107 protein-coding genes, 1 tRNA gene and 2 other RNA genes (1 of these 110 only partly in view) are annotated in these 112,866 nt (G+C 66.8%); 47 read left to right on the forward strand and 63 right to left on the reverse strand.

The genetic code is table 11. The annotated features are described in order from the left end of the window. Positions 1–7 precede the first annotated feature (7 nt). The 11 genes from fabZ to rpsB form a co-directional block, all read right to left on the reverse strand. On the reverse strand, positions 8–463 hold the full coding sequence (gene fabZ / locus NL2_RS10225; protein WP_068074919.1) for a 3-hydroxyacyl-ACP dehydratase FabZ: 456 nt from the start codon (positions 461–463) through the stop codon (positions 8–10). Positions 464–506: 43 nt separating this feature from the next. After that, positions 507–1,214 (reverse strand): OmpH family outer membrane protein, encoded by a 708-nt coding sequence (locus tag NL2_RS10230; protein WP_068074435.1) that lies wholly within the window; start codon positions 1,212–1,214, stop codon positions 507–509. Continuing rightward, positions 1,214–3,901: an outer membrane protein assembly factor BamA gene (gene bamA / locus NL2_RS10235; RefSeq protein ID WP_068074438.1), complete on the reverse strand. Its 2,688-nt coding sequence runs from the start codon at positions 3,899–3,901 to the stop codon at positions 1,214–1,216. The genes NL2_RS10230 and bamA overlap by 1 nt, the downstream gene beginning before the upstream one ends. A 255-nt stretch (positions 3,902–4,156) precedes the next feature. Continuing rightward, complete coding sequence (gene rseP / locus NL2_RS10240; protein WP_068074922.1) at positions 4,157–5,272, reverse strand: RIP metalloprotease RseP; 1,116 nt, start codon at positions 5,270–5,272, stop codon at positions 4,157–4,159. Between the two features lie 11 nt (positions 5,273–5,283). Next, on the reverse strand, positions 5,284–6,441 hold the full coding sequence (gene dxr, locus NL2_RS10245; protein ID WP_068074442.1) for a 1-deoxy-D-xylulose-5-phosphate reductoisomerase: 1,158 nt from the start codon (positions 6,439–6,441) through the stop codon (positions 5,284–5,286). After that, positions 6,438–7,169 (reverse strand): phosphatidate cytidylyltransferase, encoded by a 732-nt coding sequence (locus NL2_RS10250; RefSeq protein WP_068074444.1) that lies wholly within the window; start codon positions 7,167–7,169, stop codon positions 6,438–6,440. Before NL2_RS10250 ends, dxr begins: the two co-directional genes overlap by 4 nt. Positions 7,170–7,451: 282 nt before the next feature. Continuing rightward, positions 7,452–8,102, reverse strand: coding sequence for a polyprenyl diphosphate synthase (gene uppS / locus NL2_RS10255; protein WP_281191025.1), 651 nt, complete (start codon positions 8,100–8,102; stop codon positions 7,452–7,454). Between the two features lie 98 nt (positions 8,103–8,200). Further along, entirely contained in the window at positions 8,201–8,758 is a 558-nt protein-coding gene (gene frr / locus NL2_RS10260) for a ribosome recycling factor (RefSeq protein WP_068074450.1), read from the reverse strand. A 1-nt stretch (position 8,759) separates the two neighbouring features. Then, positions 8,760–9,482, reverse strand: a complete 723-nt coding sequence (pyrH, locus tag NL2_RS10265; RefSeq protein WP_068074453.1) for a UMP kinase — start codon at positions 9,480–9,482, stop codon at positions 8,760–8,762. Positions 9,483–9,647: 165 nt separating this feature from the next. Next, positions 9,648–10,574, reverse strand: a complete 927-nt coding sequence (tsf, locus tag NL2_RS10270) for a translation elongation factor Ts (protein ID WP_068074456.1) — start codon at positions 10,572–10,574, stop codon at positions 9,648–9,650. A gap of 120 nt (positions 10,575–10,694) precedes the next feature. Then, a complete protein-coding gene (rpsB, locus tag NL2_RS10275; RefSeq protein WP_068074459.1) occupies positions 10,695–11,477 on the reverse strand; it encodes a 30S ribosomal protein S2 in 783 nt (260 codons plus the stop codon). 379 nt (positions 11,478–11,856) lie between these two features. On the opposite strand from rpsB, the gene NL2_RS10280 reads away from it, so the two are divergent. Beyond that, positions 11,857–12,156, forward strand: a complete 300-nt coding sequence (locus NL2_RS10280) for a hypothetical protein (RefSeq protein WP_068074463.1) — start codon at positions 11,857–11,859, stop codon at positions 12,154–12,156. Here NL2_RS10280 and NL2_RS10285 read toward each other — a convergent pair. The 3 genes from NL2_RS10285 to NL2_RS10295 all read right to left on the reverse strand — a co-directional run bounded on the left by NL2_RS10285 (position 12,104) and on the right by NL2_RS10295 (position 13,900). After that, positions 12,104–12,952, reverse strand: coding sequence for a CDP-alcohol phosphatidyltransferase family protein (locus tag NL2_RS10285; protein WP_439646892.1), 849 nt, complete (start codon positions 12,950–12,952; stop codon positions 12,104–12,106). The genes NL2_RS10280 and NL2_RS10285 overlap by 53 nt on opposite strands. Further along, a complete protein-coding gene (locus NL2_RS10290; protein ID WP_068074927.1) occupies positions 12,952–13,701 on the reverse strand; it encodes a phosphatidylserine decarboxylase in 750 nt (249 codons plus the stop codon). The genes NL2_RS10285 and NL2_RS10290 overlap by 1 nt, the downstream gene beginning before the upstream one ends. Before the next feature lie 113 nt (positions 13,702–13,814). Continuing rightward, positions 13,815–13,900: transfer RNA gene (locus tag NL2_RS10295), tRNA-Tyr, on the reverse strand. Positions 13,901–14,064: 164 nt separating this feature from the next. Between NL2_RS10295 and rlmB the strand changes: the two genes are divergently transcribed. Both rlmB and NL2_RS10305 read left to right on the forward strand, forming a co-directional pair. Beyond that, positions 14,065–14,883, forward strand: a complete 819-nt coding sequence (rlmB, locus tag NL2_RS10300; RefSeq protein WP_068074466.1) for a 23S rRNA (guanosine(2251)-2'-O)-methyltransferase RlmB — start codon at positions 14,065–14,067, stop codon at positions 14,881–14,883. Between the two features lie 46 nt (positions 14,884–14,929). Then, positions 14,930–15,856: a hypothetical protein gene (locus tag NL2_RS10305; protein ID WP_068074469.1), complete on the forward strand. Its 927-nt coding sequence runs from the start codon at positions 14,930–14,932 to the stop codon at positions 15,854–15,856. 103 nt (positions 15,857–15,959) lie between these two features. Here NL2_RS10305 and NL2_RS10310 read toward each other — a convergent pair whose 3' ends face one another. After that, entirely contained in the window at positions 15,960–16,232 is a 273-nt protein-coding gene (locus NL2_RS10310; protein ID WP_068074472.1) for an HU family DNA-binding protein, read from the reverse strand. A 204-nt stretch (positions 16,233–16,436) separates the two neighbouring features. Further along, positions 16,437–18,851, reverse strand: a complete 2,415-nt coding sequence (lon, locus tag NL2_RS10315) for an endopeptidase La (protein WP_157083131.1) — start codon at positions 18,849–18,851, stop codon at positions 16,437–16,439. A 226-nt stretch (positions 18,852–19,077) separates the two neighbouring features. Here lon and NL2_RS21170 point away from each other — a divergent pair, with 226 nt between their 5' ends. Continuing rightward, the gene (locus NL2_RS21170; RefSeq protein WP_157083132.1) at positions 19,078–21,159 is read left to right on the forward strand and encodes a hypothetical protein; all 2,082 of its coding nucleotides are present in this window, start codon (positions 19,078–19,080) and stop codon (positions 21,157–21,159) included. A 41-nt stretch (positions 21,160–21,200) separates the two neighbouring features. Here the strand turns inward: NL2_RS21170 and NL2_RS10325 are convergent, their stop codons facing one another. Together NL2_RS10325 and NL2_RS10330 are read right to left on the reverse strand one after the other, a co-directional pair. Further along, the gene (locus NL2_RS10325; protein ID WP_068074933.1) at positions 21,201–21,536 is read right to left on the reverse strand and encodes a YbaB/EbfC family nucleoid-associated protein; all 336 of its coding nucleotides are present in this window, start codon (positions 21,534–21,536) and stop codon (positions 21,201–21,203) included. Beyond that, positions 21,533–23,380, reverse strand: coding sequence for a DNA polymerase III subunit gamma/tau (locus NL2_RS10330; protein ID WP_068074477.1), 1,848 nt, complete (start codon positions 23,378–23,380; stop codon positions 21,533–21,535). The genes NL2_RS10325 and NL2_RS10330 overlap by 4 nt, the downstream gene beginning before the upstream one ends. Positions 23,381–23,478: 98 nt before the next feature. Here NL2_RS10330 and NL2_RS10335 point away from each other — a divergent pair, with 98 nt between their 5' ends. Next, positions 23,479–23,970, forward strand: a complete 492-nt coding sequence (locus NL2_RS10335) for a DUF4188 domain-containing protein (RefSeq protein WP_068074481.1) — start codon at positions 23,479–23,481, stop codon at positions 23,968–23,970. Between the two features lie 167 nt (positions 23,971–24,137). Here the strand turns inward: NL2_RS10335 and ffs are convergent. The 4 genes from ffs to NL2_RS10355 form a co-directional block, all read right to left on the reverse strand. Then, positions 24,138–24,232: signal recognition particle sRNA small type (gene ffs, locus NL2_RS10340), an RNA gene on the reverse strand. A gap of 56 nt (positions 24,233–24,288) precedes the next feature. Beyond that, complete coding sequence (locus NL2_RS10345; protein ID WP_068074484.1) at positions 24,289–24,567, reverse strand: ETC complex I subunit; 279 nt, start codon at positions 24,565–24,567, stop codon at positions 24,289–24,291. Between the two features lie 32 nt (positions 24,568–24,599). Continuing rightward, positions 24,600–27,113: an ATP-dependent helicase HrpB gene (gene hrpB, locus NL2_RS10350; protein WP_068074487.1), complete on the reverse strand. Its 2,514-nt coding sequence runs from the start codon at positions 27,111–27,113 to the stop codon at positions 24,600–24,602. Between the two features lie 97 nt (positions 27,114–27,210). Continuing rightward, positions 27,211–28,224, reverse strand: coding sequence for a polyprenyl synthetase family protein (locus tag NL2_RS10355; protein ID WP_068074490.1), 1,014 nt, complete (start codon positions 28,222–28,224; stop codon positions 27,211–27,213). A gap of 109 nt (positions 28,225–28,333) precedes the next feature. Between NL2_RS10355 and NL2_RS10360 the strand changes: the two genes are divergently transcribed. Together NL2_RS10360 and NL2_RS10365 are read left to right on the forward strand one after the other, a co-directional pair. Beyond that, complete coding sequence (locus NL2_RS10360; protein WP_068074492.1) at positions 28,334–28,621, forward strand: chorismate mutase; 288 nt, start codon at positions 28,334–28,336, stop codon at positions 28,619–28,621. A 98-nt stretch (positions 28,622–28,719) separates the two neighbouring features. Next, the gene (locus NL2_RS10365) at positions 28,720–30,531 is read left to right on the forward strand and encodes a sensor domain-containing diguanylate cyclase (protein WP_068074496.1); all 1,812 of its coding nucleotides are present in this window, start codon (positions 28,720–28,722) and stop codon (positions 30,529–30,531) included. A 228-nt stretch (positions 30,532–30,759) separates the two neighbouring features. Here NL2_RS10365 and NL2_RS10370 read toward each other — a convergent pair whose 3' ends face one another. Beyond that, positions 30,760–31,155, reverse strand: a complete 396-nt coding sequence (locus NL2_RS10370; protein WP_068074499.1) for a DUF3597 family protein — start codon at positions 31,153–31,155, stop codon at positions 30,760–30,762. Positions 31,156–31,309: 154 nt separating this feature from the next. Between NL2_RS10370 and NL2_RS10375 the strand changes: the two genes are divergently transcribed. Then, positions 31,310–31,873, forward strand: a complete 564-nt coding sequence (locus NL2_RS10375; protein WP_068074502.1) for a DUF4142 domain-containing protein — start codon at positions 31,310–31,312, stop codon at positions 31,871–31,873. Between the two features lie 110 nt (positions 31,874–31,983). Then, complete coding sequence (locus NL2_RS10380) at positions 31,984–32,259, forward strand: hypothetical protein (protein WP_068074505.1); 276 nt, start codon at positions 31,984–31,986, stop codon at positions 32,257–32,259. A 9-nt stretch (positions 32,260–32,268) separates the two neighbouring features. On the opposite strand, the gene NL2_RS10385 is transcribed toward NL2_RS10380, so the two are convergent. Beyond that, positions 32,269–33,492 (reverse strand): MFS transporter, encoded by a 1,224-nt coding sequence (locus NL2_RS10385; RefSeq protein ID WP_068074508.1) that lies wholly within the window; start codon positions 33,490–33,492, stop codon positions 32,269–32,271. Positions 33,493–33,674: 182 nt separating this feature from the next. Here NL2_RS10385 and bioB point away from each other — a divergent pair, with 182 nt between their 5' ends. Genes bioB through NL2_RS10405 form a run of 4 tightly spaced genes read left to right on the forward strand, consistent with a single transcriptional unit; the run spans position 33,675 to position 37,733 of the window. After that, complete coding sequence (bioB, locus tag NL2_RS10390) at positions 33,675–34,718, forward strand: biotin synthase BioB (RefSeq protein ID WP_068074511.1); 1,044 nt, start codon at positions 33,675–33,677, stop codon at positions 34,716–34,718. Further along, positions 34,715–35,866, forward strand: a complete 1,152-nt coding sequence (locus tag NL2_RS10395; protein ID WP_068074514.1) for an 8-amino-7-oxononanoate synthase — start codon at positions 34,715–34,717, stop codon at positions 35,864–35,866. Before bioB ends, NL2_RS10395 begins: the two co-directional genes overlap by 4 nt. Continuing rightward, positions 35,866–36,483 (forward strand): dethiobiotin synthase, encoded by a 618-nt coding sequence (gene bioD / locus NL2_RS10400; RefSeq protein WP_068074517.1) that lies wholly within the window; start codon positions 35,866–35,868, stop codon positions 36,481–36,483. Before NL2_RS10395 ends, bioD begins: the two co-directional genes overlap by 1 nt. Further along, entirely contained in the window at positions 36,480–37,733 is a 1,254-nt protein-coding gene (locus tag NL2_RS10405; RefSeq protein WP_068074520.1) for an adenosylmethionine--8-amino-7-oxononanoate transaminase, read from the forward strand. The genes bioD and NL2_RS10405 overlap by 4 nt, the downstream gene beginning before the upstream one ends. A gap of 93 nt (positions 37,734–37,826) precedes the next feature. On the opposite strand, the gene NL2_RS10410 is transcribed toward NL2_RS10405, so the two are convergent. The 8 genes from NL2_RS10410 to NL2_RS10445 form a co-directional block, all read right to left on the reverse strand. Then, positions 37,827–39,005, reverse strand: a complete 1,179-nt coding sequence (locus NL2_RS10410) for a glycosyltransferase (RefSeq protein ID WP_068074523.1) — start codon at positions 39,003–39,005, stop codon at positions 37,827–37,829. Beyond that, positions 39,005–39,982, reverse strand: coding sequence for a hypothetical protein (locus NL2_RS10415; RefSeq protein ID WP_245647650.1), 978 nt, complete (start codon positions 39,980–39,982; stop codon positions 39,005–39,007). Before NL2_RS10415 ends, NL2_RS10410 begins: the two co-directional genes overlap by 1 nt. A gap of 53 nt (positions 39,983–40,035) precedes the next feature. Continuing rightward, positions 40,036–40,797 (reverse strand): polysaccharide deacetylase family protein, encoded by a 762-nt coding sequence (locus NL2_RS10420; protein WP_068074939.1) that lies wholly within the window; start codon positions 40,795–40,797, stop codon positions 40,036–40,038. Positions 40,798–41,225: 428 nt separating this feature from the next. Continuing rightward, the gene (locus NL2_RS10425) at positions 41,226–42,290 is read right to left on the reverse strand and encodes a LacI family DNA-binding transcriptional regulator (protein WP_245647651.1); all 1,065 of its coding nucleotides are present in this window, start codon (positions 42,288–42,290) and stop codon (positions 41,226–41,228) included. Between the two features lie 56 nt (positions 42,291–42,346). Continuing rightward, complete coding sequence (locus NL2_RS10430; protein ID WP_068074526.1) at positions 42,347–43,363, reverse strand: acyl carrier protein; 1,017 nt, start codon at positions 43,361–43,363, stop codon at positions 42,347–42,349. Positions 43,364–43,505: 142 nt separating this feature from the next. Then, positions 43,506–45,704 (reverse strand): dehydrogenase E1 component subunit alpha/beta, encoded by a 2,199-nt coding sequence (locus NL2_RS10435; protein ID WP_068074529.1) that lies wholly within the window; start codon positions 45,702–45,704, stop codon positions 43,506–43,508. 76 nt (positions 45,705–45,780) lie between these two features. Continuing rightward, positions 45,781–46,734, reverse strand: a complete 954-nt coding sequence (locus tag NL2_RS10440) for a bile acid:sodium symporter family protein (RefSeq protein WP_068074533.1) — start codon at positions 46,732–46,734, stop codon at positions 45,781–45,783. A 54-nt stretch (positions 46,735–46,788) separates the two neighbouring features. Continuing rightward, a complete protein-coding gene (locus tag NL2_RS10445) occupies positions 46,789–47,700 on the reverse strand; it encodes an ion channel (RefSeq protein ID WP_169799505.1) in 912 nt (303 codons plus the stop codon). Positions 47,701–47,933: 233 nt separating this feature from the next. Between NL2_RS10445 and purC the strand changes: the two genes are divergently transcribed. The 3 genes from purC (at position 47,934) to NL2_RS10460 (ending at position 53,008) form a co-directional block, all read left to right on the forward strand. After that, the gene (gene purC, locus NL2_RS10450) at positions 47,934–48,719 is read left to right on the forward strand and encodes a phosphoribosylaminoimidazolesuccinocarboxamide synthase (RefSeq protein ID WP_068074945.1); all 786 of its coding nucleotides are present in this window, start codon (positions 47,934–47,936) and stop codon (positions 48,717–48,719) included. 167 nt (positions 48,720–48,886) lie between these two features. Then, positions 48,887–51,736, forward strand: coding sequence for a M16 family metallopeptidase (locus NL2_RS10455; protein WP_068074539.1), 2,850 nt, complete (start codon positions 48,887–48,889; stop codon positions 51,734–51,736). Between the two features lie 222 nt (positions 51,737–51,958). Beyond that, positions 51,959–53,008, forward strand: coding sequence for a tyrosine-protein phosphatase (locus NL2_RS10460; protein WP_068074542.1), 1,050 nt, complete (start codon positions 51,959–51,961; stop codon positions 53,006–53,008). A 7-nt stretch (positions 53,009–53,015) separates the two neighbouring features. Here the strand turns inward: NL2_RS10460 and NL2_RS10465 are convergent, their stop codons facing one another. Next, on the reverse strand, positions 53,016–54,077 hold the full coding sequence (locus NL2_RS10465) for a sensor histidine kinase (RefSeq protein ID WP_068074544.1): 1,062 nt from the start codon (positions 54,075–54,077) through the stop codon (positions 53,016–53,018). Between the two features lie 246 nt (positions 54,078–54,323). Between NL2_RS10465 and purS the strand changes: the two genes are divergently transcribed. After that, positions 54,324–54,554: a phosphoribosylformylglycinamidine synthase subunit PurS gene (purS, locus tag NL2_RS10470; protein WP_068074547.1), complete on the forward strand. Its 231-nt coding sequence runs from the start codon at positions 54,324–54,326 to the stop codon at positions 54,552–54,554. A gap of 3 nt (positions 54,555–54,557) precedes the next feature. Further along, positions 54,558–55,235, forward strand: coding sequence for a phosphoribosylformylglycinamidine synthase subunit PurQ (purQ, locus tag NL2_RS10475; protein ID WP_068074550.1), 678 nt, complete (start codon positions 54,558–54,560; stop codon positions 55,233–55,235). 63 nt (positions 55,236–55,298) lie between these two features. Here purQ and NL2_RS10480 read toward each other — a convergent pair whose 3' ends face one another. The 7 genes from NL2_RS10480 to glmU form a co-directional block, all read right to left on the reverse strand. Beyond that, complete coding sequence (locus NL2_RS10480; RefSeq protein ID WP_068074553.1) at positions 55,299–57,710, reverse strand: putative bifunctional diguanylate cyclase/phosphodiesterase; 2,412 nt, start codon at positions 57,708–57,710, stop codon at positions 55,299–55,301. A 101-nt stretch (positions 57,711–57,811) separates the two neighbouring features. Beyond that, complete coding sequence (locus NL2_RS10485; protein ID WP_068074556.1) at positions 57,812–58,765, reverse strand: sensor histidine kinase; 954 nt, start codon at positions 58,763–58,765, stop codon at positions 57,812–57,814. 217 nt (positions 58,766–58,982) lie between these two features. Continuing rightward, complete coding sequence (glmS, locus tag NL2_RS10490; protein WP_068074559.1) at positions 58,983–60,806, reverse strand: glutamine--fructose-6-phosphate transaminase (isomerizing); 1,824 nt, start codon at positions 60,804–60,806, stop codon at positions 58,983–58,985. Positions 60,807–60,824: 18 nt separating this feature from the next. Further along, entirely contained in the window at positions 60,825–61,190 is a 366-nt protein-coding gene (locus NL2_RS10495; RefSeq protein WP_068074562.1) for a type II toxin-antitoxin system VapC family toxin, read from the reverse strand. 5 nt (positions 61,191–61,195) lie between these two features. Next, positions 61,196–61,450: a ribbon-helix-helix protein, CopG family gene (locus NL2_RS10500; protein ID WP_068074564.1), complete on the reverse strand. Its 255-nt coding sequence runs from the start codon at positions 61,448–61,450 to the stop codon at positions 61,196–61,198. Between the two features lie 45 nt (positions 61,451–61,495). Continuing rightward, entirely contained in the window at positions 61,496–61,789 is a 294-nt protein-coding gene (locus NL2_RS10505; RefSeq protein WP_068074568.1) for a YciI family protein, read from the reverse strand. Between the two features lie 31 nt (positions 61,790–61,820). Continuing rightward, entirely contained in the window at positions 61,821–63,209 is a 1,389-nt protein-coding gene (gene glmU / locus NL2_RS10510; protein WP_068074571.1) for a bifunctional UDP-N-acetylglucosamine diphosphorylase/glucosamine-1-phosphate N-acetyltransferase GlmU, read from the reverse strand. A gap of 61 nt (positions 63,210–63,270) precedes the next feature. On the opposite strand from glmU, the gene NL2_RS10515 reads away from it, so the two are divergent. Continuing rightward, positions 63,271–63,942, forward strand: coding sequence for an HAD-IA family hydrolase (locus tag NL2_RS10515; protein WP_068074574.1), 672 nt, complete (start codon positions 63,271–63,273; stop codon positions 63,940–63,942). Between the two features lie 87 nt (positions 63,943–64,029). Here the strand turns inward: NL2_RS10515 and NL2_RS10520 are convergent, their stop codons facing one another. Next, on the reverse strand, positions 64,030–65,469 hold the full coding sequence (locus NL2_RS10520; protein WP_068074577.1) for an OprO/OprP family phosphate-selective porin: 1,440 nt from the start codon (positions 65,467–65,469) through the stop codon (positions 64,030–64,032). A 187-nt stretch (positions 65,470–65,656) separates the two neighbouring features. On the opposite strand from NL2_RS10520, the gene NL2_RS10525 reads away from it, so the two are divergent. The 3 genes from NL2_RS10525 to NL2_RS10535 all read left to right on the forward strand — a co-directional run bounded on the left by NL2_RS10525 (position 65,657) and on the right by NL2_RS10535 (position 67,429). Beyond that, the gene (locus tag NL2_RS10525; RefSeq protein WP_068074948.1) at positions 65,657–66,565 is read left to right on the forward strand and encodes an SDR family NAD(P)-dependent oxidoreductase; all 909 of its coding nucleotides are present in this window, start codon (positions 65,657–65,659) and stop codon (positions 66,563–66,565) included. Positions 66,566–66,706: 141 nt separating this feature from the next. Continuing rightward, on the forward strand, positions 66,707–67,084 hold the full coding sequence (locus NL2_RS10530) for a response regulator (protein ID WP_218006110.1): 378 nt from the start codon (positions 66,707–66,709) through the stop codon (positions 67,082–67,084). Positions 67,085–67,189: 105 nt separating this feature from the next. Further along, positions 67,190–67,429, forward strand: coding sequence for a hypothetical protein (locus tag NL2_RS10535; protein WP_068074580.1), 240 nt, complete (start codon positions 67,190–67,192; stop codon positions 67,427–67,429). Here NL2_RS10535 and NL2_RS10540 read toward each other — a convergent pair. The 3 genes from NL2_RS10540 to purM form a co-directional block, all read right to left on the reverse strand. Continuing rightward, complete coding sequence (locus NL2_RS10540; protein ID WP_068074951.1) at positions 67,426–68,604, reverse strand: MFS transporter; 1,179 nt, start codon at positions 68,602–68,604, stop codon at positions 67,426–67,428. The genes NL2_RS10535 and NL2_RS10540 overlap by 4 nt on opposite strands. A gap of 11 nt (positions 68,605–68,615) precedes the next feature. Continuing rightward, positions 68,616–69,554: a phosphoribosylglycinamide formyltransferase gene (gene purN / locus NL2_RS10545; RefSeq protein WP_068074584.1), complete on the reverse strand. Its 939-nt coding sequence runs from the start codon at positions 69,552–69,554 to the stop codon at positions 68,616–68,618. A gap of 110 nt (positions 69,555–69,664) precedes the next feature. Continuing rightward, a complete protein-coding gene (gene purM / locus NL2_RS10550; RefSeq protein ID WP_068074587.1) occupies positions 69,665–70,789 on the reverse strand; it encodes a phosphoribosylformylglycinamidine cyclo-ligase in 1,125 nt (374 codons plus the stop codon). A gap of 108 nt (positions 70,790–70,897) precedes the next feature. On the opposite strand from purM, the gene NL2_RS10555 reads away from it, so the two are divergent. The 6 genes from NL2_RS10555 (at position 70,898) to NL2_RS10580 (ending at position 74,874) form a co-directional block, all read left to right on the forward strand. Further along, entirely contained in the window at positions 70,898–72,196 is a 1,299-nt protein-coding gene (locus NL2_RS10555) for a hypothetical protein (protein ID WP_068074590.1), read from the forward strand. Between the two features lie 3 nt (positions 72,197–72,199). Beyond that, the gene (locus NL2_RS10560; RefSeq protein ID WP_068074593.1) at positions 72,200–72,814 is read left to right on the forward strand and encodes an HdaA/DnaA family protein; all 615 of its coding nucleotides are present in this window, start codon (positions 72,200–72,202) and stop codon (positions 72,812–72,814) included. A gap of 108 nt (positions 72,815–72,922) precedes the next feature. Next, positions 72,923–73,669, forward strand: coding sequence for a serine O-acetyltransferase EpsC (epsC, locus tag NL2_RS10565; RefSeq protein ID WP_068074596.1), 747 nt, complete (start codon positions 72,923–72,925; stop codon positions 73,667–73,669). Positions 73,670–73,738: 69 nt separating this feature from the next. Continuing rightward, positions 73,739–74,065, forward strand: coding sequence for a DUF2794 domain-containing protein (locus NL2_RS10570; protein WP_068074954.1), 327 nt, complete (start codon positions 73,739–73,741; stop codon positions 74,063–74,065). A gap of 13 nt (positions 74,066–74,078) precedes the next feature. Then, positions 74,079–74,360 carry a DUF427 domain-containing protein gene (locus NL2_RS10575; RefSeq protein WP_068074599.1) on the forward strand — a complete coding sequence of 94 codons (282 nt, stop codon included), beginning with the start codon at positions 74,079–74,081 and terminating at the stop codon, positions 74,358–74,360. Positions 74,361–74,433: 73 nt separating this feature from the next. Continuing rightward, complete coding sequence (locus NL2_RS10580; protein WP_068074602.1) at positions 74,434–74,874, forward strand: WapI family immunity protein; 441 nt, start codon at positions 74,434–74,436, stop codon at positions 74,872–74,874. A gap of 137 nt (positions 74,875–75,011) precedes the next feature. Here the strand turns inward: NL2_RS10580 and ndk are convergent, their stop codons facing one another. The 4 genes from ndk to NL2_RS10595 all read right to left on the reverse strand — a co-directional run bounded on the left by ndk (position 75,012) and on the right by NL2_RS10595 (position 77,794). After that, complete coding sequence (gene ndk, locus NL2_RS10585; protein WP_068074606.1) at positions 75,012–75,434, reverse strand: nucleoside-diphosphate kinase; 423 nt, start codon at positions 75,432–75,434, stop codon at positions 75,012–75,014. 293 nt (positions 75,435–75,727) lie between these two features. Next, a complete protein-coding gene (locus tag NL2_RS10590) occupies positions 75,728–76,165 on the reverse strand; it encodes a DNA polymerase III subunit chi (protein ID WP_068074611.1) in 438 nt (145 codons plus the stop codon). Next, positions 76,165–76,320, reverse strand: a complete 156-nt coding sequence (locus NL2_RS20765) for a DUF2256 domain-containing protein (RefSeq protein ID WP_084356029.1) — start codon at positions 76,318–76,320, stop codon at positions 76,165–76,167. The genes NL2_RS10590 and NL2_RS20765 overlap by 1 nt, the downstream gene beginning before the upstream one ends. Positions 76,321–76,339: 19 nt before the next feature. Continuing rightward, positions 76,340–77,794, reverse strand: coding sequence for a leucyl aminopeptidase (locus NL2_RS10595; protein ID WP_068074614.1), 1,455 nt, complete (start codon positions 77,792–77,794; stop codon positions 76,340–76,342). 99 nt (positions 77,795–77,893) lie between these two features. Here NL2_RS10595 and NL2_RS10600 point away from each other — a divergent pair, with 99 nt between their 5' ends. From NL2_RS10600 to rsmA, 4 genes are all read left to right on the forward strand, one after another. Further along, positions 77,894–80,278 carry an LPS-assembly protein LptD gene (locus NL2_RS10600; RefSeq protein ID WP_068074617.1) on the forward strand — a complete coding sequence of 795 codons (2,385 nt, stop codon included), beginning with the start codon at positions 77,894–77,896 and terminating at the stop codon, positions 80,276–80,278. Positions 80,279–80,473: 195 nt separating this feature from the next. After that, complete coding sequence (locus NL2_RS10605; protein ID WP_439646893.1) at positions 80,474–81,838, forward strand: peptidylprolyl isomerase; 1,365 nt, start codon at positions 80,474–80,476, stop codon at positions 81,836–81,838. Positions 81,839–81,890: 52 nt separating this feature from the next. Beyond that, positions 81,891–82,904: a 4-hydroxythreonine-4-phosphate dehydrogenase PdxA gene (gene pdxA / locus NL2_RS10610; RefSeq protein WP_068074623.1), complete on the forward strand. Its 1,014-nt coding sequence runs from the start codon at positions 81,891–81,893 to the stop codon at positions 82,902–82,904. Positions 82,905–83,031: 127 nt separating this feature from the next. Then, positions 83,032–83,853 carry a 16S rRNA (adenine(1518)-N(6)/adenine(1519)-N(6))-dimethyltransferase RsmA gene (rsmA, locus tag NL2_RS10615; protein ID WP_157083133.1) on the forward strand — a complete coding sequence of 274 codons (822 nt, stop codon included), beginning with the start codon at positions 83,032–83,034 and terminating at the stop codon, positions 83,851–83,853. Positions 83,854–83,939: 86 nt separating this feature from the next. On the opposite strand, the gene NL2_RS10620 is transcribed toward rsmA, so the two are convergent. After that, entirely contained in the window at positions 83,940–86,048 is a 2,109-nt protein-coding gene (locus NL2_RS10620; RefSeq protein WP_068074629.1) for a malate synthase G, read from the reverse strand. 224 nt (positions 86,049–86,272) lie between these two features. Between NL2_RS10620 and NL2_RS10625 the strand changes: the two genes are divergently transcribed. From NL2_RS10625 to NL2_RS10640, 4 genes are all read left to right on the forward strand, one after another. Beyond that, positions 86,273–87,478, forward strand: coding sequence for a hydrolase (locus tag NL2_RS10625; protein WP_068074632.1), 1,206 nt, complete (start codon positions 86,273–86,275; stop codon positions 87,476–87,478). Between the two features lie 4 nt (positions 87,479–87,482). Further along, positions 87,483–88,511: an arginine N-succinyltransferase gene (locus NL2_RS10630; RefSeq protein WP_068074635.1), complete on the forward strand. Its 1,029-nt coding sequence runs from the start codon at positions 87,483–87,485 to the stop codon at positions 88,509–88,511. Continuing rightward, complete coding sequence (locus NL2_RS10635) at positions 88,511–89,794, forward strand: N-succinylarginine dihydrolase (RefSeq protein ID WP_068074957.1); 1,284 nt, start codon at positions 88,511–88,513, stop codon at positions 89,792–89,794. The genes NL2_RS10630 and NL2_RS10635 overlap by 1 nt, the downstream gene beginning before the upstream one ends. Before the next feature lie 188 nt (positions 89,795–89,982). Beyond that, entirely contained in the window at positions 89,983–90,228 is a 246-nt protein-coding gene (locus tag NL2_RS10640; RefSeq protein WP_068074638.1) for a hypothetical protein, read from the forward strand. A gap of 65 nt (positions 90,229–90,293) precedes the next feature. Here NL2_RS10640 and ssrA read toward each other — a convergent pair. Both ssrA and mscL read right to left on the reverse strand, forming a co-directional pair. Beyond that, positions 90,294–90,667, reverse strand: a transfer-messenger RNA (tmRNA) gene (gene ssrA, locus NL2_RS10645). A 44-nt stretch (positions 90,668–90,711) separates the two neighbouring features. Then, entirely contained in the window at positions 90,712–91,140 is a 429-nt protein-coding gene (gene mscL / locus NL2_RS10650) for a large conductance mechanosensitive channel protein MscL (protein ID WP_068074643.1), read from the reverse strand. Positions 91,141–91,356: 216 nt separating this feature from the next. Here mscL and NL2_RS10655 point away from each other — a divergent pair, with 216 nt between their 5' ends. From NL2_RS10655 to NL2_RS10675, 5 genes are read left to right on the forward strand one after another with little or no spacing between them, the layout of a single operon-like run. Next, entirely contained in the window at positions 91,357–92,049 is a 693-nt protein-coding gene (locus NL2_RS10655; protein WP_068074647.1) for a LemA family protein, read from the forward strand. A 23-nt stretch (positions 92,050–92,072) separates the two neighbouring features. After that, the gene (locus tag NL2_RS10660; protein WP_068074654.1) at positions 92,073–92,861 is read left to right on the forward strand and encodes a TPM domain-containing protein; all 789 of its coding nucleotides are present in this window, start codon (positions 92,073–92,075) and stop codon (positions 92,859–92,861) included. A gap of 1 nt (position 92,862) precedes the next feature. Beyond that, positions 92,863–93,537, forward strand: a complete 675-nt coding sequence (locus NL2_RS10665; RefSeq protein WP_068074658.1) for a TPM domain-containing protein — start codon at positions 92,863–92,865, stop codon at positions 93,535–93,537. Between the two features lie 6 nt (positions 93,538–93,543). Beyond that, positions 93,544–94,086: an NUDIX hydrolase gene (locus NL2_RS10670; RefSeq protein ID WP_068074661.1), complete on the forward strand. Its 543-nt coding sequence runs from the start codon at positions 93,544–93,546 to the stop codon at positions 94,084–94,086. After that, complete coding sequence (locus NL2_RS10675) at positions 94,083–94,865, forward strand: SDR family oxidoreductase (RefSeq protein WP_068074664.1); 783 nt, start codon at positions 94,083–94,085, stop codon at positions 94,863–94,865. The genes NL2_RS10670 and NL2_RS10675 overlap by 4 nt, the downstream gene beginning before the upstream one ends. Here NL2_RS10675 and NL2_RS10680 read toward each other — a convergent pair. From NL2_RS10680 to NL2_RS10700, 5 genes are all read right to left on the reverse strand, one after another. Then, on the reverse strand, positions 94,790–95,590 hold the full coding sequence (locus NL2_RS10680) for a hypothetical protein (protein WP_157083134.1): 801 nt from the start codon (positions 95,588–95,590) through the stop codon (positions 94,790–94,792). The two genes, NL2_RS10675 and NL2_RS10680, sit on opposite strands and share 76 nt — an antisense overlap. 265 nt (positions 95,591–95,855) lie before the next feature. Further along, positions 95,856–96,239: a VOC family protein gene (locus tag NL2_RS10685; RefSeq protein WP_068074670.1), complete on the reverse strand. Its 384-nt coding sequence runs from the start codon at positions 96,237–96,239 to the stop codon at positions 95,856–95,858. Positions 96,240–96,265: 26 nt separating this feature from the next. Beyond that, positions 96,266–97,375 (reverse strand): S-(hydroxymethyl)glutathione dehydrogenase/class III alcohol dehydrogenase, encoded by a 1,110-nt coding sequence (locus tag NL2_RS10690; RefSeq protein ID WP_068074673.1) that lies wholly within the window; start codon positions 97,373–97,375, stop codon positions 96,266–96,268. Positions 97,376–97,458: 83 nt separating this feature from the next. After that, on the reverse strand, positions 97,459–98,766 hold the full coding sequence (locus tag NL2_RS10695; protein ID WP_068074676.1) for an MFS transporter: 1,308 nt from the start codon (positions 98,764–98,766) through the stop codon (positions 97,459–97,461). 48 nt (positions 98,767–98,814) lie between these two features. After that, entirely contained in the window at positions 98,815–99,285 is a 471-nt protein-coding gene (locus tag NL2_RS10700; RefSeq protein ID WP_068074679.1) for a Saro_0803 family transcriptional regulator, read from the reverse strand. Positions 99,286–99,378: 93 nt separating this feature from the next. Between NL2_RS10700 and NL2_RS10705 the strand changes: the two genes are divergently transcribed. From NL2_RS10705 to NL2_RS10715, 3 genes are read left to right on the forward strand one after another with little or no spacing between them, the layout of a single operon-like run. Next, positions 99,379–100,848: a lignostilbene-alpha,beta-dioxygenase gene (locus NL2_RS10705; protein ID WP_068074682.1), complete on the forward strand. Its 1,470-nt coding sequence runs from the start codon at positions 99,379–99,381 to the stop codon at positions 100,846–100,848. A 4-nt stretch (positions 100,849–100,852) separates the two neighbouring features. Beyond that, a complete protein-coding gene (locus NL2_RS10710) occupies positions 100,853–101,314 on the forward strand; it encodes a DUF3237 domain-containing protein (protein ID WP_068074685.1) in 462 nt (153 codons plus the stop codon). Positions 101,315–101,343: 29 nt separating this feature from the next. Then, positions 101,344–101,682 (forward strand): hypothetical protein, encoded by a 339-nt coding sequence (locus tag NL2_RS10715; protein WP_068074961.1) that lies wholly within the window; start codon positions 101,344–101,346, stop codon positions 101,680–101,682. Here the strand turns inward: NL2_RS10715 and NL2_RS10720 are convergent. The 5 genes from NL2_RS10720 to NL2_RS10740 form a co-directional block, all read right to left on the reverse strand. Next, positions 101,679–103,298, reverse strand: coding sequence for an MFS transporter (locus NL2_RS10720; RefSeq protein WP_068074688.1), 1,620 nt, complete (start codon positions 103,296–103,298; stop codon positions 101,679–101,681). The genes NL2_RS10715 and NL2_RS10720 overlap by 4 nt on opposite strands. A gap of 115 nt (positions 103,299–103,413) precedes the next feature. Further along, on the reverse strand, positions 103,414–104,475 hold the full coding sequence (locus NL2_RS10725) for an amidohydrolase family protein (RefSeq protein ID WP_068074691.1): 1,062 nt from the start codon (positions 104,473–104,475) through the stop codon (positions 103,414–103,416). Between the two features lie 104 nt (positions 104,476–104,579). Next, positions 104,580–106,025 (reverse strand): NAD-dependent succinate-semialdehyde dehydrogenase, encoded by a 1,446-nt coding sequence (locus NL2_RS10730; RefSeq protein WP_068074694.1) that lies wholly within the window; start codon positions 106,023–106,025, stop codon positions 104,580–104,582. Between the two features lie 105 nt (positions 106,026–106,130). Then, a complete protein-coding gene (locus NL2_RS10735; RefSeq protein ID WP_068074697.1) occupies positions 106,131–106,871 on the reverse strand; it encodes a nuclear transport factor 2 family protein in 741 nt (246 codons plus the stop codon). A gap of 59 nt (positions 106,872–106,930) precedes the next feature. Then, positions 106,931–108,325, reverse strand: a complete 1,395-nt coding sequence (locus tag NL2_RS10740) for an MFS transporter (RefSeq protein WP_439646894.1) — start codon at positions 108,323–108,325, stop codon at positions 106,931–106,933. A gap of 194 nt (positions 108,326–108,519) precedes the next feature. Here NL2_RS10740 and NL2_RS10745 point away from each other — a divergent pair, with 194 nt between their 5' ends. The 3 genes from NL2_RS10745 (at position 108,520) to NL2_RS10755 (ending at position 111,156) form a co-directional block, all read left to right on the forward strand. Beyond that, positions 108,520–109,452, forward strand: coding sequence for an SDR family NAD(P)-dependent oxidoreductase (locus tag NL2_RS10745; RefSeq protein WP_245647653.1), 933 nt, complete (start codon positions 108,520–108,522; stop codon positions 109,450–109,452). A 13-nt stretch (positions 109,453–109,465) separates the two neighbouring features. After that, on the forward strand, positions 109,466–110,386 hold the full coding sequence (locus tag NL2_RS10750) for an SDR family NAD(P)-dependent oxidoreductase (protein WP_068074706.1): 921 nt from the start codon (positions 109,466–109,468) through the stop codon (positions 110,384–110,386). Between the two features lie 179 nt (positions 110,387–110,565). After that, positions 110,566–111,156: a DedA family protein gene (locus NL2_RS10755; RefSeq protein ID WP_068074709.1), complete on the forward strand. Its 591-nt coding sequence runs from the start codon at positions 110,566–110,568 to the stop codon at positions 111,154–111,156. Here the strand turns inward: NL2_RS10755 and NL2_RS10760 are convergent. Together NL2_RS10760 and ligM are read right to left on the reverse strand one after the other, a co-directional pair. Next, positions 111,153–112,037: a methylenetetrahydrofolate reductase gene (locus NL2_RS10760; protein ID WP_068074712.1), complete on the reverse strand. Its 885-nt coding sequence runs from the start codon at positions 112,035–112,037 to the stop codon at positions 111,153–111,155. The two genes, NL2_RS10755 and NL2_RS10760, sit on opposite strands and share 4 nt — an antisense overlap. 174 nt (positions 112,038–112,211) lie before the next feature. Then, positions 112,212–112,866, reverse strand: partial view of a vanillate/3-O-methylgallate O-demethylase gene (gene ligM, locus NL2_RS10765; protein WP_068074714.1) — the end only. The gene runs 746 nt beyond the window's last position; only the last 655 of its 1,401 coding nucleotides appear in the window; its start codon lies beyond the right edge, outside the window; it ends in the stop codon at positions 112,212–112,214.

A 112,866-nucleotide genomic window follows, 5' to 3' on the forward strand; every position in this document is an offset into this window, starting at 1 on the left:
AAATCCCTCAACTATCCGCGATCATCGCGGTGAAGCTCACTTCGCACGACACCTTGTCGCCCAGCATCGCCTTGCCCGCGAACTTGCACACCCGCGACCGTTTCTGGACGAACGTGACGTGCAGGTCGAGCAGGCAGCCCGGTTCCACCGGCGTGCGGAACTTTGCGTCCTCGATCGCCATGAAATAGACCAGCTTGCCCGTACCGGCGAGGCCGAGCGATTCCACCGCCAGAACCCCGGCCGCCTGCGCCAGCGCCTCGATCTGAAGCACGCCGGGCATGATCGGCCGACCGGGGAAATGGCCCTGGAAGAACGGCTCGTTCATCGACACCGCCTTCACCGCATGGATCGACACGTCGGGCACCAGTGCCACCACGCGATCGACCAGCAGCATCGGATAGCGATGCGGCAACGCCGCCATCACCTGGGTCACGTCGAGCGTCAGCGGCGCAGCCATCGCCATGCCGCCTTCGCTGGTTTCGTCAGCCATCGGTCAACCGTTCCGTTTAGCGACCGGTCGGCTTCTTGGTGGTGGCGGGCGGAGTCGCCGTGGCAGGAGCAGGAGCGGCGCCCTGCTGTTGCGCTGCCTGCTGCGCTTCCTGCTCACGCTGCGCGCGCGGCTTCCAGCCGGCGGGCGGAACCAGCTGTGCCGAAGGGATCAGCGTGTTGAGTTCGGCGAGCACGGCCTGGTTGATGTTGTAGGCCTGATCGGCCTTCACCACGCTTTGCGAATCGATGATCAGCGTGACGCCCTGCTTGTTCATCGCGGCTTGCGTCGCGGCGTCCAGCTTGTCGCCGATCTGTTCGAGCACATACTGCTGCGACAGGCCGAGGGGGGCGAGGATCTGCTGGATCTCACGCTCGCCGGCCTGCTCGATCTGCTGGATCTGCACGGCCTGCTGTTCCAGCGCGGCGCGGTTGGCGTTGGGCGCCTTGGAATCGGCTTCGAGCTTGTCATACAGCGGCTTGAGCTGGGCGGCGATCTGGTTGCGGCGCGAATTGGCCTGGTCGACCTGCGCCTTGTAGGTCACCGGACGCTGCGACTGCGCGGTCTGGTAGGCGGTCGACGCGGCAACGATGGCCGAGGGGTTCGCCACGGCGATGCCCGAGGCAACCGTGCCGGTACCGCTGGCGGCCTTGGGCGCGGCGAAAGCGGTCATCGGAGCGGTGATCACGAGACCGGCGAGCAGGGCCGACTTGAGCAGGGTGTTCATCAGAATTGGGTTCCTACGTTGAATGTGAAGGTCTTTACATCGTCACCCGGCTCCTTGAGCAGGGTCTTGGCCACGTCGATCCGGAACGGGCCGAACGGCGAGTTCCAGTTCACCCCGATGCCGATCGAAACGCGCGGCTTGGGGCTGTCGCCGAAATAGAATTCCTTGAACGGTGGCACGGTCGTGCCGATGGCGGTCACGGTCGAACCGTCGGCGTTGGTCGCCTTGGGATCGGTGGTCGTGGCGACGGTGCCGTCGGCGTTCACGAGCGAATAGAGCGCGTTCCCGTTGGCATCCTTGCTCGCGAAGAATGCTGCAGTCGGCTGGTCTTGCGTGCTTGGGCGGCGTACCCCGAACACGGCGCCTGCGTCGAGGAAGATAGAGGGACGCAGCCCCAATTCCTTGGCACCCGAGCCGAGCGGAATCTCCAGTTCGGCATGCGCGAGGTAATAGTATTTGCCGCCGATGGCATCGTCGGTCCACTGGTTCTTGTCGGTAGACACGATCAGGTTGCCGGTGCCGGTGCCATCGTCGACCAGCGGCTTGCGCACCACGCGCGGGCCAACGCCGCGAATGTCGAAGCCGCGGATCTGCGGTTCGCCCAGGAAGAATCGGTCGGTCAGGCGGATGTCATCCACGCCGGCTTGGTTGCGGTTTTGCAGCGACTTGATCGCCCCGGCCTCACCCGAAATCGAGAAGATGAAGCCCTTGTAGACCGGCCAGTAGCGCGCGGCATTGGCGGCGACGCGCGCATACTTCACCGATCCGCCGAGCCCGGCGATGCTGCCGCCGAGCGAGGCGCTGGTGCCGCGCGTCGGGTGCTGGCGGTTGTCAAGCGTGTCATAGATCAACGTCGCGCCGATGATCGAGCTGGTGCGCTTGCCGATGGCGTCGCACAGATAGCGCCCGGCCAGCAGCGGGTCGCACTCGAGGATGCCGGCGTGCTGCCGGTCGGTGTAGTATGTGGACTTGTCGAGCGTCACATTGTCCAGATTGAGCGTGTAGCTGCCGACCAGCGACAGGTACTCGGTCAGCGGCAGGCCGACACGCGCGGAGAAGCCGGTGGTGGCCTGCTTGTAGGTCGTGTTGTTGGTGTTGTTGATGTTGTAGCTGTTGGTGTCGCGGCGATAGACGTCGACGCCCAGCGAGACGTTGCGATCGAACAGGTAGGGCTCGGTAAAGCTGGCCTGCACGCTGCGCGAATAGCGCGAGTAATCGACGCTGAGGCCCACCGTCTGGCCGCGACCGCGGAAGTTGCGCTGCTCGATCGATGCCTGGAGAATGAAGCTTTCGAGGCTGGAGAACCCGGCCGAGAGTTGCAACTGCCCCGTCGGCTTTTCCTCGACGTTGGCTTCCAGCACGATTCGGTCGGGCGCGCTGCCCGGCTTTTGCTCGACTTCGAACTTTTCCTGGAAATAGCCCAGCGAGTTGATGCGGTTGGTCGAGCGCTTGACCTGGAACGAGTTGAACGCATCGCCTTCGGTCAGGCGAAACTCGCGGCGCACCACTTTGTCCTGCGTCAGCGTGTTGCCGTTGACGTCGATCCGCTCGACATAGACGCGCGGCGCCTCGGCGACGCGATAGGTGACCCCCATGGTGAGGTCGTCCTTGTTGCGGTTGAAGTCCGGGCTGACGTCGGCGAACGCATAGCCGAGGTTGCCGGCGGCCTGGCTCAGCGCGTCGACCGTGTCCTCAACCGACTTGGCGTTGTACCAGTCGCCCTTCTTCATCGGCAGGTGCTTGCCCAGCGCCTCGCCATCGAAATCGCGCAGGCGGCTGTCGACCTTGACGTCGCCGAACTTGTAGCGCTGGCCTTCCTCCACCACGTAGGTGATGATGAAGTCCTTCTTGTCGGGCGTCAGTTCGGCCACCGCCGACACCACGCGGAAATCGGCATAGCCTTGCGTCAGGTAGAACTGGCGCAGCTTCTGCTGATCGAACGCGAGCCGATCGGGGTCGTAGCTGGTGCCCGAACTGAACAGGCGGAAGAAGCGCGACTGCTTGGTCACCATGGTGCCGCGCAACTCGCCCGCGCCGAACTTTTCGTTGCCGATGATGTTGATCTGGCGGACCTTGGACTTGGGCCCTTCGGTGATCTCGAACACGATATCGACGCGGTTCTGGTCGAGCGAGACCATCTTGGGTTCGACCGAGGCGGCGAACCGGCCCTGCCGCTTGTACAGCTCGATGATCCGCGCGACGTCGGCGCGCACCTTGGACCGGGTGAAGATCTGCCGCGCCGCAAGCTTGATCTCGGGCAGGATCTTCTCATCCTTGATGCGCTTGTTGCCTTCCAGGATGATGCGGTTGATGACCGGGTTTTCCTTGACCTGGATCACCACCGCGCCGCCGTTGTTGCGCACCTGCACGTCCGCGAACAGCTCGGTCGCGAACAGGTCTTTCAGCGCCTGGTCGGCCAGCGTCTGGGTGTAGGTGTCACCCACCCGCATGCGGATGTACGACAGGATCGTATCGGGTTCGAGCCGCTGCGCGCCATCGACGGTGATCGAGCGGATCGTGTCGGCCTGAACCGGCGCGGCGGGGGCGGGTGCAGCCGCCGGAGACGGAGCGGCAGCGGGCGCATTGGCGGCAACCGCCTGAGCGTGGGCCGTCGCGGGAAGTCCGGCAAGGCCGCTCGTGGCCAGCAGCGCGATCACCAGCCGCGAAGGCGTCCGGGGGGCATCCATACCCAGGGTGCTGTCGGCGGGACCGGCCCGGCCCGAGTTACGTCCAGTCATACCCACGCGCTATCCCGTCTTAGTGTGCGATCAGGGCGTCCGCGAAGGAGGCCCGACCGCGGCAAACAATCGCCGCCCTCTGCCCGATGCCGCAAGGCCAATCAAGCAGACATTGGCCCGCAACCCGGCCCCGCAATCCTTGAATCACCGGCCCTTGAACCATCGACAGCGCCGGCTTCCGGCCCAACCGGCCGGACCAGCCGTTCACCCTCCGAACATCTTCAGCGACGTCAGGTCGTTGACCGTGACGAACAGCATCAGCGCAACGACGAAGGCCAGGCCAGTCCGGAACGCCCATTCCTGGCCCCGCTGGCTCACCGGCTTCCGGCGAACCGCTTCGGCCGCGTAGAACGCCAGGTGACCGCCGTCGAGGATCGGGATTGGCAGGAGGTTAATGAACCCCAAGTTAATCGAGATCAGCGCGGCGAACCCGACGAAGCTTTGCCAGCCCAGCGCCATCTGTTCGCCCGAAAACTTGGCGATCTTGATCGGGCCGCCCAGCTCCTTGACCGCGCGCTGCCCGGTCACGATCTGGCCGATCCCGGTCACCATCATGCCGACGATGCCACGCGTCTGCGAACAGGCCAGCGTCACCGCCTCGATCGGACCCACCGGCACGAACTGCACGTTGCTCACCCCGATGCCGATGAACCCGATACGCGTTTCGTTGCCGAAATCGTCCTTCAGCACCTTGTCCTCGGCCTGCATCGACAGGGGGAGGCGCTGGCCTGCCCGATCGACCGTCATGTCAACCCTCGCGCCGGGATGCTCGCCAACGTACAGGCGGATATCGTCGAACCCGTTCACCGTGTTGCCGTTGAGCGTCAGCACTTTATCGCCGATCTTCAGCCCTGCCCGCTCGGCCACCGAGGCCGGCTGGACGTTGCCGATGACGGCGGGCGCCACCAGCTTGCCATAGGCGAGGTTGAAGCTGGCGAGGATCGCGATGGCGACGAGGAAATTGGTGGCCGGACCCGCCAGCACGATCAGCGCGCGCTGCCACAAGGGCTTGGCCGGAAAGGTTTTCTCGCGCTCGGCCGCGGGCAGTGCCAGCCACGCCGGATCGGGCTGGCTCGATGGGTTCATGTCGCCTGCGAACTGCACGTAACCGCCCAGCGGCAGCGCGCACAGTTTCCACCGCGTGCCGCGCTTGTCGGTCCAGCCGAACAGCTCCTTGCCGAAGCCAATCGCGAAACATTCGGCCTTCACCCCGAACCAGCGACCGACGAGGTAGTGGCCCAGCTCGTGGATGAACACCAGCGGCCCCAACACCAGCACGAATGCGAGCAGCGTGGTCAGCACGCCCGGAGCCTGGATGATCGAATGCGGCATCAGTGTGCGGGCTCCATCGCTTCGCGTGCCAGGATGCGCGCCTCGCGATCGACCGCGATCACTTCTTCGAGCGAAGTGGGCGGCGACGGCAGGGCGCGCGACAGCACGTCATCGGCATATGCGACGATGCGGGTGAACCCGATCTGACCGGCGAGGAAGGCAGCGACCGCGATTTCATTCACCGCGTTGAGCACCGCCGGCGCCGCGCCGCCCGCACACGCCGCCTCGCGCGCCAGCCGGGTGGCGGGAAAGCGCAGTTCATCGGTGGCGCGGAACGTCAGTTCGCCGATCGCGGCCAGATCGAGCGGGGTGCACGGCGTGTCCATCCGCGCGGGCCACGCCAGCGTCGAGGCGATCGGCACGCGCATGTCCGACGGGCCGAGCTGCGCCAGTGTCGATCCGTCGCGGTATTCGACCATCGAATGCACGATCGACTGCGGGTGGACGATGATGCGCAGGCGCTCGACCCCAACCGGGAACAAGTGGAACGCCTCGATGAATTCGAGGCCCTTGTTCATCATCGTCGCCGAATCGACGCTGATCTTGGCGCCCATCGACCAGTTGGGATGCTTGACCGCCTCGGCCGGGGTGGCGTGGACCAGCCGCTCTGCCGACCAGTCGCGGAACGGGCCGCCGCTCGCGGTCAGCGTGATCCAGCGGACATGCGCGAGATCGTTGCCCGCCAGGCACTGGAAGATCGCGTTGTGCTCGCTGTCCACGGGCAGCAGCGTCGCGCCGTGGCGCGCGACGGCGGCGGTCATCACGTCGCCGGCAGAAACCAGCGCTTCCTTGTTGGCAAGCGCGATCGTGCCGCCCTGCTCGATCGCCGCCATCGTGGGCGCCAGCCCCGCACAGCCGACGATCGCGGCGACGGTGATGTCGGCGCCGCGCGATGCGGCTTCGATGAGCGCTGCGGGACCGCCCGCCGCCTCGATCCCCGATCCGGCGAGCGCCTCGCGCAGTTGCGGCAGGCAGCTTTCGTCGGCGACCACGGCGATCTCGGCGTTGAATTCGCGTGCCAAAGCGGCAAGGTCCGACGCCTGGCTGTTGGCCGTCAGCGCGACGACATGGAAGCCCGCGCGATTGCGGCGCACGAGGTCCAGCGTGGAAGCGCCGACCGATCCGGTTGCGCCGAGGATGGAGATGGTGCGGGTCATTGGTGCAATTCCATCATCTCTACATGGCTCGACTGTGCGGGCCATGCCGCGCCGATCAACGCCATGAGTCCCGCGACGAACAATACCGCAAGCAGCCCGTCGAGGCGGTCGAACAGGCCGCCGTGCCCGGGGATCAGGTTGCTGCTGTCCTTCACGCCAGCGCGACGCTTCATCCAGCTTTCGAAGAAGTCGCCCGATTGCGCGACAACGGCGATCAACATGCCCGCCAGCACGATCTGCCACCACGCGTCAGCGGCGGCTGCCGGATCAATGCCGCAAAAGATCAGCGTAAGCCCGATCGCGCTCAGCAGCATTCCGCCGACGAGCCCCGACCAGGTCTTGGATGGGCTGATGCGCGGTGCGATTTTCGGCCCGCCGAACGTCCGTCCGGAAAAATATGCGCCGACGTCGGTGGCGATCACGGCCAGCAGGAGCGCCAAGATGACCAGCAGCCCTTCACCCTCGTTGCGCAGCGCCATCAGAACGAATCCTGCCATCCCGACATAGGCGACGCCGCCGACGAACCAGATCAAGCGCGCGATCATGGTCTTCACAAACCCGTTGGCGAGCGTGGTCCATTCGCGCAGCACACCCACGGTCACCAGCAGCACGAATGCCGTCCACCACCAGCCACCCAGCCACAGCGCAGTGCCCGCCACGGCGACCATGACCACCGCCGAAAGCGTCCGCACACCAAGGTCGGATTTCTGGGGCTGTGCCTCGGTCATGACAGAACGCCCCCTCCCTCATCGTCACCCTGACCTTGTTTCAGGGTCCATTTCTCGACACGCGCGGAGGTTTCCGGACGCACGATGGATGCTGAAACAAGTTCAGCATGACGGGGCGATGGGGAGATGCGTTGCGTGCTCTCGATCCTCCCCCACCGGGGGAGGGGAACCGCCGCGCAGCGGGGATGGAGGGGGTTTGTTCGCACGCGACGATGCGCTTGGGGCGCCCCCTCCGTCAGCGCTAAGCGCTGCCACCTCCCCCAAGGGGGGAGGATCATACAGTTACCGCCCGCCATAGCGCCGCTCGCGCTTGCCGAACTGGTTTAGCGCCTCGCGCAAGTGTTCGGGGGTGAAATCGGGCCACAGCACGTCGGTGAACCACAGTTCGGCATAGGCGGCCTGCCACAGCATGAAGTTCGACAGCCGCAATTCGCCCGAGGTGCGGATCAGCAGGTCGAGCGGCGGCATGTCCCACGTGTCGAGTTCATCGGTGATGGATTCGGGCGTGATCGGGCCCTTGGCAGCGGCGGCCTGCGCCGCGCGCGCGATTTCCTGCTGCGCGCCGTAGTTCAGCGCGATCGCCAATGTGGTGCCGGTATTGTGCGCGGTGCGCGCCAGCGCGGTATCGATCAGTTCGCAGATATCGGGCGCCAGCGCGTGATATTCGCCAAGGATTTTCAGCCGCACGTTGTTGGCGACGAATTCCTCGAGGTCGCTTTTGATGAAGTGGCGCAGCAGCCCCATCAGGTCGGAAATCTCGTCCGCCGGGCGGCGCCAGTTCTCCGACGAAAATGCGTAGAGCGTCAACGCTTCCAGCCCCATGCTGCGCGCCGCGCGCACGATCTCGCGCACCGTTTCCACGCCGCGCTTGTGCCCCAGCGCGCGCGGCAGCAGGCGCTTTTTCGCCCAGCGGCCATTGCCGTCCATGATGATGGCGACATGGCGCGCAGTTGCGCCGTCCGCGCCCCCCGGCGCGGCCTTGCGCGCGGCCCCGCCACGAGCAACGCTCGCAGACCCGGACGGGGCGGCGCTCACTGGCTGAGGATTTCCTTTTCCTTGTGCGAGGCGACCTCGTCGGCAGCCTTGATCTGCTCGTCGGTCAGCTTCTGCACTTCGGTTTCCAGACGCTTGCGATCGTCCTCGGAAATTTCCTTCTTGGCTTCGTCGGCCTTGAGGTTTTCCATGCCGTCGCGCCGCACGTTGCGGATCGCGATGCGTGCCTTTTCGGCATACTGGCTGGCGAGCTTGGCCAGTTCCTTGCGGCGCTCCTCCGTCAGGTCGGGGATCGGCAGGCGCAGCGTGTTGCCGTCGTTGATCGGGTTGAGGCCGAGGCCCGCCGAACGGATGGCCTTCTCGACCGGCCCGATATTGGTCTTGTCCCACACCTGCACGGTGAGCATGCGCGGTTCGGGTGCGGACACCGTGGCGACCTGGTTCAGCGGCATGTTGCTGCCATAGACCGTGACCATCACCGGATCGAGCAGCGCGGTGTTGGCGCGGCCCGTGCGCAAGCCGGACAGATCGCCTTTGAGCGATTCCACCGCGCCGGCCATGCGCCGCTGCAGATCGGCCTTGTCGAACTTTGCCATCTCAGGCCTCCTCCTGGACCACGGTCTGTACCCCTTCGCCCGCCAGAACCCGCGCCAGGTTGCCCTGTTCGCGGATCGAGAAGACGACGATGGGGATCCGGTTGTCGCGGCACAGCGCCACGGCCGAAGCATCCATCACTTTCAGGTTATCGGCCAGCACCGTATCATAACTCAATGTGTCGTAGCGTTTTGCGCTGGGTTCAAGCTTGGGGTCGGCATCATAGACGCCGTCCACGCTGGTGCCCTTGAACAGCGCGTCGCACTTCATTTCCGCTGCGCGCAATGCTGCACCGCTGTCGGTGGTGAAATAGGGGCTGCCGACGCCGGCGGCGAAAATCACCACGCGGCCTTTTTCAAGGTGGCGTTCGGCGCGGCGGCGGATCACCGGTTCGCACACTTCGTCCATCTGGATGGCGGACTGCACGCGGGTGTCGACGCCGATCTTTTCGAGCGCGTTCTGCATCGCCAGCGCGTTCATGATCGTGGCGAGCATGCCCATGTAATCGGCCTGCGCGCGGTCCATGCCCTTGGCTGCGCCGGCCATGCCGCGAAAGATGTTGCCGCCGCCGATGACCAGGCACAGCTCGAGGCCGGTGTCCTTGGCGTCCTTTACTTCCTGGGCGATCCGCGCGACGAAATCGGTATCGATTCCGAATTGCTGCTGGCCCATCAGCACTTCGCCCGACAGCTTGAGCAGGATACGCTTGAACTTGGGCAGGCTCATGGGACCGGGAAACTCTGAGGATGTGGCAGGGGTGTTGCCTAGGGCGCGGTCCTTATAACCGCAAGCGGGCCGCTGCCAAGGGCGCTGGCCCGCATCCCGCCCGAAAGCTGTGCGCCCCCGCCATGGCGGGAGCGCATCCAGCATCATTATCGACCGGCGGTGGCCTCAGCCGAGCCCGGCGGCCGCAGCAACTTCTGCAGCAAAGTCGCTGACTTCCTTCTCGATGCCTTCGCCGAGCTGGAACCGGACGTAGTCGGCCAGCACGATCTTGGTGCCGGCGGCCTTGCCCGCCGCCTCGACGACCTGCGCAACCGGGGTCTTGTTGTCCATCACGAACACCTGGCTGAGCAGCGCGTTGTCCTTGGCGAACTTGGCGATCGCGCCGTCGACCATCTTGGCTTGCACTTCGGCGGGCTTGCCGCTTTCACCGGCCTTTTCAGCGGCGATCTTGCGTTCGCGCTCGATCATGTCCTGGTCGAGCCCGGCGGCGTTCAGCGCCAGCGGGAAAGCCGCCGCGATGTGCATCGCGATCTGCTTGCCGAGCGGTTCCAGCACGTCGGCGCCGGCTTCGCTTTCCAGCGCGACGAGCACGCCGATCTTGCCCAGGTTGGGCGCGGCGGCGTTGTGCATGTACGGAACGACCAGGCCGTTGGTGACCGTGACGCTCTTGATCCGGCGCAGCTGCTGGTTTTCACCGATGGTCGCGACGTTGTTGGTCAGCTTTTCGCCGACCGTGCCGCCATCGGGATAGGCCGAGCCGCGCAGCGTTTCCACGTCTTCGGTGCCCTGTGCCAGCGCAACCTGGGTCGCCTTGCGCACGAAATCCTGGAACTGGTCGTTCTTGGCGACGAAATCGGTTTCCGAGTTCACTTCGACCGCAACGCCGGTGTTGCCCGACACGGCCACGCCGACCAGACCCTCGGCCGCGGTGCGGCTCGACTTTTTGGCGGCGGCGGCAAGGCCCCTGGCGCGCAGCGCGTCAACCGCCTGCTCGATGTCGCCACCGGTCTCGTCCAGCGCCTTCTTGCAATCCATCATGCCCGCGCCGGTGCGATCGCGCAGGTTCTTCACGTCAGCGGCGGTGTAAGCCATCGCGTCTATCCTCTTGATTCGTAAAATGGTGCGGCCACGGCAGCGCGTGCCGTGGCCTGGTTTCAGCATCATGACGGGCCCGGGACGACCACGGAAGGCAGCCCCGGGAACCGGCGAGCGTCAGGCCTCGGTGGCGACTTCGGCAGTGGCTTCGACGGCGGCTTCCTCGGGAAGCGGCTCGTCCATCGATCCGATATCCACGCCCGAATCAACCACGGCTTCACGGCCACCGCGCGTCGCGGCAGCGGCCACGGCATCGCAGTACAGGCGGATGGCGCGGCTGGCGTCATCGTTGGCGGGGATCGGGAACGCGATGCCATGCGGATCGACGTTCGAATCGAGAATCGCCACGACCGGGATGCCAAGCACGTTGGCTTCCTTGATCGCCAGTTCTTCCTTGTTGGCGTCGATCACGAACATCACGTCGGGGATGCCGCCCATGTCGCGGATACCGCCAAGGCTGGCTTCAAGCTTGTCGCGCTCGCGCGTCAGCTGGAGCACTTCCTTCTTGGTGAGACCGGTGGTGTCGCCCGAAAGCTGCTCCTCAAGGCTCTTGAAGCGCTTGATCGAACCCGAGATCGTCTTCCAGTTGGTGAGCATGCCGCCCAGCCAGCGGTGGTTGACGAAGTGCTGGCCCGAAGCGCGCGCGGCGTCGGCAATCGGCTGTTGCGCCTGGCGCTTGGTGCCGACGAACAGGACCTTGCCGCCCGACTGGACCGAACCTGCGATGAAATCGAGCGCGCGCGCCATCAGCGGCACGGTCTGCGACAGATCGAGGATATGGATGCCGTTGCGCGCGCCGAAAATGTACGGCTTCATCCGCGGGTTCCAGCGGTGGGTCTGGTGGCCGAAGTGGGCACCGGCTTCGATGAGCTGATTCATGGTGACGACGGGAGCCGCCATAGGTATTTCCTTTCCGGTTGAGCCTCTGGGAAACTGGAACCGTGCGGCGGGACCGAAATCCCTTCACCCGCTGCGGCACCGGTATGGGTGCTTCCCATGTGGATTTGCTGGCGATCCGGCGCAGGCAACAATGGCCCGCAGAACCTCCGGCGCGCGGCCCTTAGCGCAAGGTGCGCGCTGAATCCAGCATCAAATATTGGGCGCAAACCAGCGAAAGCGGCGATGTTCCGCTTGACAGACCGGAACATATAGGGAACAAATGTTCCGGTCGGCGTAAGGACCGGTTCATCCGGAACCTTTAGGTCGAAACACAGTTATCCACACGATGTCCACAGGCTGTCAAGCGTGGGGATGCCGGGGGGCCGGAAGGATCTAGCAGATGCTTGGTTTCGTTGCTTCTCTCGTTTTCGCCACGGCCGCCGTTCTCTCGATCGCGACGATCGTGGCGAGCTGGCACGGCCAGGCCGGCGCCATCAAACGCCTGCTGCGCGATTCGCAACGACTGGCGTTCCAGCGGGATTTCGACGTCCGGATCGTCGCGACCGGACGCAAGTCCAACGTCTTGGCCCCTGCTCCGCTGCGTGCCGCATCCGCTGTCGCGCGTCGTCCGTTCAGCGAACGGGCTGTCAGCTTGCGATCGGAACCGCAGGGCGACGTGCGGCGGCACGCTGCCGCTTGATCCGCGCATAACGATAGACCCCGACCGGCACCGAGATCAGGTACAGCGCCGAAATCCCCACCAGCGTCAGCCACGGTTCGGTCAGCAATGCGGCGATCGTCAATCCCACAAACGCGATCAGCCCCAGCCTGACGCTGCGGCGCGGGCGCATCGACGTCCAGCTCAGCGTGGCCATGTTCGAGATCATCAGGAACGCGATGCCGGCGACCCAGATCGCGATGAAGATCGGATTGCGGAATTCGTCGCGCCCGCTCGCGATCCACAGATAGAGCGGCAGGAACGCCAGCCCTGCCCCGACGGGAGCGGGTACACCGGTGAGGAAGCCGGCGGACTTGTGCGGCTGTTCCTCCAGATCGATCCGCGCATTGAACCGCGCCAGGCGCAGCGCGCAGCACACCGCGAACGCCAGCGAGGCGAACCAGCCGAAGCGGGGCATCTGCTGCAACGACCACAAATACAGGATCAGCGCGGGCGCGACGCCGAACGACAGCGAATCGGCCAGGCTGTCCAGCTCGGCGCCGAAGCGCGACTGGGCTTTCATCAGCCGGGCGACGCGGCCGTCGATGCCGTCGAGCATGCCCGCCAGGATCACCGCCAGCACGGACCGCTGCCAGTCGCCATTGATCGCAAAGCGGATGCCGGTCAGCCCCGCGCACAACGCGGCGGAGGTGATGGCATTGGGAACCAGCGCCCGCAACGTCAGCCCGCGCGGCAAGCGGGCTTCGCCAGCATCGCCATTGTCGAGAAAATCGTCGTCGTCGTCGGCAGCGATCGGCCTGCCATCGGGGCCCAGGATCACTGGCTGACGCCCTCGATCATCGGCGCCGAACCGATCTCGGCGAGCACGGTTTCCCCGGCCACGACCTTCTGTCCCATCAGCACGCGCGGCTCGGTCCCAGCCGGCAGGTAGACATCGACCCGGCTGCCGAAGCGGATCAGCCCGATGCGTTGCCCCGCCGCCACGATATCGCCGCCCTTGACGAACGGCACGATCCGGCGCGCGATCAGGCCGGCGATCTGGGTGAACCCGATCTGCACGCCATCGCCGCGCTCGACCAGAAAATGCTGGCGCTCGTTCTCTTCGCTGGCCTTGTCGAGATCGGCGTTGAGGAACTTGCCGGGGATGTACACCACCCGCCGGATCGTGCCGCTGATCGGCGAACGGTTGATGTGGACGTCGAACACGCTCATGAAAATCGACACGCGCGTCAGCGGGGCGTCGGCCATGCCGGGTCCGCTCGCACCGTCATCGACGATCAGCTCGCGCGGCGGCGGCACTTTCTGGATCAGCGTGATCAGCCCGTCAGCGGGCGAGACGACATAATTGTCGTCGCGCGGGGTAACGCGATGCGGGTCGCGGAAGAAAGACAGGATGCCCAGCGTCAGCCCGGCGAGCGGCCAGGCGATGGTTTCCCAGGCAAGGAATGCAGCTATGGCGCAGGCGAACGCACTGATCAGTGCGAACTTGCGCCCTTCGGGGTGCACGGTGGGCCAGCTCCAGCCAGCATTTCCGCGACCCCGGTTATCGAGAATTTCTCCGGGCATTGCCTGCATCTAGGGCTTCGCGCTGGCGCCGACAACCCGCAGCGACACTTCTTGAACGGTTTGTCCGGCGGCGCGCGCATGGTGCCGGGGCCGGGCCGGCCTGAAACACTGGGTGGTGGACAGGGCTGGATTCGAACCAGCGTACGCTCTCGCGGGCAGATTTACAGTCTGCTGCCATTAACCACTCGGCCACCTGTCCACACCAGTGCGCCGAAATGCGGGAAAACCCGCGATTTTGAAGCCCGCTAACGGGCCTCCCGGCCGAGAAGGCGCGTCCATGGCGAAGCATGGCTTGCCTGTCAATGGGGCGGCTGGCAGGAGGCGGCGGAATACGACCCGTTCACGCCAACCCACAGGTGACCAATGCCCGCCCATGACGACCACGCCGGACGAAAGGGTTTGCGCGGCCGCGCAGGCCGGATGCAGGGCGGTCGCGGCAGCGGCCGGGCCGGCGCAGGCTCGGTCAGGCTGTGGGGCCGCCACGCGGTCGAGGCCGCGCTGACCAACCCCGATCGCACCGCGCGCAAGCTGTGGGGCACGCGCGAGGCGATTGCCGCGATGCTCGACGATCACGATGCCGAGCTGCCGTCGTCGCTGCCGGTGGACTATGCCCAGGCCGCCGATCTTGGCCGGCTGGTGGCGCGCGACGCACCGCACCAGGGCCTCGTGCTGGAATGCTCCCCCCTGCCCGATCTCGCGCTCGACGATGTGCTGGAAACCGCCGAGGGACGCGTGTTGGTCCTGCTCGACCAGGTGACCGATCCGCACAACGTCGGCGCAATCCTGCGCAGTTGCGCCGCGTTCGGCGCGGCGGCGCTGATCACCCAGGATCGCCACTCGCCCCCGGAATCGGGGGTCATCGCCAAAGCCGCCTCGGGCGCGCTCGAAGTGGTGCCGTGGGCGCGCGTGGTCAACCTGGCACGCGCGCTCGAAACCATCGCCGAAGCGGGCTACTGGCGGCTCGGCCTCGACGGTGAAGGCAAATCGACGTTTCCGCAGGCGCTGCCCGCCGGTCCGGTGGCGCTGGTGCTGGGCGCGGAAGGCGAAGGTTTGCGGCACAATGTTGCGCAGCATTGCGACGCCATCGCGCGGCTGCCGATTGCGTCCGCGATCGAAAGCCTCAATGTATCCAATGCAGCGGCGATCGCGCTTTACGCCGTGGTGGTTCGCGGCGAGGACTGAGCCGCCGGTGGTGCCGCGCAACGCGGTTCGCAAGGGGAGACAGGCGATGCAAAAACGTACGATAGCCGTCGGCGCGACCGTGCTGCTGGCCTTGTTGCTGGCCGGATGCCTGCTGCTGCCCGGCAAGTTCGGGTCCGATCTTGTCGTCCGTCGCGATGGCACTTTCAGTTTCAGCTACAAGGGCGAAATCTACCTGATGGCGCTGTCCAAGCTGGCGGCCGACAGCAAGGCGTCGGGCGAGGCCAAGGCATCGAACGCGGCAAAGACCAAGGCGCCGTTTTCGCCCTCGGCGTGTTACGACAGCGAAACCATCAGCGAGCGCCCGTGCACCAAGGATGAAGTCGCGCAGCAGCGGAAAGCGTGGGCGGACGACAAGGGCGCAGACGGCGACAACAGCGGGGCCGGCGACAACAGCGGGGCCGGCGACAAAAGCGCGGCCGACGCCAAGAAAGCGCAGGACGAACAATTTGCCAAGGCGATGCTCGGCGGGATCGATCCGACCGACCCCAAGGCGGCCGCGGAATTTGCGGACAGGCTGCGGCGTCAGACCGGCTGGACCTCGGTGATCGACAAGGGCGACGGCAAGTTCGAGGTCGAATACGCCATATCGGGCCGGCTCGACCACGATTTCAGCTTCCCCTCGATCGAACGCATGCCGGTGCTCACCCCGTTCGTGTCGGTGATCCGTCGCAACGATGGAACCGTGCGGATCGACGCTCCGGCGTTCTCGTCTTCGGCCAGCGCGCTGCCGTTGATGAGCATGGCCAAGGGCATGTCGGGCACCAAGCCGGGCGAGGCCGGCGCGGGCTTCCCCACGCTCGATGGCGTGTTCACCATCACCACCGATGGCGAAGTGCTTGCCAACAACACAGACGAGGGCGCGCAGACCGATGCTGCGGGCAAGCGGCTGCGGTGGACGGTCAACGGCCGCACCAGCGCGCCGCCGACCGCGCTGGTGCGGATCGGGCGATAATCGGCAGGCCGCCAATTGTGAGGCAGTAAGGCCAAATAAAAGCCGCGCCTGACGGATCAGGCGCGGCTTCACGATTCCATCAGTCGTAGATCAGCGGCGTGCGTTAGTTGACGGCGTCCTTCAGGCCCTTGCCGGCCTTGAACTTGGGCTGCGACGAAGCCTTGATCTTCATCGGTTCGCCCGTGCGCGGATTGCGTCCCGTCGATGCCTTGCGCTTGGCGACGGAAAACGTGCCGAACCCGACGAGGCGAACTTCGTCGCCTTTGCCCAGAGCGCCAGAAATCGATTCGAAAACAGCCTCAACCGCCTTCGTCGCATCGCCCTTCGTCAACCCGCTGGTGTCGGCGACAGCACTGATCAGATCGTTCTTGTTCATTTGCGGAACCCCCTACCTATATTTTTTCGCGAAAAACTGCGGCGGAATCGATTTTCGATGGGCGGGAATTGAGCGGAGAAAAAAACGACTGTCAAAGAGAAATGCGGACGGAATCGGATGATTATGGCCGATTTTCAGCAAATTTCAGACGAAACGAGTTTCGTCCGCATACGCTGGTGAGCCAACCTTGCTTCAGGTTAATCCTCAGTGCGCGGTCGCCGCGGGAGCAGGCCCCGGCAGACCATGCGCCGGCTGGCTCGCCAGATCGTCCGCTTCAGTCCATTCGATCGGCTCGGGCACCGACATCAGCGCGCGCGCCAGAACCTCGTCGACATGGCTCACCGGGATGATCTCCAGCCCTGCCTTCACGTTGGCGGGAATTTCGGCGAGGTCCTTGCGGTTCTCTTCGGGGATCAGCACGGTGGTGATGCCACCGCGCAACGCGGCGAGCAGTTTTTCCTTCAACCCGCCGATCGGCAACACGCGGCCGCGCAGCGTAACCTCGCCGGTCATCGCCACGTCGGCGCGCACCGGGATGCCGGTGAGCGTGGACACGATCGTGGTGACCATGCCGATACCTGCCGACGGACCGTCCTTGGGCACCGCGCCTTCGGGGAGGTGGATGTGGATATCCTTGCGGGCGATCAGCGAGGGCTTGATGCCGTAAGCGGGGCTGCGGGCCTTGACGAAACTGAACGCGGCCTGGACGCTTTCGTTCATAACTTCGCCAAGTTTGCCCGTGGTCTTCACCAGGCCCTTGCCCGGCACGGTGACGGCTTCGATCGTCAGCAGTTCGCCGCCGACTTCGGTCCAGGCCAGGCCGGTGACCGCGCCGACTTGCGCTTCATCGTCCGACATGCCGTGGCGGTATTTGCGCACGCCGGCATAATCGCCGAGGTTTTCGGGCGTGGCCGTTACCGAAGTTTCCTTGCCTTCCAGGATCTTGCGCAAGCTCTTGCGCGCCAGCCGGGCGATCTCGCGCTCCAGCGTGCGCACCCCGGCTTCGCGCGTGTAATAGCGGATGAGGTCGCGCAAGGCTTCGGAGGTGAGCGTGAACTCATCCTGCTTGAGCCCGTGCGCCTCGACCTGCTTGGCCACCAGATGGCGCTCGGCGATCTCCAGCTTCTCGTCCTCGGTGTAGCCTTCCAGCCGGATGATCTCCATCCGGTCGAGCAGCGCCTGCGGCAGGTTGAGGCTGTTGGCGGTGCACACGAACATCACGTCCGAAAGATCGTAATCCAGCTCCAGATAATGGTCCTGGAACTTGGAATTCTGCTCCGGGTCGAGCACTTCGAGCAGCGCCGAGGCCGGATCGCCGCGGAAATCCTGGCCCAGCTTGTCGATCTCGTCGAGCAGGAACAGCGGGTTCTGCGTCCCCGCCTTGCGCAAGTTGGTGACGATCTTGCCCGGCAGCGACCCGATGTAGGTGCGCCGATGGCCGCGAATTTCCGCCTCGTCACGCACGCCGCCCAGCGACTGGCGCACGAATTCGCGCCCCGTGGCCCGCGCGATCGACTTGCCGAGGCTGGTCTTGCCCACGCCCGGAGGACCGACCAGGCACAGGATCGGGCCCTTCAGCTTGTTGGTGCGCGCCTGCACGCCGAGATATTCGACGATGCGGTCCTTGACCTTGTCCAGCGCATAGTGATCGGCATCGAGCACGGCCTGCGCGGCGGTGATGTCCTTCTTCAGCTTGCTTTTCTTGCCCCACGGCAGGCCGAGCAGCACGTCGAGATAATTGCGGATGACGGTTGCCTCCGCGCTCATCGGCTGCATCGCCTTCAGCTTCTTGATCTCGGCCATCGCCTTGGCGCGGGCCTCCTTCGACAGTTTCAGCCGCGCAATCTTTTCCTGCAGTTCGACCAGCTCGTTGGCTTCCTCGCCGTCGCCGCCGCCCAGTTCGGACTGGATCGCCTTCATCTGCTCGTTGAGATAATATTCGCGCTGGGTCTTTTCCATCTGGCGCTTCACCCGCCCGCGGATTTTGCGCTCCACCTGCAGGACGCCCAGCTCGCCTTCCATGAACGCCATGACCATCTCGAGCCGCTTGAGCGGATCGTTCTCGGTCAGCAGCGCCTGCTTGTCGCCCACTTTGGCGGAGATCTGGGCAGCGATCGCATCGGCGAGGGCCGAGGCATCGTCGATTTCGCCCAGCTTGTCGCCCGCGTCCTGCGGCAGTTTTTTCGAAAGCTTGGCATATTCGCCGAACTGGTCGACCACGCTGCGCATCGTCGCGGCGACGACGTCGCCAGTCGCCTCGACCGGATCGATCGGCAGCACCTCGGCGACGAGCATCTCGCCTTCCTCGCGCAAGGCCTGCAACACCGCGCGGCTTTGCCCTTCGACCAGCACGCGCACGGTGCCGTCGGGCAGTTTCAGCAGTTGCAGCACGGTGGCGATCACGCCGGTGTCATAGAGATCGTCACGCTCCGGATCGTCGCAGCCCGGATCGAGCTGCGCGAGCAGGAAAATGTCCTTGGTGCCGCCGCCGGTGCTGCTGGCCATCGCGGCTTCGAGCGCGGCGACCGATTTCTCGCGGCCGACGAACAACGGCACGACCATGCCGGGAAACACGACGATGTCGCGCAAGGGGAGCAGGGGGAAACTGTTCATGTCCATCATATCCGTCCGGTCCGGCCGCGTGTTGGATTGAGGCGGCGGAGCTTTGGCGTGAATATGGGACTTGGCGTTCGGCTGTGCAATGGCACGGTTGGGCGGGGTTGTGGATGGGTGTAAACGATGGAATACCCCACTCGATCCAAAATTCCGGTGGAAACCATCGAATGCAGCGTGCTGTGCACTGCTATGCTGTGGACAAGCTGAAGGCAATCAGAGAGTGTTGTGCATGCAAACTCCAAACAATGCGACGGCGATCATTCAGGAGGCAAGAATTTGCCTTCTTGCCGGCGCACGTATCAAAGATAGTGCTGACCCATCAGACGCGATGCTTGTGTTGCTTTCTGGTCCGTTGAGCGAACTTCATGGGACATTGTTCGAACCCGCAAAGCTCTCTGATTTGGCTAAGGCTCAATTCGGCTGGGAAATTTCCGCAGAGGCAATTGAATTTTTCATTCCAAAAATGCGAAGCTTGGGCTGGTTGGATTCGCGCACAGATTTCCCAGCTCGTGGCCCTTTTTACGTTAATCTCCCGGAACCTGACTTAACCGAGCAATCAGGATTGAACACCTCTGAGGCGCTTGCAACGCTCGGAGTGGAGTTTCGAGAATTTGCTAAGACTATTTCTCCATTTCAATCGTTGCCTGATGACCCGATGGAAGCTGGCGCCGTACTCCTTCGGTATGTTGTCGATACCAACCTTCCCCTACTTGCAAACAATCGTAAAGCTCAATCCGACGATGCCTTCTTAGCGGCAAGATTTGTCGAACACGTTAATCATGATAAGCTTCCGGCGCGCGAGACCTTGGCAAGTTTATCAGCAGTCGGATTTTTATTTCGTGTCGCTGAAGAAATAACCCATCCTTCTCAAAGACGTCGTGTAGATTTGAAGATAGTCGTTGATGGTCCAATTATCCTCGACTACCTCGGATGCTCTGGTCCACTTCGCTCGGAAACTTCAAACGTCATATTTGAACAACTTCGTGATATGGGTGCACAAACGGTTACATTTGAACATTGTCTTAATGAGGCGCGTGACGCCCTAAAGTCCGTTTTAAAGGCAAATCCAAGAGACCGCTATGGCCCCACAGGTGACGCGCTGCGCAAAGGCATCGTCAACGAGAACGCTTTGCTTGCAATGCTGCAGGCTTTTGACGTCGCCATCACAAGCAAACTTATCCATATTCTTCCAGACGATATTGAATTTACGCCACAATCCCACAAGTTTTTTAGTGATGATCGCGCAAAAGCTGTGGAACAAATCGTAAATTGGCATGAAGGCTTTAACGACAATGCTCGATACGCAGACAGCGACACGACCGCGCTCACGATCAGACGCAGATTAGGCCATCGCACAACTGATATTTTCGCAAGCAAATTTGTATGCGTCACGACCAATGAAGTCTTTGCGATGGCAACAAAGAGACATTTGTTGGAGACGGCATATTATAACGCGCGTCAAGTTCCACCAATAGTCTCGCTTAAGGAATTAGCAGCCAAGCTTTGGATAGAGGTTGGAAATAGCGCTAAAAATAATTTTTTGTCACTACCAAATAGTCAACTTTTGCTTTCATGTGACAGAGCGTTGCGCTTTAATCTCAAGATCGTTGAAAAAGCAAGATCCGAACTTGCTAAGGTTAGGCCAGAGCAATTACAGCAATTTGAATTATTGCTCGAAGTTCCCCGGTCGGCTCGTGCGGTCATGGATGTTACCTTAAACAACGAGAAGTACGTTTCTGGAGACACTGTCGAGCAACTGGTCGAGGCTGCCGTTGAGGCTGCGGGAGCTGAAGTGGGCGTAAAGGCTCGTGCGCTGCGCGCTCGCGATCAACAGAAATTTCGAGCGGAACTCGCCGAGGCAGAAAAGAAGATTGAAACTGAGCAAGCAAGGGCTCTAGAAGATCGGCAGCTTGCAGAGCGGGAGCGTGCTGCCCGCGAAGAAGCAGACGAAAGCATGCTTGAAGCAGTGGGAACTAACGCTTCTCGTCGCTTTAAGGTCATACGATTTTCCGTCCGCATGGCAAGCGTAGCCGTAGCAGTGCTTCCCCTTGGGGGCATAGCGTTGGCGTTGTGGAATGGAGTTCTTGGGCCAATCGGCGTTGCCGTGGGATGCATTCCAGTGTGTTTAGCCGCTGCAACTGCAATGGACCGGCCAGGAGCATGGTTGTCTCAAATAATTAGCGGAAAACTCGAAGAAAGTGCTGTTACTCAGTTGCGCAATGTCGGTCGCCATGACTTGGCAAGTCTAATCCAAATCACTTGGAAAGATGGCATAGCGAATACAACTCTTTCAGTGCATGATTTGGATTAGCTATTCCATAGGCTAGTTTCGAATTATTCAACACAATACGCTCAAAACGGCAGCTTGAACCCCGCCGGTATCCCCGCCGCCATCTGGACTTTCTGCATTTCGGCGGCGGCGACGCTGTCGGCTTTGCCGCGGGCGTCGTTGAAGGCGGCGGTGACGAGGTCTTCGAGCATGGCTTTCTCGGCCTTGTCCATCAGGCTGTCGTCGATCGCCACGCCGATCACGCGGCCTTTGGCCGAGCAGCGGATCTTGACCAGCCCGCCGCCCGAAACGCCCTCGACCTCGATCTGGTCGAGCTTGCCTTGCGCTTCTTCCATCTGTTTCTGGATGGTCTGCGCGGCGGCCTGGGCGGCCTGGATCATTTCTTCCATCGACTTCATGCGCGTCGGCTCCATGGTTTGGCATCGCGCGGATCGGCGCGAGCGTCTTCGATCAGTTCGGCATCGGGAAAGGCGGCGAAGGCGGCCTTGACCAGCGGATCGGCGAGCAGCGCCGCGTGCGCCGACTGCGCCTCGGCCTCGGCCAGTTCGCGTAAAGACGGCTGCGCCTCACCCACGGCGTGTTCCACCTGCCAGCGCGTGCCGGTGGTGCGCAGCAGCGCATCGCGCAAGTCGGCGTTGACGTCCTCGGCAAAGCCCGGCGCGATCTGGTAGCGCAGCAGGCCATCGCGCAGCTCCACCACGCGCAGCCAGTCGCGCATCACTTGCGCCACGCGCAGCAGCCCGGCGTCATCGACCCGGCGGACCAGCGCGGTCCATTCGGCCAGCGTGTTGACCGGCGGCCTTGGCGGCGCGGCGGCCGCGTGGTGGGCGGTGGCGGTTGCAGGAGCGGCGGGCGCGCTGTCGGGCTGGTGCGCCATGGCGGGTCCGCGCGAAACGAGGTCGTCGAGCTTTTTGGCCAGCGTGCCCGGATCGGGCAAGTCGGCGGCGTGCATCACACGCAGCAGCGCCATTTGCGCCGCGATCAGCGGATCGGGCGCGGTGCGTACTTCGTCATGGCCCTTGAGCAGCAGCTGCCACAGGCGGTGGAGCTGGCCGGGCGACAGGTCCTTGGCCCAGCCCTCGATCGCGGTGCGTTCCTCGGCCGACGGGGCATCGGCGCCGCTGCCGCCCAGTTGCGCCACGGTCACGCGGTGGACCAGTTCGAGCTGCGCGCGCAGCATCGCCACCGGCTCGATCCCCAGCGCATACTGCTGCGCCACTTCGCCCAGCAGCGCGTTGCCGGTGCCTGCCAGCACCGCGGAAAGCAGGCGGCGCTGCATCGCCTTGTCGGCCAGCCCCAGCATCTCGCGCACTTGCGCGGCGGTGATTTCGTGCCCGCCCGCCATATCGGCATGGGCAATCGCCTGGTCGAGGATCGACAGGCCATCGCGCACCGATCCTTCGGCGGCGGCGGCGATCATCGCGAGCGCCTCATCCTCGGCGGCGACGCCTTCCTCGCCGCACACCCACGCGAAGTGCCCGTGCAGCGCGGGCGTCTGGATGCGACGCAGATCGAACCGCTGGCAGCGCGAGAGCACGGTGACCGGCAGCTTGTCCGCCTCGGTCGTGGCGAACAGGAACTTCACGTGCGCCGGCGGTTCCTCCAGCGTCTTCAGCAGCGCGTTGAACGCGTTGCGCGACAGCATGTGGACTTCGTCGATGATGTAGATCTTGTAGCGCGCGGAGACGGCGGCATAGCGCACCGCCTCGATGATTTCGCGCACGTCGTCGACGCCGGTGTGGCTGGCGGCGTCCATCTCGATCACATCGATGTGGCGGCCTTCGGCGATGGCAATGCACGGTTCGCACACCCCGCACGGATCGATCGTGGGGCCGCCCTTGCCATCGGTGCCGATGCAGTTGAGCGCCTTGGCGATCAGCCGCGCGGTGCTGGTCTTGCCCACCCCGCGCACGCCGGTCATCAGGAAGGCATGGGCCAGCCGGTCACGCTTGATCGCGTTGCCCAGCGTCTGGACCATCGCCTCCTGCCCGATCAGCTGCGCGAAGGTCTGCGGGCGATACTTGCGCGCCAGCACGCGGTAGGGCTGCGCGGGGGCGGGAGCGGCGACGGACGGGGCCGAAGCAACCTGCGGCGGCGCGGGAGAAGATGGCGCGGGAGGAGATGGGGCGGCGGCGTCGCCGAACATCGATTCCTGGCCCGCCGCCTCAAGCTGGGCGGCGGTGGGGCCGCTTTCCGCCTCCGTGGCAGGCTCGTTACCGAAGATATCTGGGGAATCGTCCATCGCGCCCTAGGTAGGCACTGGCGGCGCGAATGTCGAATGGTGCGCGGCTTGACATTTCAGTTTCAAAATGAAATCTATCTACCCAGGAGAACCCGCCCATGTCGCAGCCCGTTATCGCCGGACGCTTTGCCGCAGACCATGACCAGTCGCTGGTGGTGTTCTTCATCGGCCTGCGCATCAACAGCGTCCGCAAGGTGGGCAAATGGCTGCCGGTGGCGCGCGCGATGGGCCCGATGATCGCGGAACTCAGCCAGCGGCCCGACAGCGGGTTCCTCGGCACCGAGACGCTGTGGCAGCCGTGGCGCACGATCGCGCTCATCCAGTACTGGCGCGATTTCGATGCGCTGGAAGCTTATGCCCGCGACCGGGAACAGCAGCACTGGCCGGCGTGGACTGCGTTCAACAAGGCGGTGGGCAGCGACGGCACGGTGGGGATATTCCACGAAACCTACAGCGTGCCACGCGGCGGCTACGAGACGATCTACGGCAACATGCCGCCGTTCGGGCTGGGCAAAGTCGCCGGGCTGGTCCCCGCCACCGGATCGCGCAACGACGCGCGCTCGCGGATGAAAGCGGCGTTGGGCGACTGACGTCGGAAGCGGCACCGGCCCGCTCCCCCGCCCGGCCACTGAGTCATTGTCCCGCCTCACGGCGGGAACGGCACCGGCCCGCTCCCCCGCCCGGCCACCCGACGAGTGTACCCTAGGGGTGGCCGGGCGGGGGAGCGGGCCGGTGCCGACTCAATCGAAGATTGCGTGAAAAAGGAGCCGGCCGACCCGCCGCAACCCGTTGTGGCTGCTTCCTTCCGGACCTGACCAGGTTGGCGGACGCAAGCGTCCGACCGACTCCCGGCGGTGCCTATGGCTTCGGTCGATGCTTTTGTCCAGCCTTGCCGGCCGGGCACCGACTTACCTGAAGTTGTCGGCGTAGCTTTGCAGCTTGAGCGTGCGCACCGGCGTGGGGATCACGTGCGCGGCAATGCCGTACTTGTCCGCATAGGCGCGCGCTTCGTCGGCAGTGGCGAAGGTCAGCGTGACTTGCGCCTGCGTATCGCCAGACCCGGCCCAGCCCATCAGCGGATCGGCCCGCCGCGCTTCTGCCGGGACGAAATCGAGTAGCCATTCGTCCGTGCGGGCACGGCCGGATTGCATGGCGTTTTTCGGGCGCTGGTAGATGCGTGCTGGCATGGCCCGCGCTTACGGGCGAATCACGCCACAAATCAAGTCCGGTTATTCCCCCGCTCGAACGCATTGCGCGTCTTGAGGCTGGGCGCTTCGGCCCACGGCGCGTCCGGCCAGCGGTGGCGGGGATAGCGGCCCTTCATGTCCTTGACCACGTCGCGCCAGCTGCCGCGCCAGAACCCGGGCAAGTCGGCAGTGGTCTGGATCGGCTTGCCACCGGGCGAGGTCAGGCTGAGCAGCAGCGGGCGCGCCGGCTGGCCGATCACCGGATGGCGGTCGAGCCCGAACAGCGCCTGCACGCGCAGCTCCACCGCCGGGCCGCCCTCGTGCGCATAATCGATCGCGTGGGTGGTGCCTGCGGGCGAGGTGAAGCTGGCGGGGGCCAGCCGGTCGAGCGTCTGGCGCTGGGCATAGTCCAGTCGCCCCAGCAGCGCATCGTGCAGCGCGCCGGGCGCCAGGGCAAAGTCGCGCCGTCCGGCGAGCAGCGGCGCGAGCCAGTCCTCTGCTTGCGCCACCAGCGCAACGGGACCGAGTGCGGCGATCCCGGCATAACGCGCGCGCTCGATCAGTGCCTGTGTACTGGTGCCGAGCGGCAGCAGCGCCAGCCCTTCGGCGCGCACGCGGTCGAGCAGCAGCGCGCCGACCGCAAGCGGATCGGGTCGGGGATCGGGCACGCGCGCCAGCACGATCGCGCCCAGCCGCCGCTCCAGCCGCGCCTTGACGCGCGCTTCGGCGGCGTTCCATTGCAGCGTGTGGCGTTCATCCAGCCGGTGGGCGAGCCAGCGCGACAGGTCCGCCTCGTCGAGCGCGATGGCGGCGGTGATCCGCGCGCCCTTGGCCTCGCCTTGCGCCTCGCCGATCACCAGCCATTCGGACGAGGCGAGCGGGGACGTCGGATCGAGCCGGTAGCCGCGCCCGCCAGAGGCCAGCCATTCCTCGCCACTGGCCGAGCGGCGGCGGGCGATGCGATCGGGGAAGGCTTCGGCGAGCAGGACGGCGAGCGGCACCTGCACCCCCGCGAAGGCGGGGGCCTCAGGCGGTCTTGTGCCGTGTTCGCCCGCCTGAGATCCCCGCCTTCGCGGGGAAGCAAGGATTTCGGCCTGGGTCGCCCAACGCCCCGCCAGCTTGCGCGACGCCTCGGCCCGCGCGCCGCGCTCGCCATTCCAGCGGTCGAAGCGCAGCGCCAGATCCTCGCCCCGCCCGCCCAGCCCGCGCTCTTGCAGCAGCATCACCAGCCGCGCCGCATCGCGCGCCGCGCCGTGACTGGCAGCGAACAGCAGCATGTGCGCCAGCGCCGGTTCCATCGGCAGTTTCGCCAGCGCGCGTCCGTGCGGGGTGATGCGGCCATCGTGGTCGAGCGCCCCCATCGCCGCCAACTGCGCATGCGCCGCCCCCAGCGCGGCGGCGGGCGGCGGATCGAGCCACGCCAGCGCCGCCGGATCGCCCGCGCCCCATTGCGCCAGCGTCAAGGCCAGCGGCGCAAGGTCCGAGGTCAGCATCTCGGGCGGATCGAACGGCGCACGACCGGCATGCGCGGCTTCCTCCCACAAGCGGTAGGCCACGCCCGGTCCCTGCCGCGCGGCGCGCCCTGCCCGTTGCGCAGCGGCGGCCTGGCTGGCGCGGTGCGTGACGAGGCGCGTCACCCCGGCGGCCTTGTCGAACTCCGCGCGGCGCGACAGCCCGGCATCGACCACCACCGCTACGCCGTCGAGCGTGAGGCTGGTCTCGGCGATGGCTGTCGCCAGCACGATCCGCCGCCGCCCAGCCGCATCGCGCCTGATCGCGGCACGCTGCCCGGCGGGATCGACCTGCCCGTGCAGCGGCAGCACCAGCGCCTGCGGCAGGCGTTGCGCCAGCACTTCGGCGGTGCGCTCGATCTCGCGCACGCCGGGCAGGAACGCGAGCACGTCGCCCGTCTCCTCGCGCCACGCCTCGGCAATCGCGCCCGCCATCGCCAGTTCCAGCCGCAGTTCGGGCCGCGCGCCCAGCCAGCGGATGGCCAGCGGATGCGCCTTGCCCGCGCTTTCGATCACCGGGGCATCGGCCAGCAGGCGGGCAAAGCGCGTGCCGTCGATGGTGGCGGACATCACCACGATGCGCAGATCGTCGCGCAACACGCCTTGCGCCTCGATCGCGAGGGCAAGGCCGAGGTCGCTGTCGAGGTGGCGTTCGTGCGCCTCGTCGAACAGCACCGCGCTGACCCCGGCGAGGTCGGGATCGTTCAGGATCGTGGCGACGAAGATCGCTTCGGTCATCACCAGCACGCGGGTGCGCGCGCTGCGTTTGCTGTCGAGCCGGGTGAGGTAGCCGATCGTCTCGCCCGGCGCCTCGCCCATGAGTTCGGCCATGCGTTCGGCAGCGGCGCGCGCGGCGACCCGGCGCGGCGAGAGCACGATGACGCTGCCGGTGCACCACGGCTGGCTGAGCAGCGCGGGCGCGACGGCGGTGGTCTTGCCCGCGCCGGGTGGGGCGATCAGGACGGCGGAGGGCCCTGCACGCAGCGCGGTGAGCAGGTCGGGCAGGACCGCGTGGATGGGGAGAGTTTCGCTCATCGCGGTGTCAGTGCAGATGCTTCGACAAGCTCAGCATGAGCGGACTTCTACTACCACCCCCGCTCGTCCTGACCCTGTCGAAGGACGCACGCCCCGCTCAATACCGCCGCGAAACCGCGAATTCCGCCGCTTCGGTCATCGCCGCCTTGGCCTCGCCCGCCGGGAAGCCCGCGATCGCGTCGATCGCGCGGCGGGCGTAGTGCTGGGCGCGGGCGCGCGTGGCGGAGACGGTGTCGTGCGCGCGGATCAGGCCGATGGCATGGGTCAGGTCTTCGTCCGAGGTGCGGCGGCCCGAGATCGCGTCCTGCCAGAAGCGGCGCTCATCATCCGAACCGCGCGCGTAGGCGAGGATCACCGGCAGGGTCATCTTGCCGTCGCGGAAATCGTCGCCGCGCCCTTTGCCCATCGTATCGGCATCCGAATCGTAGTCGATCGCATCGTCGACCAGCTGGAACGCGATGCCGAGGTTGCGCCCGTACGAATCGAGCGCGAGCTCTTCCGCCTCGGGCCGTTCGGCGACGACGGCCGAAATGCGGCAGGCGGCGGCGAACAGCGCGGCGGTCTTGGCGTTGATGATCGAGAGGTAGCGTTCCTCCGCCGTTTCGATCTGGCGCTGCGCGGTCAGCTGGTCGACCTCGCCCTCGGCAATGATCGCCGAGGCGCCCGACAGGATGCGCAGCACTTTCAGGCTGCCATCCTCGACCATCAGTTCGAACGCGCGGCTGAACAGGAAATCGCCGACCAGCACGGTCGCCGGGTTGCCGAACACGATGTTGGCGGTCTGCTTGCCGCGCCGCAGGTCCGATCCATCGACCACATCGTCGTGCAGCAGCGTGGCGGTGTGGATGAATTCCACCGTGGCGGCCAGCTTGTGGTGGCGGGTGCCCGCATAATCGAGCAGCGCCGCGCTTGCCAGCGTGAGCATCGGGCGCATCCGCTTGCCCCCGCCGGCGATGAGGTGCCCCGCCAGCGCCGGGATCAGCGGGATGCGCGACTGCATCCGGTCGAGGATCACCGCGTTGACGTTGTTCATCCCGCTGGCGACGAGCGCCATCAGCGGTTCGAGCGAGGGATCGGTGCGGCGGCGCAAGGGGTGGACTGTGGCTGTCATCGCCGCAGCGATTGGCCGAGGGCTGGCGGCTTGGCAAGATGCAACTTGGCCTGTACCGGACCTTGATCGGCTGCAACGGGGCATCGACGATGGACAAGGTTGCGGGGCAATGAGCGAAGATCCGGTGCTGGCGGGCTATCGCCAGAGCATCGACAACATCGACGCGGCGATGATCCACATCCTGGCCGAACGGTTCCGCATCACGCAGGCGGTCGGCACCTACAAGGCCACCAACCAGCTGCCCCCGTCCGACCCGGGACGCGAGGAGCGCCAGATCGCGCGGCTGCGCAAGCTGGCCGAGGATGCGCGGCTCGACCCCGAATTCTCCGAGAAGTTCCTGCGCTTCATCATCGACGAGGTGATCCGCCACCACGTGCAGGCGCGCGGTGAGGTCTGAGCGGCGGCCCCGGGGTTCCTATAGCAGTAAGTAGAAACCACCGGGCCGGTTCACCCGAATTGACCTGAATTTAACCATTGGCCGCCCATGCACCGCCGATGGCCCCGTTCACGAACTCCCGCCTGAGGGCGATATTCGTTCCCGTCGCGATCGGCCTTGCCTACTACACGTCGGCGCTTTTATCGCTGACGTACGCGCGCGGCGCGGAAGGCATCGCGGTGATGTGGCCCGCCAGCGGCCTGATTCTCGCCTGCCTGATCATCGTGACGCCACGGCACCGCATCCCGGTGGTGATCGCCACGGCCATCGCCAGCCTGTGCGCCAACCTGGCCAGCGGCGAGCCGGTCGCGCGGGCGCTGGGCTTCACTTTCAGCAACACCACCGAACCGCTTCTCGCGGTCATCCTGCTGTGGCGCATGGGATCGGCCCATCCGCGCTTCGACACGATTCGCGATGTCGCCCGGTTCTGCCTGGCCACAGCGACCGCCAGCCTGTGGAGCGCGGCCACCGCCACCGGATTCGCCGGGCTGGGGCGGCCATTTTTCCTGTCGTGGATGACCACCGTGTTCCTGGGGATGATGCTCGTGACGCCGATCGCCTGCACCGTGGCCCACGCCGTGCGCAAGCGGCCGGGCAGGCTTACCGGCGACCGCTCCGCGATCGAGGTCGCCGCATGGCTGCTGGCCATCGCGGCCGTCAGCCTGTTGGTGTTTTCGCAGGACGTCTATCCGGTCATGTTCCTGCCGCCGGTGGTGGTGCTGGCCGCGACGTATCGGCTTCGGGTGTTCGGTGCAGCGTCGGGCGCGCTGATCGTCGCGGTCATCGCCAGCCTGCTCACCGGCCGCAATGCCGGGCCGGTGCATCACGTGCCCGGCGGGCATGACGGGGCGATCCTGTTCCTGCAGTTCTACCTGCTGGTGATCCTGGCGTCCGCGCTGCCGCAGGCGGCCAGCCTGACCGCGCGCGAGCGGCTGGCGCGCAAGCTGTCCGAGACCAACCGCCTGTTGAAGCAGGCCGAAGCGGCCGCACAAGTCGGCCACTGGCGCATCGAGCTCGGCACCGGCCACGTGTTCTGGTCGGACGAAGTGTACAAGATTTTCGGCCGCGATCCGGCCAACGCGCCCGATTTCGCCAACTGGCTGGACGGCTACCCCGCGATCGACCGCGCCCGGGTGTCGGCGCTGCTGGGCCACACCATCGCATCGGGCGAGAGGTTCGAATTCCAGGCCGATGTCGCCCGGCCCGACGGCACGATGCGCCACGTGATGTCGCGCGGCGAGGCAGAGCGCGTGGGCGACGGCACGGGCGAGGTGATCGCGATCTTCGGCTCGATCCAGGACATCACCGTCCATGTCGAGAACGTGCGCAAGCTGGAAGACGCCCGGCGCGAGGCCGAGACCGCCGCGAAATCCTCGCTGCATCTGGCCAACACCGATGTGCTGACCGGGCTGCCCAACCGGCGGCACACGATGGACGCGCTCGAACGCGCCATCGCCAGCGCCCGGCTATCGGGCGAGGACCTGTCGATCGCGATGTTCGACATCGACCATTTCAAGGCGATCAACGACCTGCACGGTCATGCCCATGGCGATCAAATCCTGCGCCGGGTCGCCGCCTGCGCCACCGCGTCGCGCCGGGCCGACGACCTGATCGGCCGCATCGGCGGCGAGGAATTCCTGATCCTGCTGCCGGGCGCCGCGCCCGACGTGGCACTGCGCGCCGCCGAACGCATCCGCGCCGCGATCGAGGACGGGCTCGCCAGCGGCGACGCCGGCCCCAACGTCACGGTCAGCGTCGGCGTCGCCTCGTTGCGGACCGACCTGACGTGCGAGGCGTTGCTCCATCTGGCCGACACCGCGCTCTACACCGCCAAGGCCGAGGGCAGGAATATCATCCGCCTGCGGGCTTAGAGCATAATCCGATTACCCAAAATCGCTCATCCTGAGGAGCCGCTGAGCTTGCCGAAACGGCGTCTCGAAGGAGCCCGCGTGCGATGGTTCGAGACGGGGCTTCGACAAGCTCAGCCCCTCCTCACCATGAGCGACTGACGCACAAAACGGCCCGCAAGACGGCAAAAGCGCTTTGCGGGCCGGAACCTGTCAAGCCCGGAAGCATCGAGCCTCCACGCCGTCAGGGCATCAGTTGCGCAGGCTGTCGGGCACCACGCCGCCGTTTTCGGCCAGCTTGTCCATCACCGCCTTGTGCAGCGCGATGTTTTCCTCGGCGGTGCCGGCTTCGCCCGCGTGGACGTTGAGTTCATCGGCCAGTTCCTTGCGCGCCGACAGGCTCGAATCGAGGTCGAGCAGCTTGAGCAGGTCGACGATCGACGACTGGTAGTTGCCACCGCCGCCCTTGGCCGACGCCATCGCATCGAGCACCGCGCCGACATCGACCGGCTGGGCCGGGGCGGCTGCGGGCGCCTCTGCCACGGGAGCCGGCGAATCGGCAGGCGCGGCGGCAGCGGCCGGCGCCGACGCGGCGGCAGCGTCGCCATGATGGAAGATCTTGTTCATGATGTTGCCGAAAATGCCCATGTTTACTATTCTCCTTTGCAATGGCCGGTTGTATCCGGCCCGACCCGAAGCTGACACAACTTGCGGTCAGTTCCACGAATTGCGGGAACATGGCACGATCCGCCGTGTTGCAGCCTGCGAAGCCTAGTCGATACCAGCCATTGGAGCCACCCTCATGAAGTCGAGCGCCCTTATTCTCCTGTCCGCCACTGCCCTGTCGCTGGCCGCCTGCGGCCACAAGAGCGACGCGCCGGATGGCCAGGCCAGCGCCTCGGCCGATGCGGCGGCGATGGCATCGGCCACGCCGTCGCTGTCGGTCTCGCAATCGTTTGCCAACAGCATGGCGTCAGGCGACGCGTTCGAGGTTGCCTCGTCGAAGCTTGCCGCCACCTCGGCCGGCACCGCGTCGGTCAAGACATTCGCCGCCGCGATGATCAAGGCGCACACCGATTCGACCGTGAAGCTGCAGGAAGCCGCGGCCAAGGCCAGCCCGGCGGTGGTGCCCGACGCCACCCTCACGGCCGACCAGCAGGCCAGCCTCGAGGCGCTCAAGACGCTGAACGGCGCCGCGTTCGACCAGGCTTATGCCAAGGCGCAAGTCGCCGGGCACGAACAGGCGCTCTCCTCGCTCAACCTGTATGCCAAGAGCGGCGACGCGCCGTCGCTGAAGGCCGCCGCCACCGCGATGATCCCGGTCGTCACCGCGCATCTCAACATGGCCAAGGGGCTCAAGCCCTGATCGCCTGATCCCGCGTTCTCCCCGTCCGGCGTAAAATCCGGGCGGGTTATCTCGTGACGGCAGCGGGTGGGCCTCCTACGTAGTGCTTGCTAAGCTGGCGTTAAGGTTCGATGCTGCATTGCAGCAAATCTATCGGGAGAGGCGCGAAGCCTGAGGCAGGTGAAGTCGGCGGTCGATCCAGCGCGGTCGGCACCGAGTTCGATCTGTGGTCCCCCGCTTTCCGTCAGGAATTTTCCATCGAAACGCGCAAGATCATCGCCTACCTGCTCATCGTGGCGCTGGCGATTCCCGTCGTGATGTTCCTGCGCTGGCTCCGGCGCGAACGCGAACTGAAACGGCACGGGTATGTGTCGAAGCCCGCCAAGGATCCCGTGGCGCCGTTGTAATCGCTGCGCTCACCCTGCTTCCAGCTCGCCCTCGCTGCGTTCGGGTCCGGCGGCGGCCCACATCAGCAGCACCAGCGCGGTGACCCCCGCCACCAGCGCCAGCGCCAGCGCATAATTGTCGCCATGGCTTTCGGCGATACGCGCCTGCATCACCGCGTTGCGCGAGGCAATGAGGTTGCCCAGCTGATAGACGAACCCCGGAAACATCGCGCGCACCGCCGGGGGCGACAGTTCGTTGAGGTGCGCGGGCACCTGCCCCCACGCCCCCTGCACCGCGAACTGGATCAGGAACGCGCCGATCCCCAGCAGCAGCGCGGTCTGCGAGAACGCCCACAGCGGGATGACCGGCAGCGCCAGCGCGGCGGCCAGCAGGATCGCCTTCTTGCGTCCGATCCGGCGCGACAGCAGGCCGATCGACAGCGCGCCGACGATCGCGCCCACGTTCATGATCCCCGTCAGCAGCCCCACGGTGTGCGTATCGAAGCCATGCTGCTTCTGCAGAAAGGTGGGGTAAAGATCCTGCGTGCCGTGGCTGAAGAAGTTGAACGCGGTCATCAGCACCACAAGGTACGCGGCCAGCTTCCAGTGCTGCGCCAGCGCCGCGACGATGCCCTGTTTCGCGCGCGGATCCTGCTCGCGGGCGAGGTAGGCCGGGCTTTCCTCCACGTGCAGGCGGATGAACAGCACCAGCGCGGCAGGCAACAGGCCCAGCAGGAACATGTACCGCCAGCCCAGCGCATCGAAGAACAGGAAGTAGGCCGCGCTCGCCAGCAGGTAGCCCGAAGGGTAGCCCGCCTGCAGCAGCCCCGAGACCGGCCCGCGCAGGCGCGGCGGGATGCTTTCCATGGCCAGGCTGGCGCCGATGCCCCATTCGCCGCCCATGGCGAACCCGAACAGCCCGCGCAGCAGCAGCAGTTCACTCAACGTCCGGGCAAACCCGGATGCGGCCGAAAGCGCGGAAAACAGCAGGATCACGATCATCAGCACCGGTCGCCGCCCGAACTTTTCCGCCAGCAGGCCGAACACCAGCGCCCCTGCGGGACGCGCGGCGAGCGTGAAGAACAGCGCTTCGGACACCGCCTTCACATCGGCGCCGAACGTCTCGCTGATCGCCTTGATCATGAACACCATCAGGAAGAAATCGAACGCGTCGAGCGTCCAGCCGAGGTAGCTTGCCCAGATCGCGGTGCGCTGCTGCTTCGATAATCCGGCCAGTTCGGCGGCGATGCCCATGTGTGTCTCCCCGGTGCTGCCGGACCCTACCCAGCGCGTCGCGCGAAGTCGACCGCCCGCCGCAGCGTGAAACAGAGACGGTCGCCGCGCACTAGCCAAGCCGCACCGGGCTTGTTAACGGCCAAAGCTTATCCGTCGCGGCGGTCGCAACCGATCGACCCGGCGGGCGCTGAGGATAGACCATGACCGCCCAGGATTCTTGCCGGACCGACTGGACGCGCGACGAGATCGCGGCACTGTTCGACCTGCCGTTCACCGAGCTGGTGTTCCGCGCGGCGGACGTTCACCGCGCGCACCATGCGGCGGACGAAGTGCAGCTGTGCACGCTGCTGTCGATCAAGACCGGCGGGTGCGCCGAGGATTGCGGATACTGCGCGCAGTCGGTCAAGGCCGACGCCGGGATCGAGGCGACCAAGCTGATGGACCCGCGCGCGGTGCTGCAAAGCGCGGCGCAGGCCAAGGACGCCGGATCGCAGCGGTTCTGCATGGGCGCCGCCTGGCGCAACCCCAAGGACCGCGACATGCCCGCGCTGGTCGAGATCGTGCAGGGTGTCTCCGCGATGGGGCTGGAAACCTGCATGACGCTGGGCATGCTCACGCCCAAACAGGCCGGAATGCTGGCCGACGCCGGGCTCGACTACTACAACCACAACATCGACACCGCGCCCGAGAATTATGGCGAGGTTATCACCACGCGCACGTTCGAGGACCGGCTGGAAACGCTCGACCACGTGCGCAATGCCGGGATCAACGTGTGTTCTGGCGGGATCGTGGGCATGGGTGAGACCCGCGCGCACCGCGTCGGCTTCGTCCACGCGCTGGCCACGCTGCCACGCCACCCTGAGAGCGTGCCGGTCAACGCGCTGGTGCCGATCAAGGGCACCGTGCTGGGCGACATGCTGGCCGACACCCCGCTGGCCAAGATCGACGACATCGAATTCGTCCGCACCGTGGCGGTCGCGCGGATCACCATGCCGCTGTCGATGGTCCGCCTGTCCGCCGGACGCGAGGCCATGAGCGACGCGACGCAGGCGCTGTGCTTTCTGGCGGGTGCCAACTCGATCTTCACCGGCGACCGCCTGCTGACCGCCGCCAACGCCGGCGACGATGCCGACGCCGCGCTGTTCGCAAGGCTGGGGCTGAAGCCGATGACCGGCGAAGAACCGCTGCGTGCCTGCGCCAAGGCTGGCGCGATGGAGACTGGTGCCATGGAACCGGCCGAATGAGCGACGGGGCGGGACCGTTCGCCGCGCAGGCGGATGATCTCGCACGGCTGGACTCGTCCTCGCGCCGCCGCCGCCTGGTGCGTCAGGCGGGCGTGGACTTCGCCTCAAACGACTACCTCGGCTTGCGCGCCTCGGGCCTGCTGGCCGATGCCGCGCGCGCCGCGCTCGATTCCGGGGTGCCGCTGGGATCGGGCGGATCGCGCCTGCTGGGGGGCAACCACCCCGAGCACGAGGCGCTGGAAGCCGACGCGGCAGCGTTCTTCGGCAGCGAGAGCGCGCTGTGCTTTTCCACCGGATATGCCGCCAATTCGGCGCTGCTGGCCACGCTGCCCCAGCGCGGCGACCTGATCGTCCACGACGAACTGGTCCACGCCAGCGCGCACGAGGGCATCCGGCTGGGCCGCGCGCACAGCGTTTCGGCGCGGCACAACGATGTGGGCCATGTCGAGGACGTGATCGCGGGTGCGCGCGCCACCGGCTTCACCGGACGCGCGTGGATCGCGGTCGAAAGCCTGTACAGCATGGACGGCGATCGCGCGCCGCTGGCCGATCTGCTCGCGCTGGCCGACCGCCACGACGCCGTGCTGCTGATCGATGAGGCGCATGCGACGGGCGTGTTCGGCAACAACGGTCGCGGGCTGGCCGATAGCATATCGGGCCGCGACAACGTGATCACCTTGCGCACGTTCGGCAAGGCGCTGGGCTGCGAGGGCGCGGTCGTCTGCGGGCCTGCGGTGGTACGCGATTTCCTGGTCAACCGCGCACGCCAGTTCATTTTCTCCACCGCGCCATCGCCGCTGATGGCCGCCGTGGCGCGCGCGGCGCTGGGCATCGTGCGCGACGAACCGATGCGCCGCACCGCATTGTGGGAGCGGATTTCCGCCGCCGAGCGCGTGCTATCGCCGCTGGGCGGAGTGGCGCACGGATCGCAGATCCTGCCGGTGATCATCGGCGAGGATGCGCCGACCATGGCGCTGGCCGCGCGGCTGCAGGCCGCCGGGCTCGACGTGCGCGGCATCCGTCCGCCCACCGTGCCCGAAGGCACCAGCCGCCTGCGCGTGTCGATCACGCTCAACGCCTCGGTCGCCGATATCGAACGGCTGGGCGCCACGCTGGCGGCGGGGCAGGTCGAACTGCAGGCCGCGTGATGCGCGGGCTGGTGGTCACCGGCACCGACACCGGCGTGGGCAAGACCGTGGTCGCCGCCGGAATCGCGCAGGCGCTGGGCGCGCGCTACTGGAAGCCGGTTCAGGCCGGGATCGACGAGGAAACCGACAGTCAGTGCGTGGCGCGGCTGGCACCCGGCGCCACCGTGCTGCCCGAAGCCTTTCGCCTTGCCACGCCCTGTTCGCCGCACGAAGCCGCGCGGATCGACGGCGTGACCATCGCGCCCGGCGCTCTGGCGCTGCCCCCGGGCGACGGCCCGCTGGTGGTCGAAGGCGCGGGTGGCGTGCTGGTGCCGTTTGCCCCCGACCTGCTGGCCGCCGACCTGTTTGCGCTGTGGGGCCTGCCGGTGGCGCTGGTCGCGCGGACATCGCTGGGCACGATCAGCCACAGCCTGCTGTCGCTCGAAGCCTTGCGATCGCGCGGGCTGGAGGTGGCGGGCGTGGTCTTCAGCGGGGACGAAAACGCGGCGAGCGAGGCGGCGATTGTCCGCTTCGGCCAGTGCCGCCATCTAGGCCGCCTGCCCCGGCTCGCTCCGCTGAACGCTGCCACGCTGGCCGATGCCGTGCGTGCAAACTTGCGGATCGATCTGCTGGCATGACCACCCGCTCTCCGATCTGGCACCCGTTCACCCAGCATGGGCTGGAAGAACCGATCCCGCTGGTCACCCGTGCCGAAGGGGCCGCGCTGTTGACCGCCGACGGGCGCCGCGTGATCGATGCGATCTCGAGCTGGTGGGTGACCACCCACGGCCACGGCCATCCGCGCATCGCCGCCGCCATTGCCGATCAGGCATCGCGGCTCGACCAGATCATCTTCGCCGGATGGACCCACGAACCGGCGGAGACACTGGCGCGCGATCTGGTGGCGATGATGCCGCCGGCCCTGCCCCACGTGTTCTTTTCGGACTCGGGATCGACCGCGGTCGAAGTCGCGCTGAAAATGGCGCTGGGGTTCTGGGCCAACCGCGGATCGCCGCGCCACCGCATCCTCGTGATGGAGCACAGCTATCACGGCGACACCATCGGCGCGATGTCGATCGGAGCGCGCGGGGTGTTCAACCGCGCCTACAGCCCGCTGCTGTTTGACGTTGCCACCATCCCGTTCCCTGCGCCGGGCCAAGAGCAGACGACATACGATGCGCTGGCCGCCGCCTGTGCCGCGCCCGACGCCGCCGCGTTCATCGTTGAGCCGCTGATCCTGGGCGCGGGCGGGATGCTGGTCTATCCACCCGCCGTGCTGGCCGAAATGCACCGCATCTGCGCCGCGCTTGACGTGCTGTTCATCGCCGACGAAGTGATGACCGGGTGGGGCCGCACCGGCACGCTGCTGGCCTGCGAACAGGCGGGCGTGGTGCCCGACATCCTGTGCCTGGCCAAAGGACTGACCGGCGGCGCGATCCCGCTGGCGGTGACGCTGGCCAGCGATGCCATCTATGACGCGCACTATTCGACCGACCGCGCACTGCAGTTCTTCCATTCCTCCAGCTACACCGCCAACCCGATCGCCTGCGCCGCCGCCAACGCCAACCTGGCGATCTGGCGCGAGGAGCCGGTGCGCGAGCGGATCGCCACGCTGGTGGAGCGGCAGGCGGCGATGCTGGCGCGGCTGGCGACCTTGCCGCGCGCCACCAACCCGCGCCAGTGCGGCACGATGATTGCCATCGACATCGCGGTGGCGGATGGCGCGGGCTACATGGCCGATATTGCCCCGCGCCTGCTCGCCCACTTCCGCGAGGCCGACGTGCTGCTGCGCCCGCTGGGCAACACTGTGTACGTGATGCCGCCGTACTGCATCGAGGAGGCGGACCTCGCGCGGATCGAGGCGGTTATCGGCGAGGTGACTGGCTGAGAAAATCCGTCGTCCCGGACTTGATCCGGGACCGCTCGCCCTCAAGCGCATGTTCGCCAGCGGTCCCGGATCAAGCCCGGGACAACGCAAACTTCACGCCACCGCCACAGCAGGCCGTGCCACCATCGCTTCGTAGGCGGCGAACAACTTGGCGAAGTGATCGTCCAGGCTTTCCACCAGCGGCGCGGCGGCCACGGCGCGCGAGCGGGCACGGCCGACACCGCCGGTGATGAAGCGGTCGATCGCGCTGGCGAGCGAGGCGGTCGAGCAGGCGCGGAACAGCTCGCCCTGGCCGGGTACGAACTGATCGGCGGCGCCACCTTCGTCGGGTACGATCAGCGGCAGTCCGCTGGCTTTGGCCTCCGCCGCGACCATGCCGAAGGTTTCCGCTTCCGCGCCGTGGATCAGCGCATCGGCGCTGGCGAGGATGATCGCCAGCTCGTCGCGATCCCGCACCGGGGCGCCGAAGTGAACGTGCGGGTTGTGCGCGGCCGCGCGCAGCAGGCGCGAGCGATAGCGCCCCTCGCCCAGCAGGACGAGGCCGACTTCGTGCTTCATGCCCGCCGCCGTCACCGCCTCGATCACCATCGGCCAGCGCTTTTCGGGCGCATGGCGGCCCAGCCCGAGCAGCAGCGTGGCCGTGGGCGGAAGATCGCACCGTGCGAGCAGCCGTGCGCGCAAGCCTTCGTCGCGCAACTGCGGCGAGAACAGGCCCGGCTGCACGCCCATCGGGATAGTCGTGACTTTGTCCATGCCGCCCGCGATCAGCCGCTGCGACAGGCTGTTGCTGGCGCTGACGACGATGTCATATTCGGCATCGAGCCTGCGCAAGTGCCGCCAGAACCAGTCGAAACTGCGGTCGATCGCCGCGCGCGAGGCGAACGGGCCGAACCAGCGATAGGCATAAGCCGCCAGCGGATCGGCGTGCATCACCAGCGCGCGCAAGGCGTGGCCCTGCCAGCGCGAGACCATGCCCGGGCTGGCCCATGGTGAGGACACTTCGACCACATCGGGCTCCAGCCGGTCGAGCAGCGCGTGCAGCGCCGGTTCGTCCTTGAAGTAGTGATAGCGCCGGTCGAGCGGAAACTTGGGGCCGGTCACGGTCAGGATGCAGCCGCCGTCATCCTGCGCGATCAGGTTGTCGCTTTCGCCGGGCGCGACCACGATGATCTCGTGCCCCAGCTTGCGCGCGGCGCGGACCTTGCGTTCGACGTAGGTTTTCACCCCGCCACCATGCGGCGTATAGAACGCGCAGATATCGACGATGCGCATCAGCTACGGCTCCGTTCGGCGAGCAGTCCGGATATGCCGAGCGAGGCACCCACCAGCAGGTGCGTACCCAGGATCAAGCTGGCGACCAGCGCGATCGCCTCGACGATCGGGGTGTTCGCGCCGACCAGCACGGCCGCCAGCCCGGCGAACGCCACGTCCTTGTTGGGCAGGAACGGCAGCCGCCACAGCAACTGGCGCAAGGTCGACAGCAGCAGCCACGTCTGCAGCGCGACCACGGGCAGCAGCAAATGCCACATCACCGCCGCCAGCAAGGTCGCCGCGACGATGCGCAGGGCATGCAGGCCGGTCACGAACCACAGTTCGTTGCGCGGCAGCGAGAACAGCTTGTTGCGAAACACGGTGACGACCAGCGACGAGGCCAGCACGAAGATAGCCGACCACACGAACGCGCCGCTGTTGACGCCCAGGTTCAGCGATCCGAACAAGGGCGCGGACACCACCACCAGCAGCAGCGTGAACACGTTGCCCACCATCGCGGACAGGATCGCCACGTCCTTTACCGCACCGAACGGCGCGGCGGCGATATGCGTGTTGCGCTTGGCCCAGGCGTAGAAATAGACCTCACCCAGATAGCCCAGCAGCAGCTCGTTGCTGACCATCTTGCGCAGCAGCGCGGCAAACCCTTCGACCGGCAGGTTCCACAGCTTGCGGAAGATCACCCATTCGGAGATCGGCCCGGCCAGGTAGCTGGCCGCGAACACCAGCCAGAACAGCGGATGGCGCGGCATCATCGCAAACAGCGAGGCGAAATTCAGGTCACGCAGCTGCCACGCGACCGCGAGCAGGAACGCGATCGAAACCAGCGGCCCCGCCAGCCGCGCCAGGCTGCGCCCGCTTTCGAGCAGCGGCTGGGGATCGACCATGCGCGCGGTGTCGAGTGCGGGATCGGCCCCAGCCCAGTCGTTGCGGGCCCAGCCATCAGCGGTGACCGCAGGGGCGCCGCGTTCGCTTGTCATCACGAGAGGTTCCTGTTCATTCCGGTCGTATTGCGCGTCATGCCAGAGGTCGTTCATGCGGCACCGCCGACGGGCGCCTGCACCAGATCGCCATAGCGCGCGGCGCGGTGGGTGGGGGTGAGCGCGGCCACGGCGCGGTCGATGCTCGCGAGGATCTCAGGCACGCCGGTATCGCCGGGATGCACGCCGATGCGGGCAACGGCGGAGCGGTGCAGCACCGGGCCAAGCGCGCGCGCGGCGAGGAGCGAGGAGGCAATCCGCGCGGGGCTGCGGCTGGCCCAGGTCAGCACCGGCCCGCGCGCCAGCACCCGGCCCGATCCGGGTTGCCACACTTTCCAGTGATCTTCGGCCAGCGCGAAGCGGTTGTCGGCCAGCGCGGCCAGCGCGCCTTTGCCATAAAGCCAGGCGGGCGCGATGAAGCCGGCGGCGGGGCGCCCGGTGATGTCTTCGATCAGCTGGCGGCCATCGGCCATGCGCGCGGCGGCGGCCTCGCGGTCGAGCCCGAGGAATTCGCCCTCGCCCGCGGTCATGTGGCTGGCCTTGAGCCGCGACAGCAGCCCGCGATGGCGGGCGGTGTCGCGGTGGAAAAACCCGTGAACGAAGATGTCCGAGCCGGCGTCGGCCCAGCCGCGCAGCCGGGTCGCGAACGCCGATCCGGCCAGCAGCGGCGCTTCGCCCCAGTGATTGGGCACCACCAGCAGCGCCAGCTTGCCCGCAGGCGCATGGCGCGACAGCCGGTCACGCAACTGATCGACCGCGCTTTCGAAACGCGGCCCGACGTCGTGGATCGACAGCAGCAGGCGGCGGTCGGACAACGCGCGCTCACCACGCGCGAACAGGCGCGCGCCCGCGCCGTGGCGCGGACCCGATGCATCGCGGTCGCCGGGATCTAGCCTGGCGCGTGCAACTTGGCCCTGGTTCAATCAACCCGTCCTGTGTTCCCGCATGAGACGCCAGCACCGATGGATTACCCCAGTCCGGATCCCTACGAACCGGGCCACCATCGCCGCCTTGCACGACATCTTCATGACGTTGCCGCCCCATCGGCCATCGGGGATAAACCCCGGCTGAACCGATCCGACGGTCGAAAACGCCAGCGGCCCCTACAGGAAATCCGCAATCTTGGGAATGTGGCAGAAAGGGCGCAGTCGGCGCGCATCGCACCGGCCCGCAATACACCGGCGCAACTGCGGTGCTTCGGGGCTGTCGTCCGATCGCCGCGCGGCGCCTTGCGCCGGTTACTTCAGGCTACGGTCGAGGCGACCGCCGCGACACCCATGCGCAGGCTGCTGCCGCGCACGATCAGCGCCACCGGCACGCGCTGCCGCCCGGGCGATTGCCCTTGCAGGATCTGCAGCAGCCCGTCGACCAGCATGTCACCCGCCTCGCTGAACGCGGGTTCCACCGTCGTCAGCGGCGGCGAGGCGTGCGCGCCGTGGCGGATGCCGTCGAACCCGGCCACCCCCACCCGGCCCGGTACCGCGATGTCGCGGCGGCGCAGTTCATCCAGCACGCCCAGCGCGATCAGGTCGCACACCACGTAGATCGCGTCGAACGCCGTGCCGCCTTCGACCAGCGCCGCCGCCGCACGACGCCCCTGTTCCTCGCGCGGCAGGCCTTCCTCGATCGACTGGAACGCGGGCTCCAGCCCGGCATCGCGCATCGCAGCGACAAAGCCCTCGTACCGCTCGGTAAACTGGCGCTGCGGCGAAACGTGCGAGCCGACGCAGGCGATGCGGCGATAGCCTTGCGCGATGAGGTGTTCGGTCGCCAGCCGCGCCCCGCTGGCATTGTCCGACCGCACCCATTCCAGCTCGTCGAACGGCGAGCCCCAGCAGATCGTCGGCACGCCGCCATCGGCGCGCTGGCGGAATTCGGACCACGCAGCGCGGTTCTCGGTCGTGCCGATCACGATCAGCCCGTCGGCCTGCCCGCGCTCGACATAGCGCGCCGTGGCCGGACCCGGCCCGTCGTGGAATGACACCAACGTCTCGTAACCCTTGGCCGACGCCGCCGCGCACACCGATCCGAGCAGCGCGAAGTAGAACGGGTTGATGTCGCGCGATCCTTCCTCGGCGCGGCACACCACCACCACCGCCAGCGTGCCGGTGCGCCCGGTGCGCAGCCGCACCGCATTCTGGTTGGCGACATAGCCCAGCCGCTCCGCCGCATCGGCAATGCGCAAGCGCGTGGCTTGCGAGATGGAAGTATCGCCCGCCAGCGCGCGCGACACGGTCGACTGGTTAACGCCCGCCGCGTCGGCCACATCGAACATCGTGACCGGGATGACCCGCTTCGCTCCCACCACGTCCGTCGTTCCCCCAACGTTGCGCAGCGCTACCTAGCCGCAATGCCGGGCTTTCGCTAGCGCGCGACGATGGCGCGCTGCGCGGCCCGTCCCAGCGCGACCAGGAACGGGTCGTGCGCCGCGCGGGCGGCAAAGGCGGCCTTGTCGGCCATGCCCTGCCAGTCCATCGCCACGAGCGTCTGCCCGACGGCGCCGCCCAGCGTTTCGCCCGGGCCGAGCAGGACCACGCGCGACGGCGCGAACTCGCGGATCGCCACGGTCAGCGCGCATGTGAAATCGTAGGTCGAAAGGATCTGCGCGCCGAACGTATAGTCCCACAGCACGCCCGGATCGGTGGCACAGGGCCGCCAGATCGCGCCGCGCCCGTCGATCAGCGGGACATGTGGCTGGCCAAACCACGATGCAGGCAGGCTTGCGCGCGCGGCTTGCGCACTCGCCGCCATCAGCGGGGTGTGGAAGGGCCCGTGCCCCGCCAGCCGCAGCGGCGGTCGGGATAGCGGCGGCAGGTCGGCCAGCGCAGCGTCGAGCGCGGCGGGCGCGCCCGCCACCACCAGCATCCCGCCCAGCTCGATCGAGCGGAACGCCCCGTGGCGGAGAAGCGCGGCATCGACGGCTTCGCGCAATCCCGGATCGACGCGCCAGTCCTCGCCCGCCAGTACCAGCACCGCCTGCCCGCCGGGTTCGTGGCGCTGCGAATTCATGCCCATGGCATCGGCAATGGCAAAGCCCTGCTCGCCTGAAACCGCCCCGGCGCAGGCGAGCGCGGTGTACCAGCCCATCGAATTGCCGGTGACCGCGACCACCTCGAACCGCTCGGTGTCGAGGGCGAGGAAATCGAGGTACGACGCGGCGTAGATCAGCGGCGCCGCGACATCGCCGCGCAAGTGGAGCGCGGGCTGGAAGGTGGCCGCGCCATCGAGTTCGGTGAGCGTCGGCGTGCCGTTGGCGGCGCGAAAGGCGTCGAACGCGGCCAGTTCGGGACGACCGGCGTGGTGGCGGGCAAGGTATCCCAGTTCGGTCGCGTTGTACGTGCCGCGCCCGGGGCAGACGACGAGGACGGGTTCCCGGGTCATGTCGCCCCCGCCCGATATCACCCCACCCCGCTCATGCTGAGCTTGTCGAAGCATGCTCGCGACCGTCGGGATGCGGCCTACATCCTTCAACAGGCTCAGGATGAGCGGGGTTAGGCGGGATGCTGGAAGGACGGAACAAGATTTACCCACTCACCAGCTCCAGCGCCGCCGCGACAATCGAATCGCGGCTCGGCAGCGTCAGCGTCGCGGCGCGGGCGAGCGGGATGAAGCTGTCGGTCGCCGCGATCCGCGCCACGCGCTTGCCCGGCGCGCGGGTCGCGAACAGCGCCATCAGTGCTTCGCTTTGCGAGCCGGTCACCCGGCATTCGTCGACGATCAGCACGCGGTCGCACGGGGCCGCCGCCGCCAGCAGCGCGTCTTCGGCCAGCGGGGCGAGCCAGCGCAAGTCGATGACCCGCGCGGCCACGCCCTGTTCGGCGAGCAGCTTTTCGGCCTGCCGCGAATAGAACACGCCGTTGCCGTAAGTGACGATGGCCAGATCGGTGCCCGCGCCATGCTGGCCGATCTCGCCCAGTCGAATGGCACCCGCGCCCGGCGCCTGATACGCACTGGTCCACTGCCCGTCGCCTTCGGCATGGAGGTCGCGGGTCATGTACAGCGCGATCGGTTCGACGAACACGACCACGCGCTGTTCCTCGTCCGCCAGCCGCACGCATTCGCGCAGCATCGCCACCGCGTCGCGCCCGTTGGAGGGCACCGCCAGCACCACGCCGGGGATGTCGCGGAAGACGGCAAGGCTGTTGTCGTTGTGGAAATGCCCGCCGAAACCCTTCTGGTAGGGCAGCCCGGCGATCCGCACGACCATGGGGTTGGTGAATGCGCCATTGGAAAAGAACGACAGCGTCGCCGCCTCGCCGCGGATCTGGTCCTCGGCATTGTGGACATAGGCGAGGAACTGGATCTCGGGGATCGGCAGCAGCCCGTTGTGCGCCGCGCCGATCGCCAGCCCGAGGATCGATTGTTCGTCGAGCAGCGTGTTGATCACCCGCGCCGATCCGAACCGCTGGTGCAGCTTGGCGGTGGCGTTGTAGACCCCGCCCTTGGGGCCGACATCCTCGCCGCAGACGATCGCGTTGGGGTGTGCCAGCAGCAGGTCCGCCAGCGCCCAGCTGATGAGGCGCGCCATGTGCTGAGGCTTGTCGATCTGCGCCGCGTCGCTGGCGAACAGCGCGGCGCGTTGGGCCGGCGTTGGCATCGGACGGGCGGGCAGGTTGCGTTTGGGCGGAACGATGCTGGCCATGACCGCTTCTGCGGTTTCCAGCTTGGGTCGGTGGATCGCCAGTTCGGCCTGCCGCGCCAGCGTCGCCTCGATCGTGTCGTAAGCCTCGCGGATTTGCGCGGCAGTCATCACGCCTTCCTCGATCAGCAGCGCCGCGCTGGCGAGCAGCGGGTCGCGCGCCTCGTCGCGGCGGATGTGTTCGCGGCTGAGGTACACGCCTTGCGCGTCCGAACCGGCGTGGCCGTAAAGCCGCACGGTCTTCATGTGCAGGAACACCGGCTTGCGCCTGACCCGAGCGAACTCGACCGCCTCGGCCGCGCCGCGCCACGCATCGACCAGGTCGCAGCCGTCGCAGGCGATGTAGTGCAGGCCCGCGCGGTTCGAAAAGTTGGCCTCTATCCATCCGGTCGGCGTGCGCGTGGAAATGCCGATGCCGTTGTCTTCGCACAGGAACACGATCGGCATCGGCGTGCCCTGGAACGCGGCCCACGCGGCGGTGTTGAACGCACCCAGCGCGGTCGAATGGTTGGCCGAGGCATCGCCGAAGCTGGCCAGCACCACGCCATCGGGGCTGAGCGGGGTGTCGGTCACGCCGATGCGCCGAGCGATGCCGATCGAAAACGCCGCGCCCACCGCCTTGGGCAAGTGGCTGGCGATCGTGCTGGTCTGCGGCGGGATCATCAGCGACTTTGAGCCGAGCACCTTGTGCCGCCCGCCCGAGATCGGGTCTTCGGCCGACGCGGCGAAGCTCAGCAGCATGTCCCACGTCGGGTTCTCGCCCGGGACGCGGCCCGCGCGGTGCAGCTGGAACGCGGCGTCGCGGTAGTGGAGGAACGCGATGTCGTCGATGCGCAGCGCCTCGGCCAGCGTGGCGTTGCCTTCGTGGCCCGAACTGCCGATGGTGTAGAACCCCTCGCCCCGGCCCTGCAGCGTGCGCGACAGGCGGTCCATCTGGCGGCTGGTCATCTGGCTGTGGAACAACGCGGCGGCGCGTGCCGGCGCAAGCCCCACGTCCGCCAGCCCCAGATTTGAGCGGCGCCGCAGCGTCCCGCCGTCCAATGCGGCAAGGAACTGCTCGTGGACCTGCTGCGCGGCGTCCATCACCGCGATCCGGTTACAATTGCGATCATCTGCAGCCCCCTAGCGCAATCCGGATCGCAAGGCGACAGGCGCGCGTTCACTCGTCCTCCGTCCGTTGCGCATAAGTGCGCGCGATGCGGGCGCAGGCCATCAGCTGCGCCTGGTGGAACATCATGATCGGCAGCATCACCGCGCCCGCCACCGCCGGGGGGAACAGGATTTTGGCCATGGGCACGCCGCTCGCCAGCGACTTTTTCGAGCCGACGAACACGATCGCGATCTCTGCCGCCTTGTCATAGCCCAGCAGGCGCGCAACCAGCGTGGTCAGCCCCAGCACCGCCGCAAGCAGCACCAGGCAGATCGCCAGCAGCACCGCCAGCTGCGCGGGCGCGACGCGGTGCCACAGCCCTTGGGTGATCGATGCCGAGAACGAGCCGTAGACCGCCAGCACGATCGTGCCGCGATCGGTGAACATCAGCAGCGTCTTGTTGCGTTCGGCCCAGTCGCCCAGCCACGGCCGCAGCGCGTGGCCGACCAGGAACGGCAGCAGCAGCTCGCTGGCGATCTTGCCGACTTGCGCGAACGAGGCCCCGCCCTGCGTACCCAGGATCAGCCCCGCCAGCAGCGGCGTGATGAACACCCCCAGCAGGTTCGAAAACGCCGCCGCGCATAACGCGATCGCGACGTTGCCGCGCGCGATCGAGGTGAACGCGATCGACGACTGCACGGTCGAGGGCAGCGCGCACAGGAACAGGATCCCGGTCCACAGCGGCGCGGGCAGCAGTCCCGGCAGTGCCGCGTGCAGCGCCACGCCCAGCAGCGGGAACAACACGAACGTGCAGGCCAGGATGAGCAGGTGCACGCGCCAGTCGGCCACCGCGTTGACCAGCGCCTCGCGCTTCAGCCGCACGCCGTGGAGGAAGAACAGCAGCGCGATGGCGAGCGTCGTCACCACGTCGAGCACCGCCGCCGCCGCGCCGCTGGCGGGCAGCAGGCTGGCGACCGCGACGGTGGCCAGCATGATCAGGATGAACGGGTCGATGCGGCCCATTGTGCGAAATATCCCCCTGTTGGTGCGTGCGGTTGGTGCGTGCGGTTGGTGCGGTCAGGTTGCGGCCACCGGCTCGGTATCGTGGAACCGGTCGTAGTCGATGATGCGGTGGCCGGCATCGTCGCGCTGGATGATGTCGGCAAACCGCGCACCCCATACGACGTCATTGGCGGCATAAGCCCAGCGGGCGTGGATCGTCTGGCCCGAATGGTTGTCGGTGCCGTGCAGCACCACCACGATCTCCGCATCGGTCGGCGCGCAACCGTTGGCGACCCAGTCGGCCAGCGGGCTGTCGCCATCGATCACATGCATCACCGTCCATGTCAGCGCGAAGATCGGGTTGGCATCGCGCACCAGCGACAGGTCGCGGAAGCGCCGGAATATCCGCCCGGCCAGCTCCTCGTCGCGCAGGACCGAGGCGGTGATTCCGGCCTCGAAGATCAGGTTGTGGCGCTGGTTGGCGGTACGGAACATCAGCACCGGCTTGCCGTCGATGTGCTGGACCACCATCGTCCGCGAGAACAGGATGCGCGCGGTCGGACGGGAAAATCGGGCAAACGCGATCCCCGTGGCCAACGCCACGAACATGATCCCGAACACGATCTCCACCAGCACGACGATGTTGGCGTACAGCGAGACCGGGTACATGTTGCCATAGCCGATGGTCGCGACGGTATCGACGCTGAAGAAGAACAGCCGCCAGTACAGGCTTTCGATATGCGGGCCTTGCGCCAGTTCCACCCCGTCCGGATCGAGCACGAGCGTGCCCGCGAACACCAGGTTGGACACCAGAAACACCAGCACCAGCAGCCCGATCAGCCGGGGCCAGGTGGTGCGCAGCAGCTGGTGGTAACTGTCGGCCAGCGTGCGCCGGGGGATGCCGCGCGATCGTATCTGCGGATCGCCATTCGATTGCAGCGTCGACAGCATCGTGGGTGGAAGTTTCGATCGGTCGGACGGGGCCATCGGCGATGTCCTAGCCGCAGCGCGGGCCGGCCACAATCGCCATCGGTCCGGTCGATGTGGCATGGCCCGGACGCAAAGCCGCCCGCTTTGATTGCGCGACCGCGCGTTTTCGCTTATGGGCCCAAGGGACTCCCCGGCCCAAGCGAAGCAGTCGCCACGCGACTCCTCGTCTGCCGGGGTTTTTGATTTAGCGCCGGTGCCCCTCCCCGGCGTGTGACAAGGAAGTGCATGTGATGTCGCGTCGCCGCCAGATTTACGAAGGCAAGGCCAAGATTCTCTATGAGGGCCCAGAGCCGGGCACGATCATACAGTACTTCAAGGACGATGCCACCGCGTTCAACGCGCAGAAGCGCGGGACGATCAACGGCAAGGGCGTGATCAACAACCGCATCAGCGAATATGTGTTCACCCGCCTGTCGCACATCGGCATCCCCACGCACTTCATCCGCCGCCTGAACATGCGCGAGCAGCTGGTCCGGCAGGTCGAGATCATCCCGATCGAAGTCGTGGTGCGCAACGTCGCCGCCGGATCGCTGACCAAGCGCCTGGGCATCGAGGAAGGCGAACCGCTGCCGCACACCCTGATCGAATACTACTACAAGGACGATGCGCTGGGCGATCCGCTGATCGCGGAAGAGCACATCGCCTGCTTCGGCTGGGCCAACAACGAGGAGATGCAGGACATCTCGTCGATGGCGATCCGGGTGAACGATTTCCTGTGCGGGATGTTCGCGGCGGTCAACATCCGGCTGGTCGACTTCAAGCTCGAGTTCGGACGCATCTGGGACGGCGACTATGCGCGCGTGATCCTGGCCGACGAGATCAGCCCCGATGGCTGCCGCCTGTGGGACATGACCACCGGCGAAAAGCTCGACAAGGACCGCTTCCGTCGCGATCTGGGCGGCGAAGAGGAAGCCTACCAGGAAGTCGCGCGCCGGCTGGGCCTGCTGCAGGACGATGCCGGGCCAAGCGAAGTCGCCGACCTCAACCACCACCGCAAGCTGCGCTCCAAGAAGTAGGGCGGACCAAGCATCAGTGCGTCCCCGCGAAGGCGGGGACCTCATGCAAATGTGGCGCATCGCGGCCTGAGGTCCCCGCCTTCGCGGGGACGCAGCTAAGCTTAGTGGGCGACGCACGGAATTCGCAACGGTTGCCCATCGCCCCGCCTTGCGCCAACAGGGTCGCAATGCTGCTCCGCCGCCTGTTCCCTGCCGTTGCCCTGTTGCTCGTCACCGGTTGCGCCGCACTGCCGGGGCACCTTGCGACGCCGCCCGCCCCCAAGCCCGACTGGGCGTTCCAGCAAAGCGACCTCGCGCCCGACCCGGCGTTCCGTTTTGGCAAGCTCGACAACGGGATGCGCTTCATCGTGCGCCACAACGCGCAGCCTGCGGGCACGGTGCAATTGCGCATGGAGATCGGCGCCGGCTCGCTCGACGAAACGCCCGCCGAGCGCGGCTTTGCCCATTATGTCGAGCACATGGCGTTCAACGGCAGCACCCACGTGCCCGAAGGCGAGATGGTCAAGCTGCTCGAGCGTGACGGGCTGGCGTTCGGCGCGGACACCAACGCACAGACCTCGTTCGAGCAGACCACCTACCAGCTCGATCTGCCCCGCGCCGACCCGAAGCTGCTCGACACGGCGCTGATGCTGTTTCGCGAGACCGCCAGCGAGCTCAAGTTCGATTCCGCAGCGGTCGATCGCGAGCGCGGCGTGGTGCTGTCCGAAATGCGCGATGCGCAAGGCTACCAGTTCAACAGCCTCAAGGATCAGTTGGCCTTCCTCTACCCGGCCGCGACCTATCCGCAGCGCCTGCCGATCGGCATCGCTTCGACCGTCGGTGGCGCCACCGCCGACGCCTTGCGCACGTTCTGGCGCCGCGAATACGTGCCCGCCAACGCCACGGTGATCGTGATCGGCGATATCGACGCGGACGCGGCCGAACAGGCAATTCGCGCGCACTTCGCCGATTGGCAGCCCGCACCGCTGGTGCCCCGCCCCGACGAGGGCCGGGTCGAGCCGCACCGCAAGGGCGCGACCGACGTGTGGCTCGACCCGGCGCTGTCCGAGCGCGTCACCGCCTCACGGCATGGCCGGTGGCTCGATGAACCCGATACAGCCGCCAATCGCCGCCTCAACCTGCTGCGCGCGATCGGCTACGGCATCGTCAACCGCCGGTTCCAGCGGATGAGCCGCGTGGTCGATCCCCCGTTCCGGGGCGCCGGGTTCGGCACCGGCGCAGTCTTCAAGATCGGGCGGACCACCAACCTCGTGATCGATACGGTCGACGGCAAATGGCAGCGCGGGCTGTCCGTCGCCACGCTCGACTACGCGCGCGCGATCCGCGACGGGTTCACCCCCGCCGAAGTGGCCGAGCAGGTCGCCAACATCCGCACCGGGCTGGTCAACGCCGCCGCATCTGCCGATACGCGCAGCAACGGCGCGCTGGTGGGCGCGGCGCTGGCGCTGTTGCGCGACGATGAAGTGCCGACGCATCCGCAAGCCGCGCTGGAGCGGTTCACCGCGTTCGAGCCCGCCATCACCCCCGCCGCCGTGCTCGCTGCGTTGAAGAGCGAGGCGCTGCCGCTCGACCATGCGCTGCTGCGCTTCCAGGGTCGCCGGGCGCCGGTGGGCGGCGCGAAAGCCTTGCGCAGCGTGTTCGACAAGGCTGCGCGCAAGGGCGGGATCGATACCTCGCCCGCCCCGGCAACGGCGTTCGGCTACACCGATTTCGGCCCGCCGGGCACAGTGGTGGCCGACACGGTCGAGCCTGCGCTCGGCATCCGCGAGGTGCGCTTTGCCAACGGCGTGCGGCTGAACCTGAAGCGCACCGCGCTGGAGGCCAGCCGCATCCAGGTGAGCCTTGCGCTCGACGGCGGCGAGATGCTCGACACCCGCGCCGATCCGCTGGCGACCGAACTGGTCCAGTCGCTGGGCGCTGGCGGGCTGGGCAAGCACAGCCAGGACGAGCTGCAATCGCTGCTGGCAGGCCGCATCGTCGGCGGCGACTTGCGCGTGAACGGCGATGTGTTCTCCGCCGGTGCGATCACCACCCCGCGCGATCTGGAACTGGAGCTGCAACTGCTCGCCGCCGGGATCAGCGACCCCGGCTACCGGCCCGAGGGCGAGGAGATCTACAAGCTCAACGCCGCCAACTTCTTTCTGCGGATTAAGTCCGCGCCGGGCAGCGCGCTGGGCGCGGCGATCGGCGGGATCCTGTCCGCCGACGACCCGCGCTTCACCTACCAGAAGCCGTCAGATTACCAGGCGCTGACGTTTGCCAAACTGAAGACGGTGATCGCAGACCGGCTGGCACATGGCGCGATCGAGATCGGGCTGGTCGGCGATCTGGACGAGGCGCAGGCGATCGCGCTGGTCGGCCGGACGCTGGGCGCGCTGCCCCCGCGCGAACCCGATTTCCGCGCCTACACCGCCGAACGCGAGCGCGGCTTCACCCCCGCACGCGGGCTGGCCCTGGTGCGCCACACCGGCGATCCGCATCAGGCGCTGATCCGCTATGTCTGGCCGACGCGCGACGATGCCGATCCGGTGGAGACACTGGCGCTCGAACTGCTGGAGCAGGTCACGGCGATCGAAGTGCTCGACACGGTGCGCGAGAAGCTGGGCAAAAGCTATTCGCCCGGCGCCAGCAGCGCCCCCAGCCACGTCTGGCGCGGGTATGGCACGTTCAGCGTGCAGGCGACGGTCGATGTGACCGACATCGCCGCGACGCACGACGCGCTCGATGCGACGATGGCCGGGCTGGTCGCCGCGCCGGTCGACGCCGACATCCTGGACCGCGCGCGCGCGCCGATGCTCGAACGGCTGGACAATGCGCTGAAATCCAACAGCGGCTGGCTGTCGCTGGTGTCGCGCGCGCAGACGCAGGCCGATCGCATCGACCGCTACCGGCAAGCCCGTGCGCGGTTGCAGGCGATGACCCCGGCGGACCTGCAGGCGCTGGCCAAACGCTACCTCGCGCCGGGCAAGGCGGTGCAGATCGTGGTGCTGCCCGAGGGCGCGCCTGCGCCGCATTGAATGCAGGGCGGCTTGCGACGCTTCGCTGCACTTGGATCAACATGACTTTACCCTGGCTCGCTCGACACGAGCGGGCGTTGGGTGGATCAGTCAAACGTCATCGCCCCGACAGCCGCCGATCCCGACCGTCACCGGCCCCAACCGTCACCGCAGTGTCCCAAACCTGTGGCATCGCCAGCTCCGGCGTGGCAGGTTCCGCGCGATGTCTGCGGAGTGCATGCGATGAACCGGACGGTTGTGAAATTTCTGTGGGCCGCCGCCCTGCTGGCGATCAGCCCCGCCGCGCTGGCGCAGGACGCCACGGTCGAGCGCACGTCCGCCGACATGGTCGAGGTCCGCTGGACCGGCGCGCAGGCGGTCGATCTCTATCGCGCCGGGCTGGACGATGAAGCGCCCGCCAAGGCCGCGCTGGTTTCCGCCAACGACCGCGATGGGCACGAAACGGTGGCGGTGCCCGCCGGAACGCGCGCCACGTTCGTGCTGCGCAACCGCGCCGACGGCCACCTTGTCCACGCCGTCGAACGCGTGATCCCGCTCGCGCAGGGCTCAAACTTCCGCGACATCGGCGGCTATCCGGCGGCGGATGGCAAGCATGTCGCGTGGGGCCGGATCTATCGCTCGGGCGCGTCGCCGCTGCTCAGCGATGGCGATCTCACGCTGATCGGCACGCTGGGGCTGCACCATCTGGTCGATCTGCGGTCTGACGAGGAGCGCGCGATCGCGCCGACGCGGATCGACGGCGTGCCGTACGCGGCGGTCGGCTATCGCATGGCCAGCCTGATGGGCACCGGCCCGATGCACAACGGCGGCGACATCTACCGTGCGTTTCCCAAGCTGCTCGCCCCGCAGATGCGGCTGGTGTTCGACCTGCTGAAGCGGAACGACGGCGCGATTGAATACAACTGTTCGGCGGGGCAGGACCGCACCGGCTTCACCACTGCGATGATCCTGTCGGTGCTGGGCACCCCGCGCGACGTGATCCTGAAGGACTATCACCTGTCGACCGCGCTGCGCCGTCCCGAATTCGAGATGCCGAAGATCGATCCGGCGGCGTTCCCCGGCAACATGGCGGCGCAGATGTTCGCCCGTTACCAGCAGAACCCGGCTGCGGCCAAACCGCAGCCGCTGATGGATGCCAATGGCCGCGCGTTCCTGCTCGATGCGTTCGCCGAGATCGACCAGCATTGGGGCTCGGTCGAGGGCTACCTCCAGGCCGAAGCCGGCGTGACCCCGGCCGACATCGCCAGGCTGCGCGCGATCTACACGCGCTGAGCTGGCGCTAGATCTCGGGCGGCAGGCGTCGTCCGGCGAGGCGGAACTGCACGCCGCCGGGCGCGAACTCCAGCGCGGCCTTGCCCTGGAAATCGGCGGCCATCACCCGCTCGATCAGCCGTGAACCGAACCCGCGCCGTCCGGGTTCGACCACTGGCGGCCCGCCCTGTTCGCGCCATTCGAAGGCCAGGTCATCGTTGTCTGCCTGCCCGCCTGCCCAGCGCACCTGCACCGTGCCGCCGGGCTGTGACAGCGCGCCGTACTTGATCGCGTTGGTCGCCAGTTCGTGCACGCCGAGCGCCAGCGACAGCGCCTGTCGGCTCGCCAGCAGCGTTTCGGGTCCATCCATCTCGATCGTGGCGGCATCGTCCACCAGCGGCAGCATCGCCTGCCGGACGATGTCCGACACCAGCGCCGCGCTGTGCGACGTACCCGCCAGCGTGGTGTGTGCCGCCCCCAGCGCGGCGAGCCGCTGATCCAGCCGAGTGCGCATTTCCTCGCGCGGCAGGTCCGACGCCAGCGTCTGGCTGGCGATCGCCTGGAACACCGCCAGCGTGTTCTTCATGCGGTGCGCCAGTTCGTGGTTGGCGATGCGCACGCGCCGTTCGGCCAGCACCGTGCCGGTCGTTTCGATCACCGTGTCCATCATGCCCACGACATGGCCCCATTCATCGCGGATCGGGCTGTAGCAGAACGTGAACCACGCCTGCTCGGGCCCTTTGCCGCGTTCCACGGTCAGTTCCATATCCTCCAAAAACGTGGCTTCACCCGCGAGTGCCCGCTGCGCGATCGGGCCGACATCGTCCCAGATTTCGCCCCACACTTCGCGCAAGGGCAGGCCCAGCCCCAGCGGCTTGCCGCCCATCAGCGGGCGGTAGGCGGCGTTGGGAATCGTCAGCAGATCGGGGCCCCACATCAGGCACTGGGGAAACCGCGAGGCCAGCATCGAACCGACCGTGGACTTGAGCACCGCCGGCCAGTCCGCCGGCGGGCCGATCGAGGTATCGGACCAGTCATGCGCAAGAATCGTGTCGGCCATGGCGCCGCCGCCGGACAGAAAGTTCAGCATCGATTGCCCGTTACGCGTGTCACCCGGATCATTCCCCAATCGCTAGCACGTGGGTGCAGGCCGAGACAAATACGCACAGGGCCCGATCCTTGTTCCTGCAAAGCGCCCGTTCCTGCCACCGCCATCCGATTTCTGCGCCGTGGGCATCACCCGCCACCTTGCCCTTCGCGGCCACGGTGGGCATAGGCGCGGGCGAGTCCCACCGCTTCGCGGCCACGGCCACGATCGTATGAAAGTCCGCGTACCATGAAAGTTCGCGTAAACGTCACGCTCAAGAACGGCGTGCTCGATCCGCAGGGCCGGGCCATCCAGCACGCGCTGGCCGGGCTGGGGTTTGGCGGGGTCAACGATGTTCGCGCCGGGCGGCTGATCGAGCTGGACCTGGCCGACGACACCAGCGACGCCGCGATCGACGAGATGTGCCGCAAGCTGCTCGCCAACATGGTGATCGAGAACTACCGGATCGAGAAGGTCTAGCCCATGGCGTTCCGTGCTGCCGTCATCACCTTCCCCGGATCGAACTGCGACCGCGACATGGCGGTGGCGATCGAGCAGGTTTCAGGCATCGCGCCGCATCGGGTGTGGCATGGCGATGCCGAACTGCCCGAAGGCCTGGACTTTATCGCGCTGCCCGGCGGGTTTTCCTATGGCGACTACCTGCGGTCGGGCGCGATGGCCGCGCGATCGCCGATCATGCAGGCGGTGGTCCGCGCGGCGGAATGCGGCGTGGCGGTGCTGGGCGTGTGCAACGGGTTCCAGGTGCTGACCGAAGCGGGGCTGCTGCCCGGCGCGCTGATGCGCAATGCCGGCATCCGCTTCGTCTGCCGCGAGGTGCCGCTGGTGGTTGAAAACAACCAGTCGCTGTTCACCGCCGGCTATGCCGCGGACCAGCGCATCGTGATCCCGGTGGCGCACCACGACGGCAACTATTTCGCCGACGCGGCCACGCTCGACCGGATCGAGGGCGAAGGCCGCGTGGCTTTCCGCTACGCCGAACCGGTCAACGGATCGGCGCGCGACATCGCCGGCATTCTCAACGAGGCGGGCAACGTGCTGGGCATGATGCCGCACCCCGAACGGATGATCGAGGCCGCGCAAGGCGGCATCGACGGGCGCGCGCTGTTCGAAGGCGCGGTGCGCGCGCTGGTCGGGGCGTAATGCTGGTTATTGCCCAGCCTCACGGCTGGATGTTTCAGCCAGGCTGAAACAGAAAGCCCGCGTTCAGTTGCTGGTGCGGAACCGCAGCGTGCGTTGCTGGATCGCTTCGGCTGACGGTTCGGGTACGATGCCGAACAGCGCGCGGGCGTCGGCGGCGGGCATCGGCCGGCCGAAATAGTATCCCTGGATCTTCTTGCAGCCCAGGCGGCGCACCACTTCCAGTTCGCTCTCGTTCTCCACACCCTCGGCCGTGGTCGACATCTCGAGGCTGTCGGCCATCGCCACCACCGCGCGGATGATCGCCAGGCTTTCGGCATTGGCAATCGCCGCGCCCTTGACGAAGCTGCGGTCGACTTTGATCGTCGAGAACCGCATCTTGCGCAAGTAGCCGAGCGAGGAATAGCCGGTCCCGAAATCGTCGAGCGCCACGCCGCAGCCCAGCGCCATGATATGTTCCAGCGTGGCCTGCGCCGCGGTGCCGTCGCGCACGAAGATGCTTTCGGTCACCTCGATCTCCAGCCGGTGCGGCGGCATTCCGGTGGCGGACAGCGCCTCGACCACGGTGGCGGCGAAGTTGGGGTCGAGCAGTTGTTCGCCAGACACGTTGACCGCGATCTTGATATGGGCGGGCCACGCCATCGCCTCGCGGCAGGCCTGGCGAAGCACCCATTCGCCGATCGGCACGATCAGGCGGGTATCCTCCGCCAGCGGGATGAACTTGGCGGGGCTGACGAAGCCATGCTCGCGGCTGTTCCAGCGCAGCAGCGCCTCGAAGCTGAGCACCTGCTCGCCGATGGCATCGACCACCGGCTGGAACGCCAGCGAGAATTCGTTGCGTTCCAGCGCGTGGCGCAGCGAGAATTCGAGCTGGCGCCGCTCTTCGGCATGGGCATGGAGCGCGGGCTCATAGGCGAAGTGCTGACCACCGCCCTCATCCTTGGCACGATAGAGCGCCAAGTCGGCGTTGCGGATCAGCGTTTCCACGGTCGTGCCGTCGCGCGGGGCCACAGCCGATCCCACGCTCGCCCCGACATAGAGCGTGTGATGCTCCACCTCGTAAGGGCGCGACAGCGTGGCGATCACCGCGCTCGCCAGTTCCTCGATCCGTTCCGATGGCGTCGCATCGCGGATGACGATGGCGAATTCATCGCCGCCGAGCCTGCCGCACAGCTCGTTCTGCCGCATCACCGCGCGCAGGCGTTCCGAAACCAGCGCCAGCAGCTGGTCGCCCACCTGGTGGCCCAGCGTATCGTTGACCGCCTTGAACCGGTCGAGGTCGATCATCAGGAACGCGCAGCGGGTGCGCCATTTATCGGCATAGCCCATCGCATCGCCCAGCGTTTCGTTGAGCATCAGGCGGTTGGGCAGGCCGGTCAGCGTGTCGTAGCGGGCGAGGTAGGAAATCTTGTCGGCGCTCTCGCGCTGTTCGGTCACGTCCGAACCCACGCCGCGAAAACCGTCGAACGTGCCGTTTTCGTCGAGCCGGGGCGAAGCGGACAGTTCCCACCAGCGATGCGCGCCGCCGATGACTACACGCACCAGCATGTTGGAAAAGCTTTCGCGCCGCTTCAGCTTCTCGGCCAGGTCGTGCAGGCTGGAATGGAAGTGGCCGGTGTCCCACGAAGCGCCCGCGATCAGCTGGATCACCGGCATGCCTTCGATGTCTTCGGGATCCATGCCCAGCGCGAACGCAAAGCGCGGGCTGACACTGCGCACGCGGCGCGACTGGTCGACCTGCCACAGCCAGTCGGCCTCGCCTTCCTCGAACTCGCGCAGCAACAGCGAGACGACCTCGCTCTTTTCGGCCAAGCCGGCCTCGGAAATCTTGGCGGACAGGAACACCCGCGCGGTTTCGATCGTGCCCAGCCCGATGATCATCGTGAACACCACGATGGTGGCGGCAATCTGGGCCTGCCCGGCAAGGATGAAGCTGACGATGCTGGCCAGCGCGATGATCGTGCTGAACACGATCGTGGCGAACGGTGCGGCGGCCAGGACGATCGCCATGCCCGACATCAGCATGGCCACGATCGTCCACAGCATCACCCGGTCGACGGCGGACCCGTACAGACTGAACCCCAGCACGGGGACCAGCCAGACCAGTGCGGTGAAGGCCGCGCCGAGCGTCTGGTTGTGCACTTCGCGCAAGCTGACCCTGCGCCGGTCGGCATCCCCCAGCGTGCGATCGTAGCGCGCGCCGTAAAAGAGCACGCCGCCCAGCAGCGCCAGCCACGCAAGCAGCACGGCGATATGCACCTTGCCGAGATAAAGCTCGAGGACGAGCAGCGCGGCGAGAAGATGTGCCAGCAGGCGCGGTACGGTGACTTTGGCGAGATGCACCGCCTGCAGCGCGCGCAAGCGCCCCCAGTCGCCCTCCACCGGGTCGGTCAGCCCCAGCACCGCCAGGATAGGCAGCGAACGAGGAAGATAAGTGCCGGATGCGCGCGAGTTCACTCCGCAGGCACTACCCGTCATTCCTTGCTTAAACGTAAGCGTCACCAACTGATTTACCGCAAAAGCACATTCATTTGAGCGGTCGGAAGCGGCCGGTTGCGACGAGGCGCGCAAAGTGCCGTTCAGGGCAGTGCTTCAAGGGCGATCCGGTAGCTGGTGCCGGTCGCATCGCTGTCCACCGCCAGCGTACCGCCCGCCATCTGGGCCAGCACTTCCACCAGTTTGCGCCCTTGCCCCGATCCGGTCGATTCGGACGGCAGGCCGATCCCGTTGTCGGCAATCTCGATTACCGCCGATTCGGCATGCGGACTGACCAGCACGATGCGGATTTCGCCACCCTCGCGGTCAGCAAAGGCGTGCTTGGCGGCGTTCGTGACCAGCTCGTTGACCAGCAGCGCCAGCGCCGAGGCGCGATCGCGCGCGATCAGTCGGGGGCCGGCTTCGACATCGAGCGAAAACTTGCCGTCCAATCCGAGCACGTCGCGCAGCGATCTGGCAAGCCCTTGCAGCAGAACCGAAATATCGAGCACGGTGATGCTGCCGGGTTCGTAGCGCAAATGGTCGTAAGCCTGGCTCAGGCTGTGCAGGCGGGCGGTGGCGCGGGCCAGAATGTCGCGCGCCTCGTCGCTGCGCGCTTCGCGCTGCTGCAGCGACAGCAGGCTGCCGAACATCGCAAAATTGTTCTTCAGCCGGTGATCGACTTCGCGCAGCAGCATGTCGCGTTCGGCGATCCGCGCCTCGCGCTCGCGGATCAGCTCGGCCGCCTGCCGGCGCGCGGCTTCGGTGACGATGACCATGAACAGGCCGACCAAGGCATTGATGACCGTGCGCGGGTCGGTGGGAATGGCCTCTGCCACAACCGCCCGGCCCAATGGCATGACGATCAGCGACGAATAGACCATGCACACCACCCAGGTCAGCAACCCGGCGCGCAGGCGGCCCACCGCCGTGGCCAGGAAGATGATCGGATAGATCATGGCGTACGGCGCCGCGCCCGGCTCCCACAAGTCGACCAGCGCGCGGATCGCGATCAGCACGGCCAGCCCGGTCGCGGCGATCACCACGCAGCCGACCACGGCCCGCCAGCCCGCCAGGCTGCCGATCAGGTCGAGACGCGTTAGAACGTTGCCCCTGACGGACCCCGTGCGCTGTGGAATGGCTGCTCGCTCCTCGTCCCGGCCAGATCGTTCCCGCCGAAACCAATTCTGCGGCCTGGCGCGATCCGTGTCAAAGCAAACGTCGCACCGCAATCGCTAAAATCGTCTGGTTTCAACAGCTAGCGCAAGACCAACGCTATTCCACCGTCACGCTCTTGGCCAGATTGCGCGGCTGATCGACATCGGTGCCCTTGGCCACCGCCACGTGATAGGCCAGCAGCTGCACCGGAACGGCATAGACCAGCGGCGCGATCAGCGGGTGGACTTTCGGCATCTCGATCGTGGCGAGGCAGCCCTCGCCCGCTTCGGCCAGCCCTTCGGCATCGGACACCAGCACGATCTTGCCGCCACGCGCGCGCACTTCCTGCATGTTGCTGACGGTCTTTTCGAACAGCGGGCCCGACGGCGCGAGCACGATCACCGGCACCGCCTCGTCGATCAGCGCGATCGGCCCGTGCTTCATCTCGCCCGCGGCGTAGCCTTCAGCATGGATGTAGCTGATTTCCTTCAGTTTCAGCGCGCCTTCCAGCGCCAGCGGATAGTCCGGCCCGCGCCCGAGGTAGAGCACGTCGCGCGCCGGCGCGATCAGGTGGGCCATCGCGGCGATTTCCTCGTCGTGCGCCAGCGCGGCGTTGAGCGCGGCCGGGGCTTCCAGCAGATGCCGGACGACCTCGCACTCCTCCTCGCGGCTCATCCGGCCCTTCTTGACCGCCAGGTGCGCGGCCAGCGCGGCCAGCACCGCCAGCTGGCAGGTGAACGCCTTGGTCGAGGCGACGCCGATTTCCGGCCCGGCGTGCGTCGGCAACAGCAGATCGGCCTCGCGCGCCATCGAACTGGTCGGCACGTTGACCACCACGGCGATCTTCTGACCTTGCGCGCGGGCATGGCGCAACGCCGCCAGCGTATCGGCAGTCTCGCCCGACTGCGAGATGAACAGCGCAAGGCCGCCCGGCTCCAGCACAGGGTCGCGATAGCGGAACTCGCTGGCCACATCGATGTCTACCGGCAGCCGCGCGAACCGCTCGAACCAGTATTTGGCCACCATCCCGGCATAGAAGCTGGTGCCGCACGCGACGATCGTGACGCGGCTGATGGTCGAAAGATCGAAGTCCATCTGCGGCAACGCAACCACTTGTTCCAGCTGGCGAATGTAGCTGCGCAAGGTCTGCGCCACCACGGTCGGCTGCTCGAAGATCTCCTTCTGCATGAAGTGGCGGTAGTTGCCCTTCTCGATCGCAGCGGCAGAGACGCCCGACAGCGTGATCTCGCGCGTCACCGGGTTGTTGTCGATGTCGAAGATCTGCGCGCCGTCGCGGGTGATGACCACCCAGTCGCCTTCGTCGAGATAGGCGATGCGCTGGGTCAGCGGGGCGAGCGCGAGCGCGTCGGAGCCAAGGTAGGTCTCTCCGTCTCCGTAGCCCACCACCAGCGGCGAGCCGAGCCGCGCGCCGATGAGCAGGTCGGGATGCTGGCGGAACGCGATGGCCAGCGCGAACGCGCCGCGCAGCTGCGGCAGCACCGCCCGAATCGCGTCCTGCGGGCTGGCCCCGGCCTCGACCTGTTCGGACACCAGATGCGCCACGACTTCGGTGTCGGTCTCGCTTTCGAACGTCCGGCCGCGCGCGGTCAGCGCCTCGCGCAAGCTACGGAAGTTCTCGATGATGCCGTTGTGGACCAGCGCGACTTCGCCCGTGGCGTGCGGGTGCGCGTTGCTGGTGGTCGGCGCGCCGTGCGTCGCCCAGCGGGTGTGCGCAATGCCGATCGTGCCGGGCGCGGGATGCCGCGCCAGTTCGATCACCAGATTGTTGAGCTTGCCCTCGGCCCGGCGGCGCACCAGCTGACCTTTATCCACGGTGCACACGCCCGCGCTGTCATAGCCGCGATATTCCATCCGCCTGAGGCCATCGACCAGCCGGTCCGCGACCTGTTCCTTGCCGACGATGCCGATAATTCCGCACATGAGACGATGGGCTTTCTTTTAGAGAGTATAAGGTACGCGGATGCCCGGCATCTCTGCGGGAAAATCCTTGGTATTTCGTGTCACCAGGATCGACCCGTTGACTTGGGCAGTGGCAAGAATCAGCGCGTCCAGCAATTTCATTCGATTGCGGAACCGGATGTCTGCCGCCGCACTCGCAATACGCCCGTCCACTTCCACGATTTCGAACGGGGCGATTAATTCGCGGACATGATCGCGCGTTTCCAGCGGCTCGCCCGCCAGCACTTCGGTCCACGCGATGCGGCTGATGCGGTGGCGGGCATAGCGCGCCAGTTCGGCTTTCGCGGGTGACTTGCGGTTGAGCCAGTCGATCACGATATTGGTATCGAAGAACGGGTCGGACATGGGCCTCAAATATCTTCGTAAGGCCTGCGATCCTCGCGGATGGCGCGCTGATATTCCACACCGTCGCCGATGTCGGCCCGGTTCGCCCAATAGCCGAAGCCGCGCTCGATCCAGTCATTGTTCCCGGACGCCGGGCTTTGCGCCTTGTAGGTCGCCACAGCCTCACGCAACACCGAGGCGCGCGATTTGCCCTGCGCGGCCGCGCGGGCATCAAGCCACTGGATGTCTTCATCGGGCAGGTCAGCGAGGATGCGGGTCATTGTGATATACTGATATCATATCATGATATCATGTCAAGCGGATCGTCAATCTCGCAACAGCTCGCGCACTTCCACCGTTCCGCCGGCGAGAAAGACCGGGTTGCTCTCCACCCACTTCATCGCCGCACTTTCAGAGTCGGCCCGCAGGCGGATAAAGCCATTGATATGAAGGGATACTGGCCCCGCCGGATTGGTTTTCCGAACAGCCTGCCCGCCACCGATGGAGCTTCCACCATCGAACACGCCGCTGGCGCGCAGAGCAGAAAAATAGGCCTCCCACGCGCTGTCATCCGATGGCGACAGTGTGTCGTCGTGCATCAGCAGCATGAATTCCCGCATCAGCGCGGATCCCGCTTCTTGGCGCGTGCCGTCACCGCTTCTCCGCCTTCTTCTTCTTCATCGCGTCATGAAACCGGTCGGCCCAGCCCGGCTTGATCAACTGTTCGGCGCGGACCATGCGCAGTTCGCCGTCGGCCACGTCGCGCGATACCGCGCTGCCCGCCGCGACGATCGCATCGGCGCCGATCTTCACCGGGGCGATCAGCGCGCTGTTCGATCCGATGAACGCGCGTTCGCCGATGATCGTCTTGTGCTTGAAGTAACCGTCGTAATTGCAGGTGATCGTGCCCGCGCCGATGTTGGCACCGGCGCCAACTTCGGCATCGCCCAGATACGTCAGGTGGTTGGCCTTGGCGCCCTTGCCCAGTGTGGCCGCCTTCATCTCGACGAAATTGCCGATCTTGGACTTTTCTTCCAGCACCGCGCCGGGGCGCAGCCGCGCGAACGGGCCGACTTCCACGCCCTCGGCCAGCCGCGCACCGGCGATGTGGCAGAATGCGTGGATCGTGACGTGGTCGGCCACCGTCACCCCCGGCCCGAACCACACGTTGGGTTCGACCACCACGTCGCGGCCCAGCACGGTGTCCCAAGCGAACCACACGGTTTCGGGCGCGATCAGCGTGGCGCCGTCGGCCATCGCCATCGCACGGCGGCGCTGCTGCCAGCGGCCTTCCGCTTCGGCCAGTTCGGCGCGGCTGTTGATGCCCGCAACTTCATCCGCATCGTCGGTCACCACCACCGCGCAGCTGCGCCCATCGAGATTGGCGATGTTGACGATGTCGGTCAGGTAGTATTCGCCTTGCGCGTTCGCGTTGCCGACCCGCGCCAGCAGCGCGAACAGTTCGGTCGAGCGCACCGCCATCAGGCCTGAATTGCACAAGCCGCACGCGCGTTCGGCCTCGGTCGCGTCCTTGTGCTCGACCATCTTGACGATACGCCCGTCATCATGTGCCAGCACGCGCCCGTATTGCAGCGGATCGGCCGGCTCGAAGCCGAGCACCACCACCGCCGGCGCATCCGCCTCATGCAACCGGTCGAGCATCGCGCGCATCGTCTGCGGGCGCACGAACGGCACATCACCGTACAGGATCAGCACATCGCCGGAAAAACCCGCAAGCGCGCCTTGCGCCTGTTGCACCGCGTGGCCGGTGCCGTGCTGCGGATCCTGCACCGCGATGGTCGCGGTGTTGCCCAGCGCGCGTTCGAGCTGGTCGCGTCCGTGCCCGGCGACCACCACGGTGCGTTCGGGCGCAAGTTCGCCCGCCGAGCCAATCAGCTGGAGCAGCATCGGGCGCCCGGCGATGGGGTGGAGCACTTTGTGCACGTCGCTTTTCATGCGCGTGCCTTTGCCGGCGGCGAGGATCACGATGGCCAGCGCGGGGGCTGGCGGAGTGGCGGCAGCGGGAGTCGGTTCGGTCATGCGCGGCTCTGTGCCAGCAAATGCTTGCCGATTCCACAATCCAGCGGCAGGGCGCACCGGGATGGACTCATTTCCTTTTAGTATCGTCGGTTTCGACCTCGACGGCACGCTGCTCGACACCCGAGCCGACATCGGCGCGGCGCTCAATCATGCCCTGGAGATCGCCGGGCGCCCGCTTGTCCCGGTCGAGCATGTCGCCCGGTTGATCGGCGGCGGCGTAGGCCAGACGTTGCGCGCCGCACTCGCCGAATCGGGCGGGATCGTGGAGGCGGAGGTGCCCGCGCTCCAGGCCGCGCTGCTCGACTACTATGCGCAGAACATCGCGGTGCACACGCGGCTGTTCGCGGGCGGGGAGGCGATGCTAGCCGATCTGGCGGAGCGGGGCGCAAAGCTGGCGGTGGTCACCAACAAGCAGGAAGCGCTGGCGGTGCGGGTGATCGAGGAACTCGGCCTTGCCGACCATTTCTTCACGGTAATCGGCGGCGACACGATGGGTCCGGGCCGCGCCAAGCCCGCCCCCGACCCGATCCACGAGATGATCCGCCGCGCCGGGGATGCAGGCCGCGCCGCGTTCGTAGGCGATACGACATACGACATCGGCGCAGCGCGCGCGGCGGGCGTGCCGGTCATCGCGGTGCGGTTCGGCTTCCACGACGTGCCGCCCGACGAGCTTGGCGCAGACGCGGTCATCGCGCATTTCGACGAGCTGGTGCCCGCGCTGCAAGACTTGTGATTCCCCGCCAAGGCGGGGACCTCAGGCCTTGGCAAAGCTACCGTCCCGCCGCCTGAGGTCCCCGCCTTCGCGGGGACTCAGCTACAATCAGAAGTCGAACTGCGCGCGCATGCCCAAGGCGTTGGCGGTATAGTTCCTGGCCGCTCCGGCGGGAACCGCGGCATCGTCAATCCACACGTGCCCGTAGTTCACGATGAACCGCACGTAGTCGGTCGGGATCCACAGCAGCGAGGCACCCGCGATCTGCTGGCGCCCGCCGACGATCCCGGCGTCGTTGAGATCGAGCCAGTCGTAGCGCAAGTTCATCTGGATCGCGCCAAGCCCGCCTTTGTCCACGCCATTCTTCGGCCTGATCCGGTCATAGACGCCGCCCTTGTAGGCGGAAGAATCGCCCTTGGTCAGCAGCATGCCGACTTCGGCATAGCCGCCGTTGAACGTCGGGTTGGCCAGGCCCGAACGCGTCGCGGTCAGCCAGTGGCTTTCCGCCGTCGCGTGGAACGGGCCGATGATATACGCGCCTTCCAGCCCGAAGCTGCGCTCCCCGTCGGCGGTGAAGGCCTTGGTGTCGATCAGGCGCAAGTCGGTAGTGTGCAGAAACGGGCGGGCGTTGTAGCGCGCGGTCGCCTGCAGGTCCTTGAACTTGCGGAAATGCGCCGACCCGCCGAGGTGGAGCTGACCGCCGCCCACTTTGGGCATGAACACCACACGCCCGTCGATGCTGTAGCTATTGTCGGTGTCGCTGTTGAGCGTGGCGGCATCGTCGGTGAACACGCCACCCTGCACCAGCACGTCCTTGTCGAGCCAGGCCGCGCTGAAGCCAATGCGCCGTTCGAACCCGAACGCTGTGGAAAATGCCGCGCGTTCCTGGAAGCTGGTGAACAAGTCGGAGGTCATTTCCTCCAGCCCCCAGAACGGCTTTTGCTGGCCGGCCGTGAGCGTCAGCCGCGCGTTGGGCTTCCAGGTCAGGTACAAGTCGGTGAGGTTGACCGAACTGGCGGCGAAATCGGCTTCGACCCGATAGCCGAAGTTGCCGGGAATCGTGCCGTCAACGCCAAGGTAGGCGCGCCGGAATTCGCTGGCGAAGCCCGTTTCCTTGCTGCCCAGCGCCTTGGGGGCGCTCAACGAGCCGACGTCGATCTGCACCCTGCCACGCGGCTTGAAACTCCATGTGCCGGCCTTGGGATTCTTGGGATCGACCGCCGCTTCCAGCTTGGGCGCGCCGTCCCAGGTAATCTTCGTTTCAGGCTTCGCGCTGACGGTCGGCGCGTTGGCGGCCTGAGCGGCGGCGATCTGCGCGGGAACGGCGGCCACGGCGGTGCTGGCGGCATCGGCCCGCGCCTGGGCATTGGCCAGCTGGTTCTGCAACACCGAGATCTGGCCCTGCATCGCCTGCATCTGCTGCTGCATCTGCACGATCTGCGCCTGCATCGCCGCCAGATCCCTGGCATTCTGTGCGCTGGCGGGCACGGCCCAGCCCAGCGAGCACGACATGGCGACAAGCGAGACACGGCGCGCAATCATATTCATCCGAGACAATTCCCCATTGAGACGTTGCGCCGCCCTATGACGGTTTGGTTACACTTATTTGACGGTCCACTGACGGTCATGTCGCGAACGCCTCTCCTCATTTCCTAGAGAGTTGCCAGCCGCCGGGCAACGTGGCATCGGCGGCCCGGTTAATCGCCCGGTCAGGGCGCTGATCGTGGAGCTGACGATGACCATTTCCTTCCAAGACCGTGTCGCCATAGTGACCGGCGCCGGCGGCGGCCTGGGTCGCGCCTATGCGCTCGAACTCGCGCGGCGCGGCGCCAAAGTGGTCGTCAACGATCTGGGCGCATCGCGCGATGGCACCGGCCATTCGGATGCTGCGCTAAAGGTGGTCGAGGAAATCGAGGCGGCGGGCGGCACCGCCATGTCGAACGGCGGATCGGTGAGCGAATACGAACAGATGGCCGAAATGGTCGCCAAGGCCAAGGAAGCCTGGGGCGGCGTCCACATCCTGATCAACAACGCCGGCATTCTGCGCGACAAAAGCTTTGCCAAGATGGAGCCGGCCGATTTTGAGCTGGTGGTGAAAGTCCACCTGGTCGGTTCGGCGTTCGCGACCAAGGCGTGCTGGGACCTGATGCGCGAGCAGAACTATGGCCGCATCCTGATGACCGCATCCTCCACCGGACTGTTCGGCAACTTCGGTCAGGCAAACTACGGCGCGGCCAAGGCAGGCCTGATGGGCCTGACGAAGACGCTGTACCTCGAAGGCGCGAAGAACAACATCAAGGTCAATACGCTGGTGCCGGTGGCAGCCACGCGCATGACCGCCGACATTCTGCCCGAAGAAGCGTTCAAGCTATTCGCGCCCGAAAACGTCGCGCCCGCCGCGCTGTTCCTGGTGTCCGAAGACGCCCCCAGCAATGCCATCGTCGGCGCGGGTGCGGGCGCATACCACGGGGCCTGGGTTTCGATGAACGAACCCACCTTCCTGGCTCCCGCCGACCGCACCGTCGAAGGCGTGGCCGCGGCATGGAGCAAAATTGCCGACCGCAGCAGCGATTTCGTGCCCGCCTCGGGTTCGGAACAGAGCGGCGCGATCGTCGCCCTGATCCAGAAAGCCATGGCCGGCTGAACCCGGCGGCACAACGCCTCTGATCGTTGGGAAAACGCGGGAACCTGTGCTGACTTGATCGGTTGGCCCCGTACCGTCGATGATGCTCGAGCATTCGGGGGCTGAGAGACAATCTGTGCTCCCGCTCGGGTGGGAGGTCCAATGTTCGGCGCCAAGACCATACTGATCGTCGAGGACGAGACGCTGATCGCAATGGACCTGGCCGCCGCCGTCGTGGAGCTGGACGGCGAAGTGGTCGGGCCGCTGGCCACGGTGCGCGAAGCCCTGCTGCTGATCGACAGTCAGGTCGTGGCCGCAGCGATCCTCGACGCCCGGTTGCAGGATCGCGACATCACGCCGGTCGCGCTGCGGCTGGCGGAATGCGGCATTCCGTTCGTCGTCCACTCCGCCACCGGCCTGCCCACCGAAGTTGCCGCGCGGTGCCCCGACGTGCCCGTGCTGATCAAACCCACGCCCGCGCTGGCCGTGGTCAAACGGCTGTGGGACGAGATCCAGAAGCAGGGCAACGCGCCGGACTGAACCAGGGCGTCGCGGCATTTGCTGATGCCTGGCGTTGGTCGTTGACGCTTTTTCTTGGCCGCGCCCTGCAGTCACGCCTAAAGCGGCGAAAAGGGAGACAGCGCGATGATGGGAATGGGTGAGGGCGATTGCCCGATTGAATTCAACTTCGACCCGGCCACGTTCAAGATCGGCGATCTGGTCAGCTATCGCGTGACTGGCAGCCTGGAAGGCTTCCCGTTCGCGGGCAAGCTGGTCGAAGTGCACGACGACCACGTGGTGATCCTGCAGGACGAGAACGACCCGGCCAGCGCGATGCGTGGCACGCGCGAAAGCCGGCCCGTGGTGGATGAAAGCGAGATCTAGGCGGGTTCCGCCAGCCCGGGTTGCGCTGCGGCTTGCGCATACCAGTGCCGCAACATCAGCGTGATCGCTGAAACCGCCGCCAGCCCCAGCAGGATCGGCAGCCGGAACCCTGCCCCCAGTTGCAGCGCAGCCGCCGCGATCAGGCAGGCGCCGGCGCAACCGAGATCCCAGCCGCCCTCGGTCGCCATCGCGAAGCGCAGCACGCATGCCGATCGCTGCGCCATGCCGTACAGCGGGGATAGCAGCGCGGTGGCGGCCATCGGCGTGACCAGCGCGCCCAGTGCCGTCGCCCCCACCGCCGCCATGGGCGAGGCAAATGCCAGCGCCTTGATCGCGATCGCCAACGCCGCCGCGCCATAGGCCAGCACCAGCGTGCGGCGCCCCTCGCCGCTGTCGATCAGCCGACCGATCAGCAGGCTGCCCGCCGCCGCGACCAGCCCGGCCAGCGCCATGGCTCCGCCGAACGCTTCGAACCGTTCGCCCAGCGACACGAACAGCGCCATGTTCCACACCACCCCCGCGCATCCCGCATGCAGCCCTTCGGCAAAGTACAGGCGGCGGGCAAAGCGCGTGAGCACCACGGCAGACGGCGCGGCGGGCGCAACGTCGCGCACCACCGCCGGGTTGGGAGCGGTCAGCAGCGGCAGCGCGGCGGCGGCCTGCACCAGCGCGACGACGACGAAGCCGATGCGGGGGCCCGCCGATACCAGCAGCAACCCGCCGGTGATCGGCGCGACGATCGCGACGATCGCGGTCGCCGCCTGCTGGATGCTCACCTGCCGACCGCGCGCCGCGCTGTCGCCCACCGCCGAAACGAACGCATGGTAGCTGGTCCAGTAGAGCACGCTGCCCAGCCCCGAGACGAACAGGTAGAACCCCAACATCGGCCCGATGCCGGTGACCGACGGCAGCAGCAGATAGCCCACGGTCCGCACCGCCACGCCCAGCGCCAGCACGTTGCGCAAGCCCATCCGCTTGGCCAGCGGCAGCACCGCGCCGCGCAAGGCAAAGCGTGACAGCAGCAGCAGTGCAAAGCTCGCCAGCGCGAGCGGCACCGGCACGCCCTGCCTGACCAGGAACGCGTTCACGAAGAGCCCGCCGCTGTTTTCGGCAAACGATTGCAACGCAACGTGCGCGTAAACCTTGCGGATCGTGCTCTGGCCGGATGCTGCCATGACCGGGCGGTTCAGAAGTCGAGCATGGCGGCGAGGCGCCGGGGCGCGATCGCCCGCCAGCTGCGCGCGAGCCATTCGCCGATCGCATCCCAGTCGGTATCGCCCAGATCCAGCCGGATCGCGATCCAGTCGTTGCCGAAGTAGGCGGGCCGGTAATAGCGCGCCGGATCATTCTCGATCAGTTGCAGCTGTTCGTCGATGCCGCTGATCTTGACCAGCAGCGCGACTTTGCCGTCGCCGTGGTGATCGTTGGAAACATAGGCGAACTTCTTGCCTTTGATCACGCCGAAGCAGGGCATCCCGTGCGAGACGACTTCGTCGGCCTCGGGCAGCGCCAGCGCCCGTTCGCGCACGTTGTCGATCAGGCTGGCGGGGGAGCTGCACTGGCTGACCAGCGCGGCCAGGCAACGACCGTAGAGCTGGTGCTCGGCGATCAGCACCCGCGCGGCGAGCGTGTCGGCGGTATCGCCGGGCAGGATCGCCACCGCCGTCTGGCCCAGCAGCGGACCATCGTCGAGTTCCGCCGTCACGAGATGGACCGAGCAGCCGCCGTGCGAATCGCCCGCCGCCAGCGCGCGCTCGTGCGTGTGCAGCCCGGTATATTTCGGCAGCAGCGAGGGGTGGATGTTGATCATCCGCCCTTCCCACCGCGCCACGAACCCGGGCGAGAGGATGCGCATGTAGCCCGCCAGCGCGATCGCCTGCGCGCCCGCTTGCAATACTTGCGCTTCCATCGCCGCGTCGTGTTCGGCGCGCTTCATGCCCTGGTGGGGCAGCGCGAACGTCGCCACGCCTTCCGCCGCCGCCAGTCTCAGCCCGTCGGCATCGGGGTTGTTCGAGAGCACGAGCGCAATCTCGTAGGGGCAGTCGTCGGCCCGGCTGGCGTACAGCAGCGCGGCCATGTTGGTGCCGCTGCCCGAGATGAACACCGCGACGGGGGTGCGGCTCATGTCCGTGACCTCGATTTGTCATGCTGAACTTGTTTCAGCATCCATTCCTCCTGTCGCACGACCTGAGTCTGGGGCACGATGGATCCTGAAACAAGTTCAGGATGACGAAATCAGGCGTTGTGCGTCGCGTCCCACGGCGCGCGCGCGCTCCAGGTTTCGGTGCTGCCGGTCACGGTGCAGCCTTTGTCGCCCGCCACGATCGTGCCGATGCGGAACACCGTTTCGCCCGCCGCCGCCAGATCGCGCGACACGCCGTCCGCCTCGTCCGGCGCGACCGCCAGCACCATGCCGATGCCGCAGTTGAACGTGCGCGCCATTTCGCCGGGCTCGATGTTGCCCTGCGCCTGCAGGAACGCCATCAGCCGGGGTTGCTCCCAGCTGTCGGCGTCGATCCGGGCGTGCAGGCCCGCAGGCAGCACGCGCGGCACGTTCTCCAGCAGTCCGCCGCCGGTGATGTGCGCCAGCGCGTGGATGCGGGCGGGATTGCCGTCGTGCGGACGCACCAGTGGCAGCAGGCTTTTCACATAGATCCGCGTCGGCTCGATCAGGATGTCGATCAGCAGCCGCTCATTGTCGAACAGCGCCGGGCGGTCGAGCTTCCAGCCTTTGTCCGCCGCCAGCCGGCGCACCAGCGAATAGCCGTTGGAATGCACGCCCGACGATGCCAGCCCCAGCAACACGTCACCCGCCGCCACGGTGCTGCCGGTCAACTGTTCGCCGCGCTCTACCGCGCCGACGCAGAATCCCGCGAGATCATAGTCGCCCGAGGCATACATCCCCGGCATTTCCGCCGTCTCGCCGCCGATCAGCGCGCACCCGGCGATCTTGCAGCCTTCGGCGATCGAGGCCACGACTCGCTCCGCGACGCCGTTATCGAGTTTCCCGGTCGCGAAATAATCGAGGAAGAACAACGGTTCCGCCCCCTGCACGATCAGGTCGTTGACGCACATCGCGACCAGATCGATGCCGATCGCGTCGTGGCGGTCATGGTCGATCGCCAGCTTGACCTTGGTGCCCACGCCGTCGTTGGCGGCGACCAGCAGCGGGTCGGTGTATCCGGCGGCGCGTGGATCGAAAAATCCGCCGAATCCCCCCAGTTCCGCGTCGGCGCCGGGCCGCGCAGTGGCCTTGGCCAGCGGGCCGATCGCCTTGACCAGCGCATTGCCGGCGGCGATCGAGACTCCGGCGGCCTCATAACTGTAGGATTTGGGCGGCTGTTTGCTATCGGATGACATGGTGCGCAGCGCCTAACGCTTTACGGCTTGGATTTCCACGCCCGTTTCGGCAAAAGCGCGCGCGAAAGGTCGTCCCGGTTCCGGGAGGACCGATGAGAGGGTTTGTACTTGGTCGCGTTGCGCCTGCCGTCATTGCCGAAAGCGAACCGCAAGGCGGCGCTGGCCATTCTTTCCGCAAGCGCGGGCGCAGTCGCGCTGGCGCTGGCCGGGATCGTCGGCGTGCCCGCGCTGCTCGCGCAGATCGAAGGCGATCGCGGCATCGCGCCGGTCGCCAGCAACGGCGATATCGAGATCACCGGGATCGAGGTGGAAACCACCGGCGACACCGCCGAGGAAGCCCGCCAGGAAGGCTGGAAGCAGGCCCAGCGCAAGGCGTGGGAAAAGCTGTGGGCCAATTCGGGCGGGGGCAAGGCACCCGCCGTCGCCGACGAAACGATCGCCTCGGTGGTCTCCGCCGTCGAAGTGGAGCGCGAGCAGCTTGGCCCGCATCGCTACATCGCCACGCTGACCGTGGTGTTCGACCGCGCACGCACCGGCGAACAGCTGGGCAACCAGGGCGCCGTCGCGCATTCGGCGCCGATGCTGGTGATCCCGGTGCTGTATGACGGCGGCGTCGCCTCGGTGTTCGAGACGCGCACCCCGTGGCAAAAGGCTTGGGCCGAGTTCCGCACCGGCGGCAGCGTGATCGACTATGTCCGCCCCAACGGCGGCAGCAGCGATTCGCTGCTACTCACCGCCGGGCAGCTCGACCGGCGCAGCCGCGCGTGGTGGCGGCTGGTGCTCGACGAATTCGGCGCGTCGGACGTGCTGATGCCGATCGCCCGGCTCGACCGGCAGTGGCCCGGCGGTCCGGTGCACGGCACGTTCAGCGCGCGCTTCGGTCCGGACAACAAGTTCATCGGCAGCTTCACGATGACCGCGCCGAACGAGGCGGCGGTGCCGGCGATGCTGTCGCAGGCGATCGCGCGGCTTGACGGACTGTATGGCGGCGCGCTGTCTGCGGGCCAGCTGGCGCCCGATCCCACGCTCAACCTGCAGCAGCAGGTCGACCAGAACCTGATCAACCAGATCCTCGATACCGAGGCCCCTGCCCCGCGTGCCACCGGCCCGGCTGCCGTCGCGACCGGTGCCACGCCCAGCGCGAGCGCGAGTGCCAGCGCGGCGCCCGCCAGTGCGACCTACACCGTCCAGTTCGCCACTCCCGATGCCGATGCGGTCGACGCCGGCATGGCGGCGGTGCGCGGCGCGGCGGGCGTGCAGGGCGTATCGACCAGCAGCATCGCCATCGGCGGCACGTCGGTCATGCGCGTGACTTATGCGGGCGATCTCGATGCGCTGGCCGCCGCCTTGCGGTCTGCCGGGTTCAAGGTCACGCAAGGGGCCGGTGCGCTCAGCATCCGCAAGTAGGCGATGAGCCAGATTGCGCTGCCCCTGTCCGCCGGTTCCCCGGTGGCCGAGACGATCGTGGTCGGCCCGTCGCTGCAGCCGGTGCTCGACGGGCTGGCTTCGGCCGCCACCTGGCCGTTCCGCACCGCCGTGCTGGCCGGTCCGGCGCGATCGGGCAAAAGCCTCATCGCGCGGTGGTTCACCGCCTCCGGGCTGGGCGAGGCGATCGACGACGCGCACCTGATCGACGAGGCGGAGCTGTTCCACCGCTGGAACCGCGCGCAGGCCGATGGCACCCCGCTGCTGCTGGTCAGCGGGCAGGCCCCCGGCGCGTGGCGGATCGCGCTGCCCGACCTGGCCTCGCGGCTGGGATCGGCGCTGCTGCTCGAGATCGGCGCGCCCGACGATGAACTGCTCGGCGGGCTGCTGGAAGCGCATGCGGCGCGGCGCGGGGTGACGCTGGGCGACGGCGCACTGGCCTACCTGATCCCCCGGATCGAGCGCAGTCACGCGGGAATCGAGGCGCTGGTCGCAACAATCGACAGGCTGAGCCTTGAGCGCAAGGCGCCCGTCACCATATCGCTGCTGCGCGATGCCTTGGCGGAGCGTGGCGGGGAATGGCAACCGCGCCTGTTGTAGTATCGGTTCCAGCCTCGCGGCTGGGGGCGGTACGGAATCCCCCGCAAGGGGAAACAGACACGGGCAACACGCTTGCTTTGAACGACGAAAAGTGGAAGGTTTGCAGGCATGTTTGGCAAGCTGATCGGATATCTGGACTCGATCCGCGATCGCGATCCCGCGCCGCGCTCGCGCTGGGAAATCCTGCTGTATCCCGGCGTTCTGGCGGTGGGGCTGCACCGGGTCGCGCACTGGCTGTTTGACGGAAAGCTGTTTTTCCTCGCGCGGCTGGTCAACCATCTGGCGCGTTTTCTCACCGCGATCGACATCCATCCGGGTGCCAAAATCGGCAAACACCTGTTCATCGATCACGGCTTCACGGTGATCGGCGAGACGTGCGAGATCGGTGACAATGTCACGATCTACCAGTGCGTGACGCTGGGCGGCACCAACCCCACCAACGGCGTGCCGGGCAAGCGTCACCCGACGCTGCTCGACAATGTGATCGTCGGATCGGGCGCGCAGATCCTGGGGCCGATCATCGTCGGCCCCCGCGCGCGCGTCGGCGCCAACGCGGTGGTGACCGACGATGTGCCCGAAGGCGCGACGATGGTGGGCCTGAAGGCACGCTCCACGCTGGTGCCCGCCGAAACGTGGCTCAAGGACTTCATCCCTTACGGCACCCCCTGCAAGGAACCGTGCGAGCCGATCGGCAGCGCGCGGGTCGACGATCTGGAGGGCGAAGTGGCCGATCTGCGCCGGCAGGTCGCCGCGCTGATCGCCGCGCAGGCACCGGTTTCGGCAACCCCGATCGCCGAACCGGTCCCGGCCAATGGCGATGACGGGCCGACGCCACGCAAGCGGGGACGCAACTGACCCGTGCTGCGCGGATCCGAATTTGACGGCCCTGCGCAACCCGGCTCAGCCCCATCCGGTTCATCCCGCATCATCGCCTTCCCCCGCGCGCCGTTGCAGGTGGGGTTCGACCGGCCCGAACTGATGCGCATCCTCGACTTGTATGGCCGCATGGTCGCCGCCGGGCAGTGGCGCGATTACGCGATGGATTTCGGCAAGGACGCTGCCAGTTTCTGCGCGTTCCGCCGCACCGCCGAACGCCCGTCTGCCCGCGTTGAAAAGCGCCCCGCGCTGCGCGGCAAGCAGGGCATCTGGGCGCTGTACGGCGAAGCGGGCCAGGTCCTGAAACGCGGCCACGAACTGGCCAGCGTGCTGTTCCCGCTGGAGCGCAAGCTGCTCAAGGTCGTGGACGGGTAACGAAAGAAACATCATGGTCGAAGCACGATGGAATGGCACGCTGATCGCCAGCAGCGACGACACGGTCGTCGTCGAGGGCAATCACTATTTCCCGGCAGATGCGGTCAACGCCGCGCTGCTGCGCCCGAGCGCCACGACGACGGTGTGCCCATGGAAAGGCACCGCGCACTATCACAGCCTCAATGTCGACGGCGCCGAGAACCGTGACGCCGCCTGGTACTATCCCGACCCCAAACCCAAAGCCGAGGCGATCCGCGACCGCATCGCGTTCTGGAAAGGCGTTCAGGTCGGCTGAGGGGTAGGAGGCGATTAACCGCTTTAGGCAAAGCCCGATAGCAAGCGAACGAACGACATGGCATTGTCCAACGATGTCGAACAATCCCGATCTCTGCTTTCTCGGCTTTTCGCTATGGATTGATCAACGGGAGTACCCTGCTGCGTCTGATTATTTTGACGGAAACTGGCTGACGGTCCGAGCCCGGATGGAAGCGAGCGGCGCATATGTCGAGTGTGGCGGACCTGTCTTGATGACCACAGATATCAAGCAGTTTCGCGACGAACTGCTTGCAATGGTTGACACCTTGTCGGGTGAAGCCACGCTCAAGGGGTTAGAACCCGCGATAAGCGTTGTTTTGACGATGCAGAGGTTGGGGCGCGTTGAAGGGCTCATTGAGCTGACGCCTGACCATCTCAACCAACATCATCGGTTTACCGTCGAGGCAGACCAGTCCTATCTTCCCGAGCTTGTCCGGTCCTGCGACGCGATGCTTGAACGATTTCCAATCGTTGACGCAACTGCGCGGGACTGAGCCGATCGCAGTTTGGGTGGATGCGGAAGCCGACGCGCGATGTCGGCAACCGGCACTCCCCTCCCCGCCCCAACGAAAAAGGCCGCCGGATCGCTCCGGCGGCCTTCCTTTCAGGTTCAAGCTCGCGCGTGTGTCGGTTAGCCGACGATTTCTTCGGGCTTGAAGAAGTAAGCGATTTCGATGGCGGCGTTCTCGTCCGAATCCGAACCGTGGACCGTGTTGGCCTCGATCGATTCGGCCAGTTCCTTGCGGATCGTGCCGAGTTCGGCGTTGGCGGGGTTGGTGGCGCCCATGATGTCGCGGTTGCGCTGCATCGCGTTCTCGCCTTCCAGCACCTGCACCACGACCGGGCCGCTGATCATGAAGCTGACCAGCTCGCCGAAGAACGGGCGTTCCTTGTGCACGGCGTAAAAGCCTTCGGCCTGTTCGCGGCTCATGTGGATGCGCTTGGACGCGACCACGCGCAGGCCGGCTTCCTCGAGCATCTTGGTGACAGCGCCGGTCAGGTTGCGGCGGGTGGCATCGGGCTTGATGATCGAGAAGGTGCGGGTAACCGCCATGGGTTGTCTTCCTTGGGATAATGCGGGGGGATCTGCTGGGCGCGGCCCCTAGCGGGGAAATTGCTGCGCCGCAAGAGATGGGGGGATTTGGGGGTGCCCTGCCCGGTGCTGGCCGAGTCTGTTTATCCAGCCTCACGGCTGGAGGCGGCACCGGCCCGCTCCCCCTGCCCGACCACCCGACAGTGTACCTTAGGGGTGGCCGGGCAGGGGGAGCGGGCCGGTGCCGCGCGAGGAGACAGCTTGCTGGCTCCGGTCAACGCATTCTGACTCGAAGGGACGCCGGGTCAACGCACCTAAGGCCCCTCGATCCACCGTCCGCCGTCCTGTTTCCAATAGCGCCGCTCCACGCCCTCGCGCTTGCCCAGCGCGCTCCAGCAGGTGCGGGCCGCGTCGATGCGGTCGGGCGCGAACAGGAAGAACACGCGGGCAAAGCCATCGGCCGCGTCGCGCCACGCGCCGTCGGCCAGTGCGAGGAACTTGGCGCCGTTGGCAGGTTCGACCGCACCCGACAGCAGCACCGGCTGGCGCGCATCGTGCGCCCCGCCTGCGCTGCCATGCGCGAGGAAGCTGTCGGGCAGCTTCGCCCACAGCCCCTCGCTCACCCGCTTGAGCTGGTCGGGATCGTCCGACACCACCAGCAGCCGCTCGCCCGCGCCCAGCGTATTGCGCGCGATCAGCGGCAGCACGCCTTCCGCCGGATCGCGGGTCAGCTGGTAGAAATCGACGCGCATCAGGCCTTGTCGCCCTTCCCCGATTTGCGGCAGCGGTCGGAACAATAACGCACGCTGTCCCAATCCCGCGCCCACTTCTTGCGCCAGCTGAACGGCAAGCCGCAGGCCGCGCAGGTCTTGCTCGGCAAGTCCGCCTTGCGCCGCATCCTGGGCATCGCGCAGCGCTCGTCCGGATCAGCCTTCCAGGTTGTCGCGCACGTAACGGTCGAGCAGGCGCACGCCGTAGCCGGTGGCGCCCTTGTCCCACGTGGCGCCGGGCTTGTCGGCCCAGACCATGCCCGCGATGTCGAGGTGCGCCCACTTCACGCCCTTGTCGATATAGCGCTGCAGGAACTGTGCGGCGGTGATCGACCCGGCATAGCGCGGGCCGACGTTCTTCATGTCGGCGATCGGCGAATCGATCAGCTTGTCGTATTCGGGGCCGAGCGGCATCCGCCACAGCCGGTCACCGCTGGCAGTGCCCGCCGCGACCAGCTGTTCGGCCAGCGCATCGTCATTGGCGAAAATGCCGCCGTGTTCGCTGCCCAGCGAAATGATCATCGCCCCGGTCAGCGTGGCGAGGTCGACGATGGTGGCGGGCGCGTATTCCTGCTGCACCCAGGTCAGCGCGTCGCACAGCACCAGCCGCCCTTCGGCATCGGTGTTGATCACCTCGATCGTCTGGCCGGACATCGAGGTGACAACGTCGCCGGGGCGCTGCGCCGCGCCGTCGGGCATGTTCTCGACCAGCCCGCACACGCCGATCACGTCGGCCTTGGCCTTGCGCGTGGCGAGCGTGAGCATCGCGCCCGCAACCGCCGCCGCGCCGCCCATGTCCCACTTCATGTCTTCCATGCCGGCGGCGGGCTTGATCGAAATGCCACCGGTGTCGAACGTCACGCCCTTGCCGACGAACGCGGTGGGTTTATCTGCGGTTGCGCCCTTCCAGCGCATCGCCAGCAGGCGCGGTTCGCGCACCGAACCCTGGTTCACGCCCAGCAGCGCGCCCATGCCCAGCGCGGTCATCGCCGCCTTGTCGAGCACGGTGAACTCCACGCCCAGACTGCGCAGCCGGTCGCACCGCGCGACGAAGCTTTCGGGGAAAATGATATTGGCCGGCTCGGTCACCAGTTCGCGCGCGAACGCGACGCCATCGACCACCGCGCGCTCACGCGCCCACGCCGCTTCGGTGCCTTCGGGCGCGGCAATCGCCACGATCTCGGTCAGGGAGGGCTTCTGCTCGTCCTTCAGCTTGGTGCGGTACACATCGTGGCGCCAGCCGCGCAGCACCGCGCCCAGCAGCACCCCGGCGGCTTCGTCGGCGGTGACGCCGCTGCCGGTGAAATCGATGCCCAGCGCGGTTTCGCCCGAGGTCAGGTACTTGGCGGTGAGCGCGGCGCCGGCGCGTTCGAGCGCGGCGCTGCGGCCCTTGGCGGCGGGATCGCCGAACCCGGCCAGCACGTTGCGGCGCAGCCCGCCGTCGCCGGTGGTGAAGCTTTCGAACACCTGGCCGCCCTTGCCGGTGAACCGCGCAGCGGTGGCAGCTTCGCGCAGCAGCGCATCGCCGCCGTCGGGCAGGCGATCCTGCGCCACGAGACGGGCCTGCAGGCGCGGGCTGGACTGGTCCGATTCACGGAAAATCACGTTCATTCAAGGCTCCTGTCGGAAGTCTGCCACACCCGGGCCAAGAAGCCCCGGCCGCGAAATTGTGGGTTTGCAGTTAGGCCCCGCCGGTGCGATAGGCAAGCCATGGAACCCCCGCCGCGGCGGCTGCCGCAAGCCATTTCGCGATGCTTGCGCCCGCATAGCCTGCCTGGCGGAGCCGCCGGCATCGCCCTTTTGCTGATCTGCGCCCAGCCCGTGCTGGCGCGCGCCGCGCCGCGTCCGGCTGCCGTGCAGCCTGCCCCGCAGTCGAAGCTCGACCTGCCGCCGGGATCGCCCGCGCAAGTCTCGGCGCCGTCTACCGCTCCAGTTGCACCCGCTCAGGCGACACCTCCTTCCCAGGCGGCGGCAAGCACAGCCCAGCAGGGCGAGCAGATCCGCTTCGAGGCGGACAAGCTCCAGTACCTCAGCGATGCCGAACAGGTCACCGCCACCGGCAATGTCGTGCTGCGGCGCGAGGACCAGACGGTGCGCGCCGACGTGGTCACCTGGAACCGCAAGACCGGGCAGATCACGGCCAACGGCAACATCCGGCTGGTCGATCAGGACGGCAACGTCCTCTATACCGACAAAGTCGAGCTGACCGACCAGCTGAAGGCCGGCGCGATCGAGGACCTGCTGCTGGTCCTGCGCCAAGGTGGCAGGCTGGCCGCGCGCAGCGGCCTGCGCGACGATGCCGGGCACGTGGTGCTGCACAATGCCGCCTATACCGGCTGCGGGGTCGAGGATTCCAACGGGTGCCCCAAGAAGCCGAGCTGGGAAATCACCGCGGTGCGCGTCACGTACGACCCGGTGGACAAGCGGGTGAAGTACAAGGGCGCGGTGCTGCACTTGTTCGGGCTGCCGATCCTGCCGCTGCCCGGGCTGGGCCACACCACCGATTTTCGCGGCGAAACCGGACTGCTCATCCCCGACTTCCGGCTGAGCGCCTCGAACGGCGGCGAACTCAACGAGACGTACTACGTGCGCCTGTCGGACCGGCGCGATCTGGCGGTGACCGGCTATGTCTATACCGAAGCGCTGCCGATGGTTTCGGCCAAGTTCCGCGCGCTGACCGACCGGGGCGCATACCAGATAACCGGCTGGGCCACGCGCAGCGGACGCATCCCGCTGTCGAACGGCACCCTGCTGAGCCAGAACGATTTTCGCGGGGCGCTGGACATCAACGGCCGCCTGCAGTTGAGCGAGCACTGGAGCCTCAGCGGTTCGGGCCGCGTGGCGAGCGATCGCACCTTCCTGCGCCGTTACGACATCAGCCGCGACGATCGCCTGCGGTCGGCCATCAACCTCGAGCGGATCGACCAGGACAGCTATTTCAGCCTCGCGGCCTGGGTTACCCAGACGCTGCGGTCGGGCGATTCGCAGGGACTGGTGCCGATCGCCCTGCCCGCGCTCGACTATCGCCGCCGCCTGGCCGTGCCCGGCATCGGCGGCAAGCTGACGCTGGAGGTCAACAGCCTGGCGATCACCCGTACCGAAGGGCAGGACAGCCAGCGCGCGTTCGGCAAGGCGCAGTGGGACTTGCGCACCGTCACCGGCATGGGCCAGGTGGTGACGCTGACCGGGCTGCTGCGCGGCGATGTCTATCATTCGGACCAGAACGGCTTCACCACGGTGGCCGCCTATCGCGGCAATCCCGGCTGGCAGACACGCGGCATCGCGACCGCAGCGGTCGACGTGACCTGGCCGCTGATCGGCAAGGCGTTCGGCGGGACACACGTGCTGACCCCGCACGTGCAGCTGGTCGCCAGCCCGCCGATCCGCAACCTGGCCATCCCCAACGAGGATTCGCGCGCGGTCGATCTTGAGGATTCCAACTTGTTCGAGCTCAACCGCTTCCCCGGATATGACCGGGTCGAAGGCGGCGCGCGCGTGACCTACGGCGTGGACTGGCAGCTCAACCGCCCCGGGCTGAAAGTGCTGGCCACGGTCGGGCAAAGCTATCGGCTGAGCACGCAGAACTCGTTGCTGCCCGATGGCACCGGCCTGGCCGCACGCACATCGGATATCGTCGGACGGGCCGAAGTGCGCTTTCGCGACATCGTCAAGCTGACCACGCGCTTTCGGCTGGACAAGGACAACCTGACCGTCCGCCGCAGCGAGATCGACGCCACGATCGGCAACCACAAGACCTACATCGAGGCCGGGTATCTTTATCTCAACCGCAACATCGACCCGACGCTGGAAGACCTGCAGGACCGCGAGGAACTGCGGCTGGCCGGGCGTGTGGCGTTTGCGCGGTACTGGTCGGTGTTCGGTTCGGCGATCATGGACCTGACCAACAACACGATCAATCCGGGGCTGAAGACCGACGGGTTCCAGATGCTGCGCAGCCGCGCAGGCTTTGCCTATACCGACGATTGCCTCGACCTGTCGTTCACCTGGCGGCGCGATTATGTGACCACGGGCGATGCGACCAAGGGCAACACGTTCCAGATCAGCCTGGCCTTGCGCAACCTGGGCGTGCGCTGACCACAGTCAGCGGGATCACGCCGTTGCAACGCGTTGTGCATGCCCGGTTCGCGGGTTTTCCCCAGCCCTTTCCCCCGGCCGACAAACCCGCTATCGCCGCGCCACTCAGCTTCGGTTAAGCCGCGCAACGCGATTGCGCGGCCTGACAGGGGCGCCGTTTGCGTGCCGGATTGACAGGAATTCCCGATAGCCATGATGCGTTCGAACCGACTTTCCAGCACCATCACCCGCACGGCGATCGTCATGGGCTGCATCGCCACGATCGCGGCCGGTGCCACCGCGCAAGTGCCCGATGAACCTTCTGCCGGCGGCGCCAACGCGCCGCTGAACATCCCCGCCAACCCGACGATCTTCGGCAAGAGCGATCCCAACAACCGCCGCGCCACCGCCATCGTCAACGGCGAGATCATCACCGGAACCGACATCGAGCAGCGGCTGGCGCTGATCATCGCGGCCAGCGGCGGCAAGATCGCGCCCGACGAAATAGACCGCCTGCGCCTGCAGGTGCTGCGCAACCTGATCGACGAAACGCTGCAGATCCAGGAAGCCAAGGCCGCCACGATCGACGTGGGCGACGATGAAGTGCAGCAGACGTTCGACCGCGTCGCGCAGCAGAACTTCCAGAAGGACCCCGCCACGCTCGAGAAGTACCTGATCGGGCTGGGTTCGTCGTCGGCCTCGCTCAAGCGCCAGATCAAGGGCGAACTGGCATGGCAGCGCCTGCTGCGCCGCAACGTGCAGCCCTTCGTCAACGTGTCCGAAGGCGAAGTCCACGAGATGATGGACCGGCTGAAGGCGGCCAAGGGCACCGAGGAATACCGGCTGGGCGAAATCTTCCTTGCCGCCAACTCCGAAACCCGCACGCAAGTGAGCGCCAACGCGCAGAAGATCGTCGAGCAGATCAAGAAGGGCGGCAGCTTCGTCGCCTATGCCCGCCAGTATTCCGAAGCATCGACCGCAGCGGTCGGCGGCGATCTCGGCTGGATCCGGCTGGCGCAGCTGCCCACCGAGCTGTCCACCGCCGCAGCGGGGCTCCAGCCCGGCCAGCTGGTCGGCCCGGTGGAAATTCCCGGTGGCTTCTCGATCCTGTACCTGATCGACAAGCGGCAGGTACTCACCGCCGATCCGCGCGATGCGCTGCTGGCGCTCAAGCAGATCTCGATCTCGTTCCCCAAGGAAACCACCAAGGATCAAGCGACGGCGCGTGCGGCCAGCTTTGCCAGCGCGGTCAAGGAGATGAAGGGCTGCGGCGATGCCGACAAGGCCGCGCAGGCGATCGGCGCCACCGTGGTCGCCAACGATCAGATCAAGGCGCGCGACCTGCCCGGCCCGTTGCAGGAAACGCTGCTCAAGCTGTCGATCGGCGAAACCACGCCGCCGTTCGGTTCGATCGAGGATGGCGTGCGCGTGCTGATGCTGTGCGGGCGCGACGATCCGCAAGTCGCGTCCGGCCCCAGCTTCGACGAGATGATGAGCCAGATGCAGGACGATCGCGTCAACAAGCGCGCGCAGACTTATCTGCGCGATCTGCGCCGCGATGCGGTGATCGAATACAACTGATCGGTCCGGTTTATGATGCCGGCAGCGACGCGCTTCTGCTAACGCGGCCCGCATGAGCCTGCCCCCGCTGCGTCCGATCGTTGCCAGCATCGGCGATCCTGCCGGGATCGGCCCCGAACTGCTGTGCGCCGCCTGGGCCGCCCGCCATGTCGAACGGTTGCCGCCGTTCTGCGTGGTCGGCAGCTCCGCGCTGCTTGAGGCGGCGGGCCAGCGACGCGGACTGGCGGTGCCCATCCGCACCATCGGCGCCCCGCACGAGGCGCTGGGCTGCTTCGGCGAAGCGCTGCCGGTGATCGACCTCGGCGCGGCCGACTACACCCCCGGCAGCCCCACCGATGGCGGCGCGGCGCTGGCGCTACGCAGCCTGGAGACGGCGACATTCATCGCGCGCAGCGGGGTCGCCGCCGCGCTGGTGACCGCCCCCATCGCCAAGGCGCGGCTCGCGCGCGTCGGCTTCAGCCATCCCGGCCAGACCGAATTCGTCGCCGAGGCGTGCGGCGTGCTGGCGCGCAACGCGGTGATGATGCTGGCCGGTCCCAGCTTGCGCGTGGTGCCGATCACCGTCCATGTCGCGTTGGCCGACGTGCCGCGCCTGCTCACCACCGAACTGATCCGCGCACGCGGCACCATCGCCGCCGCTGCGCTGGTGCGCGATTTCGGCATCGCCCACCCGCGCCTTGCCGTGGCAGGCCTCAACCCGCATGCGGGCGAGGACGGACGCATCGGGCGCGAGGATATCGAGGTGATCGCGCCTGCGGTCGAGGCGCTGCGCGCGGCCGGGATCGACGCGACCGGGCCGCTGCCGGCCGACGGCATGTTCCACCCCGAAGCGCGCGCGCGCTATGACGCGGCGCTGTGCATGTACCACGACCAAGCGCTGATCCCGCTGAAAGTGCTCGATTTCGACAGCGGCGTGAACATCACGCTGGGCCTGCCGATCGTGCGCACTTCGCCCGACCACGGCACTGCATTCGCCCTTGCCGGCACCGGCCACGCGCGGGCGGGCGCGACCATCGCCGCGTTCCGCATGGCCGCCGAGGCGTCGGCGCGGCGGGCGCTGGCGTGATCCTCCACATACCCCCGTCCGCTTGTCCTGAGCGTGTCGAAGGACGCTCCCGGACCCTGGCGTTGCGTGCATGCTGCGGCAGGCTCAGCATGAGCGAGGTTGGGTGATGTCGGGACAGGACGGTGCGATGCCGGAGCAACCCGATCTTCCCCCCTTGCGCGAAGTGGTCAACCGCCACGGGCTGATCGCGAGCAAGGCGCTGGGGCAGAACTTCCTGTTCGACGAACAGCTGCTGTCGCGCATCGCGACGATCCCCGGCAAGCTTGCCGGGCAGCAGGTGCTCGAGATCGGCCCCGGCCCCGGCGGCCTGACACGCGCGCTGCTGCGTGCCGGTGCGAACGTCACCGCGATCGAGATGGACAAGCGCTGCCTGCCCGCGCTCGCCGAACTGGCCGAGGCGTTTCCGGGCCGCCTCACCGAGATTCACGGCGATGCCACCAAAGTGGCGCATGACATCGAGGGGCCGTACCATATCGTCGCCAACCTGCCCTACAATGTCGGCACCGCGCTGTTTACCGGCTGGCTTTCGGGCGAGGCATGGCCACCGCCGTGGGCCTCGCTCACGCTGATGTTCCAGCAGGAAGTCGCGGCGCGGATCATCGCCACCACCGACAGCGACGCCTATGGGCGGCTGGCGATCCTGTCGCAATGGCGCAGCGATCCGCGCATCGCGCTCAAAGTCCACCGCAGCGCATTCACCCCGCCGCCCAAGGTAATGTCGGCGATTGTCCATGTCGAGCCGGGCGCGATGCCGGAAGGCGTGTCCGCGCGGATGCTGGAGCGCGTGACCGAAGCCGCGTTCGGCCAGCGCCGCAAGATGCTGCGCCAGAGTTTGAAGGGCTTGCCCGGCGCCATCGACGCGGCGCAGGAGCTGGGCATCGACCTGCAGCGCCGGGCGGAGACGCTGAGCGTGGCCGAGTTCGTGGCGGTGGCAAAGCACTTGTCCTGAGTCCCCGCGAAGGCGGGGACCTCATGCCGAAACTTGCTCTCCAGCGCACGAAGCCCCCGCCTTCGCGGGAACTCAGAACGGAGCTGCTACCCCGCCGCCTTCTTCTTCCGCCGCCACGCATGCAGCAACGGCTCGGTATAGCCGTTCGGCTGGTCGATCCCGTTGAACACCAGGTCGCACGCGGCGAGGAACGCCATGCTCGATTCCCAGTTGCCCGCCATCGGCTGGTACAGCGGATCGCCTGCGTTCTGCGCATCGACCTTGGCCGCCATGCGCTTGAGCGAGGCCATCACAGCCTCGCGGCTGCACACGCCGTGGAGCAGCCAGTTGGCCATATGCTGGCTGGAAATGCGCAGCGTCGCACGGTCTTCCATCAGGCCCACGTCGTGGAAGTCGGGCACCTTGGAACAGCCGACGCCCTGGTCGATCCAGCGCACGACATAGCCCAGCAGCCCTTGCGCGTTGTTGTCGAGCTCCTCGGCGACTTCGGCTTCGGACCAGTTGACCCCGGCGGCGAGCGGGATCGTCAGCAGGTCGTCCAGCCCCGGGACCGGCTGCTGCTCAAACTCGCGCTGCACGTCGAACACATCGACCTGATGATAGTGCATCGCGTGGAGCGTGGCGGCAGTGGGCGACGGCACCCATGCGGTGTTCGCGCCGGTGCGCGGGTGCGCGATCTTTTCGATCATCATCGCGTGCATCCGGTCGGGCGCGGCCCACATGCCCTTGCCGATCTGCGCGTGCCCCGAAAAACCCGCCGCCAGTCCGATGCCGACGTTGCGCTTTTCGTACGACGCGATCCATTTCGAACCTTTGATCGCGCCCTTGCGGATCATCGGCCCGGCCTGCATCGAGGTATGGATTTCGTCGCCGGTGCGGTCGAGGAAGCCGGTGTTGATGAACACCACGCGGTCCTTCACCGCATGGATGCACGCAGCGAGGTTGGCGGACGTGCGCCGTTCCTCGTCCATCACGCCGACTTTGACGGTGTGACGGGCAAGGCCGAGCAGATCTTCCACCGCATCGAACAGGTTATTGGTGAACGCGGCTTCCTCGGGCCCGTGCATCTTGGGCTTGACGATGTAGATCGATCCGGCGCGGCTGTTGCGGAACGATCCGAAGCCCGCCAGATCGTGCGCGCCGATCGCGCTGGTGATCACCGCATCCATGATGCCTTCGGGGATTTCCGAACCGTCTGCGAGCAGGATCGCCGGGTTGGTCATCAGGTGGCCGACATTGCGCACGAACAGCAGGCTACGCCCTGGCAGGGTCAGCGTGGTGCCATCGGCCTGCGTCCACGTGCGATCGGGATCGAGCGCGCGGGTCATGGTCTTGCCGCCCTTGGCGAAGCTGGCGACCAGATCGCCGCGCATCAGCCCGAGCCAGTTGGTGTAGGCGGCGACCTTGTCCTCGGCATCCACCGCCGCGACCGAATCCTCCAGATCGACGATCGTGGTCAGCGCGGCTTCGAGCACGATGTCGGCCACGCCCGCCTTGTCGGTCGCGCCGACCGGGTGGCCCGCGTCGATCACCAGTTCGATGTGGAGGCCGTTGTTGCACAGCAGCAGGCTGCCGGGATGTTGCGCCACGAACTGGTCGGGATTACACAGCGGCGGCAGCGCCGTGCCGTCCCAGTCGGCCCAGCTCAAGCCGTCCAGCGGAACTGTCAGGTCGAGAAACGCGCGGCCCGCCGCGATCACGGCATCGCCGCGCGCGCGGTCATAGCCGCCCGGCTTGGCTGCGGGCGCTTCCAGCACGTCGGTGCCGTACCAAGCGTCGTACAGGCTGCCCCAGCGCGCGTTGGCGGCGTTGAGCACGAAGCGGTCGTTGAGCGAAGGCACCACCAGCTGCGGCCCGGCCATGCCCGCGATCTCGCGGTCGACGGCCTGCGTGCCGATGGCGAACGGCGCCGGCTCGGGTACGAGGTAGCCGATCGCGGTCAGGAACGCGCGATATTCTGCCGCATCGATCGGCTTGCCGGCGCGCGCCTTGTGCCATGCGTCGATCTGCGCCTGCAGCGCGTCGCGCTTGGCCAGCAGCGCGCGGTTGACCGGCACGAACCGGTCGAGCAGCGCGGCGAAACCGGCCCAGAAGCTGCCGGCATCGCGGCCCAGCGGCGCCAGCACCCGATCCTCCACGAACGCGGCCAGTCCCGCATCGACCTGCAACCCGCTTCGTTCCACTCGAATATCCATCAGTCCCTCGCACACGTCTTTGGCGCCAATCGCGGCGTTTGGGCCGCGTTGGCAAGTGATCGTCGCTTTACCTTGGGGAGGTGCGCTGGCGCTATGACGGAATGGAGCACAGTTGGCAATTGCCCCTGTAGACAGGATTGTCCCTGTGGACCGGCAAGTCCGATCGACCGCATCGCAACGCAGGCCTTCACCCGCCCTCCGCATGGCGCTAGAGCCGGTTGCAGATGCAACAGCTTTCCCCCACCGAAGCCGCGCTGGTCGGCGCGATCGATCCCGCACCGATGCTCGCCCGGGTCGAAGCGTGGTGCGCGATCAATACCGGCACGCGCAACCTGGCCGGGCTGGCGACGCAAGCTGCGCTGCTGGCCGATGCCTTTGCCGCGCTGCCCGGAGCGGTGCACATGGTCGAACCCACCGCGGTCGAGGCGATCGCGCCCGACGGCAGCGCGGTGGCGCAGGCGCACGGCAGCCATCTGGTGCTGCGCGTGCGGCCGCAGGCGTCGCGGCGGTTGCTGCTGACCGGGCACATGGACACCGTCTATGCCGCCGATCATCCGTTCCAGGCGCTGGCGTGGACCGATCCCGCCACCGTCAACGGCCCCGGCGTGGCCGACATGAAGGGCGGCATTGCGGTGATCCTGGCCGCGCTCGCCGCGTTCGAGGCAAGCCCGGCGGCGGCTGCCGTGGGCTACGACGTGATGATCAATTCCGACGAGGAGACAGGCAGCCTGTCCTCTGCACCGCTGATCGCCCACCTGGCAGAGGGCAAGGCAGCGGCGCTGACATACGAGCCATCCGCGCTACCGGACGGCACGCTGGCGGGTGCGCGCGGTGGCAGCGGCAACTTCTCCGCGATCGTCACCGGCCGTTCCGCCCACGCAGGGCGCAACCCGCAGGACGGGCGCAACGCGCTGGTCGCTGCGGCCGACATTGCGGTGCGGCTGAAGCACATGGAAACCGCCGGACTGAAGATCAATCCGGCGCGGATCGATGGTGGTTCTGCCAACAACGTCGTGCCCGACCATGCCGTGCTGCGCTTCAACATCCGGCCAAAGGCGGAGGACGATGCCGAACGCTTCAGCCGCGCGATCTGGCTGGTGTGCCACGAGATCGAGCGCGAGCACGAAGTCGAGGTCCACCTCCACGGCGGCATCACTCGCCCGCCCAAGCCCTTGACCGCTCAGGCCGAGCAACTGTTCGGGCTGGTGCGGACATGCGGCGCGGCGCTGGGCCAGCGCATCGCGTGGCAGCCATCGGGCGGGGTGTGCGACGGCAACAACATCGCCGCGCTGGGCGTGCCCGTGGTCGATACGATGGGCGTGCGCGGCGGGGCGATCCATTCGTCGCAGGAGTACCTGATCGTGCCGTCGCTGGCCGAACGCGCGGCACTGTCCGCGCTGGTGCTTCACAGGCTTTCCGGGGGGAACTGAGACCATGACTTTCGTCATCCGCGCCGCCAGCCAGCGCGATCTGCAACCGCTGTACGAGATGGCCAAGCTGACCGGCGGCGGCTTCACCAACCTGCCCGCCGATCGCAAGGCATTGCAGGCCAAGCTTGACCGGTCGGCACAGGCGTTCTGCGAAGCGCCCGCCGGCAGCAAGGTGGAAGACCGCGACGAGCTGTTCGTACTGGTGCTGGAAGACTACGAAAACGCCGAAGTGCGCGGCACCTCGCAGCTGTTCACCCGCGTCGGCCAGACCTGGCCGTTCTATTCGTACCGCATGGCCACGCTGACCCAGCACAGCAAGGAACTGGGCCGCACCTTCCGCGCCGAGATGCTCAACCTCGTCACCGATCTGGAGGGCGCGAGCGAAGTCGGTGGGCTGTTCCTCCACCCGTCGGAACGCGCGGGCGGGCTGGGGATGTTGCTGGCGCGTAGCCGCTATCTGTTCATCGCGATGCACCGCGCGCGCTTTTCCGACCGCATCCTGGCCGAACTGCGCGGGATCATCGACGAGCGCGGCGGGTCGCCGTTCTGGGACGGGGTGGCCGGCCGCTTTTTCGGGATGAGCTTTCAGGAAGCCGATTACTTCAACGCGATCAACGGCAACCAGTTCATCGCCGACCTGATGCCCAAGCACCCGGTGTACATCGCGATGCTGCCCGACAGCGCGCGCACCGCGATCGGGCTGCCGCATCCGTCCGGCCGCGCGGCGATGCGCATGCTGGAAGAGGAAGGCTTCGCCTACGAAGGCTATGTCGACATCTTCGACGGAGGGCCGACGATGACCGCGCGCACCGATCGCGTGGCCAGCGTCGCCAACGCGCGCGAGGTGCGCGTGGCCGAGATCGACTGGGCCAAGGACACCAGGAAGGCGCTGGTCGCGACCGGCCGGCTCACCGAGTTTCGCTGCTGCTTTGCCGAAGTCGCGGAAAATCCCGGCGGGCTGCTGATCGATCCGGCGGCGGCGGCGGCGCTGGGTGTCGGGGTGGGCGAACTGATCTGGTGGGTGGCGCGCTGATGGAACCCGTCAATCCGGTCGAGATCAACTTCGACGGCATCATCGGCCCCAGCCACAACTATGCCGGGCTGAGCCTGGGCAACCTCGCCTCGGCCAGCCACGCCGGCGACCCGTCGTACCCGCGCGCCGCCGCGCTGCAGGGACTGGCGAAAATGCGCGGCAACATGGCGATGGGTCTGGCGCAAGGCTTCTTCGTGCCGCTGCCGCGCCCCAATTTGCGCTTTCTGGCAGAGATCGCGGGCGACGGGGCCGGTCCGGTGGACGACAGGCTGGCGCGCGCGATCTGGTCGGCATCATCGATGTGGACCGCCAACGCCGCCACCGTCTCGCCCGCCGCCGATTGCGCGGACGGGCGCTGCCACCTGACCGTGGCCAACCTCGTCACCATGCCGCACCGCTATCAGGAATGGCCCGATACGCTGCGCCAGCTGCGGCTGGCGTTTGCCGACACGGCCCATTTCGCGGTGCATGATCCGGTGCCCGCGTGCTTTGGCGACGAGGGCGCGGCCAACCACATGCGGCTGGCGTCCAGCCACGCCGCGCCGGGCGTCGAAGTGTTCGTTTACGGCAAGGCGGGCGGCGCATTCCCCGCGCGCCAGCATGACCAGGCGAGCATGGCCGTCGCGCGGCGGCACGCGCTGGACTGGAACCGCGTGCTGATGGTCGAACAATCGCCTGAAGCGATCGCGGCGGGGGCGTTCCACAACGATGTGGTGGCGGTGTCCAACGGCAACGTCCTGCTCGCGCACGAACAGGCGTTTGCCAACCGCGAGGAGGTTTACGCCCGCCTGACGGCGATGATGCCCGACGTGCAGATCTACACCGTGCCCGCCAGCGAGGTCAGTCTGGCCGAGGCGATCCGCACCTACCTGTTCAACGGGCAGATCCTGTCACTGCCGGACGTGAGCGGGGGCGGCGGCGGCATGGCGCTGGTGATCCCGACCGAGGCGTGGGAGAGCAAGCCGGTGCGCGGCTGGCTCGACACGCTGCTGGCCAGCAACGGGCCGATCCGCACGGTCGTGCCGGTCGACGTGCGGCAGTCGATGGCCAACGGCGGTGGGCCCGCCTGCCTGCGGCTGCGCGTGGTGGCCGATCCGGCCACGGTCGATCCGCGCTTCCTGCTCGACGAGCGCAAGGCCGATGCCATCGAACGGGTGATTTCGAGCCATTGGCCCGAACAGATCGATCCCGCGCACTTCCCCCCCGACGCCGCGCTGGCCGCCGCCATCGTCGGCGCGCGCACCGCGTTGCTCGATGTGCTGGAGCTGGGCGAACTGGCCTGATTGTCCCGGTCCGGCACGGTGGCGTGGCGCCCCGGAACCGGTGACGCAAGATTGGCGTTCTATACCCGATATTTACCAACGCCTGTCGGCCAGCCTTACAACCGCCTTACCCGTTAACCTTCGCTTCACGCGGGATTGACGAACTGGCATGATCGTTGCGATGCAGGTGTCGGTTCAAGAGGTAACGAATGCTCGCCAAGATCGGTCGCCTGTTCAAGATCAAGACGCGCTTCGAGGCGTTCCTGATCATTTATGCGCTGGCGCTGGGTGCGGTGCAGCGGGGCAAGATCTATCTTGTCCTGTACCCCGGCTTCGGCGGCAAGCTGCTGTTCCTCGCCTGCACGTGCGCCGTGTTCATGGCCGGCGGCAAAGTGCTCGATTGCCTCAAGTTCGAGGCAGCAGCCAAGGCGGCGCAAGAGGTGGAAGCGGGCTGAACGCCGCCCCGCGCCTTGGCAGGGTAAAGTAGGGGGCTTCTGTTGCCCGGTGCCCCCCGAACCGCTGGAATCCGTTCTGTTGCCCGGTCGGTCCAACCGCGCTTTAGCTTTGTAAATTCAGGCCGTTAAGCCGTCACATTACGCCGCAAGAGCGAGTGCTTCATTGTCATTGGCACTTGTGGGTTTTGAGCCTTGAACGGGTTACTCAGCCCGGGCAAAAACAGCGCTTTTCAACACACGTCGATCCTGGTTCGGCCCCATCATCACCTCTGTGACACCAGAGCCCGGACTACGCCCGAAGACGATACCGGATGGTGGTGGTGGAGCCGCCGGGTACTGCCCCCGGGTCCGCTGCGTCTATTGTACGCTACACTTTATCGCCATATCCGGTCGAAACCGGCACGACCTATATAGGGCATGCTGCGCAAAAGAAAAGGCGGGCGCTTCGCAGCACCCGCCCTTCCGCAATCCGTTTGTCGGAATTCAGCCCTTCTTGAGCGAATCCCGGATTTCGGTGAGCAGATCGACCTCGCTCGGCCCGGCGGGCGCGGCGGCGGGGGGCGGCATCAGCTTGTTGGCGGTGCGCACGATCTGGAAGATCACGAACGCCATGATCAGGAAGTTGATCAGCGCGGTGATGAACGAACCGTAGCCGATCATCGCCACGCCGGCCTTCTTGAGATCGGCATAGCTCGCCAGATCGCCCTTGTAGGTATCGGGGATCGCGCCGAGCGTGATGAACTTGTTGGTGAAGTCCATGCCGCCGAACAGCCAGCCGACCACCGGCATGATGATATCGTCGGTCAGCGATGACACGATCTTGCCGAACGCCGCGCCGATGATCACGCCGACAGCCAGATCCATCACGTTCCCGCGAGCGACAAATTCCTTGAATTCCTGCATCATGGCCATGGTTCTGTTCTCCCAGCAAGCCTCTGGCGCGTTTTGCCATGGTCATCATGACGTCACAAGCCGCAATCGAGTGCTATTACACCCGGATCGGGGCTGGCAGCAGGGCGCTGCCAACGCACCGCTTGAACCGGGCGCGCGGCGGGCTATGTAGTGGGTCGCAAATACCGGTGCGGCCGATCCGGCCCGCAATCCCGGTTCGACGAGAGGGTTTGACCAATGGCCGCCACCTTTTTTGCCCGCCCGCTGTTCAGACGGTTCGGCCGCATCGCGCTTGTCGCCGCCGCCGCTGCGGGCCTGGCCGGGTGCGGGGTCAACTCGATCCCCACCGCCGAGGAAGAAGCCAAGGCCAAGTGGGCCGACGTGCAGAACCAGTACCAGCGCCGGTCGGACCTGATCCCCAACCTCGTCTCGACGGTCAAGGGCTATGCCAAGCAGGAGCAGGACACGCTGGTCAAGGTGACCGAGGCGCGCGCCAAGGCCACTTCGGTGCAGATTTCCGCCGCTGATGTGACCGATCCCGCAAAGATGGCCGAATACCAGCAGGCCCAAGGCGCGCTGAGCCAGGGGCTGGGTCGCCTGCTCGCCTCGGTCGAGGCCTATCCTGATCTCAAGTCAAACCAGAACTTCCTCGCGCTGCAAAGCCAGCTTGAAGGCACCGAGAACCGCATTGCGGTGGCCCGGCGCGACTACAACGAGGCGGTGCGCGGCTACAACGTCACCATCCGCACGTTCCCGGCCGTGATCGGCGCCAAGGTGATCTACGGCTCCAAGCCGATGGTGCCGTTCGCCGCGACCACGCCCGGCGCAGAAACCGCACCCACGGTCAGCTTCGACAGCCCGGCAGCACCGGCAGCCGCGCCCGCCAACGACAACGTGACCGCGCCCGCGAGCAAGGCGGCCGGGAACTGAACCCCGGAAGGGGGCCGGGACCGATGCGCAAACTGATCCTGCTGCTGCTGGCGGCGCTGGCGTTCGTCGCCGGCCCCGGCACGGCGGGCCAGGCACTGGCGCAGGACTTCCCCAAGCTGACCGGGCGGGTGGTCGATGACGCGCATCTGCTCAGCCCCGAACAGGCCGCCGCGATCGACGGCAAGCTTGCTGCGCTGGAAACGCAATCGCAGCGCCAGATGGTGGTGGCGACCGTGCCCAGCCTGCAGGGCTTCGAGATCGAGGACTACGGCTATCGTCTGGGCCGCGCGTGGGGGATCGGAGACAAGCAGCGCAACGACGGCGTGCTGCTGCTGGTCGCGCCGACCGAGCATAAAGTGCGGATCGAGGTCGGCTATGGTCTGGAAGGGATCATCACCGATGCGCTGTCGAGCGTGATCATCCAGCGCGAGGTCGTGCCGCGCTTCAAGCAGAACGATTATCCCGGCGGCATTGCCGCAGCGACCGACCAGCTGATCGCGCAACTGCAACTGCCGGAGGATCAGGCGCGCAAGATCGCCGCCAGCGCGGCTACGCAGCAGAAACAGGCCAATGCGCCCAGGTTCGATTTCGGCACCGTAGTGTTCCTGTTGGTGTTCTTCTTCTTTTTCGTCCTGCCGTTCCTGCGCGCGCTGCGCCACGGCGGGCGGCGGGGCGGCCCCGGCGTGATGATCTTCCCTTCCGGCGGATGGGGCGGAGGCGGTGGCGGCGGCGATTGGGGTGGCGGCGGCGGCGGCGGCTTTTCGGGTGGTGGCGGCAGCTTCGGCGGCGGCGGATCGTCGGGGAGCTGGTGACATGACAGGACTTACTGACGCCGACCGCGCACGGATCGGCGCGGCGGTAACCGCCGCCGAGCTGGGCTCCGCCGGCGAAATCGTGACGATCGTGACCGACCGCTCCGATCCCTATCGCGACGTCGCGATCGGCTGGGCGGCGTTCGTGGCGTTCCTGGCGCTCGCCGCGCTGGAGGCGGCGCCTTCGTTCTATCTCGGGCTGATCGACCGCGTGCTGGGCCTGTGGGGCAGCGAATGGACCCCGCGCGCGGTGCTGGGGCTGGCGCTGACCGTGGCGACGATCAAGTTCGCGGGCATGCTGGTGCTGATGGCATGGCGGCCGCTGCGGCTGCTGCTGGTGCCCGGCCCGGTCAAGACCGCGCGCGTCCACGCCCGCGCGCTGACTTGCTTTAAGGTGGGCGCCGAACGCCGCACCACCGGACGCACCGGCATCCTCATCTACCTCAGCCTGGCCGAACGCCGTGCCGAGATCGTGGCCGACGAGGCGATCGCCAGCAAAGTTGCGCCCGAAGTGTGGGGCACCGCGATGACCGCGATGCTGGCCGAGATCCGCGCCGGGCACATCGCCGACGGGATGATCGCGGCGGTGACCGAGGTTGGCGCGATCCTGGCCACGCATTTCCCGCGCGCCGCCGATGATGCCAACGAACTTCCCGACCGGTTGATAGAGGTCTGATCCTGCATGAGCGAAGCCGACGCCGAACCCGAACAGGAGATGTGGGCGGGCCGCTACATCGTCGCCAAGAAGAAGGGCCGCTGGGAATACGTCAGCCGTGCGCGCAACATCCGCGCGGCGGTGATCCTGGCGATCGACGCCGAGGATCGCGTGATCCTGGTCGAGCAGTTCCGCGTGCCGCTGGGCCGGCCGTGCCTCGAACTGCCCGCCGGCCTGATCGGCGATCATGATGACGATCCGGACGAAACCGTCGAAGCCGCCGCCGCGCGCGAGCTGGAAGAGGAAACCGGCTATCGCCCCGGCCGGATGCAGGTGATCGGCGAGTTCTTTTCGTCGCCCGGCATGGTCTCCGAAAGCTTCACGCTGCTGCGTGCGTTCGAGCTGGAAAAGGTGGGCGAAGGCGGCGGCGTTCCGGGCGAGAACATCACCGTCCACCACGTGCCCCGGCGCAATATCGAACGGTTCATCGCCGAACGGCGGCGACACGGCGACGCGATCGACGTCAAGCTGCTGACGCTGCTTGGCCCCGGCATTCTGGAGCTGACATGAGCGGACGCGTTGCAGGCAAGAAAGTGCTGGTCACCGGCGCGGCGCAAGGACTTGGCGCCGCCACCGCGCACCGGCTGGCCGCAGAGGGCGCCCGCATCCTGCTGACCGACATCAATGGCGATGGCGCGGCGGCGCAGGCGGCGCTGATCAACGATGCGTTGGGCGCGGGCACCGCCTTTGCCGTGCGCCACGACGTGACCCGCGCCGATCACTGGGCCGAAGCGGTCGAACTGGCGGCAGAGGCGCTGGGCGGGCTGTCGGTGCTGGTCAACAACGCCGGGATCGGCATTCGCGGCAACATCGAGACGTGCAGCTTCGACGACTGGAAGCGCGGGTTCGCGGTCAATGTCGACAGCGTGTTCCTGGGCTGTCAGGCGGCGATCCCGCTGATGAAGGACCACCAACCCGGCTCGATCGTCAACATCTCGTCGATTGCCGGGCTGATCGCGTCGGACACGATGCCCGCCTACAACGCGTCGAAGGCGGCGGTGTGGATGCTGACCAAGTCGGTGGCGCTGCACTGCGCCAAGCAGGGCTGGGACTTGCGCTGCAATTCGGTGCATCCGACATTCGTCGACACCCCGATCCTTGACGGCATCGCCGCCAGTTCGGGCCGCGAAAAAAGCGTGGTGATGGGCAAACTGGCGCGCCAGATCCCGCTGGGCCGGGTGGGCGAGCCCGACGACATCGCCAACGGCGTGCTCTACCTCGCCAGCGACGAAAGCCGGTTCATGACCGGCGCGGAGCTCAAGCTGGACGGCGGCATTTCGGCGATGTGACGGCGTGCCGCATCGAGCGCTTCGAACGCCTCGATCTGGCGGCGCAGGCGACGGTTCTCGGCGCGCAAGGCATCGATTTCGGCGCGGCGACGTGCCTTGGCGGAGTGCGGCGCCGAGGTCTGGCCAGCTCCGGGTGAGGGCCAGAACACCGCACGCAGCCATCCACCGATCCCGGCGAACAGGCCCGGACCGCCCGCCAGGGCCAGCGACCGTCCGCGCGGCAATGGCGCGATGGCCTCATCCGGCACCGATGGCGCAGGGCTGGCAGCCGGCGCTTGCGTCAGCGGCGCAGGCGCAGCCAGGGTAAGCGAAGCGGCGGCGCCGTGCGACGCCGGCACAGCTTTATCCGGCAGAACCGGCGACGGCAGCGGTTCCGCCGCAAGCGCCACCACTGCCACCTTAGGAGCCGATTTGCGGGCGACGCGCTGGCCTTTGCCCTTGCGCTTCTTGCGCTGCACCGGCGCCGCGCGGGCGGCTTTTCGTGGCTTTCCGGTCGTGGTGGTCGCGGCAGCGTCAGAATCCGGCACAGCGCCCGGCCGTGCTTCGTCGAGCGGCACGACGAGCGGCAGGGGCTTGACCAGGCCGGCGGGGAAACTGGGCGGCACCGGCTGTCCCAGCATGAACGGCGGTGCGGCGGCGGCGCCCGTAGCCTTCGGGATGCCCGCGCCCTGACCCTGCCCCCGGTTGCGCGGTTGTGCGGCCCTGCGGTTACGCGCTGTGTACATGGCGACCCGTCCCTCCCCCTAGAGGTAGTGCTTGGGTCAACGCTGTCACACCAGATGCGGGTGTCGAGCAAAAGTCGGTCGGATTTGGCGTGCGCTGCCTCCGGGCAATTGCGTAGCGCACCTGGCCGCTGGCGAGGCCCGTCCGCAGAAAACCGCAGCGCGCGACGCCGCGTGCGATCGCTTCCGAAAGGTCCAATTCGGAAGCGATCGATTGCAGTGTGCGATTCCAGCGGCTTGCCCGCCCCGTTGGCGCGCAGGTCGGGCCCTACCCCGCCGCGTCAGGATTGGGCGCGAACGCGCAGATCTTGTTGCCGTCGGGATCGCGCAAGTACGCGCCATACATCTGGCCGGGCGCGTTGACGCGCACGCCCGGCGCGCCTTCGTCCGAACCGCCGTTGGCCAGCCCGGCGGCGTGGAACGCATCCACCGATGCCGCGTCCTTCGCCTTGAAGCCCAGCGTGTGGCCATTGGACGCGGTGTGCGCCTCGCCGTTGGCGGGCCGCGCGACGATCAGATTGCTGCCCTCGCCCGGATAGACCGTGCCGTGCGGCAGCGGGACCGAGGCAAGGCCCAGCGCGCCCATCGCGGCATCATAGAACGTGCGTGAACGATCGACATCGTTGGTGCCGAGGAAGCTATGGGTAAACATCGTTTTCTCTCCTGAAACTTGTGCGATCAGAACACCACGACCGAGCGGATCGATTCACCCGCATGCATCAGGTCGAAGCCCTTGTTGATGTCTTCGAGCGTGAGGACGTGGGTGATCATCGGGTCGATCTCGATCTTGCCGTTCATGTACCAATCAACGATCTTGGGCACGTCGGTGCGGCCCTTGGCGCCGCCGAACGCGGTGCCGCGCCAGTTGCGGCCCGTGACCAGCTGGAACGGCCGCGTGCTGATTTCCTTGCCCGCCTCGGCCACGCCGATGACGATGCTGGTGCCCCAGCCGCGATGGCAGGCTTCCAGCGCCTGGCGCATCACCGTGGTGTTGCCGGTGCAATCGAACGTGTAGTCCGCGCCGCCATCGGTCAGCGCGACAAGATGCGCGACGATGTCGCCGTCGATGGTCGTGGGATTGACGAAATGCGTCATGCCGAACTTGCGGCCCCAGTCCTCTCGGTCCGGGTTGATGTCCACGCCCACGATCATGTTCGCGCCCGCCATCCGCGCACCCTGCAGCACGTTGAGGCCGATCCCGCCCAGACCGAACACGATTACGTTGTCACCCACTTGCACCTTGGCGGTGTTGACCACCGCGCCCACCCCGGTGGTCACGCCGCAGCCGATGTAGCAGCTGGTCTTGAACGGCGCGTCCTCGCGGATTTTCGCCACCGCGATCTCGGGCAGCACGGTGAAGTTCGAGAAGGTGCTGCAGCCCATGTAGTGGAAGATGGTCTGGCCCTTGTAGCTGAACCGCGAGGTGCCGTCGGGCATCAGTCCCTGCCCTTGCGTGGCGCGGATCGCGGTGCACAAGTTGGTCTTGCCCGAAAGGCACGACTTACACTGGCGGCATTCGGGGGTGTAGAGCGGGATCACGTGGTCGCCCGGCTTGACCGAGGTCACCCCCGGCCCGACCTCGCGCACGATGCCCGCACCTTCATGGCCCAGCACCGACGGGAACAGCCCCTCGCTGTCCAGCCCGTCGAGCGTATAGGCGTCGGTATGGCAGATGCCGGTGGCCATGATCTCGACCAGCACTTCGCCCGCCTTGGGGCCTTCGAGATCGAGCTCGACGATCTCGAGCGGGGTCTTGGGCGCAAAGGCTACAGCGGCGCGGGTCTTCATGGGTCGAGTCTCCGGAAAACGATTTTGTATGTCACACGTACGATTTGCAGTTTCGCTGCAGCGGGGTCAATCCCGCCTCTCGCTTACGCCGCAAGCGTCCTGGGCAGCCTTACCATAGTGATTGCTCCTGCTGCCACCAGCGAACCGGCTGCCATCAGCAGCGCCACCGTCTGCAATGAAAAGCCGTCCTTGAACAGCACCCCTGCCAGAAACGGCGCGAGCGCCGATCCGCCGCGCCCGACCCCGATGGCAAAGCCGGTGCCGGTCGCGCGGACGTGCGTCGGGAAGGCCAGCGCGAAGATCGAATAGAGTCCGACGATGGCCGAATTGGTGAACAGCCCCGCGATGAACACGATCGTCGACAGGCTGTGCAGATCGGGCTGCCCACGCCCGAACCACGCGACCATCACGAAACTGCCGAGCAGCACCGCGATCGTCAGCGGTTTCAGCCCGGTGCGCAGTGCGACAAGGCCAAAGATCGCCCCGCCGATCGCCCCGCCCAGGTTGGCCCAGACCAGCACCCCGGCGGCAGAGGCGGGGGCAAAGCCCATGTCGACCACAATCTTGGGCGTCCACTTGAGGATGAAGTAGAAGCTGATGACATGCGCGAAGTACGCCAGCGTGAGCAGCAGCGTGGTGCCCGCCAGCCCGGGCTTGAGCACATCGGCGATCGACAGCTTTGCCGTGCCCGGCGCCGGCGGGGCCAGCGCTTCGATCGGGGCATGACCGAACCGCGCGAACGTGGCGTTGATCTTCGCCACCGCGCCGTCGGGCCGCCGCGTGCCGAGCCAGGCAGGCGATTCGGGCACGAACAACCACACCAGCGGGATGAAGCACAGCGTCGCGATCGCGCCGAATTCGAACACCGTGCGCCAGTCGCCACCCTTGAGCAGCAGCGCCGAGATCGACCCGCCGATCACCGCGCCCAGCGGATAGCCGATCACCATCAGCGCCATCGCCACCGACCGGCGGCGCGCATTGGAAAACTCGGCCGCGACCGCGTTGATCGCCGCCAGCATGCCGCCGATGCCCAGCCCGGTGACCACGCGCCAGATCGCCAGCGTCGAGACGCCGTGCGCGGTGGTGGCCATGGACATGCCCAGCGCCATCACCAGCAGACTGCCCAGGATCGTCGGGCGGCGGCCGATGCGATCGGCCACCCCGCCCAGCACCACCGAGCCGAGCGCCATGCCGACCAGTTCGGCCGACAGCACCGCGCCCAGCACCGCCCGGTCGATGCCCCATTCGCTCGAAATGCCGGGTGAGGCGAAACTGATCGACAGCACGTCGAACCCGTCGAGCGCGTTCAGCCCGATCGTGATCGCCACGGCCGCCACCTGCAGCCGGCTCATCGGCCGCTCGTCGATCAGCGCCCTGGGGTCGCTCGCCATCGTCTCTCTCCCTTGGCCCGCCCGGCTGTACTGCCGGTGTCGGGGTCGTTATTCGTGAATGCGCGCGAGCAGGTCGAGCAGGAGCTTGACCTCCTTGTCGCTGAAGCGGGCCTTCAGCCACGCCTCATGCTCGCGGATCGCGGTCTTGGCCTTGGCCAGCACGTCCACGCCCGCCGGATCGAGATGCAGCGCCTGCTTGCGGCCATCGTGGTCCGACCGCATCCGCCGCAAGTAGTGCTTGGCCTGCAGCCGGTTGATGATCGCCATCGTGGTGGCGCGGTCCATGCGCAGGCGCTGGGCCAGATCGGTCTGCGCGATGCCGGGGTGATCGTCGACCAGCCACAGCACCGAGACCTGCTTCTGCGTCAGGTCGAGATCGGTGAACGTCTCGGTAAAATGGCGCAGGCATGCCCCATGCGCCAAGCGGATGTGGAAGCCGAGGATGTCCTTGATCGCGCCGATATCGCCATCGTCATGCTCGGCGGGAGCGATCGCGTCGGCGAACCTGTCTTTCACCATGGCGATCCCCCAATTTGCCGCCGATCAATTTGCCGCTGGCGTTGCGGTAGTATATTTGTTTGCATAACATACAATCAAAGCGAGGAGGATGTCATGGCCGAATTTCCACGGACCCCCAGTTTCACCGGCTTCAACACGCCTTCGCGCATCGAAGCCGACATTGCCGACCTCGCGCACGAAGGCACGGTTCCGGCGGGATTAAACGGCGCATTTTACCGCGTCCAGCCCGACCCGCAATTTCCCCCGCGACTGGGCGACGACATCGCCTTCAACGGCGACGGCATGATCACCCGCTTCCACATCCACGATGGCCAGGTCGATTTCCGCCAGCGCTGGGCGAAAACCGACAAGTGGAACCTTGAGCATGCCGCGGGCGAAGGACTGTTCGGCGCCTATCGCAACCCGCTGGGCGACGCGCCCGAGGTCAAGGGCGCGATCCGCGGCACCGCCAACACCAACGCTTTCCCGTTCGGCGGCAAGCTGTGGGCGCTGAAGGAAGACAGCCCCGCGCTGGTGATGGACCCGGCGACGATGGAAACCGTCGGCTATGAAAAGTTCGGCGGAAAGATGACCGGCGAAACGTTCACCGCGCACCCCAAGATCGACCCCGTCACCGGCAACATGGTCGCCATCGGCTACGCCGCGAGCGGTCTGTGCAGCGACGACGTCACCTATTACGAAGTCAGCGCCGACGGCGAACTGGTGCGCGAGGCGTGGTTCAAGGTGCCGTACTATTGCATGATGCACGACTTCGGCATCACCAGGGATTACCTCGTGCTGCACATCGTCCCCTCGATCGGCAGCCATGAACGGCTGGAACAGGGCCTGCCGCACTTCGGCTTCGACACCACCATGCCGGTGTACCTCGGGATCATCCCGCGCCGCGACGGGGTGACCGATGCCGACATCCGCTGGTTCCGTCGCGACAACTGCTTTGCCAGCCACGTGCTCAACGCCTGGCAGGACGGCACCAAGGTCCACTTTCTGACGTGCGAGGCGAAGAACAACATGTTCCCATTCTTCCCCGACGTGCACGGCGCGCCGTTCAACGGGATGGAGGCGATGAGCCATCTCACCGACTGGACCGTCGACATGGCGTCCAACGGCGAGGATTTCGACAGCATCACCCGCCTGTCGGGCACCGCCTGCGAATTCCCGCGCATCGACGATCGCTTTGCCGGGCAGAAGACCCGCTACGGCTGGTTCCTCGAGATGGACATGAAGCGCCCTGTCGAACTGAAAGGCGGCAGCGCCGGCGGCTTGCTGATGAACTGCCTGTTCCTCAAGGACTTGCAAACCGGAGCGGAGCAACACTGGTGGTGCGGCCCGGTCAGCAGCCTGCAGGAGCCGTGCTTCGTGCCGCGCGGCAAGGACGCGCCCGAAGGCGACGGCTGGATCGTGCAAGTGTGCAACCGTCTGGAAGAGCACCGCAGCGACCTGCTGATCTTCGATGCACTCGACATCAAGCAGGGCCCGATCGCCACGGTCAACATCCCCATCCGCCTGCGCTTCGGCCTGCACGGCAACTGGGCGAATGCGGGCGAGATCGGGCTGGCGGCGTGAAGCGATGATCAAGCCGGGACTCGAATTCGTCTATGAGGCGCGCGGCGAACTGCTCGCCCCGATCCCGATCGGCGAGACGTACGACGGCACGCGGCGGATCATTCCGATCGTCGGCGGCGGGCGCGTCGAAGGCCCGCTGATCTCGGGCAAGCTGGTGGGCAACGCCGCCGACTGGCAGTTGACCCGGCTTGACGGCGTGACCGTGGTCGAGGCGATCTATGCGCTCGAAACCGACGACGGCGTGACCATCCAGATCCGCAACAAGGGCCTGCGCCACGGCCCGCCAGAGGTGATGGCGCGGCTGGCGGCGGGCGATGAGGTCGATCCGGCCGCCTACTATTTCCGCACGGTGCCCGAATTCACCGCGCCCACCGGCAAGTACGAATGGATGAACCGGTCGATCTTCCTGTGCACCGGCGCGCGTTATCCGCTATCGATCCGGTTGTGGGTGTGGCGCGTGACCTGACGCCGCCCCGAACCGAAAGTGAGCCCGCCATCGCCCGTGCCGACCGCCTCGAACGCCTCGACCGCACCCGCATCGGGCTGGAGGAAGACTATCGCCTCGCGCTGATCGCCGCGCTGAAGGTGACGGCAGCGGGATCGTGGGGCCTGTTCGATCACCGCCAGGACCGCCACGACCGCGCGCGGGTCGAAAAAGAGGTCGCCGAACTGACCGAACTGGCCGAAACCATCGACGAAATGCGCGAGCAACTGTGGCTCGAACCGTTCGCGCTGCACCAGGAATTCCTCGCCAGTCGCGGCCCGGTGGCGGCGCAGGCGGTGGGCGAACCCAAGCAGGCCCGCGCGTGGCTGGAGCGGATGAAGGAGGGCTAGATCCCCTCGCCCGCCGCCCTTGCCCGTTCCACCACCCGGCCCTCATCGCGCCGCACGGTCAGCCCCAGCACCACCAGCAGCACCACGATCGGCACCGCCACCCAGTTGATCGTGCGGATCGCGTGGCCCAGGTCGCCGCCGCCCGCGTCGCTGATCATGCCGACCAGATACGGTCCGATGCCCAGCCCGAAGATGGTCGACACGATGATATAGGTCGATGCGGTGATCCCGCGCATGCGCGGCAGCACCTGATCGTACATCACCGCGTACAGCGGCGGCAGCCACATCGTCAGCACCAGGCTGTAGAGCGTGAACCGCATGTAGAACGTGCCCGCATCGGCGGCATGGTACACCCACAGCCCGATCAGCGGTGACAGCCCGAGCGAGGCCAGCGTCACCCACACCCGGCCCGCGCCAGGCAGGCGGTTGTTCATCCAGTCGGACACCGGTCCCGAGATCATCGGCCCGACGATGCCCAGTCCGGCGGCCAACAGCCCAAATTGCAGCCCCGTGGTCGCAGGCGACAAGTGGTAGCTTTTCATCAGGAACGACGGGGTGAAGCCCATCACGCCATAGTTGATCATCGACTGGATCGATCCGACCGCCATGCAGATCACCAGCGAGGGCGAGGCCATCACCGCGTGGGCCGGGGGGTCGGACAGCTTGAGCGACTGCGCCAGGTTCAGCACGACGAACAGCCCGAACCCGATCACACCCCATTGCAGCGCGTGCGGGTTGATCGACAGCCCGCCGAGCTGAAGATCGGGGCGCGGTGAATACGCCTGTCCGACGCGCGCCAGCACCACCATCGTCACCACGATCAGCGTCAGCCCGGCGGTGTTGACCAGCCATTCGCGCGTGCTGGCCCCGCGTCGCGCCAGCGCCAGCCAGTGGCTTCCCGGCGTAACCGCCCCCAGCACGCCCGCGCTGGCGCGGAACGGGTGCGGATCGGCGGGAGTCGGGATGCCGTCGATTGCGCCGCGCGCCGGCTCGCGCATCCGCCACAGCAGCGCGGCCAGCGGCAGGCCGGGGATCGCCGCGACCAGGAACGCGAACTGCCAGCCTGAAAAGCCCAGCGGCGCGGAGCCGGCGGCATAGCGCGCATCCCACCAGCCCGCCGCGACTCCGCCCAGCACCGAGGACAACCCCAGCCCCACCGCGATCGACGCCGCCAGCACCGCCATCGCCAGTCCGCGCCGGGGCTTGGGAAAGTGATCGAACACCAGGCTGGTGCCGGCCGGCTGCGACGCGGCCTCGCCGATGCCCACGCCCAGCCGCGACAGCGCGAGCAGCGCAAAGCCGCCCGCAAACGCCGCCACGCCTGTCGCCAGCGACCAGAAGAAGATCGCGATGGCCAGCAACCGGGTGCGCGTCCAGCCGTCGGCCAGCCGCCCCAGCGGCAGCGAGAACAGCGCATAGAACAGCGCGAACACGGTGCCATAAAGCAGGCCCATCTCGCCATCGCCGATGTGCAGGTCTGCCTTGATCCGCGGCGCGAGGATCGCAAGGATGTTGCGATCGAGCAGGCTGAGCAGCTGCACCAGCCCGACCAGCGTCAGCGCATACCACCCGCCTTTGGTGATGGTTCTGGAATTCACGTTGGTTACGCCAGCCATCCCAGTTTCCCGTCCGCCCTGAGCTTGTCGAAGGGCTGCTTTTCTTGTCTTGCGTTGCTGAAGTGAAGTGCAGTCCTTCGACAGGCTCAGGACGGACGGGAGTTGTGTCCCGGATTCAAAGCTTGAACCACCGCTCCGCATTCGTCTGGAAGAACTTCTTCTTCAGCGCAGGCGTCATGTCCATCGCGTCCAGCGCCTGCACTTCGCTCGCCTCGTATTCGTACGGGTAGTCCATCGCGTACATCACCCGGTCCTCGCCCACCACTTGCTGGCAGAACTTGATCGCCGGTTCCCACGCCACGCCGCTGTTGGTGATCAGCACGTTGCTGCGCATGTACTCGGCGATGGTCTTGTTGAGCGGCTTCATCCGCGCATAACGCTTCGAGCGCACCCCGGCCTGGTGCATGTAGTCGAGCCGGTACAGCCAGTATGGCAGCGCCTCGCCCATGTGGCCGACCATGATCTGCAGGTCGGGATATTTGTCGAAGATGCCGATGGTGATCAGACGCAGCAGGTGCATGCCCGTCTCCACCCCGAACCCGAAGATCGCGCCGTCGAGCCCGGCTTCGAGCATCGGCGTGATCATGCTGTCGGGCGGCGTGGCGGGATGGATGTACAGCGGCTGGCCTTCCTCGACCAGCGCGCGGAAGATCGGATCGTACTTGGGATCGTCGAGGTATTCGCCCTGGGTGTGGCTGTTGATCTGCACGCCCTTGAAGCCCAGCTCGCGCGCGCAACGATGGACCTCGTGCGCCGACCATTCGGGATCCTGCGTCGCCAGCGTACCCATGCCGATGAAGCGCGCGGGATATTTCTGGCAAGCTTCGGCCAGACGATCGTTGGCGCGCGCGGCAATCGCCTTGGCCTCGGCATGGTCGAGCATCGGCTGAACGCCGGGCGACGTCAGCGCGAGGATGGCCTTGTCGATACCGGTGCGGTCCATGTCGGCGATACGCTCGTCACCCAGGTCGAGCAGGCGGTGCAGGATCTGCGTCGCGCGTTCCGAAGGGTTGGAGCCATAAAAGCCCCACAGCGAGACCATGCCCTTGTCCGCCGTGCCATCCTTGATCATCCGCAGGAACACATCGACCTGCTCGCGCGTGGCAAAGGCTTCCTCGGTGGCGATGCGCAAGTAGCCGCGATCCCCGCCCGTCCTGAGTTGATGTGGTTCGGTCATCGTACTCTCCTTCGCCCTGGCGGGCACGGCAAGCGCGGCCATTCCCGCCGCCAGTCCTGCATTCACGTCACGCCGGCGCATTGGGTGCGTCCACACCTGCCCCATCACCCTTCGTGCACGGCCTTGGTCACCATGCAGGCCATCAGGCCTTCGGGCCCGTCCTCGTGCCCATGACCGGACCATTTGACCCCGCCAAACGGCGAATCCGCGCCGCCGATCATCGTCGTGTTGATGCCCAGCATGCCCGTTTCGATCTCGCGCATCAGGCGCTGCTGGCGCTTGGCGTCGGTGGTCCACGAATAGGCGGCAAGGCCATACGGCAGCCGGTTGGCCTCCGCGATCATCGCCGCTTCGCCCGCGAACGGGTTGATGATCGCGACCGGGCCGAATGGTTCTTCATTGAGGATTTCGGCATCGAGCGGAACTTCCGACAGCACCGACGGCGCATAGAAGAACCCGGCGTTGGCGCCGCCGAGATTGCCCGGACGCTCGCCGCCGGTGTGCAGCGTGCCGCCGCGTGATTTCGCATCGGTGATCAGGCGGTCCATCGCCTCGGGCCGTCGCGCGTTGGCCATCGGGCCCATCTGCGTACCGTCGTCCAGCCCGTTGCCGACCCTGATCGTCTTCGCCCGCTCGACGAATCCGTCGCGGAACCGCGCGAACACGCCCTCCTCGACGATGAAGCGCGTCGGCGAGACGCACACCTGCCCGGCGTTGCGGTACTTGTGCGGCACCATGGTGTTCAGCACCGCATCGACATCGACATCATCGAACACCAGCACCGGGCCGTGGCCGCCCAGTTCCATGGTGGTGCGCTTCATGTCCTCGGCGGCGAGCTTGGCGAGGTGCTTGCCGATCACGGTCGATCCGGTGAACGACAACTTGCGCACGATCGGCGAGCCGAGCAGGTGACGGCTGACTTCGTCGGGCACGCCGAACACCGCCTGCGCAACCTCTTTGGGCAGACCAGCGTCATACAGGCACTGCAGCACGCCCAGTGCCGACGCCGGCGTTTCCTCGGCCGACTTCATGATCACTGCACATCCCGCCGCGATCGGTGCACCCAGCTTGCGCCCGGGGTTGCCCAGCGGGAAGTTCCACGGGCTGAACGCCGCGACCACCCCCACCGGCTCGTGGATGACGGTGGAGCGCATGCCCGACGGCCGCACGAGCGCGCGGCCATACAGGCGGAACACCTCGCCGGCGTAAAAGTTGAACAGGCCGACATTCATCAGCACTTCGATGCGGCTTTCCGATAGCGGCTTGCCCTGCTCCATCGTCGCGATGCGGGCGAGGTCTTCCTGCCGTTCCAGCATCAGCCGTGCCGCGCCCTGCAGCACGGCGGCGCGCTGATGCGGGGTCGAATCGCGCCAGACCCGGAAACCCCGTTGCGCGGTGTCGAGCGCGCGATCGAGATCGGCGGCATCGGCCAGCGGCAGTTCACCGATGACCTCACCCGTGGCCGGGTTGACCACCGCATGCGTGCGTCGCCCGCCGCCGGACACGCGTTCGCCGTCGATCACCATGTGCAGCGCGGGGTACTGGGTCATGCAAGTCTCCGTAATGTCGCGTCGTTCCGGACTGATCCGGGATCGCTGGCGGTCAGGCGCCTGCAGGCCAGCGGTCCCGGATCAGGTCCGGGACGACGCAAATCCTCAGCCCTTGGCGTTCTCGCGGTCGATATCGCCCTGCCAGCGCTGCGCGACGATTTCCTCGCCCGTGACCGGGTGCGGCATGTGGAACGGCACCAGCTTGTGCGTGGGCCACAGCCAGTGATCGGTGATCAGTTCATCCGGGCCGGTCGGATCGGTGGGATAGGTGACCTTGGGGAACGGCACGTATTCGTGCGGGGTGTGCGCCCAGCCGGTCTCGAAATCGGCGTGCCACTGCGGCATGTAGTTGAGGATGTGGAGCCGCCACGTGCCGTCCACCTTCTTGTACGTGTTCTCGTAGATGCCGCCTTCCCACCACTGGCGCGCCTTGAGGTGCGGGGCATCGCCTTCGTAATCCTTGTGCCGTCCGGCCTGCATCATCGAGCGCGCGCGCCCGAACGCGGTGACGCCGTCGGGCTGGACGTTGATGATGTCCTGGATTTGCGGATGATCGAGCAGAAAGCCGTCGATCGGCCCGTTGTTGCCATACGTGAACCGCGCCTGGAACCGTTCGACATACAGCCGCCGCACGCCATGCTGGCCTTTCCACACGCCGCCGAAGAAACGCACTTCGCCATCGGGCGTGAACAGGTCGACCGTCTCGTTGTACAGGCACTTGTCGATCAGGTAGCCGTAAAGGTGCTGCAGCTTGCGTATGGCCAGCTCGTCCTCGGTCACGGTGACGCGGCGGGCGAGATCGGCAACCTGGCTTTCCAGCGCGGCCAGGCGATCAGTATCGGACATTGTCTGCTCTCCCATTTTTGTATGTCTTACTTACAATTTTGCCCGTTTCGGCGCGGCTGTCAACGGGCAGCGCGCATCCCGGCTTCGATCGCCTCGAGCCGTTCGACTTCCTCGCGGTACGGCTTGATGCCGCGCCACATGAAGAACGTCGCCAGCGGCAGCAACGCGACGGCGACGATCACCAGCGCCTTCCACAGATCGGCCTCGTTGCCGACGATCCGTTGCGCCACGGTACCCACCACGAAACTGCCCATCGCCCCGAAGAACGTGAACATGAACAAATAGAACGCGGTCACCTGACCGCGCATCTCGTTGGGCGCGACGCGCTGGATCGCCGCGTTCTGCGGCACCGCGCCAGCCAGCCCGAACATGCCGCCCAGCGCCATCACCGCCAGGCTCGATTCGCCCGTGGGCATCAGCGGCGAACAGATCGCGCAGACGGTGGTGCAGGCGAACAGGATCGTCGCCGCGCGCACGTTGGCGTCCTTGTAGCGTTTGGCGAGCCATTCCACGAACACCCCGCCCAGGAACACCCCGAGCAGTGAGGCCGCCAGCAGCATCGGCGCCATCACCGCGCCGATCCGCGCCTCGTCCCAGTGATAGCTGCGGATCATGAACGGCACGCGCCAGAACATCAGCCCGAACGTGTCGATCGCGCTGAGCGCCAGGCCGATGAACAGCGGGCCATAGACCTTGCGCCGCGCGCCGATCGCCTTGAGCGCATCGAACCCCGTGAAGGTGAGCAAGCGCCTGCCCAGCCCGGCGTCGCCCGGCAGTTCGGCGGCGGTCACCAGAACCTTGTGCCGTGGCGGTTCGACCGCCAGCATCAACAGCGTGGCGGCGAAGACACCGGCGATGCCTTCCCAGATCAGCAGCCACTGCCAGCTGTAAATCGTCAGGCCCAGGAAATGCCCCTTGGGCCACGCGCCCAGCATTACCACCAGCTTGCCGCCCAGCCCGACGCCCACCGTGGTCCCGCCGATGAAGCCCAGCTGCAGCAGCGCGAACGCGCGCGTGATCTTCTTGGGCGGGAAATGATCGGCCAGCATCGAATAGGCCGCCGGGGCATGCGCCGATCCGCCCGCGCCGAGGAACATGCGGCTGCCGACGAACTGCGTGAACGTCTGCGCCATGCCGCCCAGCGCCATCACCGCACTGATCGCAGTCATCCCGCCGGCCAGCACGAACTTGCGCGGAAAGATGTCGGCCAGCCGCGCCAGCGGGATGCCGACCAGCACGTAGAAGATGATCGTGGCCGGGCCACCCAGGAAACCGAGCTGCTCGTCGGTCAGCTGGAAATCGATCTTGATCCGCTGCGCCAGCATGCCGAACACGGTCTGGTCGAAAAAGTTCAGGAACGTCGCCAGAATGATCGCGAACAGCGCGAAATAGGCCGCGCCGGACGAAGGCCAGCGCCGCGCGTCGCCCGCCTCGATGCCCTGCTCTGCGGTCATCTCCTGCGCCACGAACTCGGGTGCGACCGGGGCTGCGCCACCTGCCATTGTCTCTCCTCTCCCGCCGCCGCAACCGTTTTCCGGCGCGATTTCAAACTCGGCAGATTGTTAGTCTTGCATACAAATTCGGACTGGTGAATAAAAAAGACGACAACGATGAAAAGCGGCGCCCGCCAACCGGATGGAGCGCGCAGATGATGGAGAGGTCAATGCAGAACTTGCCGGGCAAAACGGCGTTCATCACCGGTGGCGCCAGCGGCATCGGCCTGGGCATCGCCAAGGCGCTGCTGGGTGCGGACATGAACGTGACCATCGCCGACATTCGTCAGGATCACCTCGATTCGGCGACCGCCGAGCTGGATGGCGGAGACCGTGTCCTCGCCCTGAAGCTTGATGTCACCGACCGCGCAGATTACGCGCGCGCCGCCGATGCAGCGCAAGCACGGTTCGGCAAAGTCCACGTCCTGTGCAACAACGCCGGCGTCGCGGTGGTCGGCCCGACCGAGCTGGCAACGTTCGCCGACTGGGACTGGGTGATGGGCGTCAACCTCACCGGCACGATCAACGGCATCGTCACGTGGCTGCCGCGCATCCTCGCGCATGGCGAAGGCGGGCACATCGTCAACACCTCGTCGATGTCGGCGCTGGTGCCGGTGGGTGGCACCACGATCTATTCGTCCGGCAAGGCGGCGGTCGCGGCGATGATGGAATGCATGCGCCCCGAACTGGAAGAGCGCGGCGTGATCTGCTCGGCATTCTGCCCCGGCGCGGTGCAATCGAACATCGCCGAAGCGGGCAAGACCCGCCCCGATTCGCTCGCCGAAACCGGCTATGCCGAAGCGGACAAGCGGCGCCAGGCGGGCGGCAACTTCGCGCACCTCTACCAGACCAAGGAAGAGGTCGGCCAGCGGGTGCTGCAGGGCATCCTCGCCGACGAGCTCTACATCCTCACGCACAGCGAATTCCTGACCGGCGTGCGCGAACGCGGCGAGGCGATGACCGCGGCGGTGCAGACGCAGTTGCCCGAAAATCCTGAATACAAGGCCACGTTCGACCGATTGTTCCGCAACCCCGCAATCACCGACGAAATCGCCAGGCAGAACAGCATCCGCGCGACGCAAGTCTGAGAAGGACCGACACATGAAAGACTTTTCAGGCCGCACCGCCTTCGTCACCGGCGGCGCCAATGGCGTCGGCATCGGCATCGTCCGCAACCTGCTCAACCAGGGCTGCAAGGTTGCCATCGCCGATATCCGCCAGGATTCGATCGACCAGGCGCTGGCTACGCTCGACAATCGCGAGGTGATGGGCGTGCAGCTCGATGTCGCCAGCCGCGACGGGTTCAAGGCCGCCGCCGATGAAGTCGAGGCAAAGTTCGGTCCGGTTTCGATCCTGTGCAACAACGCCGGGGTCAACCTGTTCCAGACGATCGAGGACAGCACGTACGACGACTGGGACTGGCTGATGGGCGTCAACCTGGGCGGCGTAATCAACGGGGTGATGACCTTCGTGCCGCGCATGGTCGAACGCGTGAAGGCGGGTCAGCAGGTCGGCGGCCACGTGGTCAACACCGCGTCGATGGCCGCATTCCTCGCCGCCGGCACGCCCGGCATCTACAATACCACCAAGTTCGCGGTGCGCGGGCTGTCCGAATCGCTGCACTACAGCTTGCTGCAATACGGCATCGGCGTGTCGGTGCTGTGCCCCGGCCTCGTCAAAAGCTACATCTATGCCAGCGACGACATCCGCCCCGATGATCTGAAGGCCGGCGCCCGACCGGTGAACCACGAGGCAGTCGAGCGGCTGGCGGGCGTGCACGAATTCGGTATGGAGCCCGACGTGATCGGCGCGCGGGTGATCGAGGCGATGCAGGCCAACCGTCTGCACATCTTCTCGCACCCCGACCACAAGGACGAACTGCGCGGAATCTTCGCCGAGATCATCGACGAATATCAGGACTATCCCAAGGATCCGGGCTTCGACCAACGCGTCGGCTTCGAAAAGATGCGCCACGACAACTTCGCCGAAGCGCGGAAGAAGTCCCGCGAGGCGAAGTTCTGAGCGAGCCGGGTGGCGGAGTCACGCCCCGCGCCACCCACCCGCCCCCGCTCAACCTGAGCCTGTCGAAGGATGCCGTGGCGAGGTGTGGCGAGACGCGTCTCGACTTCGCTCGACATGAGCGGCGTTGGCGTCAAGATGCCTCCATCGGAACCAATCCCACCCCCGCAGCTTGAACCACGATGACATTCTCGCTCGACAGCCTGATCCACCAGTTCGGCGCCATCGGCGTCGGCGTCGGCGCGGGGCTGGAGGGCGAGACGGCGGTGGTGATCGGCGGCATTCTCGCGCGTCACGGATCGTTCAGCCCGGTTGCGGCCGCGCTCGCCGCATGGCTGGGATCTTTCATCGCCGACCAGGGCTTCTTCCTGCTCGGACGCTGGCGGCGCCAGTCGAAGCTGGTCACGCGCATCGCCGCCAAGCCGACGTTTGCCCGCGCGCTGGCGATGATCGAAACCCATCCGATCAAGTTCTGCGTGGCGTTCCGCTTCATCTACGGATTCCGCATGGCGGGCCCAATGGCGATCGGCGTGTCGAAAGTGCCCGCGCGGCTGTTTCTGGCGCTGAACCTCGTATCGGCGGCGGTGTGGGCGGCGGCGTTTACCTCGCTCGGCTACAGTTTCGGGCTGGCGTTCGAAAAGTTCCTGCGTCGCGCGCTGTCACCGCTGCATGTGGCGATGCTGGTGACGGTGGTCGGCTCGGTCGCGCTGGTCGCCATCCTCATCCGCAATCGCCGGCGGTTGCGCGCCGAGACACAGGGTACGCCGGCTTAGGTACGATCAATCCCGTGGCGGCGGTTGTAGGCGTGGATCCATTCGAGCGTCTTCACCAGCCCGCCGAACGGATAGAAGTGCAACCGCACCCTGCCATGTTCGGGGCCCAGCCCGGTCGCGAACGCATCGACCAGCTTGTCCGGCCCGGCGCTGCCCAGCAGGCTGGCGACCGATATGCCGTATTTCTTGAGCACCGCCGTCGAAGCGCCCACCCCGCACCGCGCGGCGAACGACAGCAGGCGCTTGATCCCGGCCGGCCCCGGCACGCCGATCCGCACCGGCACATCGATGCCGCGCGCGCGCAACTCCTTCAGCCATGCCAGAAAGGCGTCGGGATCGAAGCCGAACTGCGTGACGATCAGCGGCGCCATGCCGCGCGCCGCAATGTCCCCGACTTTCATTTCCAGCACTTGCCAGCACTGCTCGACGGTCATGTTCGGGTGGCCTTCGGGATGGCCGCCGATGCCGATCGCGCGGATCCCGCTGCGCTCGAACGCGCCGGTGGCGATCAGCGCCGAGGTATCGAAGTACGGCCCCACCGGTGCGGGCGGATCGCCGGCGACGATGAACGCGCGCGTCACCCCGGCGCGTTCGACCACCGCCTTGAGGTAGCCTTCGAAATCATCTTCCGACGTGATCCGCCGCGCCGAAAAGTGCGGCATCGGCTCGAACCCCAGCTCGCGCACCGCGACCGTGGCGGCGACGCGCGCGCCAACATCCTCGCCGGGCAGGAACGTGATCGCGACCGGCGTTTCGGCCGGGATCAGCGGCGCGGCATCGCGCAGCGAGGCCTCGTCCTTGGCGGTCATCTCCAGGCTGAAACCCTCGGTGATGCCGATGGGCGGCCGCGCCCAGTTGGGATGGATCAGCGTGTCGGCCATGCTTGCGATCCTTGCTCCACGTAGCCCTCTCCCCTTCAGGGGAGAGGGTCGGGAGAGGGGTTCTCTCGCGAACAGGCCCCTCTCAACTCCGGCTAGGCAGCATGCTGCCAAGCCTGTGTATCTCTCCCCTAAACGGGAGAGAGCAACCCAGTGTCGATTGCGCGGCTCGCCGACTCAGCTGCCGGTGCGCCAGCCTTCGGCATACGTCTCGCGCGCCACGCGGCTGTAGGGGATCGGCGAAACGATCGCGCGAACCTCGATCTGCTTGTGCGGTTCGACCGTGGTCTTGCGGGTGCCGCCGTCCGGCTCGCCCCACACCACGCGCACTTCGCTGCCGATCGGGATCTCGTGATCGACGGTCGCCAGGCTCAGCGCCTGCTTCTCGTTGTACGAATAGCCGGTGAACATCGACAGACCCACGGTCTTGCCGCTGGCATCGACCACCCGATCGTAGTTCGACGAGGCGTAGTTGGCCAACGGCACGTCGAAGAACTTGTACTGATCGCCATCGGGATCGAACAGCGAGGCCTGGATCTTGGCCATGTCCTCGGGGTTCCACGCCAGCGTGACTTTCTTGCGCTGCACCTTGGGATCGAGCGCTTCGAGCGCCTCGCGACCGTGGAAATCGTGGTCGAACTTCACGAACGGACCGTAACCCAGCTCCCACGGATTGAGGTAGTAGTCCTCGATCTTGTCGGACACGAAGCTGCCACCGATCGAGCCGGTTGCTTCATAGCTGTCGGCGCCCAACCATTCGCGGAAGCCTTTGAGCTTGTCGCCGGTGTAGATCGCGGGCAGCGGCGACGGGATCCAGCCCGATTCCAACGTG

The organism is Novosphingobium lentum NBRC 107847, assembly GCF_001590965.1.
GTDB lineage: Bacteria > Pseudomonadota > Alphaproteobacteria > Sphingomonadales > Sphingomonadaceae > Novosphingobium > Novosphingobium lentum.

Coding starts and splice junctions, on each gene's coding strand:
- NL2_RS10505 (WP_068074568.1), bottom strand. CDS start 61,789: ATGCGGGAATTCATGCTGCTGATGCACGACGACACACTGTCGCCATCG.
- NL2_RS10460 (WP_068074542.1), top strand. CDS start 51,959: ATGAACCGGACGGTTGTGAAATTTCTGTGGGCCGCCGCCCTGCTGGCG.
- NL2_RS10365 (WP_068074496.1), top strand. CDS start 28,720: ATGGCCCCGTTCACGAACTCCCGCCTGAGGGCGATATTCGTTCCCGTC.
- NL2_RS10720 (WP_068074688.1), bottom strand. CDS start 103,298: ATGGCTGGCGTAACCAACGTGAATTCCAGAACCATCACCAAAGGCGGG.
- purM (WP_068074587.1), bottom strand. CDS start 70,789: ATGTCATCCGATAGCAAACAGCCGCCCAAATCCTACAGTTATGAGGCC.
- NL2_RS10595 (WP_068074614.1), bottom strand. CDS start 77,794: ATGAACGTGATTTTCCGTGAATCGGACCAGTCCAGCCCGCGCCTGCAG.
- NL2_RS10725 (WP_068074691.1), bottom strand. CDS start 104,475: ATGACCGAACCACATCAACTCAGGACGGGCGGGGATCGCGGCTACTTG.
- NL2_RS10600 (WP_068074617.1), top strand. CDS start 77,894: ATGGAACCCCCGCCGCGGCGGCTGCCGCAAGCCATTTCGCGATGCTTG.
- NL2_RS10630 (WP_068074635.1), top strand. CDS start 87,483: ATGACTTTCGTCATCCGCGCCGCCAGCCAGCGCGATCTGCAACCGCTG.
- NL2_RS10415 (WP_245647650.1), bottom strand. CDS start 39,982: ATGACAAGCGAACGCGGCGCCCCTGCGGTCACCGCTGATGGCTGGGCC.
- bioB (WP_068074511.1), top strand. CDS start 33,675: ATGACCGCCCAGGATTCTTGCCGGACCGACTGGACGCGCGACGAGATC.
- NL2_RS10535 (WP_068074580.1), top strand. CDS start 67,190: ATGATGGGAATGGGTGAGGGCGATTGCCCGATTGAATTCAACTTCGAC.
- NL2_RS10525 (WP_068074948.1), top strand. CDS start 65,657: ATGACCATTTCCTTCCAAGACCGTGTCGCCATAGTGACCGGCGCCGGC.
- NL2_RS10360 (WP_068074492.1), top strand. CDS start 28,334: ATGAGCGAAGATCCGGTGCTGGCGGGCTATCGCCAGAGCATCGACAAC.
- NL2_RS10560 (WP_068074593.1), top strand. CDS start 72,200: ATGAGCCAGATTGCGCTGCCCCTGTCCGCCGGTTCCCCGGTGGCCGAG.
- NL2_RS10465 (WP_068074544.1), bottom strand. CDS start 54,077: ATGCTGAACTTTCTGTCCGGCGGCGGCGCCATGGCCGACACGATTCTT.
- NL2_RS10335 (WP_068074481.1), top strand. CDS start 23,479: ATGTCGCAGCCCGTTATCGCCGGACGCTTTGCCGCAGACCATGACCAG.
- NL2_RS10580 (WP_068074602.1), top strand. CDS start 74,434: ATGTCGAACAATCCCGATCTCTGCTTTCTCGGCTTTTCGCTATGGATT.
- NL2_RS10670 (WP_068074661.1), top strand. CDS start 93,544: ATGAGCGAAGCCGACGCCGAACCCGAACAGGAGATGTGGGCGGGCCGC.
- NL2_RS10495 (WP_068074562.1), bottom strand. CDS start 61,190: ATGTCCGACCCGTTCTTCGATACCAATATCGTGATCGACTGGCTCAAC.
- mscL (WP_068074643.1), bottom strand. CDS start 91,140: ATGGCCATGATGCAGGAATTCAAGGAATTTGTCGCTCGCGGGAACGTG.
- NL2_RS10540 (WP_068074951.1), bottom strand. CDS start 68,604: ATGGCAGCATCCGGCCAGAGCACGATCCGCAAGGTTTACGCGCACGTT.
- NL2_RS10625 (WP_068074632.1), top strand. CDS start 86,273: ATGCAACAGCTTTCCCCCACCGAAGCCGCGCTGGTCGGCGCGATCGAT.
- NL2_RS10395 (WP_068074514.1), top strand. CDS start 34,715: ATGAGCGACGGGGCGGGACCGTTCGCCGCGCAGGCGGATGATCTCGCA.
- NL2_RS10355 (WP_068074490.1), bottom strand. CDS start 28,224: ATGACAGCCACAGTCCACCCCTTGCGCCGCCGCACCGATCCCTCGCTC.
- purN (WP_068074584.1), bottom strand. CDS start 69,554: ATGAGCCGCACCCCCGTCGCGGTGTTCATCTCGGGCAGCGGCACCAAC.
- NL2_RS10710 (WP_068074685.1), top strand. CDS start 100,853: ATGATCAAGCCGGGACTCGAATTCGTCTATGAGGCGCGCGGCGAACTG.
- NL2_RS10660 (WP_068074654.1), top strand. CDS start 92,073: ATGCGCAAACTGATCCTGCTGCTGCTGGCGGCGCTGGCGTTCGTCGCC.
- NL2_RS10385 (WP_068074508.1), bottom strand. CDS start 33,492: ATGGGCATCGCCGCCGAACTGGCCGGATTATCGAAGCAGCAGCGCACC.
- NL2_RS10375 (WP_068074502.1), top strand. CDS start 31,310: ATGAAGTCGAGCGCCCTTATTCTCCTGTCCGCCACTGCCCTGTCGCTG.
- NL2_RS10700 (WP_068074679.1), bottom strand. CDS start 99,285: ATGGTGAAAGACAGGTTCGCCGACGCGATCGCTCCCGCCGAGCATGAC.
- bioD (WP_068074517.1), top strand. CDS start 35,866: ATGCGCGGGCTGGTGGTCACCGGCACCGACACCGGCGTGGGCAAGACC.
- NL2_RS10325 (WP_068074933.1), bottom strand. CDS start 21,536: ATGAAGTCGATGGAAGAAATGATCCAGGCCGCCCAGGCCGCCGCGCAG.
- NL2_RS10665 (WP_068074658.1), top strand. CDS start 92,863: ATGACAGGACTTACTGACGCCGACCGCGCACGGATCGGCGCGGCGGTA.
- NL2_RS10345 (WP_068074484.1), bottom strand. CDS start 24,567: ATGCCAGCACGCATCTACCAGCGCCCGAAAAACGCCATGCAATCCGGC.
- NL2_RS10635 (WP_068074957.1), top strand. CDS start 88,511: ATGGAACCCGTCAATCCGGTCGAGATCAACTTCGACGGCATCATCGGC.
- epsC (WP_068074596.1), top strand. CDS start 72,923: ATGTTTGGCAAGCTGATCGGATATCTGGACTCGATCCGCGATCGCGAT.
- NL2_RS10435 (WP_068074529.1), bottom strand. CDS start 45,704: ATGGACGCCGCGCAGCAGGTCCACGAGCAGTTCCTTGCCGCATTGGAC.
- NL2_RS10705 (WP_068074682.1), top strand. CDS start 99,379: ATGGCCGAATTTCCACGGACCCCCAGTTTCACCGGCTTCAACACGCCT.
- rpsB (WP_068074459.1), bottom strand. CDS start 11,477: ATGGCGGCTCCCGTCGTCACCATGAATCAGCTCATCGAAGCCGGTGCC.
- NL2_RS10445 (WP_169799505.1), bottom strand. CDS start 47,700: ATGGCCCCGTCCGACCGATCGAAACTTCCACCCACGATGCTGTCGACG.
- NL2_RS10370 (WP_068074499.1), bottom strand. CDS start 31,155: ATGGGCATTTTCGGCAACATCATGAACAAGATCTTCCATCATGGCGAC.
- NL2_RS10690 (WP_068074673.1), bottom strand. CDS start 97,375: ATGAAGACCCGCGCCGCTGTAGCCTTTGCGCCCAAGACCCCGCTCGAG.
- NL2_RS10455 (WP_068074539.1), top strand. CDS start 48,887: ATGCTGCTCCGCCGCCTGTTCCCTGCCGTTGCCCTGTTGCTCGTCACC.
- pdxA (WP_068074623.1), top strand. CDS start 81,891: ATGAGCCTGCCCCCGCTGCGTCCGATCGTTGCCAGCATCGGCGATCCT.
- dxr (WP_068074442.1), bottom strand. CDS start 6,441: ATGACCCGCACCATCTCCATCCTCGGCGCAACCGGATCGGTCGGCGCT.
- NL2_RS10730 (WP_068074694.1), bottom strand. CDS start 106,025: ATGACCCAGTACCCCGCGCTGCACATGGTGATCGACGGCGAACGCGTG.
- hrpB (WP_068074487.1), bottom strand. CDS start 27,113: ATGAGCGAAACTCTCCCCATCCACGCGGTCCTGCCCGACCTGCTCACC.
- tsf (WP_068074456.1), bottom strand. CDS start 10,574: ATGGCTTACACCGCCGCTGACGTGAAGAACCTGCGCGATCGCACCGGC.
- NL2_RS10310 (WP_068074472.1), bottom strand. CDS start 16,232: ATGAACAAGAACGATCTGATCAGTGCTGTCGCCGACACCAGCGGGTTG.
- NL2_RS10685 (WP_068074670.1), bottom strand. CDS start 96,239: ATGTTTACCCATAGCTTCCTCGGCACCAACGATGTCGATCGTTCACGC.
- glmU (WP_068074571.1), bottom strand. CDS start 63,209: ATGACCGAACCGACTCCCGCTGCCGCCACTCCGCCAGCCCCCGCGCTG.
- NL2_RS20765 (WP_084356029.1), bottom strand. CDS start 76,320: ATGCCCAGGATGCGGCGCAAGGCGGACTTGCCGAGCAAGACCTGCGCG.
- purS (WP_068074547.1), top strand. CDS start 54,324: ATGAAAGTTCGCGTAAACGTCACGCTCAAGAACGGCGTGCTCGATCCG.
- NL2_RS10305 (WP_068074469.1), top strand. CDS start 14,930: ATGCAAAAACGTACGATAGCCGTCGGCGCGACCGTGCTGCTGGCCTTG.
- NL2_RS10290 (WP_068074927.1), bottom strand. CDS start 13,701: ATGCCCGGAGAAATTCTCGATAACCGGGGTCGCGGAAATGCTGGCTGG.
- NL2_RS10250 (WP_068074444.1), bottom strand. CDS start 7,169: ATGACCGAGGCACAGCCCCAGAAATCCGACCTTGGTGTGCGGACGCTT.
- NL2_RS10530 (WP_218006110.1), top strand. CDS start 66,707: ATGTTCGGCGCCAAGACCATACTGATCGTCGAGGACGAGACGCTGATC.
- frr (WP_068074450.1), bottom strand. CDS start 8,758: ATGGCAAAGTTCGACAAGGCCGATCTGCAGCGGCGCATGGCCGGCGCG.
- NL2_RS10655 (WP_068074647.1), top strand. CDS start 91,357: ATGGCCGCCACCTTTTTTGCCCGCCCGCTGTTCAGACGGTTCGGCCGC.
- NL2_RS10410 (WP_068074523.1), bottom strand. CDS start 39,005: ATGCGCATCGTCGATATCTGCGCGTTCTATACGCCGCATGGTGGCGGG.
- NL2_RS10755 (WP_068074709.1), top strand. CDS start 110,566: ATGACATTCTCGCTCGACAGCCTGATCCACCAGTTCGGCGCCATCGGC.
- NL2_RS10695 (WP_068074676.1), bottom strand. CDS start 98,766: ATGGCGAGCGACCCCAGGGCGCTGATCGACGAGCGGCCGATGAGCCGG.
- NL2_RS10745 (WP_245647653.1), top strand. CDS start 108,520: ATGATGGAGAGGTCAATGCAGAACTTGCCGGGCAAAACGGCGTTCATC.
- pyrH (WP_068074453.1), bottom strand. CDS start 9,482: ATGAGCCTGCCCAAGTTCAAGCGTATCCTGCTCAAGCTGTCGGGCGAA.
- NL2_RS10740 (WP_439646894.1), bottom strand. CDS start 108,325: ATGACCGCAGAGCAGGGCATCGAGGCGGGCGACGCGCGGCGCTGGCCT.
- NL2_RS10675 (WP_068074664.1), top strand. CDS start 94,083: ATGAGCGGACGCGTTGCAGGCAAGAAAGTGCTGGTCACCGGCGCGGCG.
- NL2_RS10640 (WP_068074638.1), top strand. CDS start 89,983: ATGCTCGCCAAGATCGGTCGCCTGTTCAAGATCAAGACGCGCTTCGAG.
- ndk (WP_068074606.1), bottom strand. CDS start 75,434: ATGGCGGTTACCCGCACCTTCTCGATCATCAAGCCCGATGCCACCCGC.
- NL2_RS10605 (WP_439646893.1), top strand. CDS start 80,474: ATGCGTTCGAACCGACTTTCCAGCACCATCACCCGCACGGCGATCGTC.
- NL2_RS10330 (WP_068074477.1), bottom strand. CDS start 23,380: ATGGACGATTCCCCAGATATCTTCGGTAACGAGCCTGCCACGGAGGCG.
- NL2_RS10230 (WP_068074435.1), bottom strand. CDS start 1,214: ATGAACACCCTGCTCAAGTCGGCCCTGCTCGCCGGTCTCGTGATCACC.
- fabZ (WP_068074919.1), bottom strand. CDS start 463: ATGGCGATGGCTGCGCCGCTGACGCTCGACGTGACCCAGGTGATGGCG.
- NL2_RS10280 (WP_068074463.1), top strand. CDS start 11,857: ATGCTTGGTTTCGTTGCTTCTCTCGTTTTCGCCACGGCCGCCGTTCTC.
- bamA (WP_068074438.1), bottom strand. CDS start 3,901: ATGGATGCCCCCCGGACGCCTTCGCGGCTGGTGATCGCGCTGCTGGCC.
- NL2_RS10620 (WP_068074629.1), bottom strand. CDS start 86,048: ATGGATATTCGAGTGGAACGAAGCGGGTTGCAGGTCGATGCGGGACTG.
- NL2_RS10405 (WP_068074520.1), top strand. CDS start 36,480: ATGACCACCCGCTCTCCGATCTGGCACCCGTTCACCCAGCATGGGCTG.
- rlmB (WP_068074466.1), top strand. CDS start 14,065: ATGCCCGCCCATGACGACCACGCCGGACGAAAGGGTTTGCGCGGCCGC.
- NL2_RS10440 (WP_068074533.1), bottom strand. CDS start 46,734: ATGGGCCGCATCGACCCGTTCATCCTGATCATGCTGGCCACCGTCGCG.
- NL2_RS10750 (WP_068074706.1), top strand. CDS start 109,466: ATGAAAGACTTTTCAGGCCGCACCGCCTTCGTCACCGGCGGCGCCAAT.
- NL2_RS21170 (WP_157083132.1), top strand. CDS start 19,078: ATGCAAACTCCAAACAATGCGACGGCGATCATTCAGGAGGCAAGAATT.
- rsmA (WP_157083133.1), top strand. CDS start 83,032: ATGCCGGAGCAACCCGATCTTCCCCCCTTGCGCGAAGTGGTCAACCGC.
- NL2_RS10430 (WP_068074526.1), bottom strand. CDS start 43,363: ATGACCCGGGAACCCGTCCTCGTCGTCTGCCCCGGGCGCGGCACGTAC.
- NL2_RS10520 (WP_068074577.1), bottom strand. CDS start 65,469: ATGAATATGATTGCGCGCCGTGTCTCGCTTGTCGCCATGTCGTGCTCG.
- NL2_RS10575 (WP_068074599.1), top strand. CDS start 74,079: ATGGTCGAAGCACGATGGAATGGCACGCTGATCGCCAGCAGCGACGAC.
- glmS (WP_068074559.1), bottom strand. CDS start 60,806: ATGTGCGGAATTATCGGCATCGTCGGCAAGGAACAGGTCGCGGACCGG.
- NL2_RS10735 (WP_068074697.1), bottom strand. CDS start 106,871: ATGTCCGATACTGATCGCCTGGCCGCGCTGGAAAGCCAGGTTGCCGAT.
- lon (WP_157083131.1), bottom strand. CDS start 18,851: ATGGACATGAACAGTTTCCCCCTGCTCCCCTTGCGCGACATCGTCGTG.
- purC (WP_068074945.1), top strand. CDS start 47,934: ATGTCGCGTCGCCGCCAGATTTACGAAGGCAAGGCCAAGATTCTCTAT.
- NL2_RS10515 (WP_068074574.1), top strand. CDS start 63,271: ATGGACTCATTTCCTTTTAGTATCGTCGGTTTCGACCTCGACGGCACG.
- NL2_RS10480 (WP_068074553.1), bottom strand. CDS start 57,710: ATGACGGGTAGTGCCTGCGGAGTGAACTCGCGCGCATCCGGCACTTAT.
- NL2_RS10500 (WP_068074564.1), bottom strand. CDS start 61,450: ATGACCCGCATCCTCGCTGACCTGCCCGATGAAGACATCCAGTGGCTT.
- purQ (WP_068074550.1), top strand. CDS start 54,558: ATGGCGTTCCGTGCTGCCGTCATCACCTTCCCCGGATCGAACTGCGAC.
- NL2_RS10680 (WP_157083134.1), bottom strand. CDS start 95,590: ATGTACACAGCGCGTAACCGCAGGGCCGCACAACCGCGCAACCGGGGG.
- NL2_RS10590 (WP_068074611.1), bottom strand. CDS start 76,165: ATGCGCGTCGATTTCTACCAGCTGACCCGCGATCCGGCGGAAGGCGTG.
- NL2_RS10760 (WP_068074712.1), bottom strand. CDS start 112,037: ATGGCCGACACGCTGATCCATCCCAACTGGGCGCGGCCGCCCATCGGC.
- NL2_RS10380 (WP_068074505.1), top strand. CDS start 31,984: ATGCTGCATTGCAGCAAATCTATCGGGAGAGGCGCGAAGCCTGAGGCA.